General features: G+C 62.5%; 107 protein-coding genes (1 of these 107 running past the window's edge). 63 read left to right on the forward strand and 44 right to left on the reverse strand.

Going from position 1 to position 112,568, the window contains the following annotated elements; all coding sequences use genetic code 11:
- The first annotated feature begins 48 nt into the window (after positions 1-48).
- The 3 genes from B5E41_RS25355 (at position 49) to B5E41_RS25365 (ending at position 2,108) form a co-directional block, all read left to right on the forward strand.
- Positions 49-267: a hypothetical protein gene (locus B5E41_RS25355; RefSeq protein ID WP_245303150.1), complete on the forward strand. Its 219-nt coding sequence runs from the start codon at positions 49-51 to the stop codon at positions 265-267.
- A gap of 109 nt (positions 268-376) precedes the next feature.
- Entirely contained in the window at positions 377-1,627 is a 1,251-nt protein-coding gene (glcF, locus tag B5E41_RS25360; protein ID WP_245303151.1) for a glycolate oxidase subunit GlcF, read from the forward strand.
- Positions 1,628-1,670: 43 nt separating this feature from the next.
- On the forward strand, positions 1,671-2,108 hold the full coding sequence (locus B5E41_RS25365) for a hypothetical protein (RefSeq protein WP_088396555.1): 438 nt from the start codon (positions 1,671-1,673) through the stop codon (positions 2,106-2,108).
- Between the two features lie 120 nt (positions 2,109-2,228).
- Here B5E41_RS25365 and B5E41_RS25370 read toward each other — a convergent pair whose 3' ends face one another.
- The 3 genes from B5E41_RS25370 to B5E41_RS25380 all read right to left on the reverse strand — a co-directional run bounded on the left by B5E41_RS25370 (position 2,229) and on the right by B5E41_RS25380 (position 4,600).
- Positions 2,229-2,903 carry an outer membrane protein gene (locus tag B5E41_RS25370; RefSeq protein WP_064805913.1) on the reverse strand — a complete coding sequence of 225 codons (675 nt, stop codon included), beginning with the start codon at positions 2,901-2,903 and terminating at the stop codon, positions 2,229-2,231.
- 122 nt (positions 2,904-3,025) lie between these two features.
- The gene (locus B5E41_RS25375) at positions 3,026-3,718 is read right to left on the reverse strand and encodes a L,D-transpeptidase (RefSeq protein WP_088396556.1); all 693 of its coding nucleotides are present in this window, start codon (positions 3,716-3,718) and stop codon (positions 3,026-3,028) included.
- 135 nt (positions 3,719-3,853) lie between these two features.
- Complete coding sequence (locus B5E41_RS25380; protein WP_085858178.1) at positions 3,854-4,600, reverse strand: L,D-transpeptidase; 747 nt, start codon at positions 4,598-4,600, stop codon at positions 3,854-3,856.
- Positions 4,601-4,829: 229 nt separating this feature from the next.
- Here B5E41_RS25380 and B5E41_RS25385 point away from each other — a divergent pair, with 229 nt between their 5' ends.
- Together B5E41_RS25385 and B5E41_RS25390 are read left to right on the forward strand one after the other, a co-directional pair.
- The gene (locus B5E41_RS25385; RefSeq protein WP_085858180.1) at positions 4,830-5,459 is read left to right on the forward strand and encodes a DNA-3-methyladenine glycosylase I; all 630 of its coding nucleotides are present in this window, start codon (positions 4,830-4,832) and stop codon (positions 5,457-5,459) included.
- Positions 5,456-5,956, forward strand: a complete 501-nt coding sequence (locus B5E41_RS25390; RefSeq protein ID WP_088396557.1) for a hypothetical protein — start codon at positions 5,456-5,458, stop codon at positions 5,954-5,956. The genes B5E41_RS25385 and B5E41_RS25390 overlap by 4 nt, the downstream gene beginning before the upstream one ends.
- A 12-nt stretch (positions 5,957-5,968) precedes the next feature.
- On the opposite strand, the gene B5E41_RS25395 is transcribed toward B5E41_RS25390, so the two are convergent.
- The gene (locus B5E41_RS25395; RefSeq protein ID WP_088396558.1) at positions 5,969-6,673 is read right to left on the reverse strand and encodes an HAD family hydrolase; all 705 of its coding nucleotides are present in this window, start codon (positions 6,671-6,673) and stop codon (positions 5,969-5,971) included.
- A 255-nt stretch (positions 6,674-6,928) separates the two neighbouring features.
- Between B5E41_RS25395 and B5E41_RS25400 the strand changes: the two genes are divergently transcribed.
- Positions 6,929-7,978 carry an aldo/keto reductase gene (locus B5E41_RS25400; RefSeq protein WP_088396559.1) on the forward strand — a complete coding sequence of 350 codons (1,050 nt, stop codon included), beginning with the start codon at positions 6,929-6,931 and terminating at the stop codon, positions 7,976-7,978.
- Between the two features lie 259 nt (positions 7,979-8,237).
- Here B5E41_RS25400 and copM read toward each other — a convergent pair whose 3' ends face one another.
- The 3 genes from copM to B5E41_RS25415 form a co-directional block, all read right to left on the reverse strand.
- Positions 8,238-8,597: a CopM family metallochaperone gene (copM, locus tag B5E41_RS25405; RefSeq protein WP_088396560.1), complete on the reverse strand. Its 360-nt coding sequence runs from the start codon at positions 8,595-8,597 to the stop codon at positions 8,238-8,240.
- A gap of 75 nt (positions 8,598-8,672) precedes the next feature.
- Entirely contained in the window at positions 8,673-9,041 is a 369-nt protein-coding gene (locus tag B5E41_RS25410; RefSeq protein ID WP_088396561.1) for a hypothetical protein, read from the reverse strand.
- A 60-nt stretch (positions 9,042-9,101) separates the two neighbouring features.
- Positions 9,102-9,866: a hypothetical protein gene (locus tag B5E41_RS25415; RefSeq protein WP_088396637.1), complete on the reverse strand. Its 765-nt coding sequence runs from the start codon at positions 9,864-9,866 to the stop codon at positions 9,102-9,104.
- 129 nt (positions 9,867-9,995) lie between these two features.
- On the opposite strand from B5E41_RS25415, the gene hisS reads away from it, so the two are divergent.
- From hisS to hisG, 3 genes are all read left to right on the forward strand, one after another.
- Positions 9,996-11,567: a histidine--tRNA ligase gene (hisS, locus tag B5E41_RS25420; protein WP_088396562.1), complete on the forward strand. Its 1,572-nt coding sequence runs from the start codon at positions 9,996-9,998 to the stop codon at positions 11,565-11,567.
- A gap of 177 nt (positions 11,568-11,744) precedes the next feature.
- Positions 11,745-12,866: an ATP phosphoribosyltransferase regulatory subunit gene (locus B5E41_RS25425; protein ID WP_088396563.1), complete on the forward strand. Its 1,122-nt coding sequence runs from the start codon at positions 11,745-11,747 to the stop codon at positions 12,864-12,866.
- The gene (gene hisG / locus B5E41_RS25430) at positions 12,863-13,558 is read left to right on the forward strand and encodes an ATP phosphoribosyltransferase (protein ID WP_088396564.1); all 696 of its coding nucleotides are present in this window, start codon (positions 12,863-12,865) and stop codon (positions 13,556-13,558) included. Before B5E41_RS25425 ends, hisG begins: the two co-directional genes overlap by 4 nt.
- Before the next feature lie 77 nt (positions 13,559-13,635).
- Here the strand turns inward: hisG and B5E41_RS25435 are convergent, their stop codons facing one another.
- Positions 13,636-14,055 (reverse strand): DoxX family protein, encoded by a 420-nt coding sequence (locus B5E41_RS25435; protein WP_088396565.1) that lies wholly within the window; start codon positions 14,053-14,055, stop codon positions 13,636-13,638.
- A 203-nt stretch (positions 14,056-14,258) separates the two neighbouring features.
- On the opposite strand from B5E41_RS25435, the gene B5E41_RS25440 reads away from it, so the two are divergent.
- On the forward strand, positions 14,259-14,969 hold the full coding sequence (locus B5E41_RS25440; RefSeq protein WP_088396566.1) for a glutathione S-transferase family protein: 711 nt from the start codon (positions 14,259-14,261) through the stop codon (positions 14,967-14,969).
- Positions 14,970-15,197: 228 nt separating this feature from the next.
- Here the strand turns inward: B5E41_RS25440 and B5E41_RS25445 are convergent, their stop codons facing one another.
- From B5E41_RS25445 to groES, 3 genes are all read right to left on the reverse strand, one after another.
- Positions 15,198-15,644 carry a hypothetical protein gene (locus B5E41_RS25445; RefSeq protein WP_088396567.1) on the reverse strand — a complete coding sequence of 149 codons (447 nt, stop codon included), beginning with the start codon at positions 15,642-15,644 and terminating at the stop codon, positions 15,198-15,200.
- A gap of 609 nt (positions 15,645-16,253) precedes the next feature.
- Positions 16,254-17,891: a chaperonin GroEL gene (gene groL, locus B5E41_RS25450; protein ID WP_088396568.1), complete on the reverse strand. Its 1,638-nt coding sequence runs from the start codon at positions 17,889-17,891 to the stop codon at positions 16,254-16,256.
- A 70-nt stretch (positions 17,892-17,961) separates the two neighbouring features.
- Positions 17,962-18,258, reverse strand: a complete 297-nt coding sequence (groES, locus tag B5E41_RS25455) for a co-chaperone GroES (RefSeq protein WP_004675403.1) — start codon at positions 18,256-18,258, stop codon at positions 17,962-17,964.
- Positions 18,259-18,607: 349 nt separating this feature from the next.
- Here groES and B5E41_RS25460 point away from each other — a divergent pair, with 349 nt between their 5' ends.
- Positions 18,608-19,456, forward strand: a complete 849-nt coding sequence (locus B5E41_RS25460) for a TIGR01459 family HAD-type hydrolase (RefSeq protein WP_088396569.1) — start codon at positions 18,608-18,610, stop codon at positions 19,454-19,456.
- A 14-nt stretch (positions 19,457-19,470) separates the two neighbouring features.
- Complete coding sequence (locus B5E41_RS25465) at positions 19,471-20,454, forward strand: bifunctional riboflavin kinase/FAD synthetase (protein WP_088396638.1); 984 nt, start codon at positions 19,471-19,473, stop codon at positions 20,452-20,454.
- An 11-nt stretch (positions 20,455-20,465) separates the two neighbouring features.
- Here the strand turns inward: B5E41_RS25465 and B5E41_RS25470 are convergent, their stop codons facing one another.
- Positions 20,466-20,924: a type II toxin-antitoxin system VapC family toxin gene (locus B5E41_RS25470; protein WP_088396570.1), complete on the reverse strand. Its 459-nt coding sequence runs from the start codon at positions 20,922-20,924 to the stop codon at positions 20,466-20,468.
- Positions 20,921-21,184 carry a type II toxin-antitoxin system Phd/YefM family antitoxin gene (locus B5E41_RS25475; RefSeq protein WP_088396571.1) on the reverse strand — a complete coding sequence of 88 codons (264 nt, stop codon included), beginning with the start codon at positions 21,182-21,184 and terminating at the stop codon, positions 20,921-20,923. Before B5E41_RS25475 ends, B5E41_RS25470 begins: the two co-directional genes overlap by 4 nt.
- A 354-nt stretch (positions 21,185-21,538) precedes the next feature.
- On the opposite strand from B5E41_RS25475, the gene ileS reads away from it, so the two are divergent.
- Positions 21,539-24,445, forward strand: coding sequence for an isoleucine--tRNA ligase (gene ileS / locus B5E41_RS25485; protein ID WP_088396572.1), 2,907 nt, complete (start codon positions 21,539-21,541; stop codon positions 24,443-24,445).
- A gap of 131 nt (positions 24,446-24,576) precedes the next feature.
- Complete coding sequence (locus B5E41_RS25490; protein WP_088396573.1) at positions 24,577-25,206, forward strand: hypothetical protein; 630 nt, start codon at positions 24,577-24,579, stop codon at positions 25,204-25,206.
- 219 nt (positions 25,207-25,425) lie between these two features.
- Here the strand turns inward: B5E41_RS25490 and B5E41_RS25495 are convergent, their stop codons facing one another.
- Positions 25,426-25,863, reverse strand: a complete 438-nt coding sequence (locus B5E41_RS25495) for a nucleoside deaminase (protein ID WP_088396574.1) — start codon at positions 25,861-25,863, stop codon at positions 25,426-25,428.
- A 90-nt stretch (positions 25,864-25,953) separates the two neighbouring features.
- On the opposite strand from B5E41_RS25495, the gene B5E41_RS25500 reads away from it, so the two are divergent.
- From B5E41_RS25500 to B5E41_RS25510, 3 genes are read left to right on the forward strand one after another with little or no spacing between them, the layout of a single operon-like run.
- Positions 25,954-27,909 carry a pseudouridine synthase gene (locus B5E41_RS25500; protein WP_088396575.1) on the forward strand — a complete coding sequence of 652 codons (1,956 nt, stop codon included), beginning with the start codon at positions 25,954-25,956 and terminating at the stop codon, positions 27,907-27,909.
- On the forward strand, positions 27,890-28,450 hold the full coding sequence (rsmD, locus tag B5E41_RS25505) for a 16S rRNA (guanine(966)-N(2))-methyltransferase RsmD (RefSeq protein ID WP_088396576.1): 561 nt from the start codon (positions 27,890-27,892) through the stop codon (positions 28,448-28,450). Before B5E41_RS25500 ends, rsmD begins: the two co-directional genes overlap by 20 nt.
- 15 nt (positions 28,451-28,465) lie before the next feature.
- Positions 28,466-29,347, forward strand: a complete 882-nt coding sequence (locus B5E41_RS25510) for a patatin-like phospholipase family protein (RefSeq protein WP_088396577.1) — start codon at positions 28,466-28,468, stop codon at positions 29,345-29,347.
- Here the strand turns inward: B5E41_RS25510 and B5E41_RS25515 are convergent.
- The 3 genes from B5E41_RS25515 to B5E41_RS25525 form a co-directional block, all read right to left on the reverse strand.
- Positions 29,336-29,815, reverse strand: coding sequence for an EVE domain-containing protein (locus B5E41_RS25515; protein WP_088396578.1), 480 nt, complete (start codon positions 29,813-29,815; stop codon positions 29,336-29,338). The genes B5E41_RS25510 and B5E41_RS25515 overlap by 12 nt on opposite strands.
- 3 nt (positions 29,816-29,818) lie before the next feature.
- On the reverse strand, positions 29,819-30,190 hold the full coding sequence (locus tag B5E41_RS25520; RefSeq protein ID WP_088396579.1) for a VOC family protein: 372 nt from the start codon (positions 30,188-30,190) through the stop codon (positions 29,819-29,821).
- A 111-nt stretch (positions 30,191-30,301) separates the two neighbouring features.
- Positions 30,302-32,116: a monovalent cation:proton antiporter-2 (CPA2) family protein gene (locus tag B5E41_RS25525; RefSeq protein WP_088396580.1), complete on the reverse strand. Its 1,815-nt coding sequence runs from the start codon at positions 32,114-32,116 to the stop codon at positions 30,302-30,304.
- 119 nt (positions 32,117-32,235) lie between these two features.
- Between B5E41_RS25525 and B5E41_RS25530 the strand changes: the two genes are divergently transcribed.
- From B5E41_RS25530 to lpxK, 6 genes are all read left to right on the forward strand, one after another.
- The gene (locus B5E41_RS25530; protein ID WP_088396581.1) at positions 32,236-33,582 is read left to right on the forward strand and encodes a TldD/PmbA family protein; all 1,347 of its coding nucleotides are present in this window, start codon (positions 32,236-32,238) and stop codon (positions 33,580-33,582) included.
- A gap of 28 nt (positions 33,583-33,610) precedes the next feature.
- Positions 33,611-34,420 (forward strand): 3'(2'),5'-bisphosphate nucleotidase CysQ, encoded by an 810-nt coding sequence (locus B5E41_RS25535; protein WP_088396582.1) that lies wholly within the window; start codon positions 33,611-33,613, stop codon positions 34,418-34,420.
- 62 nt (positions 34,421-34,482) lie between these two features.
- Positions 34,483-34,731: a DUF4170 domain-containing protein gene (locus B5E41_RS25540; RefSeq protein WP_064800825.1), complete on the forward strand. Its 249-nt coding sequence runs from the start codon at positions 34,483-34,485 to the stop codon at positions 34,729-34,731.
- A gap of 159 nt (positions 34,732-34,890) precedes the next feature.
- Positions 34,891-36,210, forward strand: coding sequence for a lipid IV(A) 3-deoxy-D-manno-octulosonic acid transferase (gene waaA / locus B5E41_RS25545; RefSeq protein WP_088396583.1), 1,320 nt, complete (start codon positions 34,891-34,893; stop codon positions 36,208-36,210).
- 9 nt (positions 36,211-36,219) lie between these two features.
- Positions 36,220-36,942, forward strand: coding sequence for an HAD family hydrolase (locus B5E41_RS25550; RefSeq protein WP_088396584.1), 723 nt, complete (start codon positions 36,220-36,222; stop codon positions 36,940-36,942).
- Positions 36,943-37,032: 90 nt separating this feature from the next.
- Entirely contained in the window at positions 37,033-38,076 is a 1,044-nt protein-coding gene (lpxK, locus tag B5E41_RS25555; RefSeq protein ID WP_088396585.1) for a tetraacyldisaccharide 4'-kinase, read from the forward strand.
- Here the strand turns inward: lpxK and B5E41_RS25560 are convergent.
- Both B5E41_RS25560 and mutL read right to left on the reverse strand, forming a co-directional pair.
- Entirely contained in the window at positions 38,073-38,303 is a 231-nt protein-coding gene (locus B5E41_RS25560) for a DUF2093 domain-containing protein (RefSeq protein ID WP_010010632.1), read from the reverse strand. The two genes, lpxK and B5E41_RS25560, sit on opposite strands and share 4 nt — an antisense overlap.
- A 67-nt stretch (positions 38,304-38,370) precedes the next feature.
- Positions 38,371-40,203, reverse strand: coding sequence for a DNA mismatch repair endonuclease MutL (gene mutL / locus B5E41_RS25565; RefSeq protein ID WP_088396586.1), 1,833 nt, complete (start codon positions 40,201-40,203; stop codon positions 38,371-38,373).
- Positions 40,204-40,385: 182 nt separating this feature from the next.
- On the opposite strand from mutL, the gene B5E41_RS25570 reads away from it, so the two are divergent.
- Positions 40,386-42,116: a response regulator gene (locus B5E41_RS25570; RefSeq protein ID WP_088396587.1), complete on the forward strand. Its 1,731-nt coding sequence runs from the start codon at positions 40,386-40,388 to the stop codon at positions 42,114-42,116.
- Positions 42,117-42,263: 147 nt separating this feature from the next.
- On the forward strand, positions 42,264-43,628 hold the full coding sequence (locus B5E41_RS25575) for a putative bifunctional diguanylate cyclase/phosphodiesterase (RefSeq protein ID WP_064800831.1): 1,365 nt from the start codon (positions 42,264-42,266) through the stop codon (positions 43,626-43,628).
- Between the two features lie 117 nt (positions 43,629-43,745).
- Here B5E41_RS25575 and B5E41_RS25580 read toward each other — a convergent pair whose 3' ends face one another.
- The 5 genes from B5E41_RS25580 to B5E41_RS25600 all read right to left on the reverse strand — a co-directional run bounded on the left by B5E41_RS25580 (position 43,746) and on the right by B5E41_RS25600 (position 47,820).
- Positions 43,746-44,351, reverse strand: coding sequence for a PRC-barrel domain-containing protein (locus B5E41_RS25580; RefSeq protein WP_088396588.1), 606 nt, complete (start codon positions 44,349-44,351; stop codon positions 43,746-43,748).
- 219 nt (positions 44,352-44,570) lie between these two features.
- Positions 44,571-45,458, reverse strand: coding sequence for an SMP-30/gluconolactonase/LRE family protein (locus tag B5E41_RS25585; protein WP_088396589.1), 888 nt, complete (start codon positions 45,456-45,458; stop codon positions 44,571-44,573).
- Positions 45,459-45,462: 4 nt separating this feature from the next.
- Positions 45,463-46,095 carry a 2-dehydro-3-deoxy-6-phosphogalactonate aldolase gene (locus B5E41_RS25590; RefSeq protein WP_088396590.1) on the reverse strand — a complete coding sequence of 211 codons (633 nt, stop codon included), beginning with the start codon at positions 46,093-46,095 and terminating at the stop codon, positions 45,463-45,465.
- Positions 46,096-46,108: 13 nt separating this feature from the next.
- The gene (locus tag B5E41_RS25595) at positions 46,109-47,023 is read right to left on the reverse strand and encodes a 2-dehydro-3-deoxygalactonokinase (protein WP_088396591.1); all 915 of its coding nucleotides are present in this window, start codon (positions 47,021-47,023) and stop codon (positions 46,109-46,111) included.
- Positions 47,023-47,820 (reverse strand): SDR family NAD(P)-dependent oxidoreductase, encoded by a 798-nt coding sequence (locus B5E41_RS25600; RefSeq protein WP_088396592.1) that lies wholly within the window; start codon positions 47,818-47,820, stop codon positions 47,023-47,025. Before B5E41_RS25600 ends, B5E41_RS25595 begins: the two co-directional genes overlap by 1 nt.
- A 103-nt stretch (positions 47,821-47,923) precedes the next feature.
- Here B5E41_RS25600 and B5E41_RS25605 point away from each other — a divergent pair, with 103 nt between their 5' ends.
- On the forward strand, positions 47,924-48,718 hold the full coding sequence (locus B5E41_RS25605; protein ID WP_088396593.1) for an IclR family transcriptional regulator: 795 nt from the start codon (positions 47,924-47,926) through the stop codon (positions 48,716-48,718).
- A 219-nt stretch (positions 48,719-48,937) separates the two neighbouring features.
- The gene (locus B5E41_RS25610; protein WP_088396594.1) at positions 48,938-49,672 is read left to right on the forward strand and encodes a LuxR family transcriptional regulator; all 735 of its coding nucleotides are present in this window, start codon (positions 48,938-48,940) and stop codon (positions 49,670-49,672) included.
- A gap of 33 nt (positions 49,673-49,705) precedes the next feature.
- On the opposite strand, the gene B5E41_RS31895 is transcribed toward B5E41_RS25610, so the two are convergent.
- Positions 49,706-50,170: a hypothetical protein gene (locus tag B5E41_RS31895; protein WP_176439486.1), complete on the reverse strand. Its 465-nt coding sequence runs from the start codon at positions 50,168-50,170 to the stop codon at positions 49,706-49,708.
- Between the two features lie 115 nt (positions 50,171-50,285).
- Between B5E41_RS31895 and B5E41_RS25615 the strand changes: the two genes are divergently transcribed.
- From B5E41_RS25615 to B5E41_RS25660, 9 genes are all read left to right on the forward strand, one after another.
- Positions 50,286-51,452 (forward strand): Mrp/NBP35 family ATP-binding protein, encoded by a 1,167-nt coding sequence (locus B5E41_RS25615; protein ID WP_088396595.1) that lies wholly within the window; start codon positions 50,286-50,288, stop codon positions 51,450-51,452.
- Positions 51,453-51,905: 453 nt separating this feature from the next.
- Positions 51,906-52,880, forward strand: a complete 975-nt coding sequence (locus B5E41_RS25625; RefSeq protein ID WP_088396596.1) for a magnesium transporter CorA family protein — start codon at positions 51,906-51,908, stop codon at positions 52,878-52,880.
- A gap of 18 nt (positions 52,881-52,898) precedes the next feature.
- A complete protein-coding gene (locus B5E41_RS25630; RefSeq protein WP_088396597.1) occupies positions 52,899-54,800 on the forward strand; it encodes a potassium transporter Kup in 1,902 nt (633 codons plus the stop codon).
- Positions 54,801-54,930: 130 nt separating this feature from the next.
- Positions 54,931-56,142, forward strand: coding sequence for a cell wall hydrolase (locus tag B5E41_RS25635; RefSeq protein WP_088396598.1), 1,212 nt, complete (start codon positions 54,931-54,933; stop codon positions 56,140-56,142).
- Positions 56,143-56,414: 272 nt separating this feature from the next.
- Complete coding sequence (locus B5E41_RS25640) at positions 56,415-56,753, forward strand: AtpZ/AtpI family protein (RefSeq protein ID WP_088396599.1); 339 nt, start codon at positions 56,415-56,417, stop codon at positions 56,751-56,753.
- 63 nt (positions 56,754-56,816) lie between these two features.
- Positions 56,817-57,569 carry a F0F1 ATP synthase subunit A gene (locus tag B5E41_RS25645; protein WP_088396600.1) on the forward strand — a complete coding sequence of 251 codons (753 nt, stop codon included), beginning with the start codon at positions 56,817-56,819 and terminating at the stop codon, positions 57,567-57,569.
- Between the two features lie 67 nt (positions 57,570-57,636).
- A complete protein-coding gene (locus tag B5E41_RS25650; protein WP_003588243.1) occupies positions 57,637-57,864 on the forward strand; it encodes a F0F1 ATP synthase subunit C in 228 nt (75 codons plus the stop codon).
- A gap of 77 nt (positions 57,865-57,941) precedes the next feature.
- Entirely contained in the window at positions 57,942-58,565 is a 624-nt protein-coding gene (locus B5E41_RS25655) for a F0F1 ATP synthase subunit B (RefSeq protein WP_064800845.1), read from the forward strand.
- Positions 58,566-58,568: 3 nt separating this feature from the next.
- Positions 58,569-59,060 carry a F0F1 ATP synthase subunit B gene (locus tag B5E41_RS25660; protein WP_011424215.1) on the forward strand — a complete coding sequence of 164 codons (492 nt, stop codon included), beginning with the start codon at positions 58,569-58,571 and terminating at the stop codon, positions 59,058-59,060.
- 300 nt (positions 59,061-59,360) lie between these two features.
- Here the strand turns inward: B5E41_RS25660 and B5E41_RS25665 are convergent, their stop codons facing one another.
- Both B5E41_RS25665 and B5E41_RS25670 read right to left on the reverse strand, forming a co-directional pair.
- Positions 59,361-60,050, reverse strand: a complete 690-nt coding sequence (locus tag B5E41_RS25665; protein ID WP_064809695.1) for a ribonuclease HII — start codon at positions 60,048-60,050, stop codon at positions 59,361-59,363.
- Between the two features lie 167 nt (positions 60,051-60,217).
- Complete coding sequence (locus B5E41_RS25670; protein ID WP_088396601.1) at positions 60,218-61,375, reverse strand: PA0069 family radical SAM protein; 1,158 nt, start codon at positions 61,373-61,375, stop codon at positions 60,218-60,220.
- 139 nt (positions 61,376-61,514) lie between these two features.
- Between B5E41_RS25670 and B5E41_RS25675 the strand changes: the two genes are divergently transcribed.
- A complete protein-coding gene (locus B5E41_RS25675; RefSeq protein WP_088396602.1) occupies positions 61,515-62,033 on the forward strand; it encodes a glycosyltransferase family protein in 519 nt (172 codons plus the stop codon).
- A 408-nt stretch (positions 62,034-62,441) separates the two neighbouring features.
- Positions 62,442-62,777, forward strand: a complete 336-nt coding sequence (locus tag B5E41_RS25680) for a hypothetical protein (protein WP_088396603.1) — start codon at positions 62,442-62,444, stop codon at positions 62,775-62,777.
- Between the two features lie 81 nt (positions 62,778-62,858).
- Here B5E41_RS25680 and moaB read toward each other — a convergent pair whose 3' ends face one another.
- From moaB to B5E41_RS25700, 4 genes are all read right to left on the reverse strand, one after another.
- Positions 62,859-63,410 carry a molybdenum cofactor biosynthesis protein B gene (gene moaB / locus B5E41_RS25685; protein ID WP_088396604.1) on the reverse strand — a complete coding sequence of 184 codons (552 nt, stop codon included), beginning with the start codon at positions 63,408-63,410 and terminating at the stop codon, positions 62,859-62,861.
- The gene (locus tag B5E41_RS25690) at positions 63,410-64,294 is read right to left on the reverse strand and encodes a 4-(cytidine 5'-diphospho)-2-C-methyl-D-erythritol kinase (RefSeq protein ID WP_088396605.1); all 885 of its coding nucleotides are present in this window, start codon (positions 64,292-64,294) and stop codon (positions 63,410-63,412) included. Before B5E41_RS25690 ends, moaB begins: the two co-directional genes overlap by 1 nt.
- Before the next feature lie 12 nt (positions 64,295-64,306).
- Positions 64,307-66,139, reverse strand: a complete 1,833-nt coding sequence (locus B5E41_RS25695; protein WP_088396606.1) for a tetratricopeptide repeat protein — start codon at positions 66,137-66,139, stop codon at positions 64,307-64,309.
- Positions 66,140-66,266: 127 nt separating this feature from the next.
- Positions 66,267-67,283: a polyprenyl synthetase family protein gene (locus B5E41_RS25700; protein WP_088396607.1), complete on the reverse strand. Its 1,017-nt coding sequence runs from the start codon at positions 67,281-67,283 to the stop codon at positions 66,267-66,269.
- A 108-nt stretch (positions 67,284-67,391) separates the two neighbouring features.
- Here B5E41_RS25700 and B5E41_RS25705 point away from each other — a divergent pair, with 108 nt between their 5' ends.
- Together B5E41_RS25705 and B5E41_RS25710 are read left to right on the forward strand one after the other, a co-directional pair.
- Complete coding sequence (locus B5E41_RS25705; protein WP_064800855.1) at positions 67,392-67,619, forward strand: putative signal transducing protein; 228 nt, start codon at positions 67,392-67,394, stop codon at positions 67,617-67,619.
- Positions 67,620-67,626: 7 nt separating this feature from the next.
- Positions 67,627-68,424: a tRNA1(Val) (adenine(37)-N6)-methyltransferase gene (locus B5E41_RS25710; protein ID WP_088396608.1), complete on the forward strand. Its 798-nt coding sequence runs from the start codon at positions 67,627-67,629 to the stop codon at positions 68,422-68,424.
- Here B5E41_RS25710 and B5E41_RS25715 read toward each other — a convergent pair.
- Entirely contained in the window at positions 68,414-69,754 is a 1,341-nt protein-coding gene (locus B5E41_RS25715) for an Nramp family divalent metal transporter (protein ID WP_088396609.1), read from the reverse strand. The two genes, B5E41_RS25710 and B5E41_RS25715, sit on opposite strands and share 11 nt — an antisense overlap.
- A 182-nt stretch (positions 69,755-69,936) precedes the next feature.
- Here B5E41_RS25715 and B5E41_RS25720 point away from each other — a divergent pair, with 182 nt between their 5' ends.
- The 11 genes from B5E41_RS25720 (at position 69,937) to B5E41_RS25770 (ending at position 83,025) form a co-directional block, all read left to right on the forward strand.
- Positions 69,937-70,797, forward strand: a complete 861-nt coding sequence (locus B5E41_RS25720) for a S49 family peptidase (protein WP_088396639.1) — start codon at positions 69,937-69,939, stop codon at positions 70,795-70,797.
- A gap of 18 nt (positions 70,798-70,815) precedes the next feature.
- Positions 70,816-71,007: a hypothetical protein gene (locus tag B5E41_RS25725; protein ID WP_088396610.1), complete on the forward strand. Its 192-nt coding sequence runs from the start codon at positions 70,816-70,818 to the stop codon at positions 71,005-71,007.
- A gap of 325 nt (positions 71,008-71,332) precedes the next feature.
- A complete protein-coding gene (locus tag B5E41_RS25730) occupies positions 71,333-72,289 on the forward strand; it encodes a glycine--tRNA ligase subunit alpha (protein ID WP_088396611.1) in 957 nt (318 codons plus the stop codon).
- Complete coding sequence (locus B5E41_RS25735) at positions 72,286-72,837, forward strand: P-loop nucleotide/nucleoside kinase family protein (protein WP_088396612.1); 552 nt, start codon at positions 72,286-72,288, stop codon at positions 72,835-72,837. The genes B5E41_RS25730 and B5E41_RS25735 overlap by 4 nt, the downstream gene beginning before the upstream one ends.
- Positions 72,838-73,080: 243 nt before the next feature.
- A complete protein-coding gene (locus B5E41_RS25740; RefSeq protein WP_425350145.1) occupies positions 73,081-74,883 on the forward strand; it encodes a DUF2207 family protein in 1,803 nt (600 codons plus the stop codon).
- A gap of 114 nt (positions 74,884-74,997) precedes the next feature.
- On the forward strand, positions 74,998-75,549 hold the full coding sequence (locus B5E41_RS25745) for a LemA family protein (RefSeq protein WP_088396614.1): 552 nt from the start codon (positions 74,998-75,000) through the stop codon (positions 75,547-75,549).
- A 91-nt stretch (positions 75,550-75,640) separates the two neighbouring features.
- Positions 75,641-76,903, forward strand: coding sequence for a 3-phosphoshikimate 1-carboxyvinyltransferase (locus B5E41_RS25750; RefSeq protein ID WP_088396615.1), 1,263 nt, complete (start codon positions 75,641-75,643; stop codon positions 76,901-76,903).
- A gap of 38 nt (positions 76,904-76,941) precedes the next feature.
- The gene (locus B5E41_RS25755) at positions 76,942-78,873 is read left to right on the forward strand and encodes a DUF2207 domain-containing protein (RefSeq protein ID WP_088396616.1); all 1,932 of its coding nucleotides are present in this window, start codon (positions 76,942-76,944) and stop codon (positions 78,871-78,873) included.
- A 66-nt stretch (positions 78,874-78,939) separates the two neighbouring features.
- Complete coding sequence (gene purD, locus B5E41_RS25760) at positions 78,940-80,223, forward strand: phosphoribosylamine--glycine ligase (protein ID WP_088396617.1); 1,284 nt, start codon at positions 78,940-78,942, stop codon at positions 80,221-80,223.
- A 93-nt stretch (positions 80,224-80,316) separates the two neighbouring features.
- The gene (locus tag B5E41_RS25765) at positions 80,317-80,781 is read left to right on the forward strand and encodes a plant virulence effector HPE1-like domain-containing protein (protein ID WP_088396618.1); all 465 of its coding nucleotides are present in this window, start codon (positions 80,317-80,319) and stop codon (positions 80,779-80,781) included.
- 420 nt (positions 80,782-81,201) lie between these two features.
- Complete coding sequence (locus tag B5E41_RS25770; RefSeq protein ID WP_088396619.1) at positions 81,202-83,025, forward strand: methyl-accepting chemotaxis protein; 1,824 nt, start codon at positions 81,202-81,204, stop codon at positions 83,023-83,025.
- A gap of 80 nt (positions 83,026-83,105) precedes the next feature.
- On the opposite strand, the gene B5E41_RS25775 is transcribed toward B5E41_RS25770, so the two are convergent.
- The gene (locus tag B5E41_RS25775) at positions 83,106-83,627 is read right to left on the reverse strand and encodes a 2-thiouracil desulfurase family protein (RefSeq protein ID WP_088396620.1); all 522 of its coding nucleotides are present in this window, start codon (positions 83,625-83,627) and stop codon (positions 83,106-83,108) included.
- A gap of 342 nt (positions 83,628-83,969) precedes the next feature.
- The gene (gene glyS / locus B5E41_RS25780) at positions 83,970-86,084 is read right to left on the reverse strand and encodes a glycine--tRNA ligase subunit beta (protein WP_088396621.1); all 2,115 of its coding nucleotides are present in this window, start codon (positions 86,082-86,084) and stop codon (positions 83,970-83,972) included.
- 451 nt (positions 86,085-86,535) lie between these two features.
- On the opposite strand from glyS, the gene B5E41_RS25785 reads away from it, so the two are divergent.
- The 5 genes from B5E41_RS25785 (at position 86,536) to ubiA (ending at position 93,077) form a co-directional block, all read left to right on the forward strand.
- Positions 86,536-88,845 carry a Tex family protein gene (locus tag B5E41_RS25785; RefSeq protein WP_085858233.1) on the forward strand — a complete coding sequence of 770 codons (2,310 nt, stop codon included), beginning with the start codon at positions 86,536-86,538 and terminating at the stop codon, positions 88,843-88,845.
- A gap of 133 nt (positions 88,846-88,978) precedes the next feature.
- A complete protein-coding gene (locus B5E41_RS25790; protein ID WP_064800870.1) occupies positions 88,979-90,238 on the forward strand; it encodes a cyclopropane fatty acid synthase in 1,260 nt (419 codons plus the stop codon).
- A 34-nt stretch (positions 90,239-90,272) separates the two neighbouring features.
- A complete protein-coding gene (locus B5E41_RS25795; RefSeq protein ID WP_064805922.1) occupies positions 90,273-90,854 on the forward strand; it encodes a histidine phosphatase family protein in 582 nt (193 codons plus the stop codon).
- A gap of 175 nt (positions 90,855-91,029) precedes the next feature.
- Positions 91,030-91,842: a MipA/OmpV family protein gene (locus B5E41_RS25800; RefSeq protein WP_088396622.1), complete on the forward strand. Its 813-nt coding sequence runs from the start codon at positions 91,030-91,032 to the stop codon at positions 91,840-91,842.
- Positions 91,843-92,117: 275 nt separating this feature from the next.
- Entirely contained in the window at positions 92,118-93,077 is a 960-nt protein-coding gene (gene ubiA, locus B5E41_RS25805) for a 4-hydroxybenzoate octaprenyltransferase (protein ID WP_064809714.1), read from the forward strand.
- A 94-nt stretch (positions 93,078-93,171) separates the two neighbouring features.
- On the opposite strand, the gene B5E41_RS25810 is transcribed toward ubiA, so the two are convergent.
- Complete coding sequence (locus tag B5E41_RS25810; protein ID WP_064800872.1) at positions 93,172-93,738, reverse strand: DUF6101 family protein; 567 nt, start codon at positions 93,736-93,738, stop codon at positions 93,172-93,174.
- A gap of 300 nt (positions 93,739-94,038) precedes the next feature.
- Here B5E41_RS25810 and B5E41_RS25815 point away from each other — a divergent pair, with 300 nt between their 5' ends.
- Positions 94,039-97,374 (forward strand): DUF1217 domain-containing protein, encoded by a 3,336-nt coding sequence (locus tag B5E41_RS25815; RefSeq protein WP_088396623.1) that lies wholly within the window; start codon positions 94,039-94,041, stop codon positions 97,372-97,374.
- Between the two features lie 318 nt (positions 97,375-97,692).
- Here B5E41_RS25815 and B5E41_RS25820 read toward each other — a convergent pair whose 3' ends face one another.
- The 3 genes from B5E41_RS25820 to B5E41_RS25830 all read right to left on the reverse strand — a co-directional run bounded on the left by B5E41_RS25820 (position 97,693) and on the right by B5E41_RS25830 (position 100,816).
- On the reverse strand, positions 97,693-99,129 hold the full coding sequence (locus B5E41_RS25820; protein WP_088396624.1) for an FAD-binding oxidoreductase: 1,437 nt from the start codon (positions 99,127-99,129) through the stop codon (positions 97,693-97,695).
- A gap of 29 nt (positions 99,130-99,158) precedes the next feature.
- Entirely contained in the window at positions 99,159-100,139 is a 981-nt protein-coding gene (locus tag B5E41_RS25825; RefSeq protein WP_088396625.1) for an L-threonylcarbamoyladenylate synthase, read from the reverse strand.
- Positions 100,140-100,207: 68 nt separating this feature from the next.
- Positions 100,208-100,816 carry a DUF6656 family protein gene (locus tag B5E41_RS25830; RefSeq protein ID WP_064809718.1) on the reverse strand — a complete coding sequence of 203 codons (609 nt, stop codon included), beginning with the start codon at positions 100,814-100,816 and terminating at the stop codon, positions 100,208-100,210.
- Positions 100,817-101,218: 402 nt separating this feature from the next.
- On the opposite strand from B5E41_RS25830, the gene B5E41_RS25840 reads away from it, so the two are divergent.
- The gene (locus B5E41_RS25840) at positions 101,219-102,463 is read left to right on the forward strand and encodes an aromatic ring-hydroxylating oxygenase subunit alpha (RefSeq protein WP_064805926.1); all 1,245 of its coding nucleotides are present in this window, start codon (positions 101,219-101,221) and stop codon (positions 102,461-102,463) included.
- Positions 102,464-102,589: 126 nt separating this feature from the next.
- Positions 102,590-103,057, forward strand: a complete 468-nt coding sequence (locus tag B5E41_RS25845) for a BA14K family protein (protein WP_088396626.1) — start codon at positions 102,590-102,592, stop codon at positions 103,055-103,057.
- A gap of 134 nt (positions 103,058-103,191) precedes the next feature.
- Here the strand turns inward: B5E41_RS25845 and B5E41_RS25850 are convergent, their stop codons facing one another.
- Together B5E41_RS25850 and B5E41_RS25855 are read right to left on the reverse strand one after the other, a co-directional pair.
- A complete protein-coding gene (locus B5E41_RS25850; protein ID WP_088396627.1) occupies positions 103,192-103,455 on the reverse strand; it encodes a DUF982 domain-containing protein in 264 nt (87 codons plus the stop codon).
- Positions 103,456-103,876: 421 nt separating this feature from the next.
- Positions 103,877-104,872, reverse strand: coding sequence for a transporter (locus tag B5E41_RS25855; RefSeq protein WP_088396628.1), 996 nt, complete (start codon positions 104,870-104,872; stop codon positions 103,877-103,879).
- Between the two features lie 205 nt (positions 104,873-105,077).
- Here B5E41_RS25855 and B5E41_RS25860 point away from each other — a divergent pair, with 205 nt between their 5' ends.
- Entirely contained in the window at positions 105,078-106,856 is a 1,779-nt protein-coding gene (locus tag B5E41_RS25860; protein WP_088396629.1) for an acyl-CoA dehydrogenase family protein, read from the forward strand.
- A gap of 31 nt (positions 106,857-106,887) precedes the next feature.
- Positions 106,888-107,640, forward strand: a complete 753-nt coding sequence (locus B5E41_RS25865) for a crotonase/enoyl-CoA hydratase family protein (protein WP_088396630.1) — start codon at positions 106,888-106,890, stop codon at positions 107,638-107,640.
- Between the two features lie 28 nt (positions 107,641-107,668).
- Here B5E41_RS25865 and B5E41_RS25870 read toward each other — a convergent pair whose 3' ends face one another.
- A complete protein-coding gene (locus B5E41_RS25870) occupies positions 107,669-108,673 on the reverse strand; it encodes an MBL fold metallo-hydrolase (protein ID WP_088396631.1) in 1,005 nt (334 codons plus the stop codon).
- 184 nt (positions 108,674-108,857) lie between these two features.
- The gene (locus B5E41_RS25875; protein WP_088396632.1) at positions 108,858-109,676 is read right to left on the reverse strand and encodes an oxidoreductase; all 819 of its coding nucleotides are present in this window, start codon (positions 109,674-109,676) and stop codon (positions 108,858-108,860) included.
- Between the two features lie 85 nt (positions 109,677-109,761).
- On the opposite strand from B5E41_RS25875, the gene B5E41_RS25880 reads away from it, so the two are divergent.
- The gene (locus B5E41_RS25880; protein WP_088396633.1) at positions 109,762-110,211 is read left to right on the forward strand and encodes a winged helix-turn-helix transcriptional regulator; all 450 of its coding nucleotides are present in this window, start codon (positions 109,762-109,764) and stop codon (positions 110,209-110,211) included.
- Positions 110,212-110,258: 47 nt separating this feature from the next.
- Here B5E41_RS25880 and B5E41_RS25885 read toward each other — a convergent pair whose 3' ends face one another.
- Complete coding sequence (locus tag B5E41_RS25885; protein WP_088396634.1) at positions 110,259-111,509, reverse strand: class I SAM-dependent RNA methyltransferase; 1,251 nt, start codon at positions 111,507-111,509, stop codon at positions 110,259-110,261.
- Positions 111,506-112,252, reverse strand: coding sequence for a TlyA family RNA methyltransferase (locus tag B5E41_RS25890; RefSeq protein WP_088396635.1), 747 nt, complete (start codon positions 112,250-112,252; stop codon positions 111,506-111,508). The genes B5E41_RS25885 and B5E41_RS25890 overlap by 4 nt, the downstream gene beginning before the upstream one ends.
- 265 nt (positions 112,253-112,517) lie before the next feature.
- On the opposite strand from B5E41_RS25890, the gene B5E41_RS25895 reads away from it, so the two are divergent.
- On the forward strand, positions 112,518-112,568 hold the 5' end (the start) of the coding sequence (locus B5E41_RS25895) for a methyl-accepting chemotaxis protein (RefSeq protein ID WP_088396636.1). Its footprint extends 1,893 nt past the window's final position; 51 of the gene's 1,944 nt are visible here — the first part of the coding sequence; the start codon lies at positions 112,518-112,520; the stop codon falls past the right edge of the window.

Raw genomic sequence — 112,568 nt, forward strand, 5'->3', positions numbered from 1 at the left:
GTCGCACCCTATGACGATGATAGCGGAAAATATCATGGCAGACGCCGCATCCAGGGTGGTCGCGAACGCCTGCGAAAGAGCCTGTTCATGTGCGCGTTTACGGCAACCCGGCACAATCCGGATCTCGCCTCTTTCTACGCCCGCTTGCGTCAGAACGGAAAGGATCACCTGTGCGCCGTCATAGCCGTCGCACGCAAACTCATCGTTCTCGCCAACACAATCCTCTCTCGAAAGACCGAATGGACGCCACAATACCAGCAAAAATGAAACATGGTTGCTCCCCGCTGGGGCGAAGGGGGCACGGGAGGCCGCGTAAATGCAAACCAACTTCACCCCAGCCCAGCTCGCCGATCCTGATGTCGCCGAATAGGAAAAAATCCTGCGCAAATGCGTCCACTGCGGCTTCTGCACCGCCACCTGTCCCACCTATGTGACGCTCGGCAACGAGCTCGACAGTCCGCGCGGCCGCATCTATCTGATCAAGGACATGCTGGAAAACGGCCGGCCCGCCGATGCCGAGGTCGTCACCCATATCGACCGCTGTCTCTCCTGCCTTGCATGCGTCACCACCTGTCCCTCGGGCGTCGACTATATGCATCTGGTCGATCACGCCCGCGCCCATATCGAAAAGACTTACAGGCGGCCGTTCATGAACCGGCTGACGCGCGCCATTCTCGCGGCCGTACTGCCCTATCCCGGCCGTTTCCGCCTGGCGCTCCATCTCGCCCGTCTCGGCCGCCCCTTTGCCGGCCTGATGCGGGGAGCGGCAGTCAAACCCTTTGCCGCTATGCTGGCGCTTGCGCCACGCCGCATTCCCGCGCCTTCAGACTTTTCAAAACCCGGCACCCATCGGCCCGAGACGGCGTGGCGCGGCCGGGTGGCGATTCTCACCGGCTGCGCCCAGCCGGTGCTCGATCCCGGCATCAACGCCGCAGCGATCCGACTGCTGACGCGGCTCGGCATCGAGGTTGTGGCGCCGGAAGGTGAGGTCTGCTGCGGATCGCTGGTCCATCATATGGGCCGGGCCGAACAGGCGCTCGCAAGCGCCCGCACCAATGTCGATATCTGGACGCGCGAGATCGAGAGCCATGGCCTCGATGCGATCATCATCACCGCATCGGGCTGCGGCACGACGATCAAGGACTACGGTCACATGCTGCGCCTCGACCCCGCCTATGCCGCAAAGGCGGCGAGGGTCTCGGCGCTGGCAAAGGACATCGCCGAATATCTGGCGACCCTCGACCTGCCGGCCCATATGCCGAGGGGCATCACGGTCGCCTATCATTCGGCTTGTTCGATGCAGCACGGCCAGCGCATCACCCTTGCGCCGAAATCCTTGCTGAAAGCGGCGGGCTTCACTGTGCGCGATCCGGCCGAAGGCCATCTCTGCTGCGGCTCGGCCGGCACCTACAACATCATGCAGCCGGAGATTTCGGCGGAGCTGAAGGCGCGCAAGGTCAAAAACATCCAAGCCACCAAGGCCGATATCATCGCCACCGGCAATATCGGCTGCATCACCCAGATCGCCACCGGCACCGAGATCCCGATCCTGCATACGGTCGAGCTTCTCGATTGGGCCTATGGCGGCGCTATGCCGGAAAAATTAACGGGTTTGCCGTTAGGCTGAAGGGAATGCAGGCCCATTCGGGCTGCTCCCGGGAGGTTGGGCGATGTGGCGGGGAATGATTGTATTTGCGGGACTCCTCGGTGCGGCAGGCGCGGCCCATGCCGACAGCCGCCTATTCTGTTCCGCCGATGACGCGCAGGCGCGGTTCACCCTCGAAAGCGGTTTTGCAAACGAAGGCGGCCATAGGCTCAACCATTTCCGCGGCGCGCTTATTGTCAAGGATCCCGCGCAAGCGGCTTTTGCAAAACGTCTGTTCGAATCGCAGCATCTGAGCAATCACTGGTCGCGCGATGGCGAACTGCTCCTGGAAGTCTTCGACGGCGGCGGTGACGATACCGGCGGCGCAACACTGGATCTGGTGGTGGTTGCCGGCGCCCGCGGCAAGCCGGCGGCGAATTTCAGCGGCACCTATTCCCTGACAATCGAGGGCGGCAGCAATCCTTACGCCGCCGAGGGCAAGGTCAGCTGCGGCACGAAATAGAGCAACTTCAGGAAAATTGTGAGCGGTTTTCCGTCCAAAATTGCGCCCAGACAAAAAGTTAGAGCGGTCCTGCTTTCATGAAAGCGGGACCGCTCTAACGCCGCAGCTGAATTTCAATCATTACCAGTGGAACGAGACGCCGACATTGACGGCGTTGGTGAAGATATTGGTCTTCAGCCGGTCGCCGCTGTCGATCGGAACGTCGACGCGCGAATAGGTGCCTTTGTATTCGACGAAGGTCGACCAGCGGTCGGTCACCTTGAAGTCGACGCCGGCTTGGGCCTGCAGCGTCACGCCGCCGAATTCGTAAGCCCAGGTCTTGCCCTCGGGGCGAATCACTTCGACATGCGGAATGTTCACGCCGATGCCGGCGCCGAGATAGGGCGTCCAGCGGCGGGTCGGATCCTGGAAGCGATAGAGACCGTTCACGGTGAGCAGGTTCAGGCCGTCGGTGAATTCGAAATGCGACCAGCCGGCCTTGGCGAGCGTGTCGTCGTCGGCATAGACCTTGTCATGGGTATAATCGAGCGAGATACCCCAGTTCGGCTTGTTGAAATTCTCGAGCCACCAGGTGACGCGGCCGCCATAATAGGGCGGGGCGCCGAAGGATTTGCCTTCCCAGCCGGCCGTAAAATGCGTGCCATCCGAGACGTCAACGCCACTGTGCGGCGCGGTCTGATAGCCGCCGTAAATGGAGAATTCCAGGTCTTCCGCCGAGGCGGAGGCTGCTGAACAGATGGTGAAAAGCGCGATGCCCGCAAGCAGGGAGGCGGAGGAACGCAGCGCATATGTCATTGAATAGCCCCGATATTGCAAATATGTCGACTCTTAGGCACCAGTGCCAGCTTTCCGCCGTAAAGTCTAAGGAAAAGAAAAGGCGCGTCAGAATGCGCCTTTCGTTTTTTCGCAAGTGTTGCTCAGCCGCCGAACATCGTGCGCAACACGTCGATGCCCCGGTCCTCGAACGCCACCTTGCCTTGCTTGTTGCCGGGACCGATGACGATCACCTTGGTGCCGACGGGGGCACGATCATAAAGATGCATCACGTCCTCGTTCATCATGCGGATGCAGCCGGAAGACATGTTGAGGCCGATCGTCCAGGGCTGGTTGGTGCCATGGATGCGGAAGATGGTGTCGCGGCCGCCCTGATAGAGATACATGGCGCGCGCACCGAGCGGATTGTCCTCGCCGCCTTCCTGGTAGGCGGGGATGATGTGGCCCTTGGCGGCTTCGCGGCGGCGCATTTCGGCCGGCGGCGTCCAGGCCGGCCATTCGGCCTTGCGCCCGATCTTGACGATACCCGACCAGCCGAAGCCGTCGCGGCCGACGCCGATGCCGTAGCGGGTGGCGCGGTTGTTGCCTTCGACAAGGTAGAGATACTTGTTGTTGGTATCGATGATGACGGTGCCGGCCACTTCCGTCGTCACCAGGCGCACTTTCTTGCGCTTGAACTGCGGCTTCACATATTTCGGCATCTGCGCGACGCGCACGATCTGCGCCGGAGCCCGTGTATTGTCGGGCGTAGAGCCGGCCGGCGCTGCAAAGGCGGATGTAGACATCAAGGACAAAACAAGTCCGGCGGCAGCCAGACCCGGCATTAGTTTGATCATGATCGATTCCCCTCAAGCAAATTCGCCCGAAGCTACATGAACTCCTGCTCGATTCAAGATCGACCCGGCCGGATAGAGCAATTTCGCTGAAGGAAACCGCCTGTTCTTGCGGCTTCCAAGATATCGCCTGTGTCTTTACATGACGATGACGCGGGTTCCGACGTTGACACGGTCGTAGAGATCGACGACGTCCTCGTTGCGCAGGCGGATGCAGCCGGAAGAAACGGCGCTGCCGATCGACCAGGGCGCATTGGTGCCATGGATGCGGTAGAGCGTCGAGCCGAGATACATTGCCCGCGCGCCGAGCGGGTTTTCCGGGCCGCCGTCCATGCGCGCCGGCAGATAGTGGCCTTTGGCGGCCTCGCGGCTGATCATCTCGGAAGGCGGCGTCCAGTCCGGCCATTCCGTCTTGCGGGTGATCTTGTGGGCGCCGGCCCATTCGAAGCCGGGCTTGCCGACGCCGACCCCGTAACGCCGCGCCTTGCCGCCGTCCATGACCAGGTAGAGAAAGCGGTTATTGGTATCGATGACGATGGTGCCTGGTTTTTCCGTCGTGTCGTAATCGACCATCTGCGGCAGATACTGCGGCTCGATCGGATGGCGGATCGCCGGTATGCCGGGATTGATTGCCGAAACCGTCTGGGGGACGGGCTGTGGCGCCTGGCGGATGACGCGGCGCTGGAAGAGGCCGCGCTGCTGCGGCTGGACGACCGGGCGCTGATAGACGACCGGCCGGACCTTGCCGCCGAGCTGGTTGATCCACGGTGCGGTCAGATCGGGGCTGAGGATAACAGGCGGGCGGGTGGCGTAGCGGTCGTCTGCAATGGCGGCCGTGGAGAAGATGCCGCAGAAGGCTGCGGCAAGAACAAGGTGTTTCATCATCGGACGAACTCTCTACAAATGACCGAAAATGGACTGGCGGGACGGGTCCGCCTGGGCGGAGATGTTCCGCCCGGCAAAGACGCTGCCACTCCATCCGCCAGCGAATGGTAAAGATCGATCCATGAAAGACCGGCCGGCCGAATAAACTTTTCGTCAGGGTTACCGATCGGTTTGGAAAGACGGTTTGCAAATGGTAAAGCCGGAATCATGACCGGAGAACGAAGCGGACATGAGCACGACTGGCATCATCATCGGCGAGGACGGCAGGGGCCGCTGCCACTGGCACGCCAACCTGCCGGACTATCTCAAGTATCACGACGAGGAGTGGGGCCGCCCTGTCACCGACGATATCCGCCTCTTCGAGAAGATCTGCCTCGAAGGTTTCCAATCCGGGCTTTCCTGGCTGACCATCCTGCGCAAGCGGGAGAATTTCCGCGCCGCCTTCGCCGGCTTCGATTTCGAGAAGGTTGCCCTCTTCGGTGAGAAGGATGTGGCCCGCTGCCTGGCCGATGCCGGCATTATCCGTCATCGCGGCAAAATCGTTTCGACGATCAACAATGCCCGGCGCGCCATCGAGCTCCGCGACGAATTCGGCTCGCTCGCCCGTTATTTCTGGCGCTACGAACCCGGCCACAATGAGCGGCCTGTTGTGGTCGACCGTGAGCACATCGTCGCCAATCCGACGACGCCGACATCGGTCACCATTTCGAAGGATCTGAAGAAACGCGGCTGGACCTTTGTCGGCCCGACCACAGTTTATGCCTTCATGCAGGCGATGGGCCTCGTCAACGATCATCTCGAGGGCTGTTTCTGCCGGCCCGAGGTGGAGGCGATGCGCGCCGTCCTGGTTCGACCATGAAAGATCTGTCCGTGAGAATAGTGTTCGCTGCCCTTGCCCTGTTTTTCTTGCCGGCCTTTGCCATGGCGCAGACGCCGCAGCTCGATCCCGGCGAGAAGCTGGAGAAGCTGCAGTTTCCGGCCGTCACCATGCAGCTCAAGGGATGGACGAAATTCGGCAGCGGCCACGTCTACACGCTGCCGGTGCGCGCCGGTCAGCACGTGAAGATCGATTTTTCCACCAAGAGCAAGTTCGCCTTCCTGGCGATCTTCGACCTGTCGAAACCCGACGACGAAGCTTTCTTCGGCACCGATGAGGACGGCTTGAGCTTCCAGACGACGGTGAAGGAAAACACCACCTGGCTGCTGCGTCCCTACTACTCCAAGGTATCGCCGCGCCGCGGCCTCGGCGCTCCCTTCAGCATTTTGATCGAGCCGTTGGCCGCCGCCCCTCAGCAGCCGCCGGCTGAGCCGGAATCGCCCTCACTGTTTCCGAAGGCGCCTCCCAAGGCGAAATGACGCACGCCCCCGCTATGCCAGCCGTTCGATCAGCTCGCGCAATTCGCCGAGATGGCCGATCTTGCGAAAACGCGGCGCCTCCGTCGGTTCGTCCACATGTTCCAGCGCCCAGGTGAGTTCGTGCGGCACGAAGACGCCGTAACTGCCAGCGGCGATCGCCGGCACGATATCCGATTTCAGCGAGTTGCCGACCATCATCGCCCGCTCCGGCCCGTCCCCGACCTTGGCGAAGATGCGGCGATAGGTGACGGCGGTCTTGTCGGAGACGATCTCGACCGCATCGAAGAAGTCGCCGAGCCCTGATTGGGCAAGCTTGCGCTCCTGGTCGAAGAGGTCGCCCTTGGTGATTACGACAAGCAGATATTTGCCGGCAAGCGCCTCCAGTGTCTCGCGCGCATGCGGCATGATCTCGACCGGATGGCTGAGGAGGTCGCGGCCGGTATCGAGGATCTTGGCGATGACGCTGGCCGGCACCTTGCCCTCGGTGATCTCGATCGCCGTCTCGATCATCGACAGCGTGAAGCCCTTGATGCCGAAGCCGTAATGGCGAAGATTGCGTTTCTCCGCTTCCAGCAGCCGCTCGGAAATTTTCGGGCCTTCGGCGAAATCGGCAAGAAGCTCGGTAAAATGGGCTTCGGTCAGTCGGTAATGTTGTTCGTTCTGCCAAAGCGTGTCGTCGGCATCGAAGCCGATCGTCGTCAGTGCTCGCGTCGTCACATGCGCACCTCTTGAACTATGGCCGTCAATCTATCGGCCGGCTGTGTCGAGACAAGGGCTATGTCGAGACAAGGGCGTCCGCCTCCGATGCGACAAGGCTTTGCATTGAAAAGCGTCGCCGTCGCACTACATCGAATGGGCCTCACCCAGCAGCCAGCCACGGCTGTGCCTGTCGCGCGCAGGCCAATAATCAAAAGATGAAGTTCTTCCGTTCGCAAGTCCCTCTTGCGGCAGACACAAAGGATTTTTTCGACCATGCGTTACAATCAACTCGGAAATACGGGACTTTTCGTCTCGGAAATCTGCCTGGGCACGATGACCTTCGGCGAAGCCAAAGAAGGCAGCATGTGGGGCGCCATCGCCGATGTCGACCAGAATGCCGCCGATCGGATCGTCGAGCGCTCGCTTGCAGCAGGCGTCAATTTCATCGATACGGCCGACGTCTATTCATCCGGCGAGTCCGAAAGGCTGCTCGGTCAGGCGCTGAAGAACCTCGACATCCCCCGCAAGGACGTCGTCATCGCCACCAAGGTCTATGGCGTCATGAGCGACAAGCCGAACGACCGCGGCGCTTCGCGCGGCCATATCATGGATTCCGTCGAGGCGAGCCTCAAGCGCCTGCAGACAGATCATATCGATCTCTACCAGATCCACGCGACCGATAAGGTGACGCCGATCGAGGAGACGCTGCGCGCCTTCGACGATCTCGTTTCGCGCGGCCTCGTGCGTTATATCGGCGTTTCCAACTGGCAGGCCTGGCGTATTTCCAAGGCGCTCGGTCTCTCCGAACGCCGCGGCTTTGCCCGCTTCGAAACCGTGCAGGCCTATTATTCCATCGCTGGCCGCGATCTCGAACGGGACATCGTGCCGATGATGCAGGAGGAAAAGCTCGGCCTGATGGTCTGGTCGCCGCTCGCCGGCGGCCTGCTCTCCGGCAAGTATGGTCCGGGCGCCCCCGGCAACGGCGAGGGCCGCCGCGCTAGTTTCGACTTCCCGCCCGTCGACAGGGACCGGGCCTGGGCCTGCGTCGCCGTCATGCGCGAGATCGCCGAAAAGCACGGCGTCAGCGTCGCGACCGTGGCGCTCGCCTATATTCTCGCCAAGCCTTTCGTCACGACGGTGATCATCGGCGCCAAGCGCGTCGACCAGCTCGACCAGAACCTCGCTGCCGTCAAGCTGAAGCTCGATGAAGACGATTTGAAAAAGCTCGACGAGGTGAGTGCCCTTGCTCCGGAGTATCCTGGCTGGATGCTGTCGCGGCAGGGCGCGGGCCGCCGGCCGGCGGATTTCGAGGCGAAGGACTGAGGTGGCTCGAACCAGTAGGGAACGCCTTAAATCAGACGTTCCCTAGTTTGTTGACTACTTCTCCTCCGTCATGCTCGGCGTTTTGCCGAGCATCTGAGCACAGCAATTATGACGAGAAAACATATATTTTCCAATCGCTTAATTCGATCGCAGCAGATCCTCGGCACAAGGCCGAGGATGACATCGTGGGTGTTGCAGTGGTTGTTGGCAGCCTCTGGGAACGCCGGGGAATCCAGCGCTCCCCTCCAGCAATGATCGATTACTTGCCGTGGGCCTTGAGCCAGGCGTTCATCTCCGCGATCTCGGCTTCCTGCGCCTTGATGACCGTTTCGGCGAGCTTGCGGACTTTAGGATCCTTGCCGTATTGGAGCTCGACCTTGGCCATGTCGATCGCGCCCTGATGGTGCGGGATCATGCCGCGGACGAAATCGACGTCGGCATCGCCGCTATACTCGATCATCATATTCTTGTGCATTTTGTCGTTCGCCTCGCTGAAGGCGTAGCTGGCCGCGTCGTGGCTGCCCATTGGCTTGCTCATATCCATGGGCTTGTCTTCTGCAAAAGCGGGGGCGGAAAAAGCGGCAAGCATTGCGGTAAGCGTGATGATTTTCAAAGACATGAGAGTTCCTTCCTCTGTCTGACAATAGAGTTTCCGGGCAGCCGAAGCCGCCCATTCTGCATGGAAAATCCGGGATCAGACCAGTCGGGGAGGGGGTGCCTGCGGAGCAGGCCTGTCGTCATCGAGGGCGCGGGCAAGCGGCGGCGCGGGATAGCCGAAATCGGCTTTTCCGCCGGCCACGGCCATCACTGGCGGCGGCAGCAGAAGACAGGCGGCGCAAAGCGGCATATGTGCGGAGTTTCCGCTGGCGCAGGGATCTTTCAAGGGATCGGCCTGGCCCGCTTCTTTCGGCTTATGCATGCCAGCCATTTCGTGGTGCATGCTGCCGCTGTCGACGGCAACCGGCGCATTCATCGACGCGCATGTCGGACAGCCCGCCCATGCCGACATGGCGCTGTAGACCAGCCAGCCGAGAAACATCGTGATGAGGGCGAGCATGCGCATGGCGTCTGATATAGGTGAATGCCGGCTGCAAGCCAAGTACCGCCGGTGGTCACATCCCGATCACCAGCCGGCAATGACCTTGTGTTCGATCCGGTAATCCCTGCTCTCCTCGCCGAGCGGAGCGACCGGCCATGTCCAGACCGCTTTCGCCGGCGGCGGGGCGACGCCGTGGAGCAGGTCGGCCTCTTCATGTGTTTTACCGTTGCGATCGATGACGGCATAGGCGATGTCGGTCACGAGGCAGTGCCGGCAGGAAAGTCCGGAAAGGCCGCTGAGATGCGCAGCGATCAGCCTCTCCACCGTGTCTTCAGACATTCGACCGGCCGCCTCGGCTTCATGGCGCCGCTTCACGCCGCGGCCGATCTGGGACAGGAGATTGGCGGAAACCACGAAATCGAGATAGGGCACGTTGCGCAGAAAGCCGAGCGGTTCGGGCTCCAGACCGGCGGCGAGTTCGTCATAGCCGGAGAGATCGCGCTCGATCAGCCGGACGTTGCGATAGCCCTTGGCCGCAAGCCAGAGCCGCACCGAGGCGAGATGAACGAGATCGACAAGCACGACGGTGTCGAAGCTTTTCGCCAGTTCCTCGAACGGCACGTCCCGCAACAGGCCGGAGCCGAGCACGACGGCGGTCCGCTTCTGCCTGAGGCCGGCCGCCGCTGCACGGATAGCATTGCGGCTCTGCTCCTCGTGGTCGGCCCAATCCCCAGCACAACGCCCGGCCCGCGACCAGAGATTGACGGAATAGCGGATGAACTTCCGGTGGGGCTTGCCGGTCAGCGGCAATGTCGCGGCATAGAGGAGCGCCTCGGTGATCATGAGCATATCCGCATTCTGAACAAGGCCGCATTGTTCAATCGATTCTGGTAGCGCCATCAAGGCCCTTCGCCCTTGCCGCTCCCCGCCCAATCCGCTAGGACACCGCCACTGTCACAGTCAGCGGAATTCCCGGAAATGAACGACAAGCAGAAGAAACCGCAAAAGCTCAAGGCCCGCCTGCCGCGCGGCTTCGTCGACCGGGCGGCCGGCGATATCCGCGCCGTCAACGAGATGACGGCAAAGATCCGGGAAGTCTATGAGCATTATGGCTTCGATCCTGTGGAAACGCCGCTGTTCGAATATACCGATGCGCTCGGCAAGTTTCTGCCCGACAGCGACCGGCCGAACGAGGGCGTCTTCTCGCTGCAGGACGATGACGAGCAGTGGATGTCGCTGCGTTACGACCTGACGGCGCCGCTCGCCCGCCATGTCGCCGAGAACTTCAACGAGATCCAGCTTCCCTACCGCTCCTATCGCGCCGGTTACGTTTTCCGCAACGAGAAGCCGGGCCCGGGCCGTTTCCGTCAGTTCATGCAGTTCGATGCCGATACGGTCGGGGCGCCCGGCGTCCAGGCCGATGCCGAAATGTGCATGATGATGGCCGATACGCTCGAAGCGCTCGGCATCAAGCGCGGCGACTACGTCATCCGCGTCAACAACCGCAAAGTTCTGGACGGCGTGCTGGAGGCGATTGGTCTCGGTGGCGACGACAAGGCTGGCCAGCGGTTAGCGGTGCTGCGCGCCATCGACAAGCTCGACAAGTTCGGCCCGGAAGGTGTCTCGCTGCTGCTCGGTCCCGGTCGCAAGGATGAATCCGGCGATTTCACCAAAGGTGCCGGGCTCAACCAGCAGCAGATCGACAAGGTTCTGTTCTTCGTAGGCATCAAGGATTACACCGAAAGCGCCGACCGCCTCGCCGAACTCGTCGCGGGAACCTCGAAGGGCGGCGAAGGCGTCGAGGAGCTGAATTTCATCGGTGCGCTCGTTGCAAGCGCCGGCTATGGCGCCGATCGCATCAAGATCGATCCCTCCGTCGTGCGCGGCCTCGAATATTATACCGGCCCGGTCTATGAGGCGGAGCTTCTTTTCGACGTCACCAACGAGAAGGGCGAGAAGGTTGTCTTCGGTTCCGTCGCCGGCGGCGGCCGTTATGACGGCCTGGTTTCCCGTTTCATGGGTCAGCCGGTGCCGGCGACCGGCTTTTCGATCGGCGTCTCCCGCCTGATGACGGCGCTGAAGAACCTCGGCAAGCTCGGAGCCAGCGCGGTGATCGAGCCGGTGCTGGTGACCGTCATGGACGGTGATGTCGAGGCGATGGGCCGTTATCAGAAGATGACGCAGCAACTGCGCGCCGCCGGCATTCGCGCCGAGATGTTCCAGGGCAACTGGAAGAAGTTTGGCAACCAGCTGAAATATGCCGATCGCCGCGGGTGCCCCATCGCCATCATCCAGGGCGGCGACGAACGCGCCGACGGTGTCGTGCAGATCAAGGATCTGATCGAGGGCAAACGGCTTTCCGGCGAGATCGAGGACAATGCCAGCTGGCGCGAGGCCCGCGTGGCCCAGGAGACGGTGGCGGAAACCGCTCTCGTCGCCAAGGTGAGGGAGATCCTTGCCGCGCAGGCGGAGGATCGGAAGAGGGCTGCGCTCGGCCTCGAAGTTCCCTATGATCCCACCCAAGCCGGTGACACTGATGACGACGTTTGAGAAGGATCTCCCCTTCCCCCCTCGGGGAGAAGGTGGCCCGAAGGGTCGGATGAGGCGACATAGCGGAAGCTGTCCTTCGATCGCCGCTCAGGACATTCGTCGTTTACACTCCTCATCCCCCTCATCTGCCCTGTCGGGCATCTTCTCCCCGCTGGGGAGAAGAGGGAAGTTCAGCCTATGCCCCTGATCAATCTCCCCGAATTCGCCGCCGACCTGTTGGCCGAATTTGCCGCGCGCAACGCCGAGCGCATCGATACGCCTGTCATTCAGCCGGCCGAGCCGTTCCTCGATATTGCCGGTGAGGATCTGCGCCGCCGCATCTTCATGACCGAGAGCGAGACCGGCGCCAGCCTTTGCCTGCGTCCCGAATTCACCATCCCCGTCTGTTTGCGCCACATCGAGACGGCAACCGGCACGCCAAAGCGTTACGCCTATCTCGGCGAGGTCTTCCGCCAGCGGCGCGACGGCGCCAATGAATTCTACCAGGCCGGCATCGAGGATCTCGGCGACATCAACATACCGGGCGCCGATGCGCGCGCCATCGGTGACGCCACAGGCATTCTCGCCCGCCTGCTGCCAGGCCGGCGCTTAGCCGTGACGCTGGGCGATCAGGCGGTGTTCGAGGCAGTCGTCCAGGCGCTCGGCCTGCCGTTCGGGTGGCAGAAGCGGCTGATCCACGCTTTCGGCAACATGACGCAGCTGGAGGCGCTGCTGGCCGGCCTCGTCAGCCCGCAATTCGTCACCGGCCTCGACGACGATATCGCCAAGCTTGTCGCCTCAGGCAACGAGCCGGCGCTGGTCGCCCATATCGAGCACGAGATGCAGGCGACCGGTTATTCGACGAATGCCAGCCGCTCGCCGCTGGAAATCGCCCGACGCCTCAAGGAAAAGCTCATCCTGTCCGAGACGCGTCTCGACGATGCCGCCTTCCATGTGCTGGAAGAGTTCCTGTCGCTGCATGTGCCGCTCGTCAATGCGTCCGCAGCCCTTGCCGGCTTTGCAGACGCTGCCGGCCTGAAGCTCGGTAATGCGCTGTCGCGCTTCAACGGTCGCGTCGCCGCGCTTGCCGATGCCGGCGTCGATCTGTCCTGCCTGGACTATCGTGCCGCTTTCGGACGGCCGCTCGACTATTACACCGGTCTCGTCTTCGAGGTGACGGTGGAAGGTTCGAGCGCGGTTCTGGCTGGCGGCGGCCGCTTCGACCGGCTGTTGACCTTCCTTGGCGCGACAGACCGCATTCCGGCCGTTGGCTTCTCCTTCTGGCTCGACCGCATCGAAACCGAAAGGGCAGCCGCATGACCATAACCATCGCGCTTCCCTCCAAGGGCCGGATGAAGGACGACGCTTCGGCCATCTTCGAGCGGGCCGGCATGACGATCACGGCCGTCGGCAACGACCGCTCCTATCGCGGCCGGGTCGAAGGCTGGGATGACGTCGAAGTGGCCTTCCTTTCGGCTTCCGAAATCTCACGCGAACTCGGCAATGGCACGGTCGATTTCGGCGTCACCGGCGAGGATTTGATGCGGGAGGGTTTTGCCGAGGTCGACAAGCGTGTCGAATTCTGCGCCCGGCTCGGCTTCGGCCACGCCGATGTCGTCGTCGCGGTGCCCGAGATCTGGCTCGATGTCGAGACCATGGCCGATCTCGGCGATGTCGCCGCCGATTTCCGCGCCCGCCACTCCAGGCGCCTTGCCATCGCCACCAAATACTGGCGCCTGACCCAGCAGTTCTTTTCGAGCCAGCACGGCATTCAGCTTTATCGCATCGTCGAAAGCCTGGGCGCAACCGAGGGCGCTCCGGCGTCCGGTTCGGCCGATATCATCGTCGATATCACCTCCACCGGTTCGACCCTGCGCGCCAATCATCTGAAGGTGCTCCAGGACGGCGTCATCCTGCATTCAGAGGCTTGCCTCGTGCGCGCCCGCAAAGAGAGCCATGCAGATCAACCTGTGGTGCAGGCGATCGTCGACGCGGTACGCGCGGCCCTCTGATCTCCACTATCAACGCGTAAGAAAACCCGCCGTCAGTTCAATGACGGCGGGTTTTGCATGCTTGGGAGGAGATGGAATTAGCGGGCAGCGACGGCCTGCAGACCACGCCGCGCGTCGATCGAATAGGCACCGGCACCGACGGTGGCGAGCAAGATGTACGCGCCGGCCAGCGTGATGTTCTTCATGACCATGATCTGGTTGAGAATATTCACGAGTTCCGTGCCACTTGCGTAGGGCAGATGGAAGGCAACGCCCGTAAAGACGCAGAAGGCGGCGAGCAGCCAGCCGGCAATGCGGACCTGGAAGCCGGTGAGAACCGCAAGGCCGGCCAGCAGTTCGAAAAGGCCTGCGACATAGGCCAACAGGGTTGCTGCCGGCAGGCCGGCACCGGCGATCATGCCCGCAGTACCGGCAGGATCGGTTAGCTTCGTGAAGCCGGAAAGGATGAACATGAAAGACAGAAGAATGCGGGCAATCAGGATGATGGCGTTCGACATGGATGTTGTCTCCGTTTGAAGGGCTCTGGAGATCTTGGTGCCCCCGGCACGCTGTGGATCTCTGATACCCCTATCTCGCCTATTTCTTCCGTCATGGAAAGATAAACAGAAGGGGACGCTTCGTTCAATAATCTGGAACGATACCCTTGCTTGCTTTTCCGGAGCCTCGTCTCCTATGGTCGGCTGATAATATGGAGTCTCTTATGGCAGATCTTTCCGCATTTCCGATCACCACGCGCTGGCCGGCGAAAAACCCCGACATCATCCAGCTCTATTCCCTTCAGACGCCGAACGGGGTGAAGGTATCGGTCGCCCTCGAAGAGCTCGGGCTCCCCTATGAGCCGCACTATATTTCCTTTGCCGCCAACGAGCAGAAGTCGCCGGAATTCGAATCTCTCAATCCGAACGGCCGCATTCCGGCGATCATCGATCCGAACGGGCCGGGTGGTAAACCGCTAGGCCTGTTCGAATCCGGCGCCATCCTGCTCTATCTTGCCGAAAAGACCGGCAAGCTCATCCCTGAGGATGCCGCCGGCCGCTACGAATGCATTCAATGGGTGTTTTTCCAGATGGCTGGCATCGGCCCGATGTTCGGCCAGTTCGGCCATTTCTATAAAGCCGCCGCCGACAAGGTCGCCAACAATTCCTATCCGGTGGAGCGCTACCGCGATGAATCCAAACGCCTGCTCGGCGTGCTCGAAGGCCGGCTGCAGGGTCGTCAATGGATCATGGGCGATCAATATACGATCGCCGATATCACCACTTTCACCTGGGTTCGCGGCGCCGACATCTTCTATGGCGGCCGTGAGATTCTCGAATATGCGAAATTCCCCGCCGTCTCCGATTGGCTGGAGCGCTGCATCGCCCGTCCGGCCAGCGCCAGGGGGCTCAATATTCCGGTCAAGCCGGAATAGCCGACGGTTCCCGGAAAGCACAAAGGCCGCTCGGGAGCGGCCTCAACGATATGACAAACCTCGGCTTGCCCCACCGACGTCATCCTCGGCCCTGCGCCGAGGATCTGCTGCCCTATCGACCCGAGGCAGATAGTCGGGACAAGCCCGAGCATGACGAAAGAGAAATCGGCCGGGTCTTTCGGCAGTCTGACCGCTTTCAGCGGAGACCGTTATTTCGCCCGCCCGCCTCTATTGCCGGCGTGTGATCTGCCTTGCGCCTTCCAGCTTGAAGCGGGGAAAGATGAAGACGCCGGCCATGCTGCCGCTGTATTTCTCCTCGAGCCCGTTCGACTCGCCCATGCAGAACAGCGGCTGGCGCAAGCCGTTCGGCATGATGATCGTCGTTGAAAAGCAGAAGGAGGAGCAGTGCGTCGCCGCCTGCTCGAACAATTCCAGCACGCGGGAGCGATCCTTGCTATCGTAGCAGCGGATCAGGTTCAGCAGCCCGCATTCCTCGGCGGTGAGGCAGTGCAGCATCGCGCTCCATTTGCCGAGACGGATCAGGCCGCTCGAAAAATCTCCGGTCCAGCTTTCGGAAACCGACAACTGCGCCAGCATCTGGTGATTTTGATGGTTGTCGTTCAGCGAGCCAGTCATCAAGGGCACGGCTGCATTGGCTTTGGCGATTTTAAACAAGGCGTTCCCCAGTTCGGATGCGGCTCCTCCGCCGCACGCACGTCAACACAAGAAACAGGATCATGTAGCAGCGGACATTATGTCCGCGCCGGCATTCGCCGCTCATCGCCACAGCCATCGGGCTCCCAAAACGGAACCTTCAAACCGAACGTTCTGGCGTCGCTTTTTCGCGCTCCGGCCTTGTTCGAGGCGAAAATTATCGCCGGGGCGCACGTCAATTCATGCCGCGGATTTATAGGAGCTTTTAAACAAACGGCAACGCCTTTTTCAGAGACGGTGCGGCGGCTATTTTCTAGAGGCTCCCGCATTCCCCCCCGGCCGGTTTTGTCAGAAAAGTAGCAAAAATTGCTGTTTTTGGCACTTTAAAGACGTTTTCACCCGATGGTGCACAGCAGACGACGGCAAGATATCGACCTCCTCCTCCCGTTTCGTGGGATCGAAAATAGGCGATGACGCAAGCTTGACGAAAGCCTCGAGGTCGGCTGACGCGCTGCACGGCATAAAATAGTGCGCAACAGATCGAATCGCCGCGGCCAAAAGAAAAGGGCGACCCGAGGGCCGCCCTTCCTGTCCAGTTTCATGGACGATGTGCGAAAGGCCTTTGGCCTATCACATCATGTCCATTCCACCCATGCCGCCCATGCCACCCGGCATAGCCGGAGCGTCCTTCTTCGGCAGCTCGGCGATCATGGCTTCGGTGGTGATCAGCAGCGATGCAACGGAAGCGGCATCCTGCAGGGCGGTGCGAACGACCTTGACCGGGTCGATGATGCCCATGCCGATCATGTCGCCATATTCGCCGGTCTGAGCGTTGTAGCCGTAGTTGTCCTGATCCTTGTCGAGGATCTTTCCGACAACGATCGAGGCTTCGTCGCCTGCGTTCTCAGCGATCTGGCGGGCCGGAGCCTGCAGAGCGCGGCGAACGATGTTGATGCCGGCTTCCTGGTCGTCGTTGACGCCCTTGGCCGAGATCTTGACGGAAGAACGGAGCAGGGCAACGCCGCCGCCCGGTACGATGCCTTCCTGAACGGCAGCGCGCGTCGCGTTGAGGGCGTCGTCGATGCGGTCCTTCTTTTCCTTCACTTCGACTTCAGTCGAGCCGCCGACGCGGATGACGGCAACGCCGCCGGCGAGCTTGGCAAGGCGTTCCTGCAGCTTCTCGCGGTCGTAGTCGGAGGTGGTTTCTTCGATCTGCGCCTTGATCTGGGCAACACGGCCTTCGATGTCGGACTTAGCGCCCGAACCGTCGACGATCGTGGTGTTTTCCTTGGAGATCGAAACCTTCTTGGCACGGCCGAGCATGTCGAGCGTGACGCTCTCGAGCTTGATGCCGAGGTCTTCGGAGATCACGGTGCCGCCGGTCAGGATGGCGATGTCTTCGAGCATGGCCTTGCGGCGGTCGCCGAAGCCAGGAGCCTTGACGGCAGCAATCTTCAGGCCGCCGCGCAGCTTGTTGACAACGAGCGTTGCAAGGGCTTCGCCTTCGACGTCTTCAGCGATGATGAGAAGCGGCTTGCCGGTCTGGACGACGGCTTCGAGAACCGGGAGCATCGACTGCAGGTTCGAGAGCTTCTTCTCGTGGAGGAGAATGAAGACGTCTTCGAGGTCGGCGACCATCTTTTCCGGGTTGGTGACGAAGTAGGGGCTGAGGTAGCCGCGGTCGAACTGCATGCCTTCGACGACTTCGAGTTCGGTTTCGGCGGTCTTGGCTTCTTCAACCGTGATGACGCCTTCGTTGCCGACCTTCTGCATGGCTTCGGCAATGTCGAGGCCAACCTGGCGCTCGCCGTTTGCCGAGATCGTGCCGACCTGAGCGACTTCTTCCGAGGTGTTGATCTTCTTGGCCTTGGCCTGGAGATCCTTGACGACTTCGGCGACGGCGAGATCGATGCCGCGCTTCAGGTCCATCGGGTTCATGCCGGCGGCAACGGCCTTGGCGCCTTCGCGAACGATCGCCTGGGCAAGAACGGTTGCAGTCGTCGTGCCGTCGCCGGCGATGTCGTTGGTCTTCGAAGCAACTTCGCGGACCATCTGGGCGCCCATGTTTTCGAACTTGTCTTCGAGTTCGATTTCCTTGGCGACCGAAACGCCGTCCTTGGTGATGCGCGGCGCGCCGAAGGACTTGTCGATGATGACGTTACGGCCCTTCGGGCCGAGCGTGACCTTCACTGCATCGGCGAGAATGTCGACGCCGCGCAGCATCTTTTCGCGCGCGGTGCGGCCAAACTTGATTTCTTTAGCTGCCATATTTGTGACTCCTGAATTCGATTTGTTCGGGCAAAGGCCCGTCAGCCATTTTGGGAAAGCGGATCGGCAATCAGCCGATGATGCCCATGATGTCGGCTTCCTTCATGATCAGAAGGTCTTCGCCGTTGATCTTGACTTCGGTGCCGGACCACTTGCCGAACAGGACACGGTCGCCAGCCTTGACGTCGAGCGCCACGACCTTGCCGGACTCGTCGCGAGCGCCGGAGCCGACGGCGACGATTTCGCCTTCCTGCGGCTTTTCCTTGGCGGTGTCGGGAATGATGATGCCGCCCTTGGTCTTTTCTTCGGACTCGACGCGACGAACGACGACGCGGTCGTGAAGCGGACGGAAATTGGTGCTTGCCATTGTCTAATCCCTCGATCGAATGACATTCGCGGACCGGAGCGGTCCACATGGATAAGTGTTAGCACTCCTCTAAGGTGAGTGCTAGCGCTCGAGCATTTAGGGATGGCTCCGAGAGGAGTCAATGAGAGCAATCACGAATTTTTGTGCCGGAATTGTGAAGAGGCGGCGAATTATCGGAGATTCCTGCCGAAATCTTGTCTGGGCCGTTGCGTCTGGCAACGTCGCCGGACCTTGTCGTGCTCTCGCCGGGACTGCCGACGATCTTGTCTGCCAAGGTGAAGAAAATGCCTTGCCATCGCCTTGCGCCTTTGCAATGTCACCGGTGACTGAAGCAAATCGGGAAATCGGAATGGCCAGGCGGATAGAAAACTTCTCGCAGATATCGGCTCACTACGACGTGGTGCTCTGCGACGTCTGGGGCGTGGTTCACAACGGCGTCGATCCGTTTCCGAAGGCTGCCGCCGCCCTTCAAGCGGCGCGCGAGAGCGGCCTTGCGGTCGTCCTCATCACCAATTCGCCGCGCCTTTCCTGGCAGGTGGTCGAGCAGTTGCGCCATATCGGCGTTCCCGACGGCGCCTATGATCGAATCGTCACCTCTGGCGATGTCACCCGTGGGCTGATTTCTGAGGGGCCGAAGTCGGTTTTTCTGCTCGGCCCCGAGCGCGACAAGGCGCTTCTCGAAGGCATTGGCGTCGAGCGTCGGCCGGCGGGCGAAGCGCAATCGCTCGTCTGCACCGGCTTTTTCGACGACGAGACTGAGAAGCCCGAGGATTACACCGAGATGCTTCTGGATTTCCAGGCGCGCGAGGTGCCGATGATCTGCGCCAATCCCGACCTCGTCGTCGAGCGCGGCCATCGTATCATCCCCTGCGCCGGCGCCATGGCCGCCTATTACGAGCAACTCGGCGGCAAGACCCGCATTGCCGGCAAGCCGCACCGGCCGATCTACGAAGCGACGCTGGCGGCCGCCCGCGAGCTGCGCGGCAATTTTTCCATCGACCGCGTGCTGGCGATCGGCGACGGCATGCCGACGGATGTGCGCGGGGCCTTGAATTTCGGCCTCGATCTTCTCTACATCAGCGGCGGTATCCACGCCAAGGAATACACCTTGAATGGCGAGACCGACGAGGCGATCCTCAACGCCTATCTCGATCGGGAGAAGGCTGCGCCGAAGTGGTGGATGCCGCGCCTTGCATGAAGAGAAGCCAGCCGATGACCGTCTTCCACCGCAATGAAACCCGGGAACCCTTGCCCGCCCATCTGAAGGGCGGGGTGATTGCCATCGGCAATTTCGACGGCGTCCATCGCGGCCATCAGTCGGTGCTGAACCGCGCGCTCGAGATCGCCAAGGCGCGCGGCATTCCTGCCCTGGTGCTGACCTTCGAGCCCCATCCGCGCACGGTGTTCCGGCCGCAGGCGCCGGTCTTCCGCCTGACGCCGGCGCCGCTCAAGGCCCGCATCCTGGAAACGCTTGGTTTCAATGCGGTCATCGAATATCCCTTCGACTACGAATTTTCACAGCGCTCGGCCGACGATTTCATCCATTCGATCCTGAAGGATTGGCTCGGCGCCTCCGAAGTCGTCACCGGCTTCGATTTCCATTTCGGCCGCGGCCGCGAAGGCGGTCCTGCCTTCCTGATGAATGCCGGCCAGACCTATGGTTTCGGCGTCACCCTGATCGATGCCTTCCGCGACGAGAACGCCGACGTCGTCTCTTCGAGCCACATCCGGGCGCTGCTGAAGGACGGCAATGTCAGCGAAGCCGCGGGCATGCTCGGTTACCGCTATACGGCGGAGGCCGAGGTGATCGACGGCGAAAAACTCGGCCGGCAGCTCGGTTTTCCCACCGCCAACATGCGCCTGCCGCCCGAGGCCGAACTTGCCGCCGGCATCTACGCCGTCCGCTTCCGCCGCCAGGACGGAACGCTCCACGATGCGGTCGCAAGCTACGGCCGCCGCCCGACGGTGACGGAAAACGGCGCGCCGCTGCTTGAAACCTATCTCTTCGATTTCAGCGGCGATCTCTACGGCCAGCTCTGCGCTGTCTCCTTCTTCGGCTATATCAGACCTGAGCTGAAATTCGACGGCCTCGATCCGCTCGTCGCCCAGATCAAGCGCGACGAGGAAGAGGCGAGGGCGCTGCTGGCGGGTGTCGTGCCGCTCGGCGAACTCGACCGAAAACTTTGCTTTTCCTGAGTGGCTTCGATCTATCTCCGGCTGAGCGGAAATTGATCTGGATCGTTCGTCCATGGATCGAAGACCGCCGCGCCGGAGAAGCGCGTATCCCTGACGTTTCGCGTGACCAGATAGAGATTGTACTCGATTGCCGTGGCGGCCAGCATCGTGTCGACAACCGACGGCGCATGTCCGGTCCTCAGTTTCACGCGCCCCGAAATGACGCCCCAATGCCTGACGGCTGTGTCGCTTAGTGAAAGAACGCGTTGCGAAAACCTCTCCTCCAATGCATCGCGGGAGGCAGCGTAACGGTAGCGGTTTTGATCGTCCTCAGGCAGGTTTTCAATGCCCTTGTCGTATTCCGCCAGCGTGAGGATGCTGATGAACATCCTCTCCTCGTCTTGAGCCGCAGCCCAGGATTTGACGGAGGGCGCGCCGTTCGGATTGATCAGCGCCGCAATGACGTTCGTATCGAGCAGCCAGCCGATCACAGCTCGGCCTCCCGCCCGTAATCTGCCTCTCGCTCGAGGTCGAGCTCTTTGAGATCAAGGCTTTCCATGAAAGCGACGAAAGGCTTCTTCGGCTCGGTTTTGGTCAGATGGTCGAGCTCTTCGACGCTGATAACGACGACGCTGTCCCGGCCGCGAACCGTCACGCGCTGTGGTCCTTCACTCCGGGCCCGGCGAACCACCTCGCTGAAGCGCGCTTTCGCGTCCTCGAGCTTCCAGCTTTGCTTGGAGATTTTTTTCATAGCTTCGGGCTCTCGATCAAATCTGGTCAGATAGTCAGATTTATATCTCAAGCCGCGGAGATTTTCCAGTCAACTGGTTTCCCGGAAGGATGCGGCGCTGGCAATTCCAGGCGCTGGTGCCGGTTTGAGGGCCGCAATTTCCTCTCTTCCTTTTCCCGGCAAAAACGCCTATGAACCGGCGTTATGACGAAACTTCGGCTGGCGACCACGATACGAATTATCGGCCCGGCCTTCCGCGCGCGCTAAGCGGCCGGGAGGTCCGGGTTTTCGGCGCTTGCGAGCAGGCGCTTCCGCCGCCACCTATTTTCACGTCCGTTGCGCCCCTTTCTGGGCCGCCAGAAACGATTGTCACACATGACCGAAACAGCTGAAAAGATCGATTACTCGAAGACCCTCTATCTGCCTGAAACCGATTTCCCGATGCGCGCCGGTCTGCCGCAGAAGGAGCCGGAACTCGTTGCCCGCTGGCAGCAGATGGACCTCTACAAGAAACTGCGCGCCTCCGCCGCCGGTCGCGAGAAATTCGTCCTGCACGACGGCCCGCCCTATGCCAATGGCAACATCCATATCGGCCATGCGCTGAACAAGATCCTCAAGGACGTCATCAACCGCTCGTTCCAGATGCGCGGCTACGACGCCAACTACGTGCCCGGCTGGGATTGCCACGGCCTGCCGATCGAATGGAAGATCGAGGAGGAGAACTATCGCGCCAAGGGCAAGGCCAAGCCTGACCTGACCGAGCCGGCTGCAATGATCGAATTCCGCCGCGAGTGCCGCGCCTATGCCGAAAAGTGGATCAAGGTCCAGGGCGACGAGTTCCAGCGCCTCGGCATCGTCGGCGACTTCGAAAACCCCTACCTGACGATGAACTTCCATGCGGAAAGCCGCATCGCCGGCGAGCTCTTGAAGATCGCCGCAAGCGGCCAACTCTACCGCGGCTCCAAGCCGATCATGTGGTCGGTCGTCGAGCGCACCGCGCTGGCCGAGGCCGAAGTCGAGTACCATGATTATGAGAGCGACACGATCTGGGTGAAATTCCCCGTCACGAAAGGCCCCGATGGCGTCAACGATGCCTTCGTCGTCATCTGGACGACCACGCCATGGACGATCCCCGGCAATCGCGCGATCGCCTATTCCTCGCGTGTTGCGTACGGCCTCTACGAAGTCACGGCTGCCGAGAATGATTTTGGCCCGCGTCCGGGCGAGAAGCTGATCTTCGCCGACAAACTGGCGGAAGAGTCCTTCGCCAAGGCGAAGCTGCAGTACAGGCGCCTAGCCGATGTCACGGCTGCCGATCTCGCCGGCATGGCCTGCGCACATCCGCTCAAGGGCCTGGAAGGCGGTTACGAATTTGTCGTGCCGCTGCTCGAGGGCGACCATGTCACCGACGATGCCGGTACCGGTTTCGTGCACACTGCACCGAGCCACGGCCGCGAAGACTTTGACGTCTGGATGGCGCATGCCCGTCAGATCGAGGCGCGCGGCATCGAGACCAAGATCCCGTTCCCGGTCGACGACGGCGGCTTCTTCACATCGGATGCTCCCGGCCTGGAAGGCGCGCGCGTCATCGACGACAACGGCAAGAAGGGCAATGCCAATGACCGCGTCATCAAGGCGCTGATCGAGCGTAATGCGCTCTTTGCCCGCGGCCGCCTCAAGCACCAGTATCCGCATTCCTGGCGTTCGAAGAAGCCGGTGATCTTCCGCAACACGCCGCAGTGGTTCGTCTATATGGACAAGACGCTGCCGGATGGGACGACGCTGCGCAGCCGCGCCCTCGGCGCGATCGACGACACCCGCTTCGTGCCGGCCGCCGGCCAGAACCGTCTGCGCGCCATGATCGAGCAGCGCCCGGACTGGGTTCTTTCCCGTCAAAGAGCATGGGGCGTGCCGATCTGCGTCTTCGTGGATGAGCAGGGCGAGGTCCTGAAGGACGAGGCCGTCAACCAGCGCATCCTCGCTGCCTTCGATGTCGAGGGTGCCGACGCCTGGTTCGCCGAAGGCGCCAAGGAGCGCTTCCTCGGCAACGAGCATGATCCGGCCAAGTGGACGCAGGTCATGGATATCCTCGACGTCTGGTTCGACTCGGGCTCGACGCACACCTTCACGCTGGAAGACCGCCCCGACCTGAAATGGCCGGCCGATCTCTATCTGGAAGGGTCCGACCAGCATCGCGGCTGGTTCCATTCCTCGCTCTTGGAATCGGCCGCCACCCGCGGCCGAGCGCCCTACGACGCCGTTCTCACCCATGGTTTCACCATGGACGAGAAGGGCGAGAAGATGTCGAAGTCGAAGGGCAACGTCACCGCCCCGCAGGAGGTGATGAAGGATGCCGGCGCCGATATCCTGCGTCTCTGGGTCATGACCTCGGACTATGCCGATGATCTCCGCGTCGGCAAGACGATCATCCAGACCAATGTCGACGCCTATCGCAAGCTGCGCAACACCATCCGCTGGATGCTCGGAACGCTTGCCCACGACAAGGGCGAGGTGATTGCGCTCGCCGATCTGCCGGAGCTGGAGCAGCTGATGCTGCACCGCCTCTCGGAGCTCGATCAGCTCGTGCGCGAAAACTATGACGCCTTCGACTTCAAGAAGATCGCCCGCGCATTGATCGACTTTGCCAATGTCGAGCTCTCGGCCTTCTACTTCGACGTTCGCAAGGATGCCCTCTATTGCGATGCGCCCTCCAGCCTTCGCCGCCGCTCGGCGCTTTATGTCATCCGCATGATCTTCGATTGCGTCGTGACCTGGCTTGCGCCGATGCTGCCGTTTACGACGGAAGAGGCATGGCTCTCGCGCAATCCCTCGGCCGTCTCGGTGCATCTGGAGCAGTTCGCTCCGGTCGCAAAGGAATGGCGCAACGATGCGCTGGCCGAAAAATGGAGGAAGATCCGCGCGATCCGCAGCGTCGTGACCGGCGCGCTCGAAATCGAGCGCAAGGACAAGCGCATCGGTTCGTCGCTCGAGGCGGCTCCTGTGGTGCATGTCGCCGATGCGGCGCTTCGCAAGGCGCTCGAGGGCCAGGATTTCAGCGAAGTCTGCATCACCTCTGGCATCACGATCAAGACGGACGCCGGCCCGGACGACGCCTTCCGCTTGGCCGAGGTGCCTGATGTCGCCGTCGTGCCAAGGCTTGCCGAAGGCGTCAAATGCGCCCGTTCCTGGCGCATCACCACCGATGTCGGTTCCGATCCGGATTATCCCGACGTCTCGGCGCGCGACGCTGCGGCCTTGCGCGAACTCGGCATCCGCGCCTGAAGATATTTGCCGGATGAATTGCCTTTGCGGCGTTCATCCGGTAAAAGCTGCCTGAAAATGGCCGGATTTTTGCGTCAGGGGGACGGTTGTCCGGTAGGGCGACGATTGCACCGGTGGCTGGAAGGGTTTTCATGTTCGCAACGCATTGGTTCCGTGTAGGCGCCTGCCTGTCTGTTGTCATGGCGGGATGCTCCCTTGTGTCCGGCTGCGCCAGCAGCCCGACCTACGGCACCGACAAGACCGCCATGGAGCAGCTGACCGACGATCTCGGCCAGTCGGTGTCGCTGACCGGACCGGAACCGAAGAACAAGGGCGTCAAATATACGCCGCGTCCGACACTGGTGCTGCCGGCTGAGGGCCAGCGCGAGACCCTCGTCGCGCCGCAGCCGACGGTGGCCAACAAGGACAATCCGCAATGGCTTGAATCGCCGGAGGAGACGCGCGCCCGCCTCGTTTCCGAGGCTGACGCCAATTCGGACAATCCGAATTACCGCTCGCCGCTGGCGAGCTCCGCCATCGAAGGCGGCCGGCGCACGACCGAAGCCCAGACCCAGGCCTATCGCGAGGCCCGCGCCCTGCAGAAGGGCTCCTATGTCGACCAGCGCCGCTATATTTCCGATCCGCCGCCCGGCTATCGCACCGTCGACGACCCGGCAAAGCTCGACGATGTCGGCGAGCCCGAGCTCAAGAAGCAGAAGAAGCGCAAGAAGGATGCGGCGATCGCCAATTCCGGCAAGCAGTGGTGGAACTTCCTGCAGTAGCGGCTTTTCCGAGCGCTTAGCGCCGCCGCAGGAGATCGGGGAGGGCAGCCCCTCATCCGGCTGCCGCCACCTTCTCCCCGCTCGCGGGGCGAAGGGACATGCCCCACCGTTTCCGTTCCTCACCAGCGTCTCGCAGGGCACGTCCCGCACGCGGGGAGAGGGTTAGGGTGAGGGGCAGCTATTAGCGCCAAAGCCGGAGATGACGGCGGGCACTGAGAACTACGGTGCCTCTCTCCGTTCCGCAAAAAATCGCCGCAAGATCTCGGCCGACTGGACCTCGTTGATGCCGGAATAGACCTCGGGTACGTGGTGGCAGGTCGGTTGCGCATAGAATCGCACGCCATTGTCGACGCCGCCGCCCTTCGGATCCTCCGCGCCGTAATAGAGCCGGCGGATACGCGCAAACGAGATGGCTGCCGCGCACATGGTGCAAGGCTCGAGCGTCACATAGAGATCGGCGCCGACAAGGCGTTCCTGCCCAAGCGCCTCGCAGGCGAGCCGGATTGCGGCGATTTCGGCGTGCGCGGTGACGTCTTTGAGCTCGCGCGTGCGATTCCCCGAGCGTGAAACGGCAATATCGTCGACAACGACGACCGCGCCAATAGGCACCTCGCCGCGTTCTCCGGCGGCGCGCGCTTCTTCAAGCGCCATCTCCATGAAACGATTTGTCTTCACGATCGCACGAATTTCCACTTAACCGCAGATGCGTGACCTGATAGACAGGCCCAAAAGGCAGGCAAACAGCAAATGACACCCAAAGACAAGCCAAAACGCCCGGGCGCAAAGCCCCTTTCAAGGGATATCAGGCCGAAGGCCGGTCCGAAGGCGGGCGGCGCGAAGCCGGCAAAGGCCGCAGCCGCGCGTCCGGCGGCGGCCGAAGCCGACAGCGACACCAAGGCCGAACGTATTTCCAAGGTGATGGCGCGCGCAGGCGTCGCCTCCCGCCGCGACATCGAGCGCATGATCATGGATGGCCGTGTGACGCTGAACGGAACGGTTCTCGAAACCCCCGTCGTCAACGTCACACTTGCCGACCGCATCGAGGTCGACGGCGTGCCGATCCGCGGCATCGAGCGCACCAGGCTCTGGCTCTATCACAAGCCGGCAGGTCTGGTGACCACCAATGCCGATCCGGAAGGCCGGTCGACGGTCTTCGACAATCTGCCGGAAGAGCTGCCGCGTGTCATGTCGATCGGCCGGCTCGACATCAACACCGAAGGCCTGCTGCTGCTCACCAATGACGGTGGTCTCGCCCGCGCCCTCGAACTGCCGGCGACCGGTTGGCTGAGGCGCTACCGTGTCCGCGCCCATGGCGAGATCGACCAGGAAGCGCTCGACAAGCTCAAGGACGGCATCGCCGTCGACGGCGTGCTCTATGGATCGATCGAGGCGACGCTCGACCGCACGCAGGGCTCGAACGTCTGGATCACCATGGGCCTTCGCGAAGGCAAGAACCGCGAAATCAAGAATGTACTCGGCGCTCTCGGCCTCGACGTCAACCGTCTGATCCGTATATCCTACGGCCCGTTCCAGCTCGGCGACTTGCCGGAAGGCCATGTCATCGAGGTGCGCGGCCGCACGCTTCGCGACCAGCTCGGACCGCGCCTGATTGAGGAAGCCAAGGCGAATTTCGACGCGCCGATATACAATGCGCCCGCCGTTGCCGCCGAGGAAGAAGCTGAACCTGCAGCCCCGGAAAAGCGCGAACAGCGTCCACGCCGCGAGGAGGACAAGCGCGAACGGGCGCTGAGCCGCCTTGACACCAAGCGCGACGACCGTCGCGGTGGCGGGCGTCGAGATGACGACCGCCGCGATGGCGGCCGTTTCGACGACGACAAGCCGAAGCGTCCCCAGCCGCTCGGCCAGCGCCGCAGCGCCAATGTCTGGATGGCGCCGGGCGCCCGTCCACTCGGCGAAAAGGCTGCGGCGAAAGCCGCCAAGAATGAGCAGACCGCGCGCCGGCGCGGCGAGCAGACGCCGGCAAAGGGCACCGGTTTCCACCATATCGAGGATCGCCCGCGCACGCAGATCAATCGCGTGCGCGAGGAGGACGGCGAATGGATCCGCTCGAGCGAGCAGCCCCACCGCAAGGATGAGGGCGAAGGCCGCGGCCGCAAGCGCTCGTTCGGGGATCGCCCGGCCCGCGAAGACCGCGGTTATGGCGACCGCCCGGCGCGTGGAGAAGGCCGTGCGGAGCGTTCGCGCGGCGACCGGCCTTTCGGTGATCGTCCCTCGCGTGGCGATCGGCCTTTCGGCGACAAGCCGCGCGGCGACCGCAGGCCGCGTGCCGATGGTGATGAGCGTCCTCGCGCCGCCAGAGCCTCCACCGGCGAGGGCCGTTCTGAGCGTCCGCGCAGCGACCGCCCCCTCGGCGATCGTCCTTCGCGTGGCGACCGACCTTTCGCCGGCAAGCCGCGTGGCGATCGAAAGCCGCGCGAGGAGGGTGACGAGCGCCCGCGGACAGCCAGAAGCTTTGCCGGCGAGGGGCGCTCCGATCGTCCACGCGGCGAACGGTCGTTCGGCGACAAGGCCCCGGGCGAGAAGCCGCGCGGCAAGAGCTTCGGCGCCAAGCCCGGTGGGGCCAAGAGTTTTTCCGGCAAGCCGAAGAGTGGCAAGCCGGGCAGTGACAGGCCCGCGGGCGGCCCGTCCAAGGGTGGTGCGAGAGGAAAGGGAATGACGCGCGGTGCGGATCGTCGGCGGTGAGTTTCGCGGACGGCCTCTCGCCGTGCCAAAATCCAACGACATCCGGCCGACGGCCGACCGGACGCGCGAGAGCCTGTTCAATATATTGAGCCACGCCTATCCGGAATGCGTCGACGGCACCCGGATCCTCGATCTTTTTGCCGGAACCGGCGCCGTCGGCCTCGAAGCCGTGTCGCGTGGCTGTCGCCACGCGCTCTTCGTCGAAAACAGCGTCGAGGGCAGGGCGCTGCTCTGGGAAAATATCGATGCGCTCGGCCTGCACGGCCGCACCCGCATCCTGCGCCGCGATGCGACCGATCTCGGCAGCGTCGGCAATCTCGAGCCTTTCGACGTGCTCTTTGCCGACCCGCCCTATGGCAAGGGCCTCGGCGAAAAGGCGATGGCTGCGGCCGCCGTTGGCGGCTGGCTGCGGCCGGGGGCGATCGCAGTGCTCGAAGAACGCGCCGACATTGTCGTTTCGGTGCATCCTTCCTATGTTTTCCTCGAAAGCCGTATCTTTGGCGATACGAGGGTGCATTTCTTCCGATATCAGCCGCAATAGGCGCAGGGGCGGGGCGTGCAGCAGGCAGACATCATCAGTCCGAAACTGCCTGCGATCAGCGATATGCCGACCGTCGCTGTCGCCTTCGGCGGTGGCGGCGCGCGCGGCCTTTCCCATATCCATATCATCGCAACCCTCGACGAGCTCGGCATCCGCCCGGTGGCGATTGCGGGTTCGTCGATCGGCGCCATCATGGGGGCCGGCATGGCCGCCGGCATGTCCGGCGCCGAAATCCGCGAACATGCGCTGGCAACCGTCGGCAACAAGACGGCCGTCGTCGTCCGCATCTGGGGCATGCGGCCGGCAACGGTGCGCGATGCGGTGGCGAAAGGCATCCGCATCGGCCAGTTCAATCTCGAGCGGATCCTCAAAGCCTTCCTGCCGTCCGAGCTGCCGGCCCGGTTCGAGGATCTGCTGGTGCCGATGAAGGTGATCACCACAGATTATTACGGACAGAACGAGGTCATCATCGAAGAGGGCGAGCTGTTTCCGGCACTCGCCGCCTCGTCCTCCATCCCCGCCGTTTTCATGCCGGTGCGCCTGCGCGGCCGCGTGATGATCGATGGCGGCATCAGTAATCCGGTGCCCTATGAATGCCTGATGGATCTTGCCGATATCGTCATCGGCATCGATGTGGTCGGCGCCCCGGAAGGCGACGGCACCCATATCCCGAACCGCATGGAAAGCATCTTCGGTTCCGGTCAGCTGATGATGCAGACGGCAATCTCGCTGAAGCTGAAGCTATGCCAGCCGCACATCTTCCTGCGCCCGACGGTCGGTCGCACCGGCGTCATGGATTTCCTCAAGGCCCGCGAAGTGCTGGCCATGTCCGTCGGCGTCAAGGACGATCTGAAATTCGCTCTCGACCGCGAGATCGAAGCGCGGCTAAAACGCTAAAGAACCTTGCATGGGCACCGTTGTCTGCGTCCGCGCGGCATGCACGAGCGGTTCAGCGAACATCGCTTCGGCTATGAGCTCGGCATCCTCATTGTCGATTTCGAAGAGCCCAAAGCGCAACCGATAGCCCCAACCGGCCCGATCGCTTGTGAATGACAGGCGGCCGAGCAGTGGCCGGATCGGCGTTTCCATGGCCGGCCACCAGGCGACATCCCGTCGCCAGGGGCGGAAGCCGGGATGGGTCTCCACCTGATATGCCGCCGTTTCTTCGATCACGCCAATGGCCGTGAACGCCTGCAGGCGATCCTTGCCGCCAAACGTTTCAGTCGGCGAATAGTAAATCACGCGGTCGCCTGGCGCGCTCCGCTTAAGCGGAGCGGCCTTGCCGTGACAGACTTGCATGAACCCGGCTGCGCGCCCGATGCGGACATGGTTTGCTGATGCGACAGCAATCCAGCTGCGAGACATGGTTCAGTCCTCCGCGACGTTGTAGACGCGCAAGCGATGCCCGTCGGGATCGGCAGCAACAAAGCTACGGCCGAAATCGAGGTCGGTCGGCGGCAGAAGGATAGCCGCGCTCTTGCCCTGCCATTCGGTGTGGAGCCTGTCGACCGTGTCTGCTGTCGCCACCTTGAAACCGACCTCGCAGCCGCCGCCCGCAGCAGCCGGCGCCGGCTCGATGCCCGCCTTGCCCCACAGTCCGAGCGCCAGGCCCGAAGGCAGAATGAACATTGCGAAGGTCGGGCTGGCCTCCACGGGATCCAGCTCGAGCAGCCGCGCATAAAAGCTGGCGCTCTTCGACGCGTCGGTTACGAAAAGTAGAATGCTGTTGCTGTCGATCACGATAAGCCTCCTGTGTGTTTGGGCAGGCGAATATCTAGCGAGACATGCTGACAGATTCTGGCAGTAGCCTCGCTTTCGAACCGCTCGACCGTCGCAGCTCCGGCAGCTGGTTTATGCGTCCGCCGTCGCATCCGCGATTCCCGCCAGCGGATCGTCCTCGAAGGGATCGGCGGCGCGCTTCGGCTTGACCAGCGGTTCGGGACGCACCGGATGGGAAAACAGCATGTCGCGCCCCGCCTGCAGCCCTTCGGAGACCTGCAGGACGAGCCGCGCCTCGTCGCGCTTGCGGATGTCCTCGCCGATTTCATAAGCATCGGCCTCGGAGACGCCGAGCGCCTCCAGCGTCCGTCTTCCGAACAGCAGGCCCGATTCCAGCGTCTCGCGCAGCTCGTAATCGATCCCCTTGTTGCGCAGTTCGATCGAATGGATGCGGTCGTAGGAGCGGACGAAGAGGCGGGTGTGCGGATAGTCGGCCTGCACCAGCTCCACGACCTTGTCGGTGATTTCCTTCTTCTGCGTGCAGACGAGCACGATCTTCGCCCGATCGATGCCGGCCGAGCGCAGCACGTCCTTGCGGGTGCCGTCGCCGAAATAGATCCGGAAACCGAAAGAGGAGGCCTGGCGGATGCGGTCGGCGGAAAAATCGATGACGGTGACGCTGCGCCCGCCGGCGAGCAGGATCTGGGCAGCGATCTGACCGAAACGCGAGAAGCCGACCATCAGCACGTCGGCGCCGGCACCTTCGAAATCCTCGTCCAGCTCCTCCTGTTCATCGCCGTTGAGCAGCCGCTTCGACAGCGCCGCGCCGATCGGCGTCAGCGCCATCGACAGCGTGACGATCGCCACCAGCAGCGAGGCCGTGCTCGTCGACATCAACCCGGTGACGCCAGCCGTGGTGAAGAGCACGAAGCCGAATTCGCCGCCTTGCGGCAAGAGGAAAGCAATGCGGATCGCATCATTGTGCGGCGATCCTGAAATCCGGCAGAGCCCGTAGATGATGATCGCCTTGACGGCCATGACGATCGGCACCGTGACGATGACGAAGAGCGCGTTGTCGGCGAGAACGTCGAGCTGCAACGACAGGCCGACGGCGATGAAGAAGATGGCGAGCAGCACGCCGCGGAAGGGCTCTATGTCGGCCTCCAGCTCGTGCCGGTAGGAGGATTCGGCGAGCATTACCCCGGACAGGAAGGCGCCCATCGCCATCGAAAGGCCGGCAAGCTGCATCAGGCTTGCCGATCCCATGACGACGAAGAGGGCCGCGGCGATCATTGCCTCGCGGGCGCCGGTGCGGGCGATGATCTGGAAGAGCGGTGTCAGCAGGTAGCGTCCGGCAACGACCATCGCCGCCACCGCGCCGACGGCGACGGCAAAATCGGAAAGCGGCGCATTGCTGCCTTTGCCACTGCCGTCGAGAACGGTGATCAGCGCCAGGAGCGGCACGATCGCCAGGTCCTGGAACAGCAGCATCGAGAAGGAACGCTGCCCGTATCGCGTATTGACGTCGCCGTCGCCCTCGAGGATCTGCATGGCGAAGGCGGTCGAGGACAGCGCCAGGCCGAAGCCGGCGACGATGCTGCCGCGCCAATCGAGGACGTGGGAAAACCAGGCGAGCCCGGTCAGCGCCAACCCGGTCACCGCCACCTGCGCCGTGCCGAGTCCGAAAATGTCGCGCCGCATCTGCCAGAGGCGGCTGGGTTTCAGCTCCAGTCCGATGATGAAGAGCAGGAAGACGACGCCGAGCTCGGCGACGGCGAGGATCTGTTCGCCGTCGGTAATGCCGTGGAAGACCGGACCGATGACGATGCCGGCGGCGAGATAGCCGAGGACGGTGCCGAGCCCGAGCTTCTTGAAGATCGGTGCCGCCACAACCGCGCCGCCGAGCAGCAGGATCGTTTCGGAAAAAAGGGCGTTGGGCGCTGACATGCTGACAATTTCTTTCGGGTGGCGGGGGCATGCAGGCAGTCCCGACAAAGAATCGGCGGCGGCGGCCTTGATGCCAGGGAGAGTGCACAATAAATGGAAGCCGAAGGAAAGGCCAAATCATGTCCTCTGAAATCGATTCCTCGACACTTCTTTCCCGCGCAAGTCAATTGATCGATCTGGCAAGGAAGGCAGGAGCCGACGCTGCCGACGCCGTCGTCGTTCGCTCGCGTTCGCAATCGGTCAGTGTCCGGCTTGGCAAGGTCGAGGGAACGGAATCGTCGGAAAGCGACGATTTTTCGCTGCGCGTCTTCATCGGCAAGCGCGTCGCCAGCGTTTCGGCCAATCCGGGCTTCGATCTCCAGGCGCTGGCCGAACGTGCCGTCGCCATGGCCAAGGTTTCGCCGGAAGACCCATACGCGTGCCTGGCGGACGAGGCGAGCCTTGCCAGGTCCTATCCCGACCTGCAATTGCTCGATGCCACGGAAGTGTCCTCTGAGATGCTGCGCGAGGCCGCTCTTGCCGCCGAGACGGCCGCCCTTGCCGTCAAGGGCGTCACCAATTCCTCCGGCGCCGGCGCGTCGGCCGGCATGGGCGGCCTCGTTCTCGCCACGTCGCACGGTTTCCAAGGCAGCTACATGGCCTCCCGTTTCGGCACCTCCGTCAGCGTCATCGCAGGCGAAGGCACCGGCATGGAGCGTGACTATGATTTCGACAGCCGCCTTTATTACGCCGAACTCGACGATCCTTCCGAAATCGGCCGCCGCGCCGGCGAACGGGTGGTCAAGCGCGTCAATCCGCGCCAGGTGCCGACCGGCAAGAACGTCACCGTCGTCTTCGATCCGCGCGTCGCCCGCGGTTTCGTCGGCCATATTGCCGGTGCGATCAACGGTGCCGCCGTCGCTAGAAAGACCAGCTTCCTGCGTGACAGGATGGGTCAGCAGGTGCTGAAGTCGGGCCTTTCGATCACCGACGATCCGCTGATCGTGCGCGGACCTTCCTCGCGTCCCTTCGACGGTGAGGGCGTGTCCGGCGAGCGGCTTGTCATGATCGAAGACGGTGTCCTGAAGCACTGGTTCCTCTCGACCTCGACGGCCCGCGAACTCGGCCTTGACACCAATGGCCGCGGCGTGCGCGGCGGCAGCGCCGTCACGCCGTCTTCCACCAATCTTGCGCTGGAGCCGGGCGACATCTCGCCGGAGGAACTGATCCGCAGCATCGGCAACGGTTTTTACGTCACCGAACTGATCGGCCACGGGGTCAACATGATCACCGGCGAATACAGCCGTGGCGCCACCGGCTTCTGGATCGAGAACGGCGAACTCACTTTCCCGGTATCCGAGGTGACGATCGCCTCGAACCTCAAGGACATGTTCATGCGCCTGACGCCGGCAAATGACATCGACCGCAAGTTCGGCGTCGCGGCTCCGACCTTCGCGATCGAAGGCATGACGCTCGCCGGGCAGTAAAAACGGGCAGCAGGAATGGAATGACGGGATGAGCGATAGGGAAAAGCTCCGCTGGCAGAGCGATCTCGCCTTGATCGCCGATGCTGCGAAGGAGGCCGGCGCGGTCGCCTATGGCTTCTTCAACCAGTCTCCCGAGGTCTGGTGGAAGAACGGCGACCGCTCTCCCGTCAGCGCCGCCGATTTTGCCGCCAACAAGACGCTTGAAACGATCCTGCGCAAGGCGCGGCCGGATTATGGCTGGCTGTCGGAGGAAACCGAGGACGATGAAGACCGCCTCTCGCGCGAGACACTGTTCATCGTCGATCCGATCGACGGCACCCGCGCCTTCCTCGGCGGGCAGCAGGTCTGGTGTGTCAGCGTCGCGGTCGTCCATCGCGGCCGCCCGGTCGCCGGCGTGCTCTATGCGCCGGCGCTCGAGGAGTTCTACGAGGCCGTCGACGGCGGCGTGGCGCTGAAGAACGGCAAACCCTTCACCGTTTCCGCCGCCGGGCCGGACGAGATAAGCCGGCTTGCGATCGGCGAAGACCTGTTGAAGACTTTTCCGCCGGCGTTCCGTGACCGCGTTAGACGCGAGAAATATGTCCCGTCGCTCGCCTATCGCATCGCCATGGTGGCGGACGGCCGCCTCGAAGGCACCTTCGTCAAGGGCAATTCGCATGACTGGGACCTTGCCGCCGCCGATCTCGTTCTGGCCTGCGCCGGCGGCGGCCTCGTCGATCTCGACGGCAAGCCGATCGTCTACAACAGGGCGGACGTTACTCATAAGGTCCTCTGTGCGGCCCCGGCGCCCCGCATCGATGAGTTCATCGCGGCCTTTGCCGGGCGAGGAGACAGTTGACGTTTCCGTCAAAATCCCGCAGATGAGGTGGCGGAGGAACTAGGCAGAAAGAGAACAAGAAAATGACTGACTCCGGTGACAAGAAGCAGCTTTTGCACCTCGTTTTTGGCGGCGAACTGAAAAGCCTCGAAGATGTCCAGTTCCGTGATCTGAATGGTCTCGATATCGTCGGCATTTTTCCCGACTATGCCACGGCGCTGACGGCCTGGAAGGCGAAGGCGCAGCAGACGGTCGACAATGCGCATATGCGCTATTTCATCGTCCACATGCACCGTCTGCTCGATCCGCAGCAAAAGGCTGGGGGCAACTGACCTCGGCAGCCGCCGCCAGCCGAACGGGCCTTCGTGCATCGGGCGCCCGTCGATCCGGATCGTTTGACGCATTCTGAACAAATTGATCGGCCATTCCGGCCGCAACGATAATAAGGGAATGGGTTTGATGTCGATCGTCTTGGGTCGGAGGCTGGCGCGATGAGCTCCCGGATGGCGCGACTCTGTCTGAGCACATACCGTCTGGCGGGAACCATCGCTTCTCCGGTCGTCGGCCTCTATCTGACCTACCGCACGGCCAAGGGCAAGGAAGACCGGGCGCGCCGCCTGGAGCGCTTCGGCTATCCAAGCGCCAATCGGCCGCAGGGCCCGCTCGTCTGGTTCCATGCCGCAAGTGTGGGCGAAACCAATGCCGTCATTCCGCTGATCCGCGAAATCCGCCGCCGCGATATCCATGTCATCCTGACCACCGGCACCATCACCTCCGCCAGGCTCGCCGCCGAGCGCCTCGGCCAGGAGGCGATCCATCAATATGTGCCGCTGGATCTGAAACCCTCCGTCAGCCGCTTCCTCGATTATTGGCAGCCCGATTGCGCCATCATCGCCGAATCCGAGATCTGGCCGGCGACCGTGCTGGAGCTCGGCCGTCGCCGCATCCCGCAGATCCTGGTCAATGCCCGCATGTCGGACCGCTCCTTTGCCCGCTGGCGCCGCCGCCCGTCGATTGCGGAGGCCTTGTTCGAGAACCTCGCCCTCGTCATCGCTCAATCCGATGTCGATGCCGAGCGATTCCGCGATCTGGGTGCTGTGCCCGTCATCACCTCGGGCAATCTGAAGGTCGATACCGACGCGCCGCCTTATGACAGCGCTGTCTTCGCCCGCTACAAGAAGCAGATCGGCGATCGCAAAACCTGGGCGGCGATCTCCACCTTCGACGGCGAGGAGAATGCTGCCGGCATCGTCCATCGCGCCCTGAAGGAGCGCGATCGTCAATTGACCATCATCGTGCCCCGCCATCCCGAGCGCAGCGACGAGATCGAGGCAGCGCTCGTCAAGCAGGGCCTGAAAGTCGCCCGCCGCACCCGCGACGATGTCCTCTCCGCCGATGTCGATATCTTTCTCGGCGATACGATCGGCGAAATGGGGCTTTATCTCCGTCTGACCGAAATTGCTTTCGTTGGCCGTTCGCTCTTTGCCGAAGGCGGTCAGAACCCGTTGGAGCCTGCCATGCTCGGCTGCGCCATCCTCTCCGGCGGCAATGTGCAGAATTTCCGCGAGGCCTATCAGAAGCTCGCCCGCAGCGGCAGCGCCCGCATGGTGCGCGATACCGAAATGCTGGCCAAGGGCGTGCATTATCTGCTGACCAACGATGGCGCCCGCCGTAACATGATCGAGGCCGGCGTCGCCACCGTGCACGAGATGCGCGGCGCGCTGTCGGCGACGGTGAAGGGGCTCGAACCCTATATCAATCCGCTGACGGTCAAGGCGCGTTTGTTGCCCAAGGCCGCGGCCCAGGTCTGAGGAGACGCGATGTCGGGCCCGGCGCATATCAAAGGCATCCTCTTCGACAAGGACGGCACGCTGCTCGACTATGATGAGAGCTGGCTGCCGGTCAATCGCGAGCTTGCCCGCATCGCCGCTGAAGGCGACCCGCTTCTGGCCGACCGGCTGCTGTCCGCCTGCGGCATGGATCCGGTCAGCGGCCATATCGTTCCCGACAGCCTGCTCGCCGCCGGCAATACAAGGCAGATCGCCGAGGGTCTCGTCGCCGCCGGATCGATGGTCGATATCGAGGAGTTGACGATCCGTCTCGACGACCTCTTTTCCGGCGCCGCTGAATTTTCCGTGCCGGTGACCGACCTTGCAGGCTTCTTCGCAAGGCTGCATCGGCGCGGTTTCAAGCTCGGCGTTGCCTCCAGCGACAATGAGCGCTCCATCCGCCAGACGGCGGAGCGCTTCGGTTTTGCCCGCTATGTCGATTACATCGCCGGCTACGACAGCGGCTTCGGCGTCAAGCCGGAGCCGGGCATGGTGCTCGGTTTCTGCGCTGCGACCGGGCTTTTGCCATCCGAGGTCGCCATGGTCGGCGACAACAATCACGATCTGCACATGGGCCTGAACGCCGGCACGGGACTTAGGATCGCCGTGTTGACGGGAACCGGCTCGCGCGATTCACTTGCTGCGGCGGCCGATCATGTGCTTGACGACATCACCGCCCTTGAGACGCTGCTGCCCGATCTGCAGCCGGCCTGATCGATAAAGGCTTGCATTTTCATCGATTTTAACCTCTCAATCCGGCCGGAAAACGAAATTCTCTAGCCGGGCGGGGAGCGGGACGGCAAAATGATTTCAGAAGCGCCGCCGTTCTGGTGGAGGAAAGCCGATTGGCGGGCTTGGCTGCTGGCGCCGCTGTCCTTTCTTTACGGCCGTATCGCCGGCCATCGCATGGCCCATGCGCGCCGTGCCTCGGTTTCCGTTCCCGTCATCTGCGTCGGCAATTTCACCGTCGGCGGCGCCGGCAAGACGCCCACGGCGCTGACGCTCGCCCGCGCCGCCAAGGCGAAAGGCCTGAAGCCCGGCTTTCTCAGCAGAGGTTACGGCGGCTCGCTCGACGTGACGACGGTGGTCGATCCCCATCATCACCGGGCGGTCGCCGTCGGCGATGAACCGCTGTTGCTCGCCCAGGAGGCGCTGACGGTAATTTCCCGCCGGCGCGTCGACGGTGCTCGGCGTCTGGTCGCGGAAGGCGCCGATCTCATCATCATGGATGATGGGTTTCAGAGCGCCAGGCTGGCGATCGACTATGCGCTGCTCGTCATCGATGCGACCCGCGGCCTTGGCAACGGCCATATCGTGCCGGCCGGCCCGGTCCGCGCGCCGATCCGCCAGCAGCTGCGGTCGGCGACGGCGCTGCTGAAGGTCGGCGGCGGCAATGCCGCCGACGGCATCGTCCGCATGGCGGCACGCGCCGCAAAGCCCTATTTCACCGCCTCGCTCAAGGTGCGCGGCGACGACCGGCTTTCCGGCATCAAGGTGCTTGCTTTCGCCGGTATCGCCGATCCCGCCAAATTCTTCCGCACCGTCGAATCGCGCGGCGCCGAAATCGCGGTCGCCAAGACCTTCGGCGATCACGAGCACCTGACCGAGGAGGAGATCGACGATATCCTTACGACCGCCGAGCGCCAGGACCTCCTGATCGTCACCACGTCGAAGGATTTCGTTCGCCTTTCCGGCCATCACGGCAAGGCGGAACAACTGGCGCAAAAATGCCGCGTGATCGAAGTCGACATGATCTTCGAAGATCACCTCGCCCCGAGCCTGATCATCGATCGGGCGGTCGTCGCCTGTCGCGAGCGGCGTTTAAGGGAATTGAAAGGAAAGAGCTAACGGCGCTGGTTCGGCAGCACGCCGGCGCGTTTGTCGGCCTCGATCGCCGAGATTACGTCGGCATAGGGCTCCTGCCGGGCGACGCTCCAGTAGCGCAGCTCGTCGAGCGGGATGTTTTTTCCGGTCATCGCGCAGACGACGTAGGAGCCGGGCGAGAGAATCTGGAAATCGCCGTCGAGATAGCGGATCTTCGCCTCGCGGTTTCCGTGCCCTTCGAACAAATTCATGCGCTCCGTTCCCTGCAACTTGTCATCCGTCTGCCATACTCCCGCATGAAGGGCTTTGCCAGCTTTTTCAGCTTCTGCCGAAAAGCCGCTCGATATCGCTGAGCTTCAATTCGATATAGGTCGGCCGGCCGTGATTGCACTGGCCGGAGCCGGGTGTTACTTCCATTTCCCTCAGCAGCGCGTTCATTTCCTCCGGCCGCAGCCGCCGGCCGGAGCGAACCGATCCATGGCAGGCCATGGTCGCCGCCACATATTCGAGCTTGGCCGACAGGCCCGACGCCGTATCCCATTCGGCGATCTCGTCGGCAAGCTGGCGGATCAGGCCATGGGCGTCGACCTCGCCGAGCATGGCCGGCGTTTCGCGCACCGCGATCGCCCCGGGACCGAAGCGCTCGATCGCCAGACCGAGTTCGGCAAACTCTGCCGCATGCAGCATCAGCCGGTCGCAATCTTCTTCCGGAATGTCGACGATCTCTGGGATGAGCAGCACCTGCGAGGCCAGCCGCTTCGAATGCAGCGCCTTGCGCATCGCCTCGAACACCAGCCGCTCATGCGCCGCATGCTGATCGACGATGACGAGCCCGTCCTCTGTCTGGGCAACGATATAGTTGGCGTGGATCTGCGCCCGTGCCGCGCCGAGCGGATAACGCCCGACGGGTTCCGGCGCGGCCGGGCGAGGAGAGGCCAGGCCGGGAGACACGGGGTCGGGAGAAAATTGCGGCTCGGCCCGTGCGGTCGGCATCGACAGACCGTCGAAGGATGCCTGCGGCCGTTCGGAAAAAGTCGGCGCCGGCTGGTAGGGGCGGGAAGGGGAGGTCTCTGCCGACCATGGCGCCTGTGGCCGCTGCCCATTGGGCTGGAAACCGGGGCGGAAAGCGCGCAGCATATCGCTCGCGCCGGTCGTTGCCGCCCGGCTGCCGTCGCGCGCGAGCGCCTCGCGAATGGCGCCGACGATCAGGCCGCGCACCAGGCCTGGGTCGCGGAAGCGCACGTCGGATTTGGCCGGATGCACGTTGACGTCGACGAGGGCCGGATCGAGAGCGATCGACAGCACCGCCACCGGATAGCGCCCGGACGGGATCGTCTCGGCATAGGCGCCGCGGATCGCCGAGAGGATCAGCTTGTCCTGCACCGGTCGGCCGTTGACGAAGGCATATTGATGGGCGGAGTTGCCGCGATTGAAGGTCGGCACGCCGGCAAAGCCGGTCAGCGAAATCTCCTCGCGCACGGCGTCGAGCGCAATGGCGTTGTCGCTGAAGTCCTTGCCGAGCACCTGCGCCATGCGCGCCAGATGATCGTCGCCCGTCGCCGGAAATTCCAGCGTTGTGCGGTCCGAGCCGGACAGCACGAAACGCACGGCGGGAAAGGCGATCGCCATACGTTTGACGATCTCGGTAATGGCGCCGGCTTCGGCCTTCTCAGTCTTCAGGAATTTGAGCCGCGCGGGCGTGGCGAAAAACAGGTCGCGGACTTCGACGATCGTGCCGGGATTGGCGGCAGCCGGCCTCAGATGCAGGACCTTGCCGCCGGCAACGGCGATCTCGTGACCGCCGGCGCTGTCGCGCTTGCGGCTTGCGATGCTGAGCCTTGCCACGGACCCGATCGAAGGCAGCGCCTCGCCACGGAAGCCGAGCGTCCTAATATCCTCGAGCGTCTCGGAGATCTTCGAGGTGCAGTGGCGCCTGATTGCCAACTCCAGATCGGCGGCGTCCATGCCGGAGCCGTTGTCGCTGACCCGCAGCAGCGCCTTGCCGCCGCCTGCCGTGGCGATCTCGATGCGTGTCGCCCCCGCATCGAGCGCGTTTTCGATCAATTCCTTGGCAGCGCTCGCCGGCCGTTCGATGACTTCGCCGGCGGCGATCTGGTTGATGAGCGTTTCGGAGAGCTGTCTGATGGCCATGGGCTATTTTCGGGGATTCGCGGCCTGGAGGGAAGGGCTTTCCGATCGCTTGGCGAAACTGTGATCCGCGGCTCCCGGAATTCGGGGATCGGTAGTGTTAAGCCGGTTTTAACAGAAAAATGGCATTTCTAATCAATACCCTCCGGAAGCCGCGAAATCGAACAGATGTGGGACGAAATGGAATGAGTGCCGGCTTCGAAAAGGCGGACACATCATCAGACACCGACGGGACGCTCGCCGGGGCCGATCTGCAGACGGCGCTCTTCGATGCGGTGTGCGACAGCCTTTCGGCAGCTTTCATCATCTACGACAAGAACGATCATCTGATCTTCGCAAGCCGCCAGATTCTCGAATTCTTCCCCTTGCCGGCCGAGATGCTGAAGCCGGGCATCCGGCTGCGCGATTTTCTGGGCGCGATCTACGATACCGGCGTTCGCCAGCAATATGATATCAGGCAGAGCGGCCCGCTCAGCCGCGAGGACTGGCTGTCGCAGAAAATCGCCTCGCATTGGCGCGAGCGCTTCGAATCCGTTGAGCGCCATGGCGCCGACAGCTGGGTCCGCTTCGTCAAGCGCAGGCTGCCGGGCGGTTACGGCGTCACCGTCGTCTCCGACATTTCCGAGGACAAGAAGCGCGAGGAGCAGTGGCGCTCGGACATGGAGCGGGTGCAGCTCACCGAAGACATTCTCGATAACCTGCCGTTTCCGCTTTTCGTCAAGGATCGCAACCTCACCTATGTCGCGGTGAACCTCGCCTTTTGTGAGAAATACCAGAGGAGCGCCGACGAGGTGCTCGGGCGCAAGAGCGGCGATCTCTTCTCACCCGAGATCGCCAAGCGCTTCGAAGAAAGCGATCGTCACGTGCTGGAAACCGGCGAGATGTCGATCTCCCGCCAGCGGCAGATCTCCCGCGACGGCATCGAGCGCGACATCGTCAGCCGCAAGCATCGCATCGGCAAGCCCGGCCGCTATTTCCTGGTATCGACCATGCAGGACCTGCCGCGCGACGGCGCCGATCTCGAGGAGTTCGACCGCGCCTCGGCGATCACCGCCTCCGCCAACCAGAGTTATCGCCGCGCCTATGTGCCGGTGCCGAGCGCGGTGGAGCGCCGCGAGCCGGCGGCGATGGAAGCGATCGTTCCGGAGAATTTCTCCGGCCGCAAGATTCTCGTCGTCACCGCCGACATCGCCGCCGAGACCGCCGCTCTGCGGACGCTGACGAAATACGGTTTTGAATCCTGCTCGGTGCGCGGCGAGGATGAAGAGGAGCGGTTCCTGGAAATCGCCACCTCCTCCGGCATTTCGCTCGATCTCTTGATCATCGACAATCAGATGGGCATGCGCTGCCTCGAGCTTGCCGAGCAATACGGAATTCCGGCGCTCGTCATGGACGGCTTCCAGATCGCCAACGAGCTCACCTTCCAGATCGCCCGCCATTTCAATCGCAACAGCCGCAACAACGGCGGCGGGGCGGACGCGGATTGGGAAATCAGCACTTCCGACGATACTGCCGGCCTGCAGGTTCTCGTCGCCGAAGACAACGATATCAATCAGATCGTGTTTTCACAGATCCTCGAGGGCCTCGGCTATCGTCATATGATCGCTGCGACCGGAGACGAGGTCGTGCGCCTCTGGGCCCAACACCGGCCCGGCGTGGTGTTGATGGACATTTCGCTGCCGGGCTTCAACGGCTTCGAGGCGGCGCGCCTGATTCGACAGATGGAGGAAGCCGGCGGCGCAGCCCGCACGCCGATCATCGGCGTGCTGACCCAGGCCTTCGAGCGCGATCGCGCCGAATGCGCCAAATCGGGCATGGACGACGTGATCATGAAGCCCGTCAGTCCCGACATGCTGGAGACGATATTTCAGAAATACCTGACGGAAGGGGCTTCGCCGGTTCGAGCGAGCGGATGAGACGGAAGTCCGGTCGCCATCCTCCCGTATACCGCAGCCTCCCCAAATCTGGGGTAGATCAGACCGTCAAGGCGGCTGATTTACTAGCGAATTGTTAAGAAATGCCGGTCATTCTCTCCTCGGCTGCGGAGGGAAGCTCGGGTTTGGATGATGAAATCGGCGGAAACAGCTTCCTTGACCGTGAGTCACAATGAGCTTCAGGCGATGGCTTATACCGATCCGCTGACCGGGTTGGGAAACCGCAATCGCATGCGCGACAAGGTGCTGCAGATCTCTGCCGAGCGCGCCAGCGATCCCGCTCCCTTCACCATCGGCATCGCCAATCTCGACAGCTTCAAGCCGATCAACGATCTTTTTGGCTCCTCGGCCGGCGATGAGATCCTTTGCCAGGTCGCCCATCGGCTCAGGGCCTGCATTCCGGACGGGGCGCTGGTCACCCGTCACGATGGTGACGAATTCGCCTTCGTGCTGCCGTTGATCTTCGAGCGGGCGAGCGCCGAAAAATTCGGCCAGATGATCCGCGAGGTGCTGTCGGCGCCTTATGACCTCGGCGACCGCAATGTCCGTCTCTCCGCCTCCTTCGGCTTCGCCATCTACCCGTTCGCCGGAGAGGACTGCGAAGAACTGTTGAAGAGCGCCGAAACCGCCCTCTATCGTTCCAAGCGCCGCGGCCGCGGCCAGATCACCGTCTATTCGCGTGAAATCGCCCAGGAGATGAAGCGCGCGACACAGCTGGAGCAGGCGCTCAGAAATGCGATCATCTCCGACGCGATCGACGTTCATTTCCAGCCGATCGTCTCGCTCGGCAACAATCAGGTCGTCGGCTTCGAGGCGCTCGCCCGCTGGAACGATCCCGATCTCGGTTTCGTGTCCCCCGGCGTCTTCGTGCCGCTCGCCGAAGAGCGCGGTTTCATCGACGCCCTGTCGGAGGCCCTGCTTCGCAAGGCTGCTGAAGCAGCCTTATCCTGGCCGCGTGAACTCTTCCTGTCGTTCAACCTCTCTTCGGCGCAGCTGATGGATCCCGGCACAAGCGGCAGCATCCTGTCGATCCTCGGCCGCGTCGGCTTCGACCCGCATCGCCTGGAACTGGAAATCACCGAGACGGCGGTGATGGGTTCGGCCGATACCGCACATCGCATCATCGCCGATCTGCGCGCCGCCGGCGTTCGCATCTCCCTCGACGATTTCGGCACGGGCCAGTCGAGCCTCGGGCGTCTGCGCGACTTCATCTTCGACAAGATCAAGATCGACCGCGCCTTCGTCTCGCGCATCAATTCCGACCGCGCCTCCGAACACATCATCAAGGCGATCCTTTCCATGTGCGAAGGCTTGGAGCTGGAAGTCGTGGCCGAAGGTATCGAGGATTATGCCGAGGCGGTAAAGCTGCGCACACTCGGCTGCGGCATGGGCCAAGGCTACCATTTCGGCCGCCCGGCCGATGGCATCGCCACGCTGCGCTTCCTGCACGAGAACTATTACGATATGGCGCCCGCCGAGCGCGTCAGCGCATAAGCTATCCCACCAAAAGTGCGCAGCGGTTTTGCGTCCGGGATTGCGTCAAGCGATCACCAAACAGCAATGGCGCCCCTAGGAGCGCCATCACCTACGCTATACTACCGCGCGCGCGGTTTACTTAGGCGTGGTCGAACCGGTTGCCGTCGTATCGGTGCCGGTTGCGGCCGGGGCCTTCTCTGCAGCCTGCATTGCCAGCGTCTTGAACTCGGGCGCAGCCTTCAGCGATTCAGCGGTCTCGCTGGTTGTCAGCTTGAGACTGCCATCCTGGGTATTCTGGGCGATGGCGATTTTCTCCATCGGAACGGCGACATCCTTTTCGCCGATGCCGAGGAAGCCGCCGACGCCGACGATCGCAGCAACGATGCCGCCATCCTTTTTCATGATCAGGTCGTTGATGCTACCAATGCTTTCATTGTTGGCGTTGTAGACCGACTGACCGATATAGGTGTTGGCGCTGACCTGGTCCGGAGCCTGTTCCGTCAGATAGGTACCTTGGGCTACATCCGTGCTCGGTTTTGTAACCGGAGCCTGTGCAGCGTCCCCTGCGGGCTTGGTGACATCAGGGGTGACCGGCTTGGGGGCAGCCGGATCGGCCGGCGCTGCCTGATTGGTCGCGGCGGGATCGGCAGGCTGCGGCGCCGTCTGCGAGAATGCCGCCGGTGCGAAAGCCGTGGCAAACAGCGCGCCAGCGGCAACGGTCGTCAAAAGTTTGCGTGTCATTTCGAACCTACTTTCATTTCCCTAGAGTGATCGCTGACTCGGCAATGCATCATCCTTGCCTCGCCGGTTCGAAGGGAAAATGAGCGGTGCGCCGATTGGTTCCGGTTGAAAACACGGAAAATTTCTCGATTATCACGGAACTTTTATTGGCGAACGGCCCGAAACGAAAAAAGGCGCCACTCGGGAGCGCCTTGAATGGTGGCTGACCGGATACGGCAGTCAGAGCACATAGACGGGATCGAACAGGCCCTTGACCTCGATGCCGAGTTCCAGAAGCGCGCCGGCGCTCGGCTGAGCCGAACGGGCATCCTCGTCAAGCCCTTCCCAGGCCGTCGTCACCGCCAGCCGGTCGGCATTGGCGCCGATGAAGGCCGGGCAGGAGGGCTGGACGGCGGGAACCTTGTAGCGCGAGATACGCAAGCCATCGGGATTGTAGCGATCGACGACGCCGGCGCCCCAGCGGGCATTCCAGATATAGCCGTCGGCATCGACCACCGAACCGTCGATGCCGCCGGGCTCGTTCATGCTGTCGACGAGCACGATCGGCTCGCCCGAGGGCAGGCCGGTCTGCGGATCGACCATGACGCGCATCAGCCGGTTGATGCGGGAATCCGTGTAGTAGCCGACCGTGCCGTCCGGGGAAAAGCAGATTGAATTCGGGATGCTGATGCCGCTGAAGATCTTTGTCACCTTGCCGCCGGCAACATGATAGATGGCGCCGGCCTGATTCTCCGCCCGCTTGCTCATCGTGCCGATCCAGAGTGAGCCCGACGGATGGGTGCGACCGTCGTTCGAGCGGTTCTCCGGTCTGTCGTTTTCGAGCGCCGCATAGAAGGTGAGGTTGCCGCTGGCCAAGTCGCGCACGAAAAGCCCTTCTTCGGTCGCGATCAGCTGCCGTCCGGCGTCGATGCGGGCCAGCACGCTTGCCATGACCGGCAGCGAATGGACCTTTTTGGCGCGCGTCGAAAGATTGAGCTCGTGCAGCTCCTTGCCGAGGATGTTGAACCACCAGACGGTATCGCTGTCCGGATCATAAGTCGGACCTTCGCCGAGAACGGAATTGGTGTTGCAAAGGGTCTTCCCTTCGAACTCGTAAATGTCGGTCATACGTTCACGCTCCCATGGCTGCATCATAGGCGTAAATGGTCGCCTTGGCGCGCTCGGCAACCTCTGCCTCGGTCATTCCGGGCTTGTAGAGGCTGGTGCCGAGGCCGAAGGCTGAGATGCCGGCCTTGGTGTAATCGGCGAAGTTCTTGTCCGACACGCCGCCGACGGCGGCAATCGTCAGTTCCGGCGGCAGGATCGCCCGGATCGCCGTGATGCCGGAGGGGCCAAGAACGCTCGCCGGGAAGAATTTGAGACCGGTGGCGCCGGCCCGCGCTGCGGCGAGCGCCTCGGTCGGCGTAAAGACGCCGGGCATCGTCACCATACCATGTTCGCGCGCCCGGATGATCACCTCCGGTTCGACATTCGGGGTCACCAGCAGCTTGCCGCCGGCCGCATTCAGGCTATCGACAGCCTCCACCGTCAGCACCGTGCCGGCGCCGATCAGCACCTCGGCCGGCGCCATCTTCGCAGCAATCTCGATGGATTTGAACGGCTCCGGCGAATTGAGTGGGATCTCGATCGCCGTCAGGCCGTTTTCGATCAAGGCGCCGACGACGCTCTCGGTCTCGTCGGGCCGGATGCCGCGCAGGATGGCGATCAGCGGGCGCTTCATGTCGGGGAAGGGGATACGGTTCATCGTGTCAGCTTTCTCAATTCGGCCAGATGGCTTCGGCGGCTGCCGATAGGCCGCGGCGCACGGCCGCGTCGGCGTCGATGGCGGTGAAGGCAAGGGAGAGGGTGTTGAAAGCCTGCTCGTAGAGCGCCTGCAGGCGTCCGGAGGCGACGAGGGTGATGCCTGAGTTGGCGGCATCCTGCAGCGCGCCGGCAATTTCGAGGCCGATCAGTGTGCCGGAAAGCCGGGCCTGCGCTGATGCGGCGGAGATCCCGTGCAGCAGCTGGCCCGAACGGGCGGTAAACAGCAGATTGGAGGCAAGGGCCGGATGCGCAAAGGCCGCCGATACCGCCGCCTCGAAGGCAGCCGTATCCGCCGGCTGTTGTTCGGCACCCGACACGGCATGCGACAGGATCGTGCTTTTACTGATCGCGTCGAAAAGTTCGCCGGTCATGAAGGTCGAAAAGCCGGTGACCTTGCCGTCCACGACATGCACCCATTTCGAATGCGTGCCGGGCATGCAGACTGCCTGCGCCGCGGAATTCGTGCGGCCGAGCGCGCCGAGAAGCTGGGTTTCCTCGCCGCGCATGACATCGGGCCTCGCCACATCCCGCTGGGCAAGGCCCGGCAGGATGCGGATGTCACGGCTTTCACCCGGCACGCGGACCGCCGCAGTGAGGATCGAGGCGAGCGGCGCGGGCACGTCGATATAACCGGCCTCGACCCAGCCCTGCCTTGCGCCGGCCATGCCGCAGACGATGACAGGCAGGCCTTCCGGCGCTTCGACAGCTGTAAGATGGCCCGACAGCACGGCGGAAAAGCCGGTCCTTGCCGCGCTGGTCATGCCTTCGCCGCTGCGACGTTCGGCAAGGATGCTGCCGTCCCTGCCGATCAGCCAGAGCCGGAAACTGCTGGTGCCCCAGTCCACCGCGACATAAGCGGGATTAGCCATTACAAAACGCCTCCATCGACGATCAGGGACTGGGCGGTCATCGCCGCCGCGCAGTCGGATGCAAGAAACAGACAGGGACCGACGATCGCATCGGCCTTGAGCGCGACTTTCAGGCATTGCTGCTCGACCGAGCGCGCGATGCTTTCCTCGGTGAGCCAGAGCTGCATCTGCCGTTCGGTCACCACCATGCCGGGCAGGATGCAGTTGACCCTGATATTCTCCGGCCCGAGCCGGCCCGCCATGCTCTTCGTCAGTCCGACGACCGCCGCCTTCGCTGCCGCATAGGCGGGAAATCCGCCCATGTTCAGCTTGAAGGCGATCGACGACATATTGACGATCGCGCCGCCGCCAGCCGACCGCATCGACGGCGCCACCGCCTGCGAGGTGAAGAACACGTGCCGCAGATTGACCGCCTGATTGTTATCCCAATAGGCCTCGGTCACATCATCAAATTCATGGCGGTCGTCCCAGGCGGCGTTGTTGACAAGCACGCGGATCGGCCCGGATGTCTGAACGACGGCATCGACCGTGCGCCGGATCGCCTCGATGTCGCGCAGATCGGCATGATAGAAGAGCACCGGATGCGCCGTTTCCCGCGACAGTCTTTCCGCGAGTTCCCTGCCGGCCGTCTCGGCAATGTCGATGAAGGAGACCTTGGCGCCCTGGCGTGCGAAACCTTCGACGATCGCCGCGCCGATGCCGGATCCGCCGCCGGTCACGAGCACGGCGCGATCCTTGAACTCGGGAAATTGTGCTGCCACTGCGCTCACCGTCTCCTCCGATCGCTGATGTTCCATTATTTGGAACTTAATTTGACTATGTGGAATTATCGGATTATGCTGGGCTTTCTGTCAAGGGCGCACGCTTGCAAGCGCGGACCGATTCAATGGCACATAGACAATGACTTCAAGCGACGGCATGGCTCAGGCACGCGAGACGGGCACCCTCGGCAAATTGATGGTTCTCCTCGATCTCGTCACCCATGCGGATACGCCATTGCGCTTCACCGACATTCTGGCGCGGGCCGGCCAGCCGCGCGGCACGCTGCATCGCCAGCTCAGCCACCTGGTGGAGGAGGGGTTGCTCGAGCTCGATGGCGACGGCCGTTATGCGCCGGGCCTGCGCCTGCTCGATTTTGCCGCGCGCAGCTGGGCGCGCAACGAATTCCGCCTGGTTGCCGAACCGCACCTGAGCGAACTCCAGCAGGCGACCGGCGAGACGGTGCATCTCGGCGTTCTCCGGGGACAGTCGATCATTTATCTCGACAAGGTTGAAGGCCGTCAGCCGGTGCGCATGTATTCGCAGATCGGCAACGCATCGCCCTGCTACTGCACTGGGGTCGGCAAGGCCGCTCTTTCGCTGCTTTCGCGAGAAACTCTTGTCGACCTCCTCGCCGGTCTGAGCTTCACCAGCTTCACCGCCTCGACCCATGCTTCGGCCGAGACGCTTGCCGCCGAAATCCGCGAGATTGCCGAACAGGGCTATGCTTTCGACCGCGAGGAGCACGAAGCCGGCATCCGCTGCGTCGCCGCGCCCGTCTGGTCGGAGGATCGCACCTTCATCGGCGGCATTTCGGTCACCGGCCCGGCCTATCGGCTGTCGATGGAACTTCTGCGTCAGTGGGCCGTTCCCGTACAGCTGGCGGCTGCAAGGATTATGGAGGGCATGCGCGTCCGCCTCGGCCCGCGCCGCTGACGGTCATCGTTACCGCGTTTGCTGGACCGCTTGCGGAGCATGTTTATGAAGAGCGCGATATTGAGACGGGCGAATCACGCCAAGTGGAATGGCCTGCGAAATCTGCAACCAAGCATTGGTCCAAGCCTGTCCGCCGAGGCCGGCTCCATGTGATCCAACTCACGCTCCTCACGCCTCGATGCAACCGAACCGGCCGCGGCGCCGGAGATGAAAACTGTGATGGTACCCTTGTCGCAAACATCCACGGATGAAGACGATTACATCAACGAAATCGTCGGCCTGAAGACGCAGTTCGATATTTTCCGTTTCTTGAAGCGCGTCACGGAAGCTTATCGCAGCCGCGCCTTCATGGTTCTCAATCTGCCGCCGATCACCTCTCTCGACCTGCAGGGCAGCACCGTCATCACCAGTTGGCCGGCCGAGCTTCTGGCGCTCTACGACCAGGAAGCGCTGATGGTGAACAGCCCGGTTCTGAGGCGGCTGAGAACATCGACGCGGCCGTTCTTTTACGACATGTCGCGCGAGACCTGGTCGCGCGACGACGGCAAGTCCGCCCTGGTCACCGGGTTGTTCGAGCGTTTCAGGATGATACGCGGCGCCTATTTCCCAACGCATGAGGCCTCCGGCCTGCGCGGCGCCGTCTCCTTCGCCGGCGATCGCGAACCGTTCAGCGCCGCCGAGATGCGCGAGCTTTGCTATATCGCCATCCATGTCTTCGACAGGCTTGCTGAAATCCGCAACCTCGATACGCGCATGACGGACTCGCTGACCGACCGCGAGATCGACTGCCTCAACTGGACGGCGGCCGGCAAGACCAGCGCCGAGATCGCCGAAATCCTGGCGCTGTCCGAGCATACGGTCAATCATTACCTAAACCGCGCCACCAAGAAGCTCGACACGGTCAACCGCACCCAGGCGGTCGCCAAGGCGCTGCGGATCGGCCTGATCAAATAAGTCGCAAAATGGCGGCGCGCTGTGGGCGGCCGCTCAGTGCTTAGGCAGACCCTGGATGTTCCCCGGCGCTTCTGCGCGCTTTTCCCGATTTTTCATCTGGCACGCTTTCTGCATCTCCTTTGCCAGAGGTCCAGAGGGGACTTTGATGACCAGCGCCAGGAAATGGCGCGGCCGACACACCGCCGCCCGACGCCGACGCCGCTTCTCTCCCGGCCCTCGGCGTCGGTGGTGGTTGTTGCCTTTTGGCACCGCTTCTTTCGCAGCTGTTGACGAATTCCTCTTCCCGATCACTTTTCTCTGGCCTTTTTTTCGGCTTGCGCTAGTTCGCCCCGCATTGCGCCGGTTCTCGGGGAGAGAGACCGTTGCGGCCATCAGGGCGAAATGCCCGGCGGACTTGATGGCCGCAACGGATTCGCTAAATCCCCGCCGTCGTTTTTCGACGCCGGCAGATTGATTTTCCTCCCGATGATTTTGTTTGGCGAAGGCGTGCGGCTCCACTATCTCTACCGCATGATTTCATGCCTTGGTCGGAATCGGCCAAGGCTAAAAATCATGTGTGCGTCTTGAAAGACGCGCAGCGCCGAAGTCTGCGAGAAGAAGCAATGAGGGTGGAATGACCGACGTCACGAAGGAACAGGTTCTTGAAACGCTGAAGACCGTGCGCGGACCGGATCTCGAACACGACATCGTCGCGCTCGGCATGGTCTCCGATGTCTTCATCTCCGATGGCAAGGTCTATTTCTCCATCACCGTTCCGGCCGAGCGCGCCAAGGAGCTGGAGCCGATGCGGCTCGCCGCCGAGCGCGTCATCAAGGAGATGCCGGGCGTCAAGGGTGCGCTCGTTACGCTGACGGCGGACAAGAAGGCCGCCGCCGCGCCCGCTGCCCGCCCGGCGTCGAATCCGCCCCACGGTCACGCCGGTCATGATCATGGGCATCACGCGCATGCGCCGCAGCAACAGCCGCCCCGCGCCGGCAAGATCGGTGTCCCCGGTATCGGCGCCATCATTGCCGTCGCCTCCGGCAAGGGCGGGGTCGGCAAGTCCACCACCGCCGTCAACCTGGCGCTCGGCCTGCTCGCCAATGGTCTCAGGGTCGGCATTCTCGATGCCGATATTTACGGCCCCTCGATGCCGCGGCTCTTGAAGATCGCCGGCCGTCCGACGCAGATCGATGGCCGCATCATCAATCCGATGGAGAATTACGGCCTCAAGGTGATGTCGATGGGTTTCCTCGTCGACGAGGAGACGGCGATGATCTGGCGCGGGCCGATGGTCCAGTCGGCGCTGTTGCAGATGCTGCGCGAAGTGGCATGGGGCGAGCTCGACGTCCTCGTCGTCGACATGCCGCCCGGCACCGGCGATGCGCAATTGACGATGGCCCAGCAAGTGCCGCTTGCCGGCGCCGTCATCGTTTCCACGCCGCAGGACCTTGCCCTGATTGACGCCCGCAAGGGCCTCAACATGTTCCGCAAAGTCGAGGTGCCGGTTCTCGGCATCGTCGAAAACATGAGCTATTTCATAGCGCCCGACACCGGCACCCGCTACGACATCTTCGGTCATGGCGGCGCCCGCAAGGAGGCCGAGCGCATCGGCGTGCCCTTCCTCGGCGAAGTGCCGCTGACGATGAACATCCGCGAAACGTCAGATGCCGGCACGCCGCTCGTCGCCTCCGATCCGAACGGCGTCGTCGCCGGCATCTATCGCGGCATCGCCGCCAAGGTGTGGCAGCAGCTCGGCGGCCAGCCCCAGCGCCCGGCGCCGGCGATCGTTTTTGAATGACGTCTCCGGTTATGAGCAGGACTTCCCGGCCAGGGCGCGCATGAGAGCAAAGCGCTGAGCCGCCGAATCACCGTTGCGATCACCCCGAATTGTGCGGGAAATGTGGTGAAAAGCCGCGCTTCACGGAAGATGTCTTGATTATTTCACGGCTTTGCTTCATATGCCGCGGCGCCATGATGGCATTGCTGCAGATGCTCAACGACGGCCGTCTTCGTTTCGAAGGTCCGGCCCGCCTGCAAGGTCGAAGGATGGGTACTGCGATGCGGTGGAGCACAATGGGCATGCTGGCTTTTGCGGCCGGATGCAGCCGGAGTTGTATGAACTTTCTTGATCTGCTTCCGTTTGGACCTGGGACGTGCCAGCCTCGCATTGCCGCGATGGCGGACGGATGGAAAGGCTTGCGATGAAGATGGCGATGACCACGAAGTGTCGTGAGCATCGGAGACGCTGCCGGTGATCACCGCTTACCTTTCCAATTGCAAATCGGTCGAGATCCGCGATCTCGCGCAGCCGGTATCCTTTCCCGAGGATGTCGTCTGGATCGACATGATCGAGCCGAGCCGCGAGGAGGAGCTTTATGTCGAGAAGGTTCTCGGCATCGAGGTTCCGACCCGTGACGATCTCAAGGACATCGAACCTTCGGCTCGCCTTTATATCGAAAACGACGCCGTCTTCATGACCGCTTCGCTGGTCTGGAAGGCCGATACCGACGCGCCGACGCTGACCGATGTCGCCTTCATCCTGGCCGAAAACCGCCTGGTCACCATCCGCTACGCCCAACCGAAATCCTTTGCGCTGTTTATCGCCGCCCTGCACCGGCTGCCGGAAAACTGGCGCAGCGGCGCGGCCCTTCTCGCCAAGCTGCTGGAGACGATCGTCGACCGGACTGCCGAAATCCTCGAAACCTCCGTCTCGCGCATCGACATCTTATCGACGCATGTCTTCGGCAAGGCGAAAAAGGTCCGCAAGCCTTCGAACTACCTCGAGCAGAAATTGCGCGATATCGCCGGTCATCACCGCATGATCAGCAAGCTGCGAGACAGTCTCGGCTCGCTTTCCCGGCTTCTGACGTTCCTTTACACGATCCCGGCGATCCAGCAGGACCACGAGGCGAAGGAGCTCTGCCGCACCGTCTCGCGCGATATTCAGTCGCTGTCGGAGCATGCCTCCTTCGTTGCCGCCAACATCACCTTCCTGCTCGATGCCTCGCTCGGCCTCATCAACATCGAACAGAACTCGATCATCAAGATTTTCTCGATCGCCTCGGTCGTGTTCCTGCCGCCGACATTGGTCGCCTCCATCTATGGCATGAATTTTCAGGTCATGCCGGAACTGGCCTGGACGGCGGGTTATCCCTATTCGCTGGCCTTGATGGTAATATCGGCCGTCATTCCTTTTTTCTTTTTTCGCTGGAAAGGCTGGCTCTGAGGAGCTTGTTGAAATTTCATGTCCGAAGAGAGCCATCCTCCGCACGAAGGCCATATGACGCCGCGCAAGCTGTTCTATCTCGCGCTCGGTTCCGTCGGTGTCGTCTATGGCGATATCGGCACGAGCCCGCTCTACGCTTTTCGCGAGGCGCTGAAGCCCGTCGCCCATGACGGCGTCACCCGTTTCGAGGTCATCAGTCTGATTTCGTTGATGATCTGGGCGCTGACCATCATCGTCACCATCAAATACGTTCTCTTCCTGCTGCGCGCCGACAACGACGGGGAGGGCGGCACGCTGTCGCTGCTCGCCCTTCTGATGAAGACCGCCAACGGCCATACCGCAATGCTGATGCTGCTCGGACTGATGGGCGCTGCCCTGTTCCTCGGCGATGCGATGATCACGCCGGCGCTTTCGGTGCTGTCGGCCGTCGAGGGTCTGAAGCTCGTCACGCCCAGCCTGGCGGAATACATCGTGCCGATCTCGGTGGCGATCCTGGTGCTGCTCTTCGTCGTGCAGTCGCGCGGCACCGGGGCCGTCGCCAAATTCTTCGGCCCGATCACCGCCGTCTGGTTCCTCGTCATCGCCGCCGCCGGCATTTCCCACATCTCCGACGATTTCGGCATTCTGGCCGCCTTCAACCCCTATTATGCCGTCAGCTTCCTGCTGCATGAGGGTTTTTACGGTGTCGTCGTGCTTGGTGCCGTCTTCCTGACGGTGACGGGCGCCGAGGCGCTTTATGCCGATCTCGGCCATTTCGGCCGTCGCCCGATCCAATGGGCCTGGTTCGCGCTGGTGTTTCCGGCGTTGACGCTGAACTATCTCGGGCAGGGCGCGCTCGTGCTCGGCAGACCGGAGACGATGTCCGATCCCTTCTATCTGATGTTTCCGCAATGGGCGCTGCTGCCGGTCGTCATCCTCGCCACCGCCGCAACAATCATCGCCAGCCAGGCCGTCATAACGGGGGCCTTTTCGCTGGTGCGCCAGGGCATCAACCTCGGCTTCCTGCCGCGCATGGAAATCCTCTTCACCTCGGAAACCAATACCGGACAAATCTTCTTGCCGTCGGTCAACGCCGTGCTGTTTTTTGGCGTCATTTTCCTGGTGTTAAGCTTCAAGACGTCGGACGCATTGGCGACCGCCTACGGCATCTCCGTCACCGGCGCCATGGTCGTCACCTCGATCATGGCCTTCGAATTCGTCCGTGCCCGCTGGAACTGGTCGCTGCCGGTAGCGGTGATCGCGCTCGCGCCGCTCGTCGTGCTCGAAATGATCTTCCTCGGCGCCAATCTTCTGAAGATCCACGATGGCGGCTATATCCCGATCCTGATCGCCACCGCCTTTACCGTCGTCATGTGGACCTGGCGCCGCGGCACCGCGATCCTGATGGAGAAGACCCGGCACACCGATATTCCGCTCGCCTCCTTCGTCAGCTCCATCGAGCGCAAGAGCGAGCATTCGCCGGCCCAGGTTCCGGGCACGGCGATCTTCCTGACCAGTGATCCGGAATCGGCCCCCGCCGCCCTGCTGCACAATCTCAAGCACAACCACGTGCTTCACGATCGCAACGTCATCCTGACGATCCGCACGGTCAACAAGCCGCGTGTACCGAGCCACGACCGCTATAAGGTCGAGCCGATTTCCGAACGCTTCTCGCGCGTCGAGCTGCTCTTCGGCTTCATGGAATCGCAGAACGTCTCGCAGGCGCTGGCGACGCTGCGCAAGACCGGACTGAAGTTCGACATCATGTCGACCTCCTTCTATCTTGGCCGCCGCAAGCTGGTGCCGGATGCCAAGTCGGGCATGCCCTACTGGCAGGACCGGCTCTACATTGCGCTGGCCAACGCCGCCGCCAACCCCTCGGACTACTTCCGCCTGCCGGCAAACCGCGTGGTGGAACTGGGATCGCATGTGATCATTTGAGGGGTTGGGGAGGGGACTTTGTAAGGGATGCGTCCCGTCAAACCAGCTACGTTAGAACATCCAAAAACTCCCACTGCTACTTTCCGGCACGCCTCGTTAACCGGACGTCAAGGTTAATGAGAGATTTTCGATGGCATGTTCCCGCGTTTCATGCCCGGAGTTCGTGTTGCGTCGAAAGAGCCCTTCCCGTAGCAAGCTGCGTCTTCTCCCCGAGAACTGGGTGTCGCCCGCCATCTTCGGGCTTGCCGGCTGGCTGATCTTCCCGAGCGTTGCCTCCCACGCCGATCTCGCCACGATGCTCGCCGGTCTCGATCGTGAGGGGGAGAGCTGGCGCATGGTGCTGACCAATTCGCCGGCCGGCTCCATCCACCAGGCCGAGCTCGCCTTCGCCGATCCGGCAGCGACCGGCTCGATCGCCTCAGACGCCGGCATGGTGCTGCCCGATGGCCGCAAGGTGGCTTTTACGGCCAAGGACAAGGGTCACGAGGACACGCCGGACGAGGACCGCGTCATTCGCGGCACGAAGAAAGGCCGCGTTGTCGCCGTCGAGAAGATGCAGCCGCCGAAGGATTTTTCCGCCGGCTCGATTCTCGAGCGCACCAAGATGCTGTTCACCCCGAATTTCGATCTCAAGGACCGGTCGGCTTTCGTCAAGCCGAAGATCCAGGGCAGGGAAATCGAGATCGCCACCTCTTTCTATAAGAAGCAGCCGGTGATGCCGGAGGTCGGCGTGCCGGCGATGCTCGCAAGCCTCGTTACCAGCAACAAGGCCGACGTGCTTGCCACCGCCTATGCGCCGACGGCACCGGATTATGCCCGCCAGTCGCCCTTCGATTCGATCCTGACCGAACCGGACAGCGGCCGCTTCGTGCCCCAGATCGGTCCGGGCGACCACGCCTGGGCCGCAAGCGTGCTGCCGCCGAGCGTCTTCTCCGCCCGCGAGCAACAATGCCTTGCCTCCGGCATCTATTTCGAGGCGCGCGGGGAATCGGTGAAGGGCCAGGCGGCCGTCGCCCAGGTCATCCTCAACCGTGTCCGCAACCCCGCCTATCCCAAGAGCATTTGCGGCGTCGTCTATCAGAACGAGGATTGGCGCAACCGCTGCCAGTTTTCCTTCGCCTGCGACAGCATCAAGGACCGGGTGAATTCGCAATATCACTGGCGGGTGGCCCGCGACGTGGCCATGGCGGTGACATCAGGCAAGATCTGGCTGCCGCAGGTAGGTTCGGCAACACACTACCACGCCGTCTATGTCCGCCCGAAATGGGCAAAGACCATGGAAAAGGTCGGGCGCATCGGTCTCCACGTCTTCTACCGCACCTATGGCGGCGGCTGGAGCTAAGAGAATCCGTCAGGGCGGCAGCGATTTCCGGCCCGCAAAAGCGGATTCTTTGCGTCGAATTTGCTCACACGGCTGAATATCGATATATCACATTGATTTTACACAACTATTTTCTGGCTGGACAGAAGCCGTCTACGCCTTGACTATACCAATCCCTAAAACTATGTTGCGCGCGACTTCAGAACGGGCCGGAAGGGTCTCAACCTTCGCGTCCGGGGTCCGAATGACCGGGGTAGCGGGAGTGCGGGCGACGGGCAGGCGAGGAGAGATCCATGGCGGACGACCGCGAGGAAAGTCTTGAGAAGCGCCGTGCGCAACTGGGAGCGGAACTCGCGACCAAGCGCGCTGAGGCGGGAGTGGAACAAGCAAGCGAGGCCCAAGCCGAGGTAAGCCGCAAAGGTTATGCCCAGGCGATGAAGCTTTCCAGTGAGTTCATTGCCGCAATCGTCGTCGGTGCCGTCCTTGGCTATCTTCTCGACCGTTTTGTTGGCACGGCGCCTTGGGGGTTGATTGTTCTTCTGCTTCTCGGATTCTGTGCCGGCGTTCTGAACGTGCTGCGTTCTGCGGGGGTGGTGGCTCATCCGCTGGACGACCAGGACGATAAGAAATAGAGGGCCGGTCCCGGTCCAGTCCAATGACCCCGCGTCCTGCGGGCCAAAGAGAGAGAACAAGCGGTGTCTAACGATCCGACTCATCAGTTCCTGATCCAGAAGATTGTCCCGATCGAAATCGGCGGAATTGATTTTTCGTTCACCAATGCATCGCTCTTCATGGCCGCTTCGGCTGCCGTTGCCGCCGGCTTCCTGTATTTCGCGACCTCGAACCGCGCCATCGTGCCGGGCCGTTCGCAGTCGGTCGCCGAAATGTCCTATGAATTCATCGCCAACATGCTGAAGGAAGGCGCGGGCAAGCAGGGACTGAAGTTCTTCCCGCTGGTCTTCTCGCTCTTCATGTTCGTGCTGACGGCGAACCTGCTCGGCATGTTCCCCTATTTCTTCACGATCACCAGCCAGATCATCGTCACTTTCGCGCTGGCGATCCTCGTCATCAGCACGGTTCTGATCTACGGCTTCTATAAGCACGGTTTCCACTTCCTGAATGTCTTCGTACCCTCGGGTGTGCCGGGCATATTGCTGCCGCTGGTCGTCGCGATCGAAATCATTTCCTTCCTGTCCCGTCCGATTTCGCTCTCTGTTCGTCTTTTCGCGAACATGCTCGCCGGTCACATCACGCTGAAGGTGTTCGCAGGCTTCGTCGCCTCGCTCGGAGCCCTCGGTGCCGTTGGTATCGGCGGAGCTATTCTTCCCCTCATCATGACCGTCGCCCTGACCGGTCTCGAGTTCCTCGTTGCCTTCCTCCAGGCTTACGTCTTTGCGGTGCTGACTTGCATGTACCTCAACGACGCGATCCATCCGGGCGGGCACTAAGGATAACGACATCGACGTCAAAGGGCGTCAGTCATTCGCCGCAACAACCATTTCAAAGGAGTTCAACATGGAAGCGGAAGCAGCAAAGTTCATCGGTGCAGGCCTGGCTTGCTTTGGTATGGCCGGTACGGCTCTCGGCCTCGGCAATATCTTCGGCAGCTACCTCTCCGGCGCTCTGCGCAATCCGTCTGCCGCTGACAGCCAGTTCGGCCGTCTGGTATTCGGCTTCGCCGTTACGGAAGCTCTGGGCATCTTCTCGCTGCTCGTCGCTCTCCTCCTCCTCTTCGCTGTCTGATATCGGCGAATAATTGGATCACGGCCTGCGACCGCAAGCCGTGATCCTTTGCATTTGCAGTCCACCTGGAGGTGAGCATGTTTTTTGTGACCCCGGCTTACGCTGAAGAAGCACCGGCGGCAGCGACCGGCACGGATGCGCATGCCGCTCCGGCCGCAGGCGAGGTCCATACCGAGACCGGCGTTGCCGAAGGCGAACACGCCCGCGGCCCGTTCCCGCCTTTCGATTCGACGACCTACGCATCCCAGCTGCTCTGGCTGGTGATTACGTTCGGCGTCTTCTACCTCCTTATGCAAAAGGTCATCGCGCCGCGCATCGGGGCCATCCTCGATCAGCGCCACACGCGCATCTCCCAGGACCTGGAAGAAGCAGGCCGCCTGAAGGCGGAAGCCGACGCCGCCGTCCAGACCTATGAAGGCGAACTGGCCGCTGCCCGCGCCAAGTCCCACGCGATCGGCTCCGCCGCCCGTGACGCCGCCAAGGTCAAGGCCGAAGAGGATCGCCGCACCGTCGAGGCCAGCCTGTCGGAAAAGATCAAGGCTGCCGAAGCCCGCATCGCCGACATCAAGGCCAAGGCTTTCGCCGACGTCGGCACCATTGCCGAGGAAACGGCAGCCGCGGTCGTCGAACAGCTGATCGGCAGCACCGCTGCGCAGGCAGACGTCGCGGCCGCCGTCGCGGCCGCCAAGAAGGAGGCTTGATCGATGGAATTTCATTTCGACGCGACTTTCTTTGCATTTGTCGGTCTCATCCTCTTCCTGGCACTGGTCGTCTACCTCAAGGTTCCGGGCATGATGGCAAGGTCGCTCGACGACCGCGCCGACCAGATCCGCAACGAACTTGCTGAAGCCAAGCGCCTGCGCGAGGAAGCCCAGCATCTGCTCGCCGAATACCAGCGCAAGCGCAAGGAAGCGGAAGCGGAGGCCGCCCATATTGTTGCCGCCGCCGAGCGCGAAGCCGAGATGCTGACCGCCGAGGCGAAGAAGAAGACGGAAGAATTCGTCGCCAACCGCACGGCGCTCTCCGAGCAGAAGATCAAGCAGGCCGAGGCCGATGCGATGAAGGCGGTGCGTTCCGCCGCAGTCGACCTGGCCATCGCGGCCGCCGAAACGGTGCTCGCCAAGAAGGCCGACGGCAAAGTCCAGTCCGAGCTCTTCGGCAACGCCGTCGGCCAGGTCAAGACGCGGCTCAACTGAGCGGTAGCGTATAGAATGAGGAGAAGGCCGGGCATGTCCCGGCCTTTTGTTGTTGTTGAATACTCGATCTCGGGTCGAGGGCATACCGCTCCCTTTCGATTCCCTCTTCTCCCCTCGGGGGTCCGAAGGACGGGTCGAGACACGTGGCTCGACCCAGGTCGGTGCCCGTAGGGCGGACAAGGGGGCCGGGGAAGCCGGTCTTCCTTCTCCCCGCCGGAGAGATGCCGTGGCCTCTCTTTTCCTTACGCGCCTCTTACCGTGCTCGTCCGGCTTCTCATTGCCCGGTTTTCTTTGGGTGACCTATTCCGAGATCAGCTCGTCCATCTCAGGACCGTCCTCGCCCTTGCGCAGCGGTCTAAAGCTCATCCGGTGCAGCGAACACGGCCCATGTTTCTCGATGCCGGCGCGGTGCTGCGCCGTGCCGTAGCCGACATGGGCGGCAAACCCGTAATCCGGAAACACATTATGAGCCCTTGCCATCATCCGGTCGCGCGTCACCTTGGCGACGATCGACGCGGCGGCGATCGAGACGGAACGGGCATCGCCCTTGACCACCGCCTGTCCGGGGCAATCGAGGCCGGGCGGCACGTCGAGCCCATCCGTCAGCACGTAGCTTGCGGGAACGGCGAGGCTGCAGATGGCGCGGCGCATCGCGTCCAGGCTCGCCTTGCGAATGTCGGTCTCGTCGATGCGGGTCGAGCTGGAAGAGGCGATGGAAACCGTCGCAGTCGCCAGGATTTGCACGAAGAGTTCCTCGCGCCGCTGCGCCGAGAGCTGCTTGGAGTCGTTGAGGCCTTCAGGGATGCGCTTCGGATCGAGGATGACCGCAGCGGCCACCACAGGCCCCGCCAGCGGCCCGCGGCCTGCCTCGTCGGCGCCGGCGACCGGCCAGTGGCCGGCCTTGCGGGCTTTGAGCTCGAGCTTGAAATCCGGCACGAGGGGGACCGTGTCGAAAAGCAGGGGAGAATCGGGTGGCGTGCGACGTTTCATGCGGCTGAACCTCGCACGCCAACCCGATTTCCCGCAAGTCCCCGGATCAGGGCGGCGGCCGGGGACGGTCCGGCGGATGGTGGCGGTCAAAGCCATCCGCGGGAATTGCGCTCGGGGCTCGAAAACAGGGCGGTTTTTCTGAGCAGCCGATGCGCAAGCTTAAAAAATCAGAGCAGCGACAGCTGTACGCCGCTGCCATCCGGCGGCACGAACAGATCGTCGCGCAGCGGCACACTGCGCCGCGTCAGCTCGAAGCGCTTCGCCGCCATTTCGAAACGCCGGGCGATCTGCCAGGCATAGGGGCCGGCGCCCTTCATGCGCTTTCCGAATTCGGCGTCGTAATCCTTGCCGCCGCGCATCGACCGCACCAGAGACATCACGTGCCGGTAACGATCGGGATAGTGCTGCAGCAGCCAGTCGCGAAAGAGCGGGCTGACTTCGAGCGGCAGCCTGAGAATGACATAACTCGCCTCGGCGGCGCCGGCAGCCTTGGCCGATTCGAGGATGCGCTCCAATTCGTGATCGTTCAGCGCCGGGATCAGCGGAGCGGCCATGACGGCAGTCTGGATGCCTGCCTCCGAGAGCGCATGAATGGTCTCCAGCCGTCGCGGCGGTGTGGCGGCGCGCGGCTCCATCGCTCGGGCAAGCTTGCGGTCGAGCGTGGTGACCGAGATGCCGACGCGCACCAGGTTCTTGCCGGCCATCTCCTGGAGAATATCGAGATCGCGCAGGATCATTGCCGATTTGGTGACGATCGACACCGGATGGTTCGCCTTGTTCAGCACCTCGAGGATGCCGCGCATGATGCGCCATTCCTTCTCGATCGGCTGATAGGGGTCGGTATTGGTGCCGATCGCGATCACCCGTACCTTGTAGCCTGGCTTGGCGAGCTCCCGCTCCAAGAGCTTCGCCGCGTCGGGCTTGGCGAAGAGCTTCGTCTCGAAATCGAGCCCTGCCGAAAGCCCCATATAGGCGTGGGTCGGCCGGGCGAAACAATAGATGCAGCCGTGCTCGCAGCCGCGATAGGGATTGATCGAGCGGTCGAAGGAAAGATCCGGCGATTCGTTGCGGGTAATCGCGGTGCGCGGCTTTTCGATCTGCACCTCGGTCTTGAACGGCGGCAGCTCTTCCAGCGTCTGCCAGCCGTCGTCGAAGGTCTCCCGCTGCAGCGCTTCGAACCGTCCTGTTGGATTCAATCCGGCTCCGCGCCCGCGCCGGCGGTCGGCCTCGACCCTGAGACCGGAGGACACGATCATCGCATCGGCAATATCTGCCGTATTGGCAGGCGCGAATGCGGCCTGCCCTGCCAGGGACTGCTCTCTCATCGGATTCTCCCACGGCGGAAGGCCGTTGCCTCCACCCGTTTTGATGATTAAATTCCTATCGGCAAAATGAGAACAATGCAAGAACAAAATGCGCAAAAGGGTGCTGGCAAAAAATTGTGCGGCGCATTATGAATAATCGATGTTGACGGTTGTTCTCGAATGCCAGGATCAGGAATCCGAACTGGCGCAGACCTTATCGGTGTTGGTGGCAGGCGCGGTGGAAGGGCTCGTCAGCGATGTGATCGTGCTTGATCACGGCTCGCGCGACGGCACCTCGCGGGTCGCCGACGCCGCCGGCTGCCGTTTCCATTCACAGTGGGATATCAAAGACATCGTTCGCTCCGCCCGCGGCGAATGGCTGCTCTTCGTCGAGCCGGGCGCCAGGCCGCAGGCCGGCTGGATCGATGAGATCGCCGAATATATGGCGCTGAACAAGACGCCGGCGCGCTTTACCGCGTCGCGCGGCTATCGGCGCCCCTTCTTCCAGCGCGTCGCCCGCACCCGGCCGCCGCTGGAGCTCGGGCTGTTGATGCCGAAGAACCTGGCGCTCGCCGCCGCCAGAAGCGGTATGCCTGTTGCCGACTTCGCCAAGGGGCAGAAGCCGCGCAAACTCGCAAGTGAATTGATTCCTTCCTGGGTGGCGCGTGCTGCGCGGTAGAATGCCATCCCTGCATCGACGCTGTCCGAGAGATTGCCCCTCACCCTAACCCTCTCCCGTAAAAACGAGGCGAGGGGACGTGCCCAACGCGACGTCGAGATGGAGGAAGCCGGCGCGGCAAATCCCCTTCGCCCCGCAAGCGGGGGTCCGAAGGACGGGTCGAGACCCGTGGCTCGACCCCGGTCGGTGGCGGCAGCCGGATGAAGGGCTAGTCTCGCCGTAAGCGCGCTTTGTGATTACGTCCCGCCATCGCGCAAAGATGGCGCGCAATCGGATTTCGCGCTATAATTCGCCCATGGCGCCGCCGAAGCGCCGCGCTTCGCAACGGATGCCGTGAAATGCCGGTGAACGGCAGAACAGGTCGGCAAATCTCCTCTTCTGCCGGGTTTCCGGCGAAAGGAGTGTGTCATGACACGCGGTAGGATCGACGGCGTACGCAGTATGATCTGCGGGCTGCTGGCGGTCATATTGCCGACATTGGTGATCGCGCATCCGCATTCGGCAGCATCGCAGACGATGCTCAGTTGCGCAGGCCGATCCGAGGTCGTCAGTTTCCTCGACAGGAATTTTGGTGAGAAGCTCACCGCGGTCGGGCTGGTCAATCAGAACGCCGTTCTCGAGGTCTATGCCGCCAAAAGCGGCACCTGGACGCTCGTGGTCACGGATGTTCACGGCATAAGCTGCATCCTGCTGTCGGGTGATAGCTGGGATTCGATGCCGGCTCTGCCGGGCATTGCCACATGACAAACGCCGGCGCGTCGGCCCCGAAAGTCTGAATCGGATTTTCGAGGGCGCGACCGCGGCGGCTGTAACGGCAGCGCCGGTCTATTTCTGTGCGCCGCGTTTCAAGTGCTCGTCCAGGCGCGGCATGATCTCCACGAAGTTGCACGGTACGCTGCGATAATCGAGCTGTGCTTTCAGTATGCCGTCCCAGGCGTCCCGGCAGGCGCCGGGCGAGCCGGGCAGGGCGAAGATGAAGGTGGAGTTGGCAACGCCCGCGGTGGCGCGCGACTGGATCGTCGCCGTGCCAATCTTATCGTAGGAAATACGGTGGAAGACGGCGGAAAAGCCGTCCATGCGCTTTTCGAACAGCGGTTCCAGCGCCTCGGGCGTCACGTCTCGCCCGGTAAAGCCGGTGCCGCCTGTGGTGATGACGACGTCGATCTCATCCCGCTCGGTCCAGGTTTTGACCTGGGCGGCGATTCTCTCCCGGTCGTCGGGCACGATCGCGCGCTCGACCAGCCTGTGGCCAGCCTCGGCGATCCGCGCCGCCAGCGTATCGCCCGACTTGTCAGTCTCCGGGGTGCGTGTATCCGAGACGGTAAGAACCGCAATGCCAACGGCGATGAAGGGCCGTTTTTCGTCCAAACCTGCCATCACATGCCTCCCGAAACCGTTTCCGTCGCCTGGAAATACCAGTCGGGCCGCGCCTCGTGAAGAGCCGCCGCCGCCTCTCGCGCGGTGGCCATGTCGGCAAAGATCCCGAAGCAGGTGGCGCCGGAGCCCGACATGCGGGCAAGAAGAGCGCCCTCAGCCTGCAGCATCGCCGAGATTTCTGCGATTTCGGGCACGACTTCGCGCGCCGGTGGCTCCAGGTCGTTGCGGGCCGCGCCGATTGCCGCAAGCCAGCCGGCCGGCCGGGAGAGGTTCAGGGGTGAATTGTTCTTTGCCTTGAGCCGGCGGAAAACCTCCGGCGTCGAAACCCCCTGCAATGGGTTGGCAAGCACCATGGCGAAGGCCGGCAGATCGGGCACGGCTTCGATCTCCTCGCCGATGCCGCTGGCAATCAGCGGCCGGCTCTCGAGGCACATGGGCACGTCGGCGCCGAGCTTCAGCGCCAGCGCCGCCAGCGCCTCGACCGGCAATCTCGTGCCCCAGAGGCGCATCAGCCCCCGCAAAGTCGCAGCCGCATCGGCCGAGCCGCCGCCGATGCCGGAGGCAACAGGCAGGTTCTTCTGGAGGTGGATGTGAACGGGGAAGGCGAGGGCGCCCACAACCTCGCGCAGGAGGTCGCGCGCTCTGATCACCAGATTGGTGCCGCCGTCGCCGGCAAGCGTCTCGCCGAAGCGGCCCGACAGGGTGAATGTGTCGGCCTGCGCCGGCAGGAATCCCAGCCGGTCGCCGCAATCCGCGAAGGTCACCAGCATATCGAGCAGGTGATAACCATCCGGCCGCTGGCCCGTTACATGCAGGGCGAGATTGATCTTCGCGCGCGCCTCTTCGGTGACGCCGAAAGCGTCGGCCAAGCCCTGCTCAGGCATCGGTGGCGCCCGTCAGGACTTCTTGTCGACCGGCGGCGGCGTGACCGGCGCCGGATCCGGCTGCTTCTTGTCGGCCGCCTTAGCATCGTCGTCGGCGGGCAGGCCGTTTGCGACCTTTTCCTTGATCTTCGGAATTTCGGCCGCTTCAGGCGCGGAGGCGAGCGCCCGGTTCCACTGGTAGACGGCTTCGAGCTTGCGGCCGACGCGCCAGTAGGCATCGCCGAGATGGTCGTTGATCGTCGCGTCGCCGGCCTTGATCTGCGCCGCCCGCTCCAACTCGTCGACGGCGTCGTCGAAGCGGTTGAGACGGAAATACGCCCAGCCGAGCGAATCGATGATGTAACCGTCGTCAGGGCGGAGATCGACGGCCTTCTTGATCATGGCGAGGCCTTCGTCGAGGTTCCTGTTCATGTCGATCCAGGAATAGCCGAGATAGTTCAGCACCTGCGGCTGGTCGGGGTTGAGCTCCAGGGCCTTGCGGAAATTCGGTTCCGCCTGGTCCCACTTCTTCAGCCGCTCATAGGCGATGCCGCGCTGGAAGAAGACGCTCCAGTTGGCGCGGCCGGGGATCGGCCCGATCGCTTCGACCGCCTTGTCGTAATTGGCGGCCATCGCCTCGTAGTCCTTGGCGTCGGAGAGTACGCTGCCATAGGCGAGATAGCTGCGGATATCCTTCGGATCGGAGGCGATCAGCGCCTGCAGGTGCTTGCGCGCCTCGTCGACCTTGCCGCCCTGGGCAAGGGCAAGGCCGAGCTGCAGCTCGGAGATGCGCCGCATCGGCGAATCTTCCGGCACCTTCTTATAGAGGGAGATGGCGCGGTCCATCTGGTTCTGCTTTTCGGCAATACCGCCGAGCAGCACCAGCGTATCGGCGCTGTTGGGGTCGAGCGCATTGGCGGTCTGCAGGTAGAGAGAGACGATGTCTTCGGCGCCATCGCGGTTCAGCGCGCCGCCGACGGAGAAGAGCACGCCGGCGGCGCCTTCCTCGGCGGTCTTGACCTGCTGCTCCTGCTTCTCACCCTTCTCGATGCTGTCGCGCAGCGCATTCAGCGGCGCGTAATTCGGCAGCAGGTTGTCGCCGACCGACACGGCGTCGAGCGCCTTCTGCTTGTTGCCCTGTGACGCTTCGAGGCGGGCAAGCGCCATCACCGCGCGCATGAAGGTGTCGGGCGCCGTCGCCCCACCTTCCTTGTCGAGCACGGCGTCGTTCAGATGCTGGCGGGCCGACTTCACGTCGCCGGTGACGACGGCAATGGCGCCGGCATTGTAATTCTGGAAGATGCGGAACCAGTCCGGCCCCTTCATCTTCTCGACCATGGCGAGCGCTTCCTTGCCGCGGCCGGCGCCGACCCGGGCCCAGGCGAGCAGCAGGTCGTTCATCATCCGGTCGAGATCGTTCGGCCCCTTATATTTCAGGATCGACTCGGCGGTCTTGTAGTCGTCGCGGCGCACGGCATCCATGCCGCGCACGATCGTGGTGATGCGCTCGACCGAGGGATCACCCTTCAGATCATTGGCGTATTTGACGCCTTCCTTGATGTCGCCGTTGAGCAGCAGCGAGATCATCAGCCGCTGGCGGATTTCGGGATTGCCGGGCTCGATCTGCAGCGCCTTCTTGTAGAGCGCGATTGCGGTCTCGTAATCGTGATCGACATCGGCGGTGCGCGCGGCGAGGAAGGCGCCGGAGAAAGTGGTGACGCTATCGGCATCGAAGAAGCTCTCGGCCTTGCCGGCATCGCCCGCCTTGGCCGCATCTTCGGCACTCGCGCCGGCGATGCCGCCGAGCGAAAGGACAGCCGTCAGCGCTGCGCTCGTAAGAAGACGGATGGCAATTCTCTGCCGCATTAGAAAACCTTTCTTCGAGAGCGTCCGGCCGCTGCCGGTCGCAAATCAGTCGTCATCACTGATTCATAACAGGATGGCTTTTTTGGAGCGGCGCTGCAAGAAAATCAGCCTCGATCGCGGCGTTCGATCAATTGACGCGCTCGATGCAGAAGTCGATCACTTCCATCAGGGCGGATTTCCATATCGTATCGGGAAGCGGCGCCAGCGCGTCCCGCGCGATCGTGCCGTAATGGACCGCCCGGCCGATCGTGTCGCTGAGTGTGCCGTATTTGGTGATCAGCCCGAGCGCTTTTTCCAGGTTGGCGTCGCTGCTGTTGCCGGCCTCGATCGCATCACGCCAGAAGGCGCGCTCCTCCGTGGTGCCGCGGCGATAGGCGAGGATGACGGGAAGGGTGATCTTGCCTTCGCGGAAATCGTCACCGACATTCTTGCCGAGATCGGCGGCCTTGCCGCCGTAGTCAAGCGCATCGTCGACGAGTTGAAAGGCGAGGCCGAGATTCATGCCGTAGGATTTCAGCGCGTTGCGGCCGGAGCGGCCGGCGTCGGCGACGATCGGCCCGACTTCGGCGGCAGCCGCAAAGAGGGCGGCCGTCTTGGCGCGGATGACGGAGAGGTAATCGTCCTCCGTCGTCTCCATGTTCTTGGCGACGGAAAGCTGCAGCACTTCGCCCTCGGCGATCACGCAGGCGGCAGACGAGAGAACATCGAGCGCGTCGAGCGAGCCGACGTCGACCATCATGCGGAAGGCCTGGCCGAGCAGGAAGTCGCCAACCAGCACGCTTGCCTGGTTGCCCCAGATCATCCGCGCCGTCGATTTGCCGCGGCGCAGGTCGCTCTCGTCGACGACGTCGTCATGCAGCAGTGTCGCCGTATGCATGAATTCGACCGAAGTGGCGAGCTTGATGTGGTTTTCGCCGCGGTAGTCGAACAGCGAGGCGGCCGCCAGCGTCAGCATCGGGCGCAGCCGCTTGCCGCCGGATGAGATCAGATGGTTGGCCACTTCGGGGATCATCTGCACGTCGGAGCCGGCCTTGGACAGAATGAGCTGGTTCACCCGCTCCATGTCAGCCCGGGTGAGATCGACCAACGGCTTGATGGATGCCAGTTTGTTTTTGCTTTCTTCAAGCGGTATGACCACGCCCAACGACCCGGACTCCTGTTCACTCATTGCATCTGACAATAGAAAGGGGCGATGGACGCGGCAAGGGGTGAATTGTCGCGTTAGCCGAAATTGGAAGGAAAATGACGGCAAATGCATGAACTTATCCGCGCCAACGATCCCGTTCTGCTCTCCTTTGCCGAGAGCCTGATGAAGGATGCCGGAATTCACTGCTTCATCGCCGATCAGGGCATGAGCGTGCTGGAAGGCTCGCTCGGCATGTTGCCGCGCCGCCTGCTGGTGGATGAGGACATGGCCGACCAGGCCCGCCGCATCCTGATCGACGCCGGCCTCGGCGGCGAGCTGCGCGACAGGACGTGAGCGGGCGATGACCGGCGGATCCGCTGAAACCATCGATGCATTCCATCGCGGCGCCTTTCATATGGTGCAGCCGAAGGGCAGGGGTCATCGCGCCGGCATGGATGCGATGCTGCTGGCCGCCCTCGTCGCCGACGATCGCCCGGTCAGGGTTGCCGATCTCGGCGCCGGCGCCGGTGCTGCCGGCCTTGCCGTCGCCTCGCGCCTTGCCAAGGCGCAAGTGGTGCTCTTCGAGCGCTCTGCCGAAATGGCCGATTATGCCCGCCGCAGCATCCTGTTGCCGGAAAATGCCCATCTCGCCGGCCGCCTCGGTGTCGTCGAGGCCGATGTGACGCTGACCGCCAAGGCGCGCAACGATGCCGGCCTTGTCGATGAAAGCTTCCATCACGTGATCATGAACCCGCCCTTCAACGATGCCGGCGACCGCCGCACGCCGGATGCGCTGAAGGCCGAAGCCCATGCGATGACCGATGGCCTGTTCGAAAGCTGGATCCGCACGGCCGGCGCCATCATGATCCCGGGCGGACAATTGTCGCTGATCGCCAGACCCCAGTCGATCGCCGAGATCATCGATGCCTGCGGCCGGCGTTTCGGCGGCATGGAGATCACCGCCATCCATCCGCGCCCGGGTGAAAATGCAGTCCGTATCCTGGTGACGGCGATCAAGGGTTCGCGGGCGCGGTTGTCGCTGCGCGCGGCCCTCATCATGCACGAAGAGGGGAGCCACAAGTTCTCCCCTCTCATCGATGATTTCAACAATGGCCGGGCTGCCTATGCCAGGCTTCGATCGTCAAACGCTAGCCGGTGACGAAGTCGAAGAGCAGCTTGACGTTCAGCCCGGCGATGACGACCGCGATTACATAGGCGATGCCGCTCAGCCAGCGCGGTGCGACGAGTTCGCCCATCTTGGCCTTGCTGGCGGTGAACATCACGAGCGGGAAGACGGCGAAGGAAAGCTGCAGGCTGAGCACCACCTGCGTGAGGATCAAAAGCTGCGCCGTGCCCTGGTCGCCGTACCAGATGGTGACGATTGCCGCCGGCACGATGGCGATCGCCCGGGTGATCAGCCGGCGCACCCATGGCTGCAGCCGGATCTTGAGGAAACCTTCCATCACGATCTGGCCGGCAAGCGTCGCCGTCACCGTCGAGTTGAGGCCGCAGCACAGAAGCGCGATGCCGAACAGCGTCGGCGCGATCGCCAGACCCAGCAGCGGCGATAGCAGCGAATGGGCTTCGCCGAGTTCGACGATGTCGGTCCTGCCATGCGCATTGAAGGCGGCAGCGGCCAGGATCAGGATCGAGGCATTGATCAGCAGCGCGAAGCAGAGAGCGACCGTCGAGTCGATCGTCGCATAGGTCAGCGCCTCTTTCTTTTCCGGAACCGTATGGCCGTACGCCCGCGTCTGCACGATGCCGGAGTGGAGGTAGAGATTGTGCGGCATGACGGTCGCGCCGAGAATGCCGAGCGCCAGATAAAGCATCTCAGGATTGGTGACGATCTCGGTGGTCGGGAAGAAGCCGGTGATGACGGAGGCCCATTGCGGGTCGGCAAGCAGTATCTGCACGCCGAAGCAGAGCGCGATGACGCCGAGCAGCGCGATGATGAAGGCTTCCACCCAGCGGAAGCCGAGCTTCTGCAGGAAAAGGATCACGAAAACGTCGAGCGCAGTGATGAGAACGCCGAGTTCGAGCGGAATGCCCATCAGCAGGTTGAGGCCGATCGCGGTGCCGATCACCTCGGCGATGTCGGTGGCGATGATGGCAATTTCGGCAAAGGCCCAGAGCGGCACCGAAACCCATTTCGGATAGGCGTCGCGGCAGGCCTGCGCAAGGTCGCGGCCCGAGGCGATCGCCAGACGCGCGCAGAGCGATTGCAGGACGATTGCCATCAGGTTGGAAAGCAGTGCGACGGTGAGCAGCGCATAGCCGAATTTCGAGCCGCCGGCGAGCGAGGTCGCCCAGTTGCCGGGGTCCATATAGCCGACGGCGACCATATAGCCCGGCCCGGCAAAGGCCGCCGCCCTGCGCCATCTCGAGCTGTGACGCCCGGTTCCGACGGTGCGGTAGACATCCGACAGCGACGCCTCTCCGCGTTCGTGCCGCCAGCCGTTTGTTGCATTGGGATTGAGGGCGTCCATGCCATTTCCACCTGTTTATCTTCCTTGCACTATGCCGAATTAGAATGATAATGCAAGTCATTCGCAACAAGAAAAATCATCCTGGATGTTTTGCAAACGCGGCCATTGCGTTTGTCGTTCCAGCGCATACATGGATGCCGATCGCAGATGACGATCGGGCGACCCGAAGCGAAGGATGGGAAATGGCCGGATTCTTGAGAAAATTGCTGCCGAAACGGTTCCGCAAGGATGGCGTCACCATCCCGGTCGTCAGATTGCAGGGCGCGATCATCACCGGCGGCGGCCAGTTCCGGCCGACCCTCAACCTCGCAAATGTCGCCCCGGTTCTGGAAAAGGCCTTCGCCATGAAGGACGCGCCGGCGGTGGCCATTGCGATCAACTCGCCGGGCGGCTCGCCGGTCCAGTCCCGGCTGATCTTCACCCGCATCCGCGAGCTTGCCCGCGAGAAGAAGAAGAAGGTTCTGATCTTCGTCGAGGATGTCGCCGCCTCCGGCGGCTATATGATCGCGCTTGCCGGCGACGAGATCATCGCCGACGCCACCTCGATCGTCGGCTCGATCGGCGTCGTCTCCGGCGGTTTCGGCTTTCCCGAACTGCTGAAGAAGATCGGCGTCGAGCGCCGCGTCTATACGGCGGGCGAAAACAAGGTGATCCTCGATCCGTTCCAGCCGGAAAAGGAAAAGGATATCGAGTACCTCAAGAGCCTGCAGCTCGAAATCCACCAGGTCTTCATCGCAATGGTGCGCGAGCGCCGCGCCGGCAAGCTGACGGATGATGCGACGGTGTTTTCCGGCCTGTTCTGGAGCGGTACGCGCGGCCTCGAGCTTGGCCTCATCGACGGCCTCGGCGACATGCGCCAGGAATTGAAGCGGCGCTACGGCCAGAAGACCCGGCTGGAACTCGTCACCGCCGGCCGCGGCCTCTTCGGCCGCCGCATACCCGGCGTATCGCCTGTTACACTCGAGGGCGCGGGGTCAGGTCTCGCAACGGGACTTGTCGAAGCGGCCGAAGAGAGAGCATTGTGGAGCCGCTTCGGGCTTTGAGAGGAGCAAGAAAGGGGCATGGCACAGCTTATCACGATCCTGATCCTGGTGTTCTCAGCCTGGTGGCTCTACCGCCGCTTCGTCTCCGATGCCCGCAAGCTCACCGAAAAATCGCGCCGCGCCGAAAAGGAACGCCAGACCGGCGCAATCGGCACCCTGGTCAAGGACCCGGTGACGGGGGAGTATCGGCTGAAGCGAGATGAGGAATAGACTTCAATTCTCCCTTCTCCCCAGCGGGGAGAAGGTGGCCCGAAGGGTCTGATGAGGGAGGCCGTACGGCACGCCATTGATTGCCTCGCTTGCGCGCCGTGCATTCGCTCCTATCGCAGCTCACCCCCTCATCTGCCTGCCGGCATCTTCTCCCCGCTGGGGAGAAGGGATATGCGGCACCGCCCAGCGAAATACAGGATGGGTAGGGCGGCGAAACTCCGCTTGCGTCACCACACAGCGTCGCCGCCCCCGCAAAACCCTTGACCCCTGCCGCCCTCCATGGCACCTGTCGCGCCGATAATTCCCAAGCCAGCGGTGCCATCCCATGTCAGCTATCCCAGACCATATGAACCCGAAGCGCTCCTTCCAGGCGCTGATCCTGACCCTGCATAGCTACTGGGCGGACAAGGGTTGTGCGGTGCTGCAGCCCTACGACATGGAAGTCGGCGCCGGCACCTTCCACCCGGCCACCACCCTGCGCGCCCTCGGCCCCAAGCCCTGGAAGGCCGCTTACGTCCAGCCCTCGCGCCGCCCGTCGGACGGCCGCTATGGCGAGAACCCGAACCGGCTGCAGCATTATTACCAGTATCAGGTCATCCTGAAGCCGAACCCGCCTAACCTGCAGGAACTCTATCTCGGCTCGCTGGCGGCGATCGGTCTCGATCCGCTGCTGCACGACATCCGCTTCGTCGAGGATGACTGGGAAAGCCCGACGCTCGGCGCCTGGGGCCTCGGCTGGGAATGCTGGTGCGACGGCATGGAAGTCTCGCAATTCACCTATTTCCAGCAGGTCTGCGGCATCGAATGCGCGCCGGTCGCGGGCGAACTGACCTATGGTCTCGAGCGCCTCGCCATGTATGTCCAGGGCGTCGACAATGTCTACGATCTGAATTTCAACGGCCGCGAGGGCGACGAGGAGATCAGCTATGGCGACGTCTTCCTGCAGGCCGAGCAGGAATATTCGCGTCACAATTTCGAATTCGCCAATACCGAGATGCTGCATCGCCACTTCGTCGATGCCGAGAAGGAATGCCGGGCGCTGCTCGATGCCGGCGCCGCCGGTCAAAGCGACAATCAGCGCCTGCACAAATGCGTCTTCCCGGCCTATGACCAGTGCATCAAGGCCAGCCACGTCTTCAACCTGCTCGACGCTCGCGGCGTCATCTCGGTCACCGAGCGCCAGAGCTATATCCTGCGGGTGCGCACGCTCGCCAAGGCCTGCGGCGAAGCCTTTTTGCTGACCGACGCCGGCGGCGTCAACCTGTCGAAAGAGGCGGCATGACGCAAAAGCCTGCCAGCCGTATAGTCCATCTCAACGGCTGGCCAGGCACCGGGAAGCTGACCGTCGGCCGATTGCTCGCGAGAAGGCTCGGCGCGCGGCTCATCGACAACCACACGTTGCTTAATCCGGCCGAAGCTCTTTTCGCCCGCAGCAACCCTCTGCATGCGTCGCTGCGCGAGCAAGTTCGGCGGGCGGTTTTCGACCATGCTGTGCGCGTCGATCCGGCTGAAAGCTTCGTCTTTACCGATGCTCTTGCGGATGACGAGCATGATGGTGCGATGTTCTCCTGGTATGTCGATCTGGCTGTCGCCAGAGGCGCGGATCTGGTCGCGGTTCTGCTCGATTGCGCGCCGGAGGAGAATGCCAGGCGCCTCATCTCTCCCGGCCGGTCCGAGGCGCTCAAGCTGACGGATACGGCGAAGCTGCAACAGCTCCGGGCGACCTACAAACTGTTGCGCGGACTGGCTGAACAGACGGTCGTCATTGATACGACGGAGCTTTTGCCGGAGCAGACGGCGGCCCGAATTCTCGCGCAGATCGGTGTTTGATGAAAGCTGGGATTACTGCGTAGTCTTTGCACAAACATTGACCTCGTTCCAGGGATTGGCGGATGAGCCAAGGCCCGCGCGAACCCTTCCTGCTGACCGACCCCGGCCGCGTCAGTTTCTCGAAAGAGTCGGCGTAAAAGCAACTCGAAAAAATCACCGCTTCCGCGACTGCGCTTCTTTTACGCGAACCGCTCGACCACTATCTTATCGCTGTTTCGATCAGGTATAGATTCGGTCTGTCTTTTGAAGAGCGGTATTCTTTATTTTAAAATAGCGTTTGAAAACTGCGCAGCCCGTGTGTCGCGGCTGTTATCATGGCTGACACCATGCGCAGTTCTTGTCCTGCTGACCTCGTGCAGCGATTTTGAAAATGAGTTCGCCGTTCAGTCGGCAAACACCACGATCGAAGTCTCCACCGACGGCACCGCCTTTGTGTCCGAAAGTTTCGACATCCTGGTCAAGAGGGCGGTAAATTACGGTGGTGTTTACGTTGATATCCCTCAACGTTTCACGGATGCGTCGGGTGGTGCTCACTGGCGAGATTTCAAACTTGCCGCAGCTCGGCGTGACGGAGAAGACGAATACTATTCCCGGGAACATAATGTGCCGGGCCGCTCGATTTATATAGGGGCGGAGCACTGCAAAAGTTGCTCTGCAGATCTGCCCACCGGCCTTACAAAGATCCAGATCGCTTATTGGCTCGGACGCCTCGTTCGTCAGGAAGGCGACCACGAGATTCTCTTCCTGCCGGCCTATATGGGCCGCGTGCACGGCCAGGCAGCGAAAAAAACGCTTACTTTGAAGCTGCCGCCGGGCGGAACGTTACGGCCCGCGCAACAGAATCGGGCGGCCGCCTATGACCTCAGGCGCAGCGCACCGAATGAGATCTTGGTGTCAATTCCAGCAGGTAAAGAGGATCGAGTCTTGCCGGATATCGAGATTGAATATCCCGCAGGCACCTTTGTGACAGTCACGAGCGGCAAGCGGGTACAGTTATGGCTTTCCGATCACTTTCTCCCATTCCTCAGCATTTTAGGGCCGCTTATCGTCGGTCTGGTCGCTATATTCAAATTTCGACCGTCATGGCTTATGCCTGCACCATTAATAACTGTCGACACCAAAGTGACGGAAAGCATATCCCCCGCTCTGGCAGCCTATCTTTTCTTGAATTGGAAGCCAGATGCGGCAAAAGCGGCCTTCATGGCGTCTGTCTGCCATCTCGCAGTCAAGCGGACGCTTCGCATTTCCAGCCTGGGTGAGGATGCCGAGGCTTCGGACCTATTGGCAAAGCAAGACCGAAGGAAGAGCAAGGCGGGTCGCGCCAAATGGTATGATCTTCCGGCTGCGACGCGCTTGGTATTCGGCGGCATTGCAAAGGAACCGTCTGTCGGCGATCGGCGCAGAGTTAAAAATGCCCGGCCTGATGTGAGAGATGAATTGCACAGAACAATCACTGAGGAATATCAGAAGATCAGAGGCATAGATCAGTGGAGCTTGGCGGCTGCAGCCGCCATTTTGGCTCTCGCCATTGCCGTCGCCTCTTTCTCGGGCCTTTTTCTTTTTTCCGCGGCCATCTCAGGGTTATTGCTCACTGTTTTTCTCGTGGTTGCGATGGTCCGCCATCCAGAGCGGTTTCCCGTGGCCACCGGCACCTTCGAGCAGTTCAAACAGGCGATGAGTTTGATAGTGGGTCTTCCGATGGTGGCGATTGTTGCACTTGTCTATATCGGCACGACTGAGGTGATCAGCGAGCAGTGGCCATATCTAATGGCGATCTTGGTGCACATTGCCGGCATTGTTGCCGTTTTGGCAATGCTCCGCATGCCCACTCCGAAGCAGCGGAAGATCCAGCATAACATGCTCATTTTGAACCGTTATCTGCGCGGTGGAATTGACGGTCCGGCAATGTCGGTCGAATGCTACGAGCACTATCTGCCGTTTGCCGTCGCGCTCAACGTCGAGCAACGCTGGACGGAGCGCTTCCATCTCTGGCGAGAGAGCCAGAAGATGGATCCCTATGCTCCGGATTGGCTGATAACCGCTTAGTCAGCGCAAGATCCATCCAAGTCTCGCCAAACCGGCTGAAGAATTGTTTCGCCAAGATGACTTTCCCATGCCGAATCACTAACCTGCGTTCATCAAATCGGGGAGCTCATCTGCATGTACGTGATACTCGCTATTGTCGCCGTCATCGCGCTTTACATCGTCTTCATCTACAACGGGCTGGTTCGTTCCCGGCAGATGGCGGAGGAAGCCTGGTCGGGCATTGACGTCCAGCTCAAGCGGCGCGCCGACCTGATCCCGAACCTGATCGAGACGGTCAAGGGTTATGCCGCCCATGAGAAATCGACGCTCGAAGAGGTGGTTGCGCTCCGCAACAAGGCGCAGGCCGTGCCATCGGGCGATGTTGCGGGCAGGGCGCAGGCGGAAGGGCTGCTCGGCCAGGCGCTCGGCCGGGTGATCGCGCTTGCCGAGGCCTATCCCGATCTCAAGGCCAACCAGAATTTCGCCGAATTGCAGGCCTCACTCGAAACTCTGGAGGGCGAGCTGCAGATGGCGCGACGTTATTACAACGGGGCTGCCCGCGATCTGAACGTCAAGGTCGAAAGCTTTCCCTCCAATCTCGTCGCCGGCCAGTTCGGTTTTGCCAAGCGGGAGTATTTTGAGATCACCAATGAGACCGATCGCGCCGTTCCCAGCGTCAAATTCTGAGGATCCGGCATTTTGCCTTTGCGAGAAAGCGGTTAAGAGCAAGGGCAGACGGCGACGCGCTTTAGCCTCGCTCATGGACGGAAGGCACAGCATGACACGCACAGCCAAACTCACGATCATCCCGCCGGGCAAGCCGCTTTCGGGCCGCGCCATGCCGCCGGGTTCGAAGTCGATCACCAATCGCGCCCTGCTGCTCGCCGGCCTTGCCAAGGGCACGAGCCGGCTGACCGGCGCGCTGAAGAGCGACGATACGTGTTATATGGCCGATGCGCTGCGCGCCATGGGGGTCGCGATCGATGAGCCCGATGACACCACCTTCGTCGTCACCGGCAGCGGCAGGCTCACGCCGCCGAAGGCGCCGCTCTTCCTCGGCAATGCCGGTACGGCCACGCGCTTCCTGACGGCGGCTGCGGCTCTCGTCGACGGCACCGTCATCGTCGACGGCGACGAGCACATGCGCAAGCGACCGATCGGCCCGCTGGTCGAGGCGATGTGCAAGCTCGGCATCGACGTGAGCGCCGAGACCGGCTGTCCGCCGGTCACCGTTCGGGGCACGGGCCGCTTCGAGGCCGACCGGATCCTGATCGATGGCGGACTGTCCAGCCAATATGTCTCGGCGCTGCTGATGATGGCGGCCGGTGGCGACCGTCCCGTCGACATCGAACTCGTCGGCGAGGATATCGGCGCGCTTGGCTATATCGATCTAACCACGGCGGCGATGAAGGCCTTCGGCGCCAAGGTCGAAAAGATCAGCCCCGTCACCTGGCGCGTCGAGCCGACCGGCTACCGCGCCACCGATTTCGTCATCGAGCCGGATGCATCCGCCGCGACCTACCTCTGGGCCGCCGAGGTGCTGAGCGATGGCAGGATCGATCTCGGCGTGCCGAACGATGCCTTCACCCAGCCGGATGCCAAGGCCTACGATACGATCGCCAAGTTCCCGCATCTGCCGGCTGAAATCGATGGCTCGCAGATGCAGGATGCCGTTCCGACGATCGCCGTACTTGCCGCCTTCAACGAGACGCCGGTCCGCTTCGTCGGGATCGCCAATCTGCGCGTCAAGGAATGCGACCGCATCCGTGCGCTGTCGACCGGGCTCAACAATATCCGCAAAGGCCTGGCCGTCGAGCAGGGAGACGATCTGATCGTCCATTCCGATCCTGCTCTCGCCGGTCAAACGCTGCCGGCGGAGATCGACACCTTTGCCGATCACCGCATCGCCATGAGCTTTGCGCTCGCCGGCCTGAAGATCGATGGCATCACCATTCTCGACCCCGATTGTGTCGGCAAGACCTTCCCCGCCTATTGGCGGACGCTCGCCGCCCTCGGCGCGACCTATCGGGACAAGGATTGAAGCAAGGCGCAGCCGGGGCAGCCGGCGGGGAGACAGGGATGGGGCGTCGGTTTTTCGGTTTTTGCTTGGCGCTCCTCCTGATGGTCGCCGCCCCGGCGGCCTTTGCCGCCGAGGTCGTAGATAGTTTCGCCTCCGACATCGCGCTCGAAAAGAGCGGTGAGATGACGGTAGCGGAAACGATCACGGTCAATGCCGAGGGCAACCGGATCAACCACGGCATCTTCCGCGACTTCCCGCTCTATTTCACCGACGGCGCAGGCCGTCGCCGCAGCGTCGATTTCGATATGGTGTCGGTCACGCGCGACGGTGCGGAGGAGCCCTGGCACACGGAATCGATATCGGGCGGCATCCGCATCTATGCTGGCTCCGCCGAGGTGACGGTGACGCCGGGCCGTCACCGCTACGTCTTCACCTACAGGACCAATCGCCAGATCCGCTATTTCGACGATCATGACGAGCTCTACTGGAATGTCACCGGCAATGGCTGGATCTTCCCGATCCGGTTAGTCACCGCAACCGTGAAGCTGCCGCCTGATGTCAGCGCGACTGAGACGACCTTCTTTACCGGCCCGCAGGGCGCCAGGGGAAAGGATGCCCGTGTCAGCGAAAGCGGCGCCGGCCTCGTGTTTTCCACCACCGCGCCTCTTGGGCCCAAGGAAGGCCTGACCTTTGCGATCCGCATGCCGAAGGGCTCGATCGATCCGCCGAGCGCGGATATGGAAAGCACCTGGTGGTTGAAGGACAACCGCAATTATTTCATCGGCTTCGGCGGCCTGATCCTGGTTTTCGCCTATTATCTCAGATCCTGGCTGAAGGTCGGCCGCGATCCCGCCCGTGGCGTCGTCGTGCCGCGCTGGGACGCGCCGGACGGCATCTCGCCGGCGCTGGTCAACTATATCGACAATAAGGGTTTCTCCGGCGGCGGCTGGACGGCGCTAGCTGCAACCGCCCTCAATCTGGCGGTGCGCGGCTATGTCAAGCTCGAAGACCTCAAGGATTCGATCATCATCCGCGGCACCGGCAAGCCGGTCGGCAAGGATAAATTCCAGGCCGGCGAGGCCGAACTGTTGAAGGTCGCCGGCGGCGAGGGCAGGACGCTAACGATCGATGAGGCCAATGGCGAGCGGGTGAAGACGGTCGGCCAAGCCTTCCGTTCGGCCATCGAGAGAGAGCATCGCGGCAAATATTACAATTCCAACATCGGCTATACCACAGGCGGCGTTGCGCTCAGTGCCGCCGCCCTGGTGGCGCTGTTCGTCTTCGGCTCGCTGGAGCCCGATACGATCGCGCTGATGCTGATCCCGATTGCCATCTCGGTTTTCATTGCCGTCTTCATCGCCGGTTTGGTCAAGTCGCTGCACCAAGGAAGATCGCTGTTCGCCAAGGTCATGGCCATCATTGCCGCGGCGGTCGGTGTTTTCGTGGGCGTCAGCATCCTGGGGATCTTGATGCTGACGTTTGCCTCGTCTCTGGTGGAACTGCACGAGACGCCGATGCTCTTTGCCATCGGCGGCATCGTGCTGCTCAACATCCTCTATGTCTTCATCATGGGCGCGCCGACTCCGCTCGGCGCCCGGATGATGGACGGCGTGGACGGCCTGCGGCAATACCTGACGCTGGCCGAGAAGGACCGCATGAACATGGCCGGCGCTCCCAAAATGTCGCCGCAGCATTTCGAGACGCTGCTGCCCTACGCGGTGGCTTTGGGTGTCGAAAAACCCTGGTCGCGCACCTTCGAGACCTGGCTTGCGGCTGCCGCCGCCGGCACGGCCGCAGCCTATGCGCCCTCCTGGTATTCCGGCGATTTCAACAGCGGCAGCTTCTCCGACCGTATCGGCGGTTTCTCCTCGTCGATGGCCTCCACCATCGCGTCGACGATCCCCGCGCCTCCGTCGAGTTCATCCTCCGGTTTTTCCGGCGGCGGCTCCTCCGGCGGTGGCGGCGGAGGCGGGGGAGGCGGGGGCTGGTAAGCTTTCCCGCTTGACCTTTCGGCCCGTGGCCCTTAACCGCCTGACGGAACAGAAAAGGGGTGGCGCATGAAGGTTCTGTTGATCGGATCGGGCGGACGCGAGCACGCGCTCGCCTGGAAGCTGGCGCAATCGCCGTTGATGAGCGAATTCTACGCCGCACCCGGTAATCCCGGCATTGGCGAACATGCCATTGTGGTGCCCTTGAATGTCGAGGATCACGAAGCGGTCGCGGCTTTCTGCAAGGACAAGGCGATCGATTTCGTCGTCGTCGGGCCCGAAGCGCCGCTCGTCGCCGGCCTTGCCGACCGGCTGCGCGCCGACGGCCTGGGAGTCTTCGGGCCCTCCGCGGGTGCCGCCCAGCTCGAGGGCTCCAAGGGCTTCACCAAGGATATCTGCGCCCGCTACGGCATTCCCACCGGCGCCTACCAGCGCTTCAACAACGCGCCGAAAGCCAAAGCCTATATTCGCGCCCAGGGCGCACCGATCGTCGTCAAGGCCGATGGCCTTGCCGCCGGCAAGGGCGTCACCGTCGCGATGACGCTCGACGAGGCGCTTGCCGCGGTCGATGATTGCTTCGAGGGCGTCTATGGCGCCGCCGGCGCCGAAGTCGTCGTCGAAGCCTATCTCGATGGCGAGGAAGCGAGCTTCTTCTGTCTCTGCGATGGAAGACATGCGCTGCCGCTGGCAACCGCCCAGGATCACAAGCGGGTGGGCGAGGGCGATACCGGCGTCAATACCGGCGGCATGGGGGCCTATTCGCCGGCGCCGGTTATGACGGCCGAGATGGTCGAGCGGACGATGAAAGAGATCATCGAGCCGACGATCCGCGGCATGGCCGAGAGCGGTCATCCCTTCTCCGGCGTGTTTTTCGCCGGACTGATGATCACGAAGAAGGGGCCGGAGCTGATCGAATACAATGTCCGCTTCGGCGATCCGGAATGCCAGGTGCTGATGATGCGCCTGAAGAGCGATCTGCTGCCGCTGCTGCTTGCCACCGCCAATGGCACGCTCGATCAGGTAAGCGCCGAATGGAGCGAAGATCCGGCCCTGACAGTGGTCATGGCCTCGAAGGGCTATCCCGGCGCCTATGAGAAAAACACACCGATCCAATCGCTGCCCGAGGCAGGCGAGGGAGAGAAGGTGTTTCATGCCGGCACTGGCATGAAGGACGGCGTGCTGGTCGCGACCGGCGGCCGCGTGCTCAACGTCACCGCGTCAGGCGGTACGGTTGCCGAAGCGAAGGGCCGCGCCTATGCCCTGTTGGACAGGGTTCGTTGGGAAAACGGCTTCTGCCGGCGCGACATCGGCTGGCGTGCGATCGAGCGCGAAAAAATCTCGGACAAGGCATAAATCGCCGCGTTCCTTAAATTTTTACTCTTTCCCCTGACGGGATGGAAACGAAGCTGCGCTATACCGTTGCCGTAGTGAGACGGAGGAGCGTTGATGCGTCAGATTTTCCTCGGTGCGGCAATCCTGCTGATGGCAGGCTCGGCGATGGCCTCCTCGATTGAGGTGATCGGCAAAACGGCAGCGCGTGCCGAGGGCAGCATCGTAGCCGAAAGCTGCGCCGCTTGTCCGCCGCTGCAGGCCGAGCAGAACCGCAAGGACTATACGGTGCCGGAACTGAAGCCCGGCGTCCTCCAGGCAAGTGAAGTCCGCGACGTCGGCGGCGAAACGAAGATCTTCCGCACCGAAGCCTGGATGGGCGGTTCGCCCGTCGTCTTCGTCAGCAAGGCAACACCGGAAGCCCTGGCTGCCGCCGAACCTTCGATGCCGCCCGCCCAAGGCATCGACATGAACGCAACGACCGCAGCCGTCATCGGCGGCGATGCCAAGCCGGTTGCCGCCGGCATGGTTGAGAAGCCGCCGGCGGCTCTCGATGTTTCCGCATTCGAGCTGCGTTTCTAAAAGACCACTGCATCGGGTGGCTCTCTGCCACCAAGCCAAGCTGAGCCGCTGAGACAGTTCCCTGCCCCTGCCCGATCAAGGTTTCGATCGCTTGGGGTTCCACCGCGGTGGAGCGAATGCACCCTCGAAGAGAAGCGGGGGTGCATTCCTGCTTTTGAGCGCCGGCAGATATGCAGCGCGAAAACAAGTGATATTCAGTGAAAATCAGCGGTTGGTCTTGTAAATCCGCCCCCCGATTTTTAGGGAAATTCGCGTCGTTTTGAATAAAATTAAAGCTTTCTTATCGAGTCAGCTTCAATTCTTACTCGCCGGTCGCAGCATGTTGTTCAGCAGCGGTAGACGCGTCCTTCTTAGATGCGCTCGCACAGGCGGTAGAAGACCGCACCGGAATGTTTTCGCTCATTCCCTTTGCGAGGAATCATGAAAAATTTGAAGATATCGAAGCAGCTCATATTGCTGATCGTCGGCTTGATGGCGGCCTTTGCGATCGCCACGTCCCTGCAGATACGCTCCTCGGTCGATGCGATTTACAAGGAGCGTTACGACATGCTCCGTGCCGAGGTTCAGTCGGCAATCTCGGTTTTTAAGCTTTATCAGGCCAAGGTCACCGCAGGCGAGATGACACTGGAGGATGCCCAGAAGCAGGCTTACACCACCGTCAACGGGATGAAATACGATCCGGACGGCTATTTCTTCGGCTACAGCTACGATGTCCAGATGATGTTCCATTATGATGCCTCGAAGGTCGGACAGAACCTGAAGGGGCAGCCGGACAGCAAGGGCAAGCTCTATCGTGAAGAGCTGGTCAAGCTCGGCCAGCAGGGCGGCGGTCTGGTCGAATTTTATTCCACCAGCAAGCCGGGGCAGCCGGCCGGGGATTACCGCAAGACGGCCTATGGCCAGGCCTTCGACCCCTGGAAGGTCGTCGTCGTCACCGGCGTCTATATGGATGATCTCGATGCCCAGATTAACGGCACGATCCTGACCGCGCTCTCCGGCAGCATCGTTCTCTTCTTCCTTGCCTTGGCGGCCGCCTACGTTGTCATTCGCGGCATTTCGGGGCCTCTCAACAATGTCCATGCGGCCTTGAAGGCAGTTTCCGAGGAGGATGTTTCCATCGCCATCCCGCATACCGGCATGAACAACGAGGTCGGCATGATGGCGAAGGCGACGTTGTCGCTGCAGGAGAAAATCAGGGAGCGCCATCAGATGTCCGATCGCGAGGCGGCGCAGCAGCTGGCGCTGGAAAGCGAGCGCGAAAACAACCTCCGCCAGCAGCAGGACGAGACCGCACTCCAGGCCCGCGTCGTGACGACGATCGGCCAGGCGCTGGAGCTGATCGCCCGCGGCGACCTCACCGTCCGCTGCGCCGATCTCGGCCAGAAATACGCCGCTCTTCGCGACAACTTCAACGATGCGCTGACGCATCTCGAAGCCGCCATGGCCAAAGTCAGCGCCAAGGGCAGTGACATCGGTACGAGCAAGGAAGAAATTCGCCGCGCCTCCAACGAGTTGTCGCAGCGCACCGAGCGCCAGGCCGCAAGCCTGGAGGAAACATCTGCCGCCCTCGATGAGCTGACCGTCGCCGTCCGCCAGACCGCCGATGGCGCCCATGAGGCGAGCAAGCGCGTGCATGCCGTCAGTGCCGAGACCACCCATAGCGATGCGATCGTCAGCGAGGCGATCGAGGCGATGAGCGGCATCGAGAAATCGTCTTCGGAGATCTCGAAGATCATCGGCGTCATCGACGAGATCGCCTTCCAGACCAACCTCCTGGCTTTGAATGCCGGCGTCGAGGCGGCCCGTGCCGGCGAATCCGGCAAGGGCTTTGCCGTCGTCGCCCAGGAAGTGCGCGAACTCGCCCAGCGCTCCGCTGCCGCGGCAAAGGAGATCAAGGATCAGATCGCCCGCTCCTCCAGCCAGGTCGATCACGGCGTCCGATTGGTCGGCGAGGCAGGCGAGGCCCTGAAGCGCATCTCCGACCAGATCAAGGCCGCCAACGAGATCGTCGCCAAGATCGCCCACAGCGCCTCCGAACAGGACACCACGCTGCGCTCGATCTCCTCGTCGGTGAACCAGCTCGACGTCGCCACCCAGCAGAACGCCGCCATGGCCGAAGAGACCACGGCGTCGGCCGAGACGCTGGCTGCCGACACCGACGAACTGATCGATCTCATCCGCGGTTTCCGCGTCAACAGTGCGGCTGCTGCTCCCGTCGCGCATCAAGGTCGCCGCGCCGCCTAGCGCAATTCCAGGAAACTGTGAAACGGTTTTCCGTCAGGAGCCGCGTAAAAACATAAACGGCGCGGGGACAATCAGTGTTTTCAGCACCAAAATCTTAGCGGCCGTCGGTTCTCCGGCGGCCGTGTTCGGTCGATCAATCGGTCGATTTCACCATGGGAAAATACTTCGACGCCGGCCGCTTTCAGCGCCGCCGCCGTCACGCCGTTGCCGGCTTGCCGGCGCCCGGAAAACGTGCCGTCATAGATGAACGCGGAGCCGCAGGACGGACTGCCGTCGATGAGCAGCGCATAGCGGCAGCCGGTCTGCCGTGCGAGCGCCACGGCATTCTCCGCCGCCTGCAGAAACTCTGCCGTCACATCGCCGCCCGTCAGCTCTATAACCCGAGCCGTGCCGGCCAGAACCTCTTCGCCGGTCGCTCCATCCGCGATCTCCGCCGGCGGCCGCGGCACCGCCATGCCCGCCGACATCTCCGGACAGATCGTCACCAGCCGGCCCTCGGCCCGCCACCTCTCGATCGCCGGATGAAGCAACGGCTTCGCGCGCCCGTCATAACGAACGGCGTGCCCCATGAGACAGGCGCTGACGAGAATCTTGCTCTGCATGGCTGCTTGAGTCATCCCATGGGGCGGTGATGCTAGGGTTGGGTCATCGATTTATCGTAAATCATGCAAGCAGAGTGCTTGGCATGGATGCTCGGGTCAAGCCCGAGCGTGACGGAGGGTGGGGGACGCTGGTGGAATGAAGTGGGACGTCTGCATCTGTCGCATCAAAAGCTGGCAGCGGTCTGGAAAGCTGTGTTCGAACTCGCTGATCGTACTGCGCCGGCGCTGAATTTGCCGAGGTGCTCATTCAACACTCCGTCATTCGCAGGCTTGACCCGAGGGTCCATGCGGCAAGCACAGCGTATGCGTTAGCACTGGGAATAGAACCCAGCCCCAGACCGCTCACCCCGAAATTTTCGAGAAATCCGCCACCGTTCCCGTTGCCTCGCGAATCAGTCTGAGCAGGGCGAGGCGGTTGGCGCGAATGGCGGCGTCCTCGTCGTTGACGAGCACGTCTTCGAAGAAGCGGTCGACCGGGCCGCGTAGTTTGGAAAGCGCTTCCATCGCGGAGCGGAAATCTTCGCCGGCAACGGCATTCGCCGCATCCTTCGAGGCGCTCGAAATGGCGGCGAACAGCTCCTTCTCGGCATCGAGCCTGAAGAGCGCCGGGGAAACGCCGTCGGCGATGACGGTGCCCTTCTTCTCCTCGGCGGCGAGCAGCTGCGTCGCGCGCTTGGTGCCGGCGAGCAGGTTGTTGCCGTCCTCCGAGGTGATGAAGGCCGTCAGCGCCTCGACGCGGCGCGCCACCATCAACAGGTCGTCGGCCTCGGGCGTCAGCACGGCGTCGATCAGATCGTGCCGTGCGCCCTGGTCGCGCAGGTAGACCTTGAGACGATCATGGAAGAAGGAGAGCAGATCACCATCCTTCGTCGTCGCCAGCAGCGGCAGGCGGACCCTGCGTTCCAGCAGGATGCGAACGACGCCGAGGGCGGCACGCCGCAGCGCAAACGGGTCTTTCGAACCCGTCGGCTTCTCGTCGATCGCCCAGAAGCCCGTCAGCGTATCGAGCTTGTCGGCAAGCGCCAGCGTAATCGCCACCTTGTCCTCCGGCACGCGGTCCGACGGACCCTGCGGCTTGTAATGATCCTCGATCGCCGCGGCGATGGAGAGGTTTTCGCCCTGCAGTACCGCATATTTGCGCCCCATCAGACCCTGCAGCTCCGGGAATTCGCCGACGGCCTCGGTGCGAAGATCCGCCTTGGCAAGCACGGCGGCGCGATCGACGAGAGCCGCATCCGCGCCGGTGATAGCGGTGAGCTCCTTTGCCAGCGCCCGGATGCGGGCGACCCGGTCACCCTGCGTGCCGAGCTTGGCATGGAAGGTTACGTCGAGCGCATCGAGCTTGGCCATGCGCTGGTCGAGCGGCTTCGTCAGGTCGAGACCGAATTTTGCTGCAGATGCTTTCAGCGTGTCGAGATCGGGCATGTCGCCCTGGTCGCGCTTCCAGAAATGCAGGGCATCCGAAAGCCGGGCCCGCACCACCTTGCCGTTGCCGTGGACGATCTCCTTGCCGCCGTCATGCGCCTGGATGTTGGAAACCAGGATGAACCTGTTCGACAGCGTCTCTTCACCCTGCTTGCGGGTGACGAAGCACTTCTGATTGGTCTTGATCGTCAGCCGGATGATCTCGGAGGGAATGGAGAGATAATCCTCCTCGAAGCTGCCCATCAGCACCTGCGGCCATTCGACGAGGCCGGAAACTTCCTCCAGCAGGCCCTCGTCTTCCACCAGTTCGAGCCCATTGGCAAAGGCGATGTCGCGGGCGTCATGCAGGATGATGTCCTTGCGCCGCTCGGCGTCGAGGATGACCTTCGCCCTTTCCAGGCTCGCCGCATAATCGTCGAAGCGCCGCACCGTGATCGCCTCGGGCGAATGGAAGCGGTGGCCGTAAGTGATGTTGGAGGCGGTGATGCCGTCGATCTCGAAGGGGATGACGGTGGTTTCTTCATGCTCCGGGCCGAAGGTGCAGACGATCGACTGCAGCGGCCGCACCCAACGCAGCGCGCCCGGTTTGGAGGAAGCCTTGCCCCAGCGCATCGATTTCGGCCAGGGAAAATCGCGGATGATGCCGGGCATCACCTCGGCGACGATTTCCTCCGTCGCGCGGCCCGGCTTTGAAATCACCGCGACGTAGAAATCGCCCTTCTTCGGATCGCTCACCACCTGCGCCTCGGAGACCGAGGAAAGGCCGGCGCCGCGCAGGAAGCCCTCGATCGCCTTTTCGTTGGCGTCGGTGCGCGGCCCTTTGCGCTCCTCGCGCACATCGGCCGAGCGCGCCGTCAGGCCGTGAATGTCGAGCGCCAGCCGCCGGGGCGTCCAGTATTCGCGCGCGCCCTCATAGGACAGACCCGCTTCGACGAGCGCATCGGTGACGAGCTTCTTCAGGTCGCCGGCAGCCTTGCGCTGCATGCGGGCCGGAATCTCTTCGGAGCGAAGTTCGAGAAGAAGGTTTGGCATGTCACTCTTTTCCTTGCGCCCGCGGGCAGGGCGATCCAAAAACGTTGCTTCTGCTATCAAAGAATGCCGCATCTGCACAACCGCAAAAACGGAGGAGAGCGATGGGGTGGATGGTTGGTAGCGTTGTGCCGTGTGGCCCCTTCATCTGCCTGCCGGCATTGACCGGGCGAGCCGCCGGTCTCGCCCGTCCTTCGGACCCCCGAGGGGAGAAGCGGAATCGCGGCAGAGGCCTCTTCTTGCCGCTGCCGCTTGTGATGGAGGAAACCAGTGCGGCATATCCCTTCTACCCATCGGGGAGAAAGTGCCCACAGGGCGGATGAGGGGGCCACACGGCAACACGCCTGCCGGATCCCCCAATCCATCAACTTCCGCTGTGGAAACCACGCTCGGGCATTGCCTTGCCGCTTTTCGCCGCTATGGTCCCGCAACTTTCGTCGACATAGGAAATCCCATGGCCGCTGATCTTCGTTTTCTCGCCGCCCGCATCTCGGCCGAAATCAATGCCAGGCCCGACCAGGCCAAGGCCGCCATCGAGCTGCTCGACGAAGGCGCCACCGTGCCCTTCATCGCCCGCTACCGCAAGGAAGTGACGGGCGGGCTCGATGACACCCAGCTGCGCAACCTCGCCGAGCGGCTGGTCTATCTGCGCGAACTTGAAGCCCGGCGCGACGCGATCGTCGAATCGATCACCGGCCAGGGCAAGATGACCGACGAACTGATGGCGAAGGTCGCGGGCGCCGAAACCAAGGCCGAGCTCGAGGATCTCTATCTGCCCTACAAGCCGAAGCGCCGCACCCGCGCCGAGATCGCCCGCGAACGCGGCCTCGGGCCGCTCGCCGAGGCGATCCTGGCCGATCGCGGCCGCGAACCGGCGGCGCTCGCCGAAGGCTTCGTCACGGCTGACGTGCCCGACGTGAAGACGGCGCTGGAAGGCGCGCGCGATATCATCGCCGAAGCCATTGCCGAAAATGCCGATCTGCTCGGCAAATTGCGCGCCCATCTGCGCCAGGCTGCGCTGCTGAAGGCCAGGGTCGTCGACGGCAAGCAGGCGGCCGGCGAGAAGTTCTCCGACTATTTCGATCATTCCGAGCGCTGGGCGACGGCGCCCGGCCACCGCGCGCTCGCCATGCTGCGCGGCTGGAACGAGGAGGTGCTGACGCTGACGATCGAGGCCGATGCCGAGATCGCTTCGCCGAACAAGCCGGTCGAACGCATGATCGCGGCGGCCTATGAGATCGGCGCAAGCCGTCCCGGCGACCGCTGGCTGATGGAGGTCGCCAGCTGGACCTGGCGCGTCAAGCTTTCCATGTCGCTGTCGCTCGACTTGATGCGCGAGCTGCGCGAAAGGGCCGAAGAGGAGGCGATTCATGTCTTCGCCCGCAACCTCAAGGACCTGCTGTTGGCTGCCCCCGCCGGTTCGCGCGCGACGATGGGTCTCGATCCCGGCATCCGCACCGGCGTCAAGGTCGCCGTCGTCGACGGCACCGGCAAGGTGGTTGCGACCTCGACCGTCTATCCCTTCCAGCCGCGCAACGACGTGCGCGGCGCCCAGATCGAACTCGCCTCACTGATCCGCAAGCACAATGTCGAGCTGATCTCGATCGGCAACGGCACCGGCAGCCGCGAAACGGAAAAGCTGGTGGCCGACATGCTGGCCGAACTGCCAGCGCCGAAGCCGACCAAGGTCATCGTCTCGGAAGCGGGCGCCTCGGTCTATTCCGCCTCGGCGACCGGCGCGGCGGAGTTTCCCGATCTCGACGTGTCGCTGCGTGGCGCCGTCTCCATCGCGCGGCGCCTGCAGGATCCGCTCGCCGAACTCGTCAAAATCGAGCCGAAATCGATCGGCGTTGGCCAGTATCAGCACGATGTCGATCAGCAGAAGCTGTCGCGGTCGCTCGATGCCGTCGTGGAAGACGCGGTGAACGCCGTCGGCGTCGACTTGAACACCGCGTCTGCGCCGCTGCTCTCCCGCGTCTCCGGCCTCGGGCCCTCGATCGCCGAGGCCATCGTCCGCCACCGCGACAGCGAGGGCCGTTTCGAGACGCGGCGCGATCTGCTGAAGGTCGCAAGACTCGGCGGCCGCACCTTCGAGCAATGCGCCGGCTTCCTGCGCATCCCCAACGGCAAGGAGCCACTCGACGCCTCTTCCGTCCATCCCGAGGCCTACGGCGTCGCCAAGAAGATCGTCGCCGCCTGCGGCCGCGATCTGCGGGCGCTGATGGGCGACAGCGCCGTCTTGAAATCGGTCGATCCGCGTCAGTTCATCGACGAGAAATTCGGCCTGCCGACGGTGAAAGACATCCTCTCGGAACTGGAAAAGCCTGGCCGCGACCCGCGTCCGAGCTTCAAGACTGCGACCTTCGCCGAGGGTGTCAACGAGATTTCCGATCTGACGCCCGGCATGGTGCTCGAAGGCACCGTCACCAATGTCGCCGCCTTCGGCGCCTTCGTCGATATCGGCGTGCATCAGGACGGTCTGGTGCATGTGTCGCAGCTTGCCGATCGTTTCGTCAAAGATCCACACGAGGTCGTCAAGGCGGGCGATGTCGTCAAGGTGCGGGTCGTGGAAGTCGATGCCAAGCGCAAGCGCATCGGTCTCTCCATGAGACGCGACGACGGTTCTTCGGCGTCTCAGCCGCGGGGTGATTCTCGCGCAAGCCAGGGCGGCCGGCCGCAGACCGAGCGCCGGCCTGCAGCTCCGAAACCGGAGAGTCAGGGGGCTTTCGGCGCGGCACTCGCCGAAGCTATGAAGAGAAAATAAGGGTTTAGCCGGTATTCTGGCAAAAATGCCACAGTTTGGCAGCGTTCTGCGCGGACTGCTAAATCCGGCGCTTGTAAGGCGAGGGAGAGTTATTAAGTTGATGTGACCATCCTGTCACATTTGCGAGGCGTCCATGGCGTCGGCTTTCTTATCGATCGTCCAGCAAATCATCCGCAAGGGTTCGTTGAAACTTACCCTTGCCAATGGCGAGACCCACATGATCGGCGACGGCACCGGAGACATGGTGGCCGCCCGCCTTGCCGATCAGGAGGCCGAGGACGCCATCCGCAGCGATCCGACCCTGAAACTCGGGGAAATGTACATGCAGGGCCGGTTCATTCTCGAACAGGGCAACATCTACGATTTCCTGTCGCTGGTGAAGCAGAACACCACCAACGAGATCTTCGATTTCAAGATGGCGGCGCTGCTCGTCGGCCGCATTGCCTGGCAGCAGCTGAAGAGCCGTGTGCCGGTCAATCGCAACAAGCACAATGTCGCCCACCATTACGACCTGTCGGCCAAGCTCTTCGATCTGTTTCTCGACGAGGACTGGCAATATTCCTGCGCCTATTTCGAGCCGCCGGGCATCGGACTCGACGAGGCGCAGCTTGCCAAGAAACGCCACATCGCCGCCAAGCTTCTGCTTCAGCCCAACCAGCGGATCCTGGAGATCGGCTCCGGCTGGGGCGGCATGGGCATGTATCTGACGGAGGCGACCGAAGGCGCCGAGTTCACCGGCATTACGCTGAGCGAAGAGCAGCTGAAGGTCTCCCGCGCCCGCGCCGAAAAACGCGGTCTGTCCGATCGCGTGCGTTTCGAGCTGCAGGACTATCGCAGCATGAACGGCCGGAAATTCGACCGCATCGTCTCGGTCGGCATGTTCGAACATGTCGGCATCGGCAATTACGGCAATTTCTTCCGCAAGGTGGCGGACCTGCTCGACCACAACGGCGTCATGGTGCTGCATTCGATCGGCCGCCCGAAACCGAGCTTCGCCACCAACGCCTTCATCGAGAAATATATCTTCCCCGGCGGCTATATCCCCTCGGTCGGCGAGGTGGTGGCGCCGCTCGAAAAGGCGGGGTTGCTGGTCAGGGATGTCGAAATCCTGCCGATGCACTATGCCTATACGCTGCGTCATTGGCGCGAGCGTTTCGTAGCGCGCAGGGCCGAAGCGGTGGCGCTCTACGACGAGCAGTTCTTCCGCATGTGGGAATTCTATCTCGCCGGTTCCGAAATGGGCTTCCGCTGGGACGAGCTGTTCATCCTGCAGATCCAGATCGCCAAGAACCAGTTCGCCGTTCCCGACAACCGCAACTACATCGCGGAGAATGAAGCCAAGCTGAAGGAATTCGAGGCGCGGCGCCCGCCGCTGGAAAAGGTGACCTTCTGAGCGACAGCGGTCGGACCTATGAGAGGACATGCCGATGAGCAGCGCGTTTCCTGAGATCTACCTCGTCCGCCACGGCGAGACCGAATGGAGCCGGTCGGGGCGCCACACCGGACGCAGCGACATTCCGCTGACTGACGTGGGCGAGGCCGCCGCCCGCAAGCTTGCCGAGCGGCTGTCGGGCCTCTCCTTCGCTGCCGTCTGGTCAAGCCCCTCCGAGCGGGCCCGCAAGACCTGCGCGCTCGCCGGCTTCGGCTCGGGCGCGGTGATCCGTGAGGATCTCGCCGAGTGGGACTACGGCGCCTATGAAGGCATCACGACGAAGGAGATTCTGGGGAAGCGCCCCGGATGGCAGCTCTTTCGCGACGGCTGCCCAAATGGCGAAACGGCCGCCGATGTCGGCGCCCGTGCCGACGCCGTCGTCGAGGCGCTTCGCCAGGCGGGTGCTCCCGTCTTGATCTTCTCCAGTTCGCATTTCCTGCGCGTGCTTGCCGCCCGTTGGCTCGGCCTGCCGCCGCAGGGCGGCGCGCTTTTTTCCCTCGATACGACAAGCATCAGCGTGCTCGGTTACGAACACGATTTGGCCGAACCGGTCATTCGTGGGTGGAACCAGAGATAAAATTGCTGCGGGTGGGTTTGCGGTGATGTCTCTTCAGAACGATGAAATTGTCGTTGGCACGCCTTTCATGGGCGCCCTTTGCGCGCCGTGGTTAACATTGGGGTAACAACATCGGGATAAGTCTAGCCACCGCCGCCCTCCGCGGCTTTGTTTTTGCGTTTTCTGGAGTGCGGACGTGTTTCATCGATCAGTCGTATCGATCTCCCTGGCTATTGCCTTTTCATCCCCGGCCTTGGCGCTCGCGCAGGAAAGCGGCCAGCATTTCTGGTCCGGCGACTGGTATCTGAGCGTCGGTGTCGCCGGCTTCTCCGCGCCGAAATTCGAGGGCTCGCGGCGTTACGAATTCCGGTTCAGCCCGCTGATTTCGGCCGGCCGGCAGGGTTCGGCTCCGCGCTTTTCCTCGCGCAACGACAATCCGTCCTTCGCCCTCATGGATAATGGTGCTTTCCGCGCCGGCATCGTCGGCAAATTCGTGCCTTCGCGCGACGAGGGCGACGGTCATGAGCTGAAGGGCATGAAGAAGGTCAAATGGGGCGCGGAAGCCGGCGGCTTCGTCGAGGTTTATCCGACCGATTTCCTGCGCGCCCGCGCCGAAGTTCGCCAGGGCATCCGCTCCCATGACGGGGTCGTTGCCGATCTCGCCGTCGATGCCTTCACCGATATCGCCCCCGACCTGCAATTGTCAGGCGGTCCACGCGCGACATTCGCCACCAGCGGCTATTACGACGCCTATTACGGCGTCAACGCCAAACAGTCGGCGGCGAGCGGGCTTGATCAATACAAGCCGTCGTCGGGCATCCAGTCCTATGGCGCCGGCGCGGCTCTGACATGGAAGGCGACGGAGAACCTGTCGGCCAGCTCTTTCCTCGAATACAAGCGACTGGCGGGTCCGGCGGCCGACAGCAGTCTCGTGCGGCAGCGCGGCTCGAGGAGCCAGGTGCTCATCGGTGTCTCAGCGACTTACAGGTTCAATTTCTCGCTGCAGTGATTTAATGCATGTCGCCCGGAAGTGTGCCGCGGTTCCGGGGGTAACGACATGCATAAACTAAATGCATGTCGCCCGGAAGTGTACCGCGGTTCCGGGGCAACGACATGCATAAACTTAACGCATGTCGCCCGGAAGTGTGCCGCGGTTCCGGGGCAACGACATGCATAAACAAAGAGCCAAACCGCGTCATACGAACCAAATTTAATGCGACTCGCTTTTAGCGCCGTCGCGATCACTTCTTGACCGGATCGCCAGCCCGCCGCTAGATGAATGGCATGCAAGATACCGGCGAGTTCAACGATCGCGTCTCCGACGCACCTTCCGATAACTGGGTCTACCGGATCCTGCCGCCATGGCTCTGGCCTTATGCGCAGCTGGCACGCTGGGATCGCCCGATCGGCTGGGAGCTCTTGATGTGGCCGTGCTTCTGGTCGGCCACGCTCGCCTCCAATGCGGCGATCGGTCAAGGGCTCTATTCCGGCAGCCTGCTGGTGTCCCATCTTTTCCTCTATTTCATCGGCGCCGTCGCCATGCGCGGCGCCGGCTGCACCTATAACGATCTCGTCGATCACGAGATCGATATGGAAGTGGCGCGCACCCGCTCGCGTCCGCTGCCCTCCGGCCGCGTCACCCGCGCCCGCGCGAAGATCTTCATCGGCATTCAGGCGCTGGTCGGCCTTTTCGTGCTCTTGCAGTTCAACTGGTTCACCGTCTTTCTCGGCCTGCTCTCGCTCGGCATCGTGGCGCTTTATCCCTATGCCAAACGCTTCACCGACTGGCCGCAATTCTACCTCGGCCTTGCCTTTTCCTGGGGCGCGCTGATGGGCTGGGCCGGCATTCTGGGCGGCCTCTCCTTTGCCGCCATCCTGCTCTACGCCGCCTCCGTCGCCTGGACGATCGGTTACGACACGATCTATGCGCATCAGGACAAGGAGGATGACGAGCTGATCGGCGTGCGCTCCACCGCCCGCCTTTTCGGTGATCAGACGAGGCAGTGGCTGATCGGCCTTTATGGGCTGACGCTGGTGCTGATGTTTGCGGCCTTCGCGCTCGCCGGCGCCAATCTCATCGCCTTTCTGGCCTTGTTCGGCGCGGCCGGCATGTTCGCCTGGCAGATCATCCGGCTTGATATCAACGATCCCGCCCAATGCCTGGCGCTCTTCAAGTCGAACAACCGCGTCGGCCTGACCATCTTCCTAGGCCTGTTCTTTTCGCTGCTCTTCGCCCTTCCCTGAGGGCAACGACGCGTGAAACGAAAAACCCGGCACAAGCGCCGGGTTTCGAAATTTTCCGAGATCCTACCGCCGAATGGCGCTGTCGCGATTTCGGTCAGTTGCGGGCGATGATTTCCTTGCCTTCGATCTTCATGGCGACGCCCAGCTGCCCGGTGGTGCGGCGCACGAGGAAGCGCGGACGGCGATTGGCGAAGTAGGAATGACGGCGGCGCGGCTTGAGGTCACTGGTGCGCAGCGCCCCGATATGGTCTTCGAGCGGCCGCGCGACGCCATCGGCTTCGACCATCAGCATCGGAATGCGGAAGGCCTCCGACCAGCTGCGCCAGTCGGCGGCGATGTCGCTGAGATCATGGGCGACGAGCAGCGGAATGCAGAGTTCCGGATCCGCATGGTGAAGCTCGAGCGTGACGGTGACCTCGCCGTCGCCATGGTCGATGGCGCGGGCGGCGACACCCTTGAAGACGCGCCTCGGCAGGGCAATCGAGAGCGGCAGGCCGCTGGAGGGAAGGACTTTCCGCAGGACTGCGCCGCGTTCGTCTATCGTGATGCTGACGTCATCCGAACAATCATGGATGGCGTAGCTGACCTGCTGCGGGAAGCGGGACGGATCGAGACGCAGCGTCGTGTCGGCCCAAGCGGGCTTCAAAACGGGATTGTTCATTTCATTCTACCCTTGTCTTACCTGAGAGCCGGTTTGCGGTCTTCTCCTCGGGACTTTTCGTCCTCTATGGCCGACAATAGGCGGCCCCCCTTCCGTACAGCTTAAAAATTGCGGTTAAGAAAACTTTGCCTCCCCTGATGGTTATCAAAACCGAATCCGGCAGGGTTTCCGGAAGGTGAACGGCCCGCTGTCCTGAAATGGCGCAATCCAAAGGTAAGTCTCGGGTAAGTTTTGCGTGGCAAAATGGGCTTACCGGCAGTTCGTCGTTCTTTTAGAGATTTTGCCAAAAGGGCGCTTTTCATGATCACGGCCTCCCTCGCGTACACGATCCTGTCGAAGGACATGACGTCGAGCCTCAACAAGGTTGCGGCGCAGGCGACGGTCAAGAAGGATGCCCAGTACTACGCCGACAACATCAACAAGGTCAAAGACGTCGACGACTTCCTCGGCGACTACAAGCTCTACAGCTATGCGATGAAGGCCTATGGCCTCGAGGACATGACCTATGCCAAGGCCTTCATGAAGAAGGTGCTCGAGAGCGATCTGACCGACCCGAACAGCTACGCCAACAAGCTCTCCGATACGCGCTACCGTGAATTCGCGGCCGCCTTCAATTTCAACGCGCCTGACAAGGACGTACAGACGGATGCCCAGGAGGACGATCTGATCGGCCTCTACAAGCAGTCCTTCGTCGATGCCGACAACGCCGCGGCCGCCGAGAGCACCTATTACAGCAATAATATCGACAGCGTGCAGACCGTCGACGACCTGGTCAACAACACAAGGCTGCGGACCTATGTGCTGAAGACCTTCAAGATCGATCCCACCTATGCGTCGAAAGATTTTCTGCGGCAGGTGCTGACGAGCGATCTCAGCGACCCGACAAGCGTCGTCAACACGCAGGGCGGCGACAAGTACAAGGCGCTTGCCGCGCAGTTCAGCTTCAACGCCGACGGCACCGTCACCGGCACGGCCCAGACGGCCGCGCAGAAGGCCTCGGTCATCGAGACCTACACGCTGAATTCCCAATCCGTCATCATCGACAATGCGGTCGGTTCCGACGTTGTCTACGTCAGCAAGACGGCGGCCGACTACAACAAGGCATATTATACCGCCAAGATCGGCACGATCACCAATGTCGACGATCTCGTCGCCGACGCCCGCCTGACCTCCTACATCAAGACCGCCTACAGCATGGGCGCCGACTTCACCGCGCCGGCGCTGCGCATGGTCCTGACCGATCCAAGCTATGCCCAGCTGATGGGCTTTACCAATGTCTATAACGCCTTCAACTTCAAGTCGGACGGTACGACCTCGACCACGGCCCGCGCCCAGACGATCGACCAGGCGAACAAGCTGGCGTCGGCCGCCTCGAGCACCGCCAACTATTATAGCGTGACCTCGCAATCGAGCGGCATCACCAATGTCGACGACCTGCTCGCCGACAGCGTCATGGCGCGCTACATCAAGGATGCCTATGGCCTCGGCGTGAATTTCAGCAATGCCGAGCTGAAGAACATCCTGACCGACTCGTCTTATGCCGCCGCCCAGGGGCAGGCCGGCCTCAATGCCGACTTCAACTTCAATGCGGATGGGTCGATCAATGGTTCGGTGATTCAGACCGCCGCGCAACGCAAGTCGACCACCGACAAATCGGCGGCGAACGCGGCCCACTTCAACGCGATGATCGGCAATGTCACCAATGTCGATGACATCATGTCCGATCCCGTCGCGGTCAGCTATCTCAGAACCAGCATGCAGATCGCCGACAGCGTCTCCGACGCGACGCTGCGGACCTTCCTCGTCGATCCTGCGGCGGCCAGCGCCCAGGGCTATAGCGACGTTCACGATCTCTTCAATTTCAAGACGGATGGGTCGGTCGCAACGCTTTATGCCACGCAGACCGCCGCACAAAGCGCCAACACGTCAAGCAAGGCCGACAGTGCGGCCGTCTATTACCAGTCGACCATCGCCGGGATCTCGAACGTCGATCAGTTGCTGGCGGACCAGAAGCTCAACAACTTCGTGCGCAATGCCTACGGCATCCCTGCTACCGTCAGCGACGTCGATCTTCGCGCCATCCTGACCGATCAGAGCGGCACCGGCACCTATGCGGATGTCGCCGCCGCCTTCAATTTCAAGGCCGATGGATCGCTCGAGGATGGCTTGGCTGCGCAGACGTCCAGCCAGATCACCAACACGAAAATCGCCGCCGGCGCGCGCACCGACGATTATTCGTCCCGCATGGCGACGATCGCCAATGTCGACGAGCTCATCGCCGATCCCGCCATCACCAATTTCCTGAAGAGCACCTACGACCTGGCGTTCGACATCACGGACGCCGAGCTGAAGAGCATCCTGACCGATGCGACGGCTGCCGCAGCCGCCGGCCATGCCGATCTCAACGCCGATTTCAATTTCGCCGCCGACGGATCGCTGCCGGCCGTCAGCTCGGTCCAGACCGCCGATCAGGCGCAGACCACCAATGACAACTACATGGCGCGCTATGACGACGAGCGCGACGAGGCGATCGAAGAGGTCGCCGACAATTACTCGAGCATGATGGCCGACAGCACCAGCCTGCTCGATACGGCCGAGATCAAGACCGTCAACGATTTCCTGCGCACCAATGCTTCGGCCGATTTCAAGAAGAGCAACGACAATCTGCCCGACCCCTATCACGTGGCGCTGCAGGCCTTCGGCCTGACGGACCAGGAAGTCCCGCGCTCGATGATGCGCAAGATCCTGACCAGCGATGCCTACGATCCGAACGGCTATATCGCCTCGCTGAAGGACGAGCGCATCACCAACCTTGCCCGCGCCTTCAACTTCGGCCCCGACGGCAAGGCGGCAGCACCTCTGCAGGCGCTGCCCGACGCGACCCTGGCCAAATACGCCACCGATTATAAGGCGCATGTCACCATGCTGCTGAAGGCCGGCCCGGTGAAGGACAAGGCATCGAAGGATGCGACGACCGAGGTGGATTATTTCGCCAAGGGCATGGCCAAGGTACAGTCGCTCGACGATTTCCTCGATGACAGCCGCCTGACCGATCTGGTGCTGAAGGCGAACAACCTCGACCCGAAGGATTATGACAAGGCGACGCTGAAGAAGATATTCACCTCCGATCCCGACGACAAGAAGAGCTACCTCAACACCAAGGCCGATGCGCGCTTCAAGGATATCGTCGCCGCCTTCAACTTCGACAAGGACGGCAATCTGACCCGCGCCAAGATCGGCGCCATCCAGAACAAGGCGGCCGAGGCGCATACGCAGGACCTCTTCATCAAGCAGACGTTGGAAACCCAGCAGGGCGAAAGCAACGACGGTGTGCGCCTGGCGCTCTATTTCAGCCGCAAGGCCCCGAGCATCACCTCGATCTATTCGATCCTCGGCGACAAGGCGCTCTATCAGGTCATCACCACAGCCTACAGCCTGCCAGCTCAGATATCGAGCATGGACGTCGCCAAGCAGGCCGATCTCATCAATCGTTTCGTCAAGCTCGAGGACCTCCAGGATCCGAAGAAGGTCGACAAGCTGCTGCGGCGCTTCACCGCGATGTACGACGTCCAGAACAGCACCCAGCAGTCACCGGCCCTGCAGATCCTGACCGGCGGCGGCACTCAGCAGGCTTAAGGTGGTTCAGGCAGGAGCGCGCAGAGCGGCGCGGGTGGCGGCCCCTCACCGTAACCTTACCGGGGGGTGAGCCACTCGTCTCGCCCACGGCGGTGAAGCCGGCGCACCCGCTTCGTTTGGCGAAAAGCTAATCCCATACTCCGTCATCCCAGGCCTTGAGCCTGGGATCCATGTCGCCGCTACTGGTGGATGCGGTGTGGATGCTCGGCTCAAGGCCGAGCATGACGGAGTGTGAGGTCGACGGGAGAGCCAATCAGGGCGCTCGACAACGGTCCGTGCCCGCAGGCGGACGAGGGACAATTCCCTGACTGCCGCCGCTCACACCTCGAGACTGACGACCTTTCCTGGGTTCATGATACCAGCCGGATCGAAGGCGCGCTTGATGCGGCGCATCAGCTCGATTTCGATCGCCGGGCGGATTGCCGCCAGTTCGTCGCGCTTCAGCTGGCCGATGCCGTGTTCGGCCGAGATCGAGCCGCCATGGGCGAGCACCAGCCCGTGGACAATATGGTTCATTTCGCGCCAGCGGGCGATGAAGGTGCCCTTGTCGGCGCCGATCGGCTGGGAAATATTGTAATGAATATTGCCGTCACCCATATGGCCGAAGGCGCAGATGCGGGCGCCCGGCATGGCCGCCATCACGGCTTTTTCCGCCTCGGCCATAAAATGCGGGATCTTCGACACCGGCACGGACACATCGTGCTTGATCGAACCGCCTTCCGGCTTCTGCGCATCCGACATGCTCTCGCGCATATGCCAGATCGCCTTCTGCTGGGCGACCGAAGCGGCGATCGCGGCGTCTTGCACCAGCCCGGCCTCGAAGCCCTGTTCCAGCACGCCGTTCATCATCCGCTCCGCCGTCTCGGCCGAATCCGACGTCGAAATGTCGATCAGCACGTACCAGGGGTATGCCGCTTCCAGCGGATCGCGCACGCCGTCGATGTGGCGGGTGGTGATCTCGACGCCGAAGCGCGGCATCAGCTCGAAACCGGTCAGCGAGGTGCCGCACAGACTGGCGGCAAGGTTGAAGAGGGCGAGCGCATCCTCGACCGAATTGAGGCCGGCAAACGCCACCTGATGGCCGAGCGGCTGGGGAAACAGCTTCAGCACCGCCCCGGTGATGATGCCGAGCGTGCCTTCGGCGCCGATGAAGAGATCGCGCAGGTCATAACCGGTATTGTCCTTCTTCAGCCGGCGCAGGCCATCCCAGATCTCGCCGGTCGGCAGCACCACTTCGAGGCCGAGGCAGAGTTGGCGCATATTGCCATAGGCAAGCACGGCCGTGCCGCCGGCATTGGTGGAGAGATTGCCGCCGATGCGGCAGGAGCCCTCCGAGCCGAGCGACAGCGGAAAGAGCCGACCATGCGCCTCGGCCGCCTTCTGCACATCGGCCAGGATCGCGCCGCCATCGGCGACCAGCACATTCGCCACCGGGTCGACGTCGCGGATCCTCGTCATGCGTTCGAGCGACAGGATGATATCGGCCTGGCCAGTGCGCGGTGTCTGACCGCCGACGAGGCCGGTATTGCCGGTCTGCGGCACGATCGCCGTTTTAGTCTCGGTCGCAAGCTTCATGATCTTGGAGACTTCCTCGACCGAACCAGGCTTCAGCAGGAGAGGGGAAGAGCCATGATAGAGCCCGCGGTTTTCGATCAGATGCGGCGCCAGATCGGCCTCGCCGCGAAGTGCATATTTCTCGCCGACGATGGCGGCGAAACGGTCGAGAAGATCGGTGGAAATGCCGGCGCTGCTCATCAGGTCGATCCTCTATCGCTTCTATCAGGTCAGGCAGTCGCGCGGGGCGCGGCCGCCCTTTGTAGCCGGTCGTTGATGGCTTCGCCGAGTCCCTCGTCCGGGATAGGCGAAAAGGCGATGCTCGACACCCCGCTGGCATCGGCCCGCTTCATATAGTCGAAAAGATTGGCCGCCGCTTCCGCCAGGTCGCCGGCCGGGCTGAGATCGAGGACGATGCGTGCCGCGCGTGCGCCTTCGACCGACGCGCCGCCGAAGGCGATCAGCGCTTCGCCGGGTTCCACCGCCGTCGCATTGAGGCGCACGCTGGCGCTCGGCGCATAATGCGAGGCGAGCATGCCAGGCGCCTCGATTGCCGCCGAAGCCTTTTTGGCGCGCAGCAGAGGCTGGCCCGCGACGCGCTCGATCTCGCGCGCCGCAAGCCCGCCGGGCCGAAGCAGCCTCACCCGGTCGCCCTCCACCTTGACGATCGTCGATTCGACGCCGACGGTGCTCGGTCCCGCATCGAGGATCAACGGGATCTTCGCGCCGAGATCGGCTTCGACATGGGCCGCACTGGTCGCGCTGATGGCGCCTGAGGTGTTGGCGCTCGGCGCTGCGAGCGGCCGTCCGAAGGCGCCGATCAGGGTGCCGGCGAAGCCCTTGGGCACGCGCACGCCGACGCTGTCGAGACCGGCGGTCGCCAGCGCGTGGATCGGGCTTGCGGGCCTCAGCGGCAGCACGAGCGTCAACGGACCGGGCCAGAAGGCTTCGGCGAGCGCCCGCGATACGGGGTCGAACTCGGCATGGTGTCCGGCCATCTCGAGATCGGCCATATGGCAGATCAGCGGGTTGAAGCGTGGCCGTCCCTTGGTCTCATAGATGCGGGTGATGGCGGCCGGATTGGTGGCGTCGGCCGCAAGGCCGTAGACGGTCTCCGTCGGCATGGCGATGGCAAAGCCATCGGAAAGAGCGGCACAGGCCGCTTCGAGCGCCGCCTGCCTGTCTGCCCTGATGTCAATGATGCGTGCCATATGCTGCCCGTCTCTGGTTCCGGCAGTCATTAGGCTTTCCGCCGCCGGCGATCAATCGCCTTGTTCGCTCACAGTTGGCGGATGATTTCGCGCAGCTGTTCGTTGCGGGCGCCGAGCAGCAGGATGTTTCGGATCGCCGCCTGCGGATCGTGGGTGCGAAAGAGCAGCCCATTGCCGCGCACCGACCGGTCAATCGTCATCTTTTCGGCGGATTCCTCACCAGGCTTAATCGCGACGGCGAAATACATCCGGGAATAGCCGACATCGATCCGTTCGAAGAAGTTGTCGTTGTCGCCGATGTCGGAATAGAAGTTGGCGATGTAGAAGGCCCAGCTGACCTCTTCGTAGCGGGCGAATTTCGTGCGCGCCGCGGTGACGTGGCAATAACCGAGATGTGGGCTGTCCTGCAGCGTCCGATGGAAGATCATCTTCGGAAACTGGATCGAGTGGTGGAAGCCGTTGATGTGCTGATGCGTCTTCTCGCCGGCCGCCTGCAGCTTGCGGCCGGTCTTTTCGGCGACCTCGTCATGGGTGAGGTAGCGCCTTTCCTCGGCCAGCCAGTGGCGCCGGTCGCGGGGGATGCGGCCGGTGCGCAGGAATTCGGAATGCGCGGCAACCAGTTGCCGCTCCTGCGGCCGGATTACTTCTTTCGCGTCGAAATAGCGGAGTCTGGCCATGGTCTACATGCTTCGTCGGTCTGAGGTCGACAGCAGGATAAGATCGTATGCTTAACGCAGCATTAAGACGCGACCGGGGCATCGGGCGGAAGCCGGCGATGTCGTAAATGCGACAATAGCCGATACCGGAGAGCCGCCCTCTTTGCCGATCCGGTCTTTACGCAATGTCGCAATTGACGATAATTACCTGCAGAGTCGGACGATCTGGTCGACTGACAGGGGCTCTTTGAAACCTCGGCGCATCCTGTCGTCAATTTCGAAGCCGATGTCGCATTACAACCAAGCGGCAGGAATGCCAGGTGATTAAATGGCGTCATGAACAATTCTCCCGCAGGAGAAGGAAGCAGGCGCGCTTCCATAGCCTTCCGCTGAAAGCGGCAGCCGGTGCACGAGGACATGAAGATGGATATTCGCAGCAACGTTTTACGTCAGCTCAAGAACCGCCGCGAGGGCTTCAGCCTCGAACAGCCGTTCTACACCGACGAGGATTATTTCAAGCTCGACATGGAGATGATCTACTATCGCGACTGGCTGTTCATGGGCCATGATTGCGAACTGCCGAAGCCGGGCGCCTATTTCACCGTCCAGATCGGCACGTATCCGGTCGTCATCGTCCGCGGCCGTGACAATGTCATCCGCGCCTTCCACAACAGCTGTCGCCATCGCGGCTCGCGCGTCTGCACGAAGGAGCATGGCTCTTCCGTGCGCCTCGTCTGCCCCTATCATCAGTGGACTTACGATCTCGACGGCAAGCTCGCCTTTGCCCGTCATATGGGCGACGATTTCGACAAAACCGGCTTCAACCTGAAGCCCGTCCACTGCGAGAGCGTCGCGGGCTATATTTTCATCTGCCTTGCCGACGTTGCCCCGGATTTCAAGCCGGTGCGCGACAAGATCGAGCCCTATATGGCGCCGCACCGGATCGGCGAGACCAAGGTCGCTTTCCAGAGCACGATCATCGAGAAGGGCAACTGGAAGCTCGTCTGGGAAAACAACCGCGAGTGCTATCACTGCGCCGCCAATCACCCGGAACTCTGCCGCACCTATCCCGAAGCCCCGAGCGTCACCGGCACGGACGGCGGCGCCGACGATCCGGAGATCGCCGGCCATTGGGCGCGCTGCGAGGCCGCCGGCCTGCCGAGCAAGTTCCAGATCTCGCCGGACGGCCAGTTCCGCACCGCCCGCATGCCGCTGATCGAGGACGCCGAAAGCTACACCATGTCGGGCAAGCCGGCGGTGCAGCGCCGGATCTCCGACGACATCTCGATCAATCGGATCGGCACGATGCTGCTCTTCCACTACCCGACGACATGGAACCACCTGCTCGGCGACCACGCCATCTCCTTCCGGGTGCTGCCGCTCAGCGCCAACGAGACGGCGGTGACGACCAAGTGGCTCGTCCACAAGGACGCCGTCGAGGGCGTGGATTACAATCTCGAGGAACTGACGCACGTCTGGACCGAGACCAACGACCAGGACCGCCGCATCGTCGAGGAAAATGCCTTCGGCATCCACTCGCCCGCCTATGAGCCCGGCCCTTATTCCGCCTTGCACGAGGGCGGCGTCATGCAGTTCCTCGAATGGTATTCGAACTTCATGGTGAACCGCCTGCAGGGCGACCAGGCGAAAATTTCCGCCGTCGCTTGATCTCTGTCGGTTGAGCGGGTCAAGCTCTACTCATCCAGAAGCTGCCGGTTCCGGCGGCTTTTGGAACCATTCTCGCTCGCAGGCGTTGCAGGCCAAGCGGTGATCGCTGTTGAATGGGAGAGAGAAATGATCGCGCTGAGAAACAGGATGGCAACCGCGGTGATGGCCGCTGCTATCGTTTTAACGAGTTTCGTGCCGTCGCAGGCAATACAGATGCCGGCCGCGCCGCAGGTTGAAAAATCCTCGGCTGTCGAGAATGTCCAGTACTATTACCGACGCGACTACTACCGGCCCGGCTATCGCCCTGGCGCCTATTATCGTCCCGGCTGGTATGGCGGCTATCGCGGTTATACCTACTACCGTCCCGGCTATCGCCGCTATAATGGCTACTGGTATCCGCTCGCCGCCTTCGGCGCCGGCGCGGTGATCGGCGGCGCCATCGTCGCTCCGCCGCGGCGCTACGTGGTGCCCGCGCGGCGCATGGGTTCGGCTCACGTTGCCTGGTGCGAAAACCGCTACCGCTCCTATCGGGCTTATGACAACACCTTCCAGCCTTATAACGGCCCGCGCCAGCAGTGCTATTCGCCTTATTGATAGGCGCAGAATGCTACCCCTGACCCTCTCCCCATAAAAACAGGGGGAGGGGACATGTCGAACTTGGGGAGCAGTAACGAGAGGGCGGTGGCACGAAGAAGCCCGTGAACCCATTTCATCGTCGGCTGTGACACTCAGTGAACGACGGTGATCACCGAAATGCCCGCCTCCTTGGCAGCACGAATCAGCGCTTCTCTCGCGTCCTCAGCCGGGAGGTCCCCGTGGATCGCATCGCGGCATGCCATAACAGCCGTAAGATATTCTTCGCCGTCGTCGAATGGCCAGCAAGCCGTCAGCATCTGGGCCGCCTCCCAAAGGCTCGCGACAAGCTTGTATTTTTCCGGCCCGTTCACAACGAGCATCAGCGGGCTGAATTCTCCAGGTGTGTGCCACTTCATGACATCAGGCCTCCCCACGGTGAACATATTAGTAACCGTGCAAGAACCGTTCCGGGCGGGTAGTGGCATAAACCAGCTGATCACCCGGGCATGGAGCGCTTAGATTGCCTGCCACCGCCGAGTCAGAAATCAGATGGATGAAGCGTCGCAATGCTGACAGTGGCCGCGTCCCGCATGATGCGATAGGCGCAGCGCCGCGCAATCCGCTGCGTCGGCGGCGAATTTTGCAAGAACGTTAACCCACCCTCCGCCATCCTCGGCCTTGAGCCGAGGATCCATGCCCGGTGCTGATGGAGGAGGCCTACGTGGATCCTCGGGGCAAGGATGACGGCGCGTGGGGTGAACTCTGTGGCAAGTACCGCGACGTTTGATGGTATAGAAGCGACTGCGCCTCCCAACAGTCATCCTCGAACTCTCACCCTCAAAGAATATCCACCCGCCGCAGCAGCCACCAGGCGAAGACGATCGAGGCGATGATCAGGATCACGGCGTATTCCGTGCCGTAATCGCCGACGGCGAAGGGCAGGTTGGCGGTATTCATGCCGAAGAAACCCGTCACCAGCGTCGGCGGCAGCAGGAAGGCCGTCATGATTGACAGGAGGTAGAGATGGCGGTTGGTCTCGGAGGATTGTTTCGAATCGATTTCTTCGTGCAGCAGGCGCGCCCGGTCCTGCAAAGCGTAGACATCGTGGTCGACCGTTTCCAACCGGCTCGTCAGCCGCCGCGCCACATCGTCGAAGCCGAAGGGCATTTCATCGTCATCGGCCGCCGCCGCGCGGCGCATCAGCGCCAGCACCGTGCGCAGATGCCGGTGCAGCCGGACCACGGTTCGCCGGACCGGCGCCAGCCGCCGGCGCTCGTCGCGCGGCGCATTGTCGTAGACGATATCCTCGATCTGGTTCAGCTCTTCGGTGAGTTCGATGACGATGGCGATCAGCGTCCGCTGGAACTCGATCACCAGCAGTTCGAAGAGATCGACCGGCCGCGAGAATTTGCCCGGGTTCTTCTCGATCAGCGTGCGTGCCCGCTCGACGCTGCGCAGCGGCTGCAGCCTTGTGGTGACGATGAAGCGGTCCGACATGGCGAAATGCAGCCAGCCGAGATTGTTGGTATCCTGGTCGAAATCACGCTGGCAATCGACCAGCGTGCCGTAGAGCATCTGCTCGTCGACGGTGATCGCCGCATGCGTGTCATGCGTCGTCAACGCCGATTTCGCGTCTTCCGTCAGTCCGTCGAGCGTCTCGAGCAGGGCCGGCACGCGGGCGTCGACGAGGTTGAGATGCAGCCAGTAGAAACAGTTCTCGGCGGTCAGATCCGCCACCGTCGCGGTGTTGGTCAGCCGCACCGCGGTCTTTTCATCCGGCGAGAAACGATAGGCCCAGACGAAACCGGGTATGTTGACGGGCAATGTATCCATGGGTCGCCGATCCTTTGCGAGGGCGATATATTGTCTACAGTTCTCCATGCCGTCCATGGGCGCAACTGTGCAAGAAGAAAGCGCCATGCCGGGTGGAATTATCGCGTCGTGGCCTATGAATCAAAATTGACGTTTACGTAAAAATCAACTAGCCCTTGCCGGGGAGGGCTTTGCATGAGGTGCAGGCACCCACGGAGGAGGAAGCATGTACAAGGCGCCCTTTGAGGAAATCGCGTTCACATTGAAGCATGTAGCCGGCATGGGCGAGGCGATGTCGAACGGTCTTTTCGGCGATCTCGGCGAGGATCTCGTCGACGCCATCCTGGCCGAGGCGGGACGTTTTGCCACAGAGGAAGTGGCGCCTCTCGCCGAAATCGGCGACCGCCAGGGCGCCCGTCTCATCGATGGCGAAGTCCGGCTGCCGGACGGCTGGCGTGATCTCTACCGCAACTGGATATCAGGCGGCTGGAACGGCCTGACGGCGCCGGAAGCTTTCGGCGGCCAGGCGCTGCCTGATATGCTGAATGTCGCGGCGCTGGAAATGTGGAATTCCGGATCCATGGCTTTTGCGCTCGCTCCGACGCTGACCATGGGCGCCATCGAGGCGGTCAGCGCGCATGGCAGCGCCGCGCTGAAAGACAAATATCTGGCAAAGATGGTGTCCGGCGAATGGACCGGCACCATGAACCTGACCGAGCCGCATGCCGGCTCGGATGTCGGCGCGCTGAAGGCCCGCGCCGAACGCCGGCCCGACGGCAGCTACCGCATCTTCGGCCAGAAGATCTTCATCACCTGGGGCGAGCACGACGCGGCCGACAACATCGTCCATCTGGTGCTCGCCCGCCTGCCGGATGCGCCGGCCGGCACACGCGGCATCTCGCTCTTTCTCGTGCCGAAATTCCTGGTGAATGACGACGGTTCGCTCGGACCCCGCAACGATCTCTTCTGCCATTCGCTGGAGCACAAGCTCGGCATTCACGGTTCGCCGACCTGCACGATGATCTATGGCGACGGCCGGTTCGGCGGCGAAAAGGGCGCGATCGGTTGGCTGGTCGGCGAGGAGAACAAGGGGCTCGCCTGCATGTTCACGATGATGAACAATGCCCGTCTCGCCGTCGGCATGCAGGGTGTGGCGATCTCGGAGGCGGCCACCCAGAAGGCGCTCGCCTATGCGAGGGAACGTACGCAGGGCAGGGCGCCGGGTGCGACCGGGCCCGGCATGAGCCCGATCGTCGAACATCCCGACGTTGCCCGTATGCTTCTCACCATGAAGGCGCTGACCCAAGGTTCGCGCGCCATCTCTTATGCCTGCGCTCATGCGATCGACATGTCCCATCGAGCCGGCGACGTCAGCCGCCACTGGCAGGAGCGCGCCGCACTGCTGACGCCGATCGCCAAGTCCTTTTCCACCGATGCCGGCGTTGAGGTCGCTTCGCTCGGCATCCAGGTGCATGGCGGCATGGGTTTCATCGAGGAGACGGGTGCGGCGCGTTACCTCCGCGACGCCCGCATCGCCCCGATCTACGAGGGCACCAACGGCATCCAGGCGATCGACCTCGTCACCCGCAAGCTGCCGCTTTCCGGCGGCGACCAGGTCATGGGCTTCATCGCCGAATTGAAGGCGATCGCCGAGGCTGTCGGCCGCTCCAAATTCGACGGTTTCGGCGAGACTGCCGCCAGACTCGACGCCGCGATTTCAGATCTCGAACAGACGACCGCTTGGCTTCTGGCAGCACTTGCCGATGGGAGGGCTGCCGAGGCGCTTGCCGGCGCCACACCCTATCAGCGCCTGTTCGGCCTCGTGCTCACCGGCTGTTATCTCGCCAAGGGTGCTCTGGCCGAAAGCGGCGACGGTAAAGGCGAGGGCCGCATCGCGCTCTGCCGCTTCGCCGCCGAAAACCTGCTCGCCGAGACCGCGGCCCTTCGCGACCGGGTCGTCAACGGCGCGGCGAGCATCGCCGCCGCCCGCATCCTGCTTGCCTGAGGAGATCCCCATGACACCTGAGGAAAACCTAATGACCGATCACATCATCGTCGAGCAGCCTGCCGCTCATCCCGGCGTTCAGCTCATTCGCTTCAACCGGCCGGAAAAGAAGAACGCCTTCACACGGGCGATGTATCGCACCATGACCGATGCGCTCACCGCCGCCAATACGGACGCGAACATCAGAGTGACGGTCTTTCTCGGCACCGAAGGCAGCTTCTCGGCCGGCAACGACATCGGCGATTTTCTTGCCACTGCCATGGGCGGCAGCATGGGAGACGAGCTGATCGATTTCCTCTACGCGCTCGCCAGATCCGAAAAGCCGCTGGTGTCAGGGGTCGACGGCCTGGCGATCGGCATCGGTACCACCCTCAACCTGCACTGCGACCTGACGATCGCCTCCGACCGCAGCCAGTTCCGCACGCCATTCGTTGATCTGGCTTTGGTGCCGGAAGCGGCTTCCAGCCTGATCGCGCCGCGCATCATGGGCCACCAGCGCGCCTTTGCCATGCTGGCCGCCGGCGAGGCCTTCAGCGCCGAGGAAGCCCGCGAGGCCGGCCTCATCTGGAAGGTAACGACGCCGGACGAGGTGGAGAATGCCGCACTTGCCGCGGCTGCGAAACTCGCCGCCAAGCCACCGGAAGCTTTGAAGATCGCACGCGATCTCATTTGCGGCTCACGGGAAGAGGTGATCGCTCGCATCGACGTCGAAGCCCGTCATTTCGCCGCGCGCCTGAAAAGCGCCGAGGCCCGGGCGGCCTTCGAAGCCTTCATGCGCCGCTGAGCGCTGCCGAAGTACCAGACGAATGCGGTCAGGCCGGCGGCACATCGAATACTTCGCCGGCCCTGAGCGGCCGGAACCGGTGCGCGGGAATCTCGTGCTCTCTCATCGCCTCTTGCAACGCTCTCACCGGCGCATCGACTGCTTCATTCGTCAGTTGGAACGTCGCGAAATGATGCCCGGCCACATAGGCCGCATTCGCCAGCTTCATCCCGATCACCGCCTCTTCAGGATTCTGGTGCTGCCCTTCCATGAACCATCGCGGCTCATAGGCGCCGAAGGGTAAAATCGCCAGGCGAAAACCGCCATGTTTCCGCTGTGCCGCCTTGTAATTGATGCCGCTGTGAAAGCCGGTATCGCCGACGTGGTAGATATTGCCGGCCGGTGTCGACAAGACGAACGACGCCCAAAGCGCCATCCGGCGATCGGCGCCGCCGCGGGCGGACCAGTGATGTGCCGGCTCCGCATCGATGCTTATTCCGGCGTGCGAGATGCGCTCGCCCCAATCCATCACTGTCGTCTGTATACCGGGCACGGCACGGTGGATGATCGTGTCGTTGCCGAGCGGCGTCACGACACGCGGCCTGTGCCTGGCATGCAAGCGCTTCAGTGTTGCGACATCGAGATGATCATAATGATTGTGCGATACCAGCACGAGATCGATCGGCGGCAAGTCATCAAAGGAAATGCCCGGTTCGACGACGCGCCTGGGGCCGGCAAAGCTGAAGGGGCTGACCCGATCCGACCACACCGGGTCGGTGAGAATATTGAGCCCAGCGACCTGCACCAGCATGGTTGCGTGCCCGACCATCGTCACCCGCAGATTCTCGCCGTCGACACGGGGATCCGGCTTGGCGGCCGCAAATGGACTTGGTACCGACCGCGGCCAGCGCGCACGGCCACCGCCGAACTGCCACTGCAAGAGCGCGCGGAAACCAAGCGGCTCAATCCCTTCGGGATTGAAGAAGTACGTGCCGTCGAAGTGATCGGACACTGGGCCGGCATAGTAGGGATTGCGTCTCTTGGTCTTGCGCATTCAGAATCGGTTTCGTTAGTCGAAAGCGCGTCGCGATCCTTCAGATTCGCTCCCCGCTTTCGGTCTATGTATTTACGCATGTCGTTAGCGCAAAACCGCTGCACACTTTTGCGCGACATACCTTAGGACTGGATGACTTTAAGCCTGCCGGCTTGAAATCGGAATCCGGTCCTCGATGAACGCGTTAAGCTGAGGCCGGAAACTCGTTGACCTTGCGCAGCAGGCTGTCGACCAGCCGCTCGGGGAGGTAGCGGCGAAGCGAGTGGACCTGGCGCGATTGCTTGCCGGCGGAATAGCGCAGCTTCGGTTTCTTCGCGGTTGCGGCTTTCACGACCATGTCGGCGACGACCTCGGGCGCATCGCCCGTTTCCACCCACTTGCGCATCAGCGCTTCGCTGCGGGCGCGTTCCGAAGCATAGACCGGAAGAGGTTGGTCTGCTCGCGTCAGATTTTCCTCGAAGGATGTTCTGGTGACGCCGGGTTGGACGAGAACAACACGAATGCCGAAGTTGCGCACTTCATGATCGAGCGATTCCGAATAACCCTCGAGCGCATGTTTGGTCGAGGCATAGAAGGCGTTGTACGGAGCCGGGATGAGGCCGAGGATCGAGCTCATGTTGATGATCCGGCCGCTCTTTTGCTTCCTCATGACCGGCAGTACCGCATTGGCGACGCGCGCCACGCCGAAGACGTTGACGTCGAAAAGCCGCTGGGCCTGGGCGATCGAGGATTCTTCCGCACCACCGATGAGGCCGATGCCGGCATTATTGACGACGAGGTCGAGCCGGCCGGTTTGCCGGACGACCTCCGCAACAGCCGCCTGCACCGAGGCTTCGTCGGCCACATCACAGATCAGCATCGTGATCCCGGGCCTGTTGGCGGCCGGTTTGCGGCTGGTCCCGAACACGCGGTAGCCGGCCTTCACCAGAGACTCCGCGGTTGCAAGGCCGATGCCTGAGGATGCACCGGTGACCAGTGCAACGCTTCTATTTCTGTCGGTCATATCGTCAGCTTTCAAATGTGTGGATCATCGTCGGCTGATCTGTTACTATCTTTTCGATATCATGTCACTATCGAAAAGATACTAAATGAAAAATAATTCGATTCCCCAATGCCCGGTCGCCCGCGGCCTTCAATCCGTCGGCGATGCGTGGAGCATTCTCGTTTTGCGCGACGCCCATGCCGGCCTCACCCGCTTCGACCAGTTCAGAAAGAGCCTCGGCATCGTGCCGACCATGCTGACCAAGCGTCTCAAGGCGCTGACGGAGGATGGTCTGCTTGAGAAGCGTCTTTACTCCGAGCGACCACCCCGCGAAGAATATGTCCTCACGGAAGCGGGCCGCGATTTTCTGCCTGTGCTGATGATGATCGGGGCTTGGGCACACCGCCATTGCGATGGCGAACTCGCCCGCTATATCGACGTCGAGTCAGGATCGGAGATTGAGCCGATCGCAATCGATGCCGTGACCGGCGCAAAGCTCGGAACGCGACCAATGCGCATGAGCTTGCAGCCGAAAAGCGAGCCGTGTGACCGATAAACTGTTCTCGACGCTCCGGAATCGCGATCGCGCCGGGGCAAAGCGGCCTATTTCTCCAGCGTCGCCACGACCTCGACATGCGAGGTCCAGAGGAACTGGTCGATCGGTGTTACCCCGGTAATGCGGTAGCCGCCCTCGACGAGGATCGCGAGGTCGCGCGCCAGCGTCAGCGGGTTGCAACTGACGGCCGCGATCTTCTTCACGGCTGAGCGGGCAAGCTCCTTGCATTGAAACTCCGCGCCGGCCCGCGGCGGATCGAAGACGACGGCGTCATAGGGCTTGAACTCCTGCGTCATCACAGGACGGCGGAAGAGATCGCGCTTTTCGACGCTCACCGGCTTCAGCCCCTGTGTCTTGCGGGCGGCCTGGTCGAGTGCGGCGAGCGCCGCTGCCTCGGCCTCGACCGCATGCACCCGGCCGATCCGCGCCAGCCTGAGCGAAAACGTGCCGGCGCCGGCAAAAAGATCGGCGATCCGCTTGGCCTTGCCGATATGGGCGAGCACCAGCTCTGCTATCGCCTCTTCCGCCGGCTTGGTCGCCTGGGCGAAGCCGCCCGCTGGCGGCGAAACCTCGACGCCGCCGAAATCGATGATCGGCTTGGCCGGCTCGACGAGGATTTCGCCGTTCAGCGTCACGCGGGCGATGCCGCGCAGGCCGAGCACGGTTTCGATCGCCTTGCGCCGCTGCGGGTCGGAGAGTTTCTTGATCTCGTCGATCGCCAGATCGAGACCGGAGAGCGTTTCGAGCACCGCCACCCGGAAGGGTTCGGCATTGGTCGCGAGCGAGGCGGCAATCGCCTTGATCGCCGGCAGCCGGGCGACGATCCCTGCCGACGAGATCGGACATTCCTCGACGGCGACGATATGATGGCTTTCGGCCTGGTTGAAGCCGATCAGCATATCCTTCTCGGTCCTGCGCGCCGCAAACACCACGCGCCGGCGCTCGCCCGGGTGGGCCGGGACGATCTCGCCGACGTCAGGCGTCAACCCCTTGGATTTCAGCGCATCGATGACCAGCTGGCGCTTGAAGGCGCGATAGGGTTCGTCTGCCAGATGCTGCAGCGTGCAGCCGCCGCAGGTGCCGTTGACGCCATCCGGGCCGAAATGCCGGCAGGGCGGTTCCTGCCGGTCGGGTGAGGGCGCTGCGATCGACATGATCGTGCCATGGCTTTTGACGCGGGCGATCGCCACTGTTTCCCCGGGCAGGGAAAAGGGCACGTAGACAGGCCCGCCCGCGTTGCTTGCGATGCCGTCGCCCTGGGCGCCGAGTTTCTCGATCGTGACGGTTTCGGTGCTCACGGTTTCAATCCTGCCAGAAGGTATTCCCGATTGCCGTCGCCGCCTGATATCGGGGAGGGGATGAGGCCGAGGCTTTTCCAGCCCATGTCCTCGGTGAACCAGCGCTCCAGCTCCGACGCGACGGCCGGAGCAGACGAGAGGTCCTTCAACAGCCCGCCCTTGCCGATCGCCTCGCGCCCGGCTTCGAACTGCGGCTTGACCAGCAGCACGCCGACGGCACCCGCTACGGCAAGATCGAGCGCCGGAGCCAGCGCCAGCTTCAGCGAGATGAAGGAGACATCGGAGACGATGAAGCTGGCGGGCTCGCCGATATCGTCGGCGGTCAGATAGCGGGCGTTGAGGCCCTCGCGGTTCGTCACCCGCGGGTCGGCCGAGATCCGAGGATGCATCTGCCCATGGCCGACATCGATCGCCGTGACATGCGCAGCACCGCGCTGCAGCAGCACCTCGGTGAAGCCGCCGGTGGAAGCGCCGATATCGAGACAGTGATGGCCGGACGGATCGAGCCCGAAATGGTCGAGGGCGGCGGCAAGCTTCAGGGCGGCGCGCGAGACGTAAGCCTGTGCCGGATCGTCGATCTCGATATCGGCATCGTCGTCGAAGAGCGCGCCGGGCTTGGTTACGACCTGGCCGCCGATCCTGACCGTGCCGCGCTGCACGGCGTCGCGCGCCCGCGAGCGGCTGGCAAAGAGGCCGCGGGAAACGAGAAGCTGGTCGAGGCGTTGGCTGTTCTGATCGGACATCGGCTGTGAATGACCGGCAAATCAGTCGGTTGCAAGCATTTTATTCCCAGCCGATTGCAGGGCAATTCCTGAGATGCGCAATTTAAGCAAATTTAAAGTCTGGCCGCATAGGGTCGGCACGATTGCAGCGGTTGGTCCAAACCGCTTGGTGCCATGAAGGCGCAGGCGTCTTCCGCCGATCATGTTTCCGATTCCAAATCTCTGCGGTTGCGCCTAACGCGCGACCGTCTCTCGCCGCGTCGATTGTCGTCAGGAGAATTTGACCATGTCTGCTAAAAACATATCCCTGAACGGGAAGCTTGCGGCCACGTTCGCA

This window comes from Rhizobium esperanzae, assembly GCF_002204185.1.
Classification (GTDB): Bacteria; Pseudomonadota; Alphaproteobacteria; order Rhizobiales; family Rhizobiaceae; genus Rhizobium; species Rhizobium esperanzae.

Excerpts from the sequence above, each read along its gene's own strand:
- B5E41_RS25695 (WP_088396606.1), bottom strand. The coding sequence starts at position 66,139 with ATGCGGCAGAGAATTGCCATCCGTCTTCTTACGAGCGCAGCGCTGACG.
- B5E41_RS25890 (WP_088396635.1), bottom strand. The coding sequence starts at position 112,252 with ATGTCCGATCAGAACAGCCAACGCCTCGACCAGCTTCTCGTTTCCCGC.
- B5E41_RS25590 (WP_088396590.1), bottom strand. The coding sequence starts at position 46,095 with ATGAACCGTATCCCCTTCCCCGACATGAAGCGCCCGCTGATCGCCATC.
- B5E41_RS25675 (WP_088396602.1), top strand. The coding sequence starts at position 61,515 with ATGTTGACGGTTGTTCTCGAATGCCAGGATCAGGAATCCGAACTGGCG.
- B5E41_RS25790 (WP_064800870.1), top strand. The coding sequence starts at position 88,979 with ATGGCGTCGGCTTTCTTATCGATCGTCCAGCAAATCATCCGCAAGGGT.
- B5E41_RS25670 (WP_088396601.1), bottom strand. The coding sequence starts at position 61,375 with ATGAGAGAGCAGTCCCTGGCAGGGCAGGCCGCATTCGCGCCTGCCAAT.
- copM (WP_088396560.1), bottom strand. The coding sequence starts at position 8,597 with ATGTCTTTGAAAATCATCACGCTTACCGCAATGCTTGCCGCTTTTTCC.
- B5E41_RS25585 (WP_088396589.1), bottom strand. The coding sequence starts at position 45,458 with ATGACCGACATTTACGAGTTCGAAGGGAAGACCCTTTGCAACACCAAT.
- B5E41_RS25525 (WP_088396580.1), bottom strand. The coding sequence starts at position 32,116 with ATGTCAGCGCCCAACGCCCTTTTTTCCGAAACGATCCTGCTGCTCGGC.
- B5E41_RS25530 (WP_088396581.1), top strand. The coding sequence starts at position 32,236 with ATGTCCTCTGAAATCGATTCCTCGACACTTCTTTCCCGCGCAAGTCAA.
- lpxK (WP_088396585.1), top strand. The coding sequence starts at position 37,033 with ATGATTTCAGAAGCGCCGCCGTTCTGGTGGAGGAAAGCCGATTGGCGG.
- hisS (WP_088396562.1), top strand. The coding sequence starts at position 9,996 with ATGAACGACAAGCAGAAGAAACCGCAAAAGCTCAAGGCCCGCCTGCCG.
- B5E41_RS25710 (WP_088396608.1), top strand. The coding sequence starts at position 67,627 with ATGACCGGCGGATCCGCTGAAACCATCGATGCATTCCATCGCGGCGCC.
- B5E41_RS25610 (WP_088396594.1), top strand. The coding sequence starts at position 48,938 with ATGGTACCCTTGTCGCAAACATCCACGGATGAAGACGATTACATCAAC.
- B5E41_RS25535 (WP_088396582.1), top strand. The coding sequence starts at position 33,611 with ATGAGCGATAGGGAAAAGCTCCGCTGGCAGAGCGATCTCGCCTTGATC.
- B5E41_RS25635 (WP_088396598.1), top strand. The coding sequence starts at position 54,931 with ATGGCATGTTCCCGCGTTTCATGCCCGGAGTTCGTGTTGCGTCGAAAG.
- B5E41_RS25845 (WP_088396626.1), top strand. The coding sequence starts at position 102,590 with ATGATCGCGCTGAGAAACAGGATGGCAACCGCGGTGATGGCCGCTGCT.
- B5E41_RS25500 (WP_088396575.1), top strand. The coding sequence starts at position 25,954 with ATGACACCCAAAGACAAGCCAAAACGCCCGGGCGCAAAGCCCCTTTCA.
- B5E41_RS25595 (WP_088396591.1), bottom strand. The coding sequence starts at position 47,023 with ATGGCTAATCCCGCTTATGTCGCGGTGGACTGGGGCACCAGCAGTTTC.
- B5E41_RS25860 (WP_088396629.1), top strand. The coding sequence starts at position 105,078 with ATGTACAAGGCGCCCTTTGAGGAAATCGCGTTCACATTGAAGCATGTA.
- B5E41_RS25840 (WP_064805926.1), top strand. The coding sequence starts at position 101,219 with ATGGATATTCGCAGCAACGTTTTACGTCAGCTCAAGAACCGCCGCGAG.
- B5E41_RS25600 (WP_088396592.1), bottom strand. The coding sequence starts at position 47,820 with ATGGAACATCAGCGATCGGAGGAGACGGTGAGCGCAGTGGCAGCACAA.
- B5E41_RS25815 (WP_088396623.1), top strand. The coding sequence starts at position 94,039 with ATGATCACGGCCTCCCTCGCGTACACGATCCTGTCGAAGGACATGACG.
- B5E41_RS25515 (WP_088396578.1), bottom strand. The coding sequence starts at position 29,815 with ATGTCTCGCAGCTGGATTGCTGTCGCATCAGCAAACCATGTCCGCATC.
- B5E41_RS25870 (WP_088396631.1), bottom strand. The coding sequence starts at position 108,673 with ATGCGCAAGACCAAGAGACGCAATCCCTACTATGCCGGCCCAGTGTCC.
- B5E41_RS25540 (WP_064800825.1), top strand. The coding sequence starts at position 34,483 with ATGACTGACTCCGGTGACAAGAAGCAGCTTTTGCACCTCGTTTTTGGC.
- B5E41_RS25640 (WP_088396599.1), top strand. The coding sequence starts at position 56,415 with ATGGCGGACGACCGCGAGGAAAGTCTTGAGAAGCGCCGTGCGCAACTG.
- B5E41_RS25785 (WP_085858233.1), top strand. The coding sequence starts at position 86,536 with ATGGCCGCTGATCTTCGTTTTCTCGCCGCCCGCATCTCGGCCGAAATC.
- B5E41_RS25690 (WP_088396605.1), bottom strand. The coding sequence starts at position 64,294 with ATGCCTGAGCAGGGCTTGGCCGACGCTTTCGGCGTCACCGAAGAGGCG.
- moaB (WP_088396604.1), bottom strand. The coding sequence starts at position 63,410 with ATGGCAGGTTTGGACGAAAAACGGCCCTTCATCGCCGTTGGCATTGCG.
- glyS (WP_088396621.1), bottom strand. The coding sequence starts at position 86,084 with ATGCCAAACCTTCTTCTCGAACTTCGCTCCGAAGAGATTCCGGCCCGC.
- B5E41_RS25440 (WP_088396566.1), top strand. The coding sequence starts at position 14,259 with ATGGCAGATCTTTCCGCATTTCCGATCACCACGCGCTGGCCGGCGAAA.
- B5E41_RS25660 (WP_011424215.1), top strand. The coding sequence starts at position 58,569 with ATGGAATTTCATTTCGACGCGACTTTCTTTGCATTTGTCGGTCTCATC.
- B5E41_RS25820 (WP_088396624.1), bottom strand. The coding sequence starts at position 99,129 with ATGAGCAGCGCCGGCATTTCCACCGATCTTCTCGACCGTTTCGCCGCC.
- B5E41_RS25850 (WP_088396627.1), bottom strand. The coding sequence starts at position 103,455 with ATGAAGTGGCACACACCTGGAGAATTCAGCCCGCTGATGCTCGTTGTG.
- B5E41_RS25465 (WP_088396638.1), top strand. The coding sequence starts at position 19,471 with ATGACCGTCTTCCACCGCAATGAAACCCGGGAACCCTTGCCCGCCCAT.
- B5E41_RS25705 (WP_064800855.1), top strand. The coding sequence starts at position 67,392 with ATGCATGAACTTATCCGCGCCAACGATCCCGTTCTGCTCTCCTTTGCC.
- B5E41_RS25750 (WP_088396615.1), top strand. The coding sequence starts at position 75,641 with ATGACACGCACAGCCAAACTCACGATCATCCCGCCGGGCAAGCCGCTT.
- B5E41_RS25650 (WP_003588243.1), top strand. The coding sequence starts at position 57,637 with ATGGAAGCGGAAGCAGCAAAGTTCATCGGTGCAGGCCTGGCTTGCTTT.
- B5E41_RS25425 (WP_088396563.1), top strand. The coding sequence starts at position 11,745 with ATGCCCCTGATCAATCTCCCCGAATTCGCCGCCGACCTGTTGGCCGAA.
- B5E41_RS25435 (WP_088396565.1), bottom strand. The coding sequence starts at position 14,055 with ATGTCGAACGCCATCATCCTGATTGCCCGCATTCTTCTGTCTTTCATG.
- B5E41_RS25575 (WP_064800831.1), top strand. The coding sequence starts at position 42,264 with ATGATGAAATCGGCGGAAACAGCTTCCTTGACCGTGAGTCACAATGAG.
- B5E41_RS25720 (WP_088396639.1), top strand. The coding sequence starts at position 69,937 with ATGGCCGGATTCTTGAGAAAATTGCTGCCGAAACGGTTCCGCAAGGAT.
- B5E41_RS25380 (WP_085858178.1), bottom strand. The coding sequence starts at position 4,600 with ATGATGAAACACCTTGTTCTTGCCGCAGCCTTCTGCGGCATCTTCTCC.
- hisG (WP_088396564.1), top strand. The coding sequence starts at position 12,863 with ATGACCATAACCATCGCGCTTCCCTCCAAGGGCCGGATGAAGGACGAC.
- B5E41_RS25880 (WP_088396633.1), top strand. The coding sequence starts at position 109,762 with ATGAAAAATAATTCGATTCCCCAATGCCCGGTCGCCCGCGGCCTTCAA.
- waaA (WP_088396583.1), top strand. The coding sequence starts at position 34,891 with ATGAGCTCCCGGATGGCGCGACTCTGTCTGAGCACATACCGTCTGGCG.
- B5E41_RS25715 (WP_088396609.1), bottom strand. The coding sequence starts at position 69,754 with ATGGACGCCCTCAATCCCAATGCAACAAACGGCTGGCGGCACGAACGC.
- B5E41_RS25755 (WP_088396616.1), top strand. The coding sequence starts at position 76,942 with ATGGGGCGTCGGTTTTTCGGTTTTTGCTTGGCGCTCCTCCTGATGGTC.
- mutL (WP_088396586.1), bottom strand. The coding sequence starts at position 40,203 with ATGGCCATCAGACAGCTCTCCGAAACGCTCATCAACCAGATCGCCGCC.
- B5E41_RS25400 (WP_088396559.1), top strand. The coding sequence starts at position 6,929 with ATGCGTTACAATCAACTCGGAAATACGGGACTTTTCGTCTCGGAAATC.
- B5E41_RS25365 (WP_088396555.1), top strand. The coding sequence starts at position 1,671 with ATGTGGCGGGGAATGATTGTATTTGCGGGACTCCTCGGTGCGGCAGGC.
- B5E41_RS25855 (WP_088396628.1), bottom strand. The coding sequence starts at position 104,872 with ATGGATACATTGCCCGTCAACATACCCGGTTTCGTCTGGGCCTATCGT.
- B5E41_RS25390 (WP_088396557.1), top strand. The coding sequence starts at position 5,456 with ATGAAAGATCTGTCCGTGAGAATAGTGTTCGCTGCCCTTGCCCTGTTT.
- B5E41_RS25745 (WP_088396614.1), top strand. The coding sequence starts at position 74,998 with ATGTACGTGATACTCGCTATTGTCGCCGTCATCGCGCTTTACATCGTC.
- B5E41_RS25725 (WP_088396610.1), top strand. The coding sequence starts at position 70,816 with ATGGCACAGCTTATCACGATCCTGATCCTGGTGTTCTCAGCCTGGTGG.
- B5E41_RS25460 (WP_088396569.1), top strand. The coding sequence starts at position 18,608 with ATGGCCAGGCGGATAGAAAACTTCTCGCAGATATCGGCTCACTACGAC.
- groL (WP_088396568.1), bottom strand. The coding sequence starts at position 17,891 with ATGGCAGCTAAAGAAATCAAGTTTGGCCGCACCGCGCGCGAAAAGATG.
- B5E41_RS25415 (WP_088396637.1), bottom strand. The coding sequence starts at position 9,866 with ATGCTCATGATCACCGAGGCGCTCCTCTATGCCGCGACATTGCCGCTG.
- B5E41_RS25875 (WP_088396632.1), bottom strand. The coding sequence starts at position 109,676 with ATGACCGACAGAAATAGAAGCGTTGCACTGGTCACCGGTGCATCCTCA.
- B5E41_RS25410 (WP_088396561.1), bottom strand. The coding sequence starts at position 9,041 with ATGCGCATGCTCGCCCTCATCACGATGTTTCTCGGCTGGCTGGTCTAC.
- B5E41_RS25665 (WP_064809695.1), bottom strand. The coding sequence starts at position 60,050 with ATGAAACGTCGCACGCCACCCGATTCTCCCCTGCTTTTCGACACGGTC.
- B5E41_RS25605 (WP_088396593.1), top strand. The coding sequence starts at position 47,924 with ATGACTTCAAGCGACGGCATGGCTCAGGCACGCGAGACGGGCACCCTC.
- B5E41_RS25560 (WP_010010632.1), bottom strand. The coding sequence starts at position 38,303 with ATGAATTTGTTCGAAGGGCACGGAAACCGCGAGGCGAAGATCCGCTAT.
- B5E41_RS25680 (WP_088396603.1), top strand. The coding sequence starts at position 62,442 with ATGACACGCGGTAGGATCGACGGCGTACGCAGTATGATCTGCGGGCTG.
- B5E41_RS25370 (WP_064805913.1), bottom strand. The coding sequence starts at position 2,903 with ATGACATATGCGCTGCGTTCCTCCGCCTCCCTGCTTGCGGGCATCGCG.
- B5E41_RS25655 (WP_064800845.1), top strand. The coding sequence starts at position 57,942 with ATGTTTTTTGTGACCCCGGCTTACGCTGAAGAAGCACCGGCGGCAGCG.
- B5E41_RS25825 (WP_088396625.1), bottom strand. The coding sequence starts at position 100,139 with ATGGCACGCATCATTGACATCAGGGCAGACAGGCAGGCGGCGCTCGAA.
- B5E41_RS25795 (WP_064805922.1), top strand. The coding sequence starts at position 90,273 with ATGAGCAGCGCGTTTCCTGAGATCTACCTCGTCCGCCACGGCGAGACC.
- B5E41_RS25810 (WP_064800872.1), bottom strand. The coding sequence starts at position 93,738 with ATGAACAATCCCGTTTTGAAGCCCGCTTGGGCCGACACGACGCTGCGT.
- B5E41_RS25770 (WP_088396619.1), top strand. The coding sequence starts at position 81,202 with ATGAAAAATTTGAAGATATCGAAGCAGCTCATATTGCTGATCGTCGGC.
- B5E41_RS25475 (WP_088396571.1), bottom strand. The coding sequence starts at position 21,184 with ATGAAAAAAATCTCCAAGCAAAGCTGGAAGCTCGAGGACGCGAAAGCG.
- B5E41_RS25550 (WP_088396584.1), top strand. The coding sequence starts at position 36,220 with ATGTCGGGCCCGGCGCATATCAAAGGCATCCTCTTCGACAAGGACGGC.
- B5E41_RS25580 (WP_088396588.1), bottom strand. The coding sequence starts at position 44,351 with ATGACACGCAAACTTTTGACGACCGTTGCCGCTGGCGCGCTGTTTGCC.
- ubiA (WP_064809714.1), top strand. The coding sequence starts at position 92,118 with ATGCAAGATACCGGCGAGTTCAACGATCGCGTCTCCGACGCACCTTCC.
- B5E41_RS25375 (WP_088396556.1), bottom strand. The coding sequence starts at position 3,718 with ATGATCAAACTAATGCCGGGTCTGGCTGCCGCCGGACTTGTTTTGTCC.
- B5E41_RS25385 (WP_085858180.1), top strand. The coding sequence starts at position 4,830 with ATGAGCACGACTGGCATCATCATCGGCGAGGACGGCAGGGGCCGCTGC.
- B5E41_RS25730 (WP_088396611.1), top strand. The coding sequence starts at position 71,333 with ATGTCAGCTATCCCAGACCATATGAACCCGAAGCGCTCCTTCCAGGCG.
- B5E41_RS25615 (WP_088396595.1), top strand. The coding sequence starts at position 50,286 with ATGACCGACGTCACGAAGGAACAGGTTCTTGAAACGCTGAAGACCGTG.
- B5E41_RS25735 (WP_088396612.1), top strand. The coding sequence starts at position 72,286 with ATGACGCAAAAGCCTGCCAGCCGTATAGTCCATCTCAACGGCTGGCCA.
- B5E41_RS25865 (WP_088396630.1), top strand. The coding sequence starts at position 106,888 with ATGACCGATCACATCATCGTCGAGCAGCCTGCCGCTCATCCCGGCGTT.
- ileS (WP_088396572.1), top strand. The coding sequence starts at position 21,539 with ATGACCGAAACAGCTGAAAAGATCGATTACTCGAAGACCCTCTATCTG.
- B5E41_RS25570 (WP_088396587.1), top strand. The coding sequence starts at position 40,386 with ATGAGTGCCGGCTTCGAAAAGGCGGACACATCATCAGACACCGACGGG.
- B5E41_RS25775 (WP_088396620.1), bottom strand. The coding sequence starts at position 83,627 with ATGCAGAGCAAGATTCTCGTCAGCGCCTGTCTCATGGGGCACGCCGTT.
- B5E41_RS25630 (WP_088396597.1), top strand. The coding sequence starts at position 52,899 with ATGTCCGAAGAGAGCCATCCTCCGCACGAAGGCCATATGACGCCGCGC.
- B5E41_RS25495 (WP_088396574.1), bottom strand. The coding sequence starts at position 25,863 with ATGGAGATGGCGCTTGAAGAAGCGCGCGCCGCCGGAGAACGCGGCGAG.
- B5E41_RS25490 (WP_088396573.1), top strand. The coding sequence starts at position 24,577 with ATGTTCGCAACGCATTGGTTCCGTGTAGGCGCCTGCCTGTCTGTTGTC.
- B5E41_RS25830 (WP_064809718.1), bottom strand. The coding sequence starts at position 100,816 with ATGGCCAGACTCCGCTATTTCGACGCGAAAGAAGTAATCCGGCCGCAG.
- purD (WP_088396617.1), top strand. The coding sequence starts at position 78,940 with ATGAAGGTTCTGTTGATCGGATCGGGCGGACGCGAGCACGCGCTCGCC.
- groES (WP_004675403.1), bottom strand. The coding sequence starts at position 18,258 with ATGGCAAGCACCAATTTCCGTCCGCTTCACGACCGCGTCGTCGTTCGT.
- B5E41_RS25765 (WP_088396618.1), top strand. The coding sequence starts at position 80,317 with ATGCGTCAGATTTTCCTCGGTGCGGCAATCCTGCTGATGGCAGGCTCG.